The following is a 114,422-nucleotide window of genomic DNA, read 5'->3' as shown; positions in this document are numbered from 1 at the left end:
CTTCGCGTACGGAACGGGATGTTCGGGGAACTTTCGCGTGCTCTGCGGAGTCTTGAGAGGTAAGGGGAACAAACAGAGACACAACAAACACAGACACCGAGTCAAGGACACACGGGGGTGTTCGAACTTGACCGAGATCACCGAGACGCCGGAGAGGCTCGCCGGGGGGAACGAACGGCGGGAAGCTCCGGCACCGGGTGAACTGACGCCGTACGCCACGCCGTTGACCGTGCCGCCGGTCCTGCGTCCCGCGGCCGACGACGTCCTGCACGAGACCGAGATCGCCGTGCGCCCGACCTGGGTGCGCCTGCACCCGCAGCTGCCGCCGACCCTCATGTGGGGGTACGACGGACATGTGCCGGGCCCGACCGTCGAGGTGCGGCGCGGACAGCGCGTCCGCATCGCCTGGACCAACCGCGTACCGAAGGACGCGGAGTTCCCGGTCACCTCCGTCGAGGTGCCCGCGAGCGCGCCCGGCACCCCGCCGCCCAGCACCGAGCCGGGCCGCGGGGGAGTCGAGCCGGACAAGGACGTCGCCGCCCTGCCCGCCTGGACGGTGACACATCTGCACGGCGCCCAGACCGGCGGCGGCAACGACGGCTGGGCGGACAACGCCGTCGGATTCGGCGACGCCCAGCTGTCGGAGTACCCGAACGACCACCAGGCCGTGCAGTGGTGGTACCACGACCACGCCATGAACATCACGCGGTTCAACGTGATGACGGGCCTGTACGGCACCTACCTCCTGCGGGACGACGAGGAGGACGCGCTGCGGCTGCCGTCCGGGGAGCGGGAGATCCCGCTGCTCCTCGCCGACCGCAACCTCGACACCGACGAGGACGGCCGCCTCAACGGCCGGCTGCTGCACAAGACGGTGATCGTCCAGCAGAGCAACCCGGAGACCGGAAAGCCGGTCTCCATACCCTTCACCGGCCCGTACACCACGGTCAACGGCCGCATCTGGCCGTACGCCGAGGTGGACCCGGCCTGGTACCGCTTCCGGCTCCTCAACGCCTCCAACGCGCGCATCTTCGACCTCGTCCTGATCGACGAGCACGGCACGCCGGTGCCGGGCGTCGTGCACCAGATCGGCAGCGACGGCGGGCTGCTGCCGCGGCCCGTGCCGGTCGACTTCGAGGGCGACCTGCCCACGCTGACCGCCGCGCCGGCCGAGCGCTTCGACCTGCTGGTCGACTTCCGCGCGCTGGCGGGCCGGACCCTGCGGCTGGTCAACAAGGGCCCGAACCAGCCGCCGGGCGTGCCCGACCCGGCCGGTGACGTGCGCTACCCGGCGGTGCTGGAGTTCCGGATCGGCGCGTCGTGCGAGGAGGAGGACACCTTCGAACTGCCCGAGGTGCTCTCCGGCTCCTTCCGCCGCCTCACCCACGACCTCCCGCACCACCACCGCATGGTCCTGCTCACCCCGCCCGCCACCAAGGGCGGGGGCGGCCACCCGGAGATCTGGGAGCTGACCGAGGTCGAGGACCCGGGCGGGCTCCCACTGCCGGCCGACGGCATCGTGCAGGTCACCGGGTCCGACGGCACCACCAGGACGTACCGGCGCACCTCGCGGACGTTCAACGACGCGCTCGGCTTCACCCTTGCCGAGGGCGGCTACGAGCAGTGGAGCTTCCTCAACCTCGCGCCGATCGTCCACCCCATGCACATCCATCTGGCCGACTTCCAGCTGCTCGGCCGGGACGCCTACGACGTCTCGGGCTTCGACCCGGCCGTCGGCGGCACCCGCACACCGATCCGGTACGACGCCGGCCGGACGATCCCGCTCGCACCCAACGAACGGGGCAACAAGGACGTCTTCCGGGTGCCCGGGAACCAGATGCTCCGCGTCATGGGCCGTTTCGACGGGGCGTACGGCCGCTTCATGTACCACTGCCACCTGCTGGAGCACGAGGACATGGGCATGATGCGGCCCTTCGTCGTCATGCCGGCCGAGGCCATGAAGTTCGACCACGGCGCCGGGCACGGCGGCGGTCATGAGGGGCACATGGGCTGAGCGGAGCTCCGAGCCGGCCGCTGGCGGCCGGCTCGTGCGCGGCGGGCCTCAGGCCGGCCGGGCGAGCCCGGACGTCGCGTGCGCGACCGCGGCTCGCGCCAGCGCCCGGACCATCGGGTGCGGGTGCGAGCCGTCGCCCGCCAGCTCCGGCTGGAACAGGGACGCCAGGAAGAAGGGGTGGCCCGGCAGTTCGGCGACCCGCGGATTGCCGTCCTCGTCGTGCCCGGAGAACCGCAGCCCGTGGGCGCTCAGCGTGTCGAGGTGGCGGGTGGGGCCGTAAGCGCAGAAGTACCGCTCGACCGTGCGCCGCGCGCCGATCACGGACTCCGCCAGCGAGCCCGGCCCGATCGTCACCGCCGCCTCGTGCCCCACCAGCGAGCAGGCCAGCGGCTCGATGAGCGGGTCCGCGGCGTCCGGGTCGTTCTCGGCGTGCGCGACCCCGGTCAGCCCGCACACGTTCCGGGCGAACTCCAGCAGCGCGTGCTGGAAGCCGCCGCACGTGCCCAGGAACGGAATGCCCTCCTCACGCGCGGTGCGCACGGCCGCGAGCACGCCCGCCTCGCTGCGGTACGGACTGCCCGGCAGCACCCACACGGCGTCGAACCCGCGCACCGCGCCCTCGGCCTCGGCGTCCTGCGAGGGGATCCAGTAGGCGTCCAGGACCAGCCGGTCGCGCTCGGCGAGCGCCTTCAGCAGGCCGGGGATGCGGGTGTGCGAGACGACGTGCGGGGAGCGGTCGCCGACGAGGGCGACGGTGGCGGTGTTGTCCATGGCCCCATCCTTCGCGCACCCCATCGTTCACGTCCAACGATGATTCCTGCACGTTCGATAAGCAACGCTGATGGTGATGGGATGCTGAGCCCATGGACCCGCATCTGCTGCGCACGTTCGTCACCGTGGCGCGCCTCGCCTCCTTCTCGGAGGCCGCCCGCGAGCTGGGCTACACCCAGTCCGCGGTCTCCCAGCACATCGCCGCGCTCGAACTCGACCTGGGCGCACCCCTGTTGACCAGGCGGCCCGTCGCGCCCACCGCGGCCGGCGAACGGCTGCTGGAACACGCGGGACCGCTGCTGCTGCGCCTGGAGGCGGCCCGCGCCGACGTCGTCCGCATGGCCGCCGCGCCCGCACCCGGCCTCACCCTCGCCGCCACCCCGACCGCCCTCGGCCCCGCCGTCCTCGCCGCGCTTCCGGCGGCCGGCGTCACCGTGCGCGTCCTCGCACGCGAGGAGATCCCGGCCGCCGTCGCCACCGGCGACGCGGACCTCGGCCTCGTCGCCGGGCTCGCCGCGCCGAGCGATCCGCTGCGGCTGCCCGACGTGGCCCCGCTGACCACGCACGGCGTCGCCGAGGAGCCCGTCAGCGTCCTGCTGCCCGCCGGGCACCCCCTCGCCGGGCGGCCCGGACTGCGCCTCGGCGACCTCGCCGACGCCTGCTGGCTCGACGCGCCCGACGCCGCCCTCCCGCTCGACCAGTTGCGCGCCGCGAACGGCGGCGGCGCGTTCCGCCCGGCGCTGCGCTACGAGGGCACCGATCTGCACACCCTCACCGCCCTCGCCGCCGCCGGCCACGGCCTCACCCTGCTGCCCCGGTCGGCCGCCGGCGCCGTACCCGGCACGGTCGCCGTCCCGCTCACCGCACCCCGGGTCGTGCACCGTACGGAACTCCTCCACGGCGCCGGCCCGGGGGCGGCGGCGGGGGACGTCGTGCGGAAGCTGGCGGGCGGGATGTGACGGCGCGCCGCCGAGGGGCCATGACTACCCTGCGCCACCCTCCGGCCAGTCTCACTCGTTCGTGTCTCGTCGCGGCCCCGTGCGCCGGGTAGAGCATCACCCGGAGGCGAGCGAACCATGGAACAGACTGCGTTGCGTCCCAAGCCCATGCCCGGACAGGACCCGCGCGACGGCGCCGGTGCCGACCGGGCCGAGTGCGCCGACCACGGCGACGTGGGCCCGGTCCGGCGCCCGCATGCCGCGCACCGGCGTGGACAGCGGCTGCGGGGCCTGCTGTTCGGCCTGTGCGCGGGCACCCTGCTGGTGCTCTCCGGCGTCGGCATCGGCACGGTCGGCGCCACCGTGATCGGCATGAGCAGGCTCGCCGAACTGCGCCACCAGACCCCGCCGTCCGCCCCCGCGGCCAGGGCCCCCGCGACCGCGCCGAGCCCCGCTCCGGTGCTGCCCGCGGCGACGCTCGGCGTGGAGGCCGTCGACGCCCAGAAGGCGGGCGCGCTGGTCGTGGGCGTGCACGTGCCCGGCCCCGGATACGCCGCGGGCCTGGTCCGCGGGGACGTCCTGCTCCAGTTCGGCCCCGCGCGCGTGGACAGCGCCGCCGACCTGGCCCGCGCCGTCGCCCACGCCCGCCCCGGCCAGGGAGTGCTCCTCACCGTGCGTCACCGCAGCGGGGGCTACCAGCAGTTGACCGCCGTACCGGGCGTGGTGACCTGACCGGGACGCACCCCGAGCCCGCACCCGGTCAGCTGGAGGCCCCTTCGGCCACCCCGGCAGGCCCACTGGTCGCCGTCCGCCCCGCGCGCCATGATGGCCCCATGCCGAGCCCCTTCTCCCGCGACCGCGCCCCGTGGAGCGCGCCGGCGACGGCTCGCGCCACTCCGGCCGGCCGGGCAGGATGCTGCACGAGACGCCATCGCCCCGTACCCTCACCCGTGCTCGGAGGACCGGATGACCGGTAACCCGCCCCCGCCCTTCACCGCCGCCGACCACCGGGCCCGGATGGAGCGCGCCGCGCGCTGCGCCGCCGACGCCGGACTGGCGGGGCTGCTCGTGGCGCCGGGACCGGACATGGTGTGGCTCACCGGCTACACGCCCACCGCCGTCACCGAACGGCTCACCGTGCTGGTCCTCACCCCCGGCCACGACCCCGTGCTCGTCGTGCCCACCCTGGAGGCGCCGGACGCCGAGCACGCGGTCGGCGCCTCCGCGCTCACCCTGCGGGACTGGACCGACGGCAAGGACCCCTACGCCGTCACCGCCGCCCTGCTCGACGGCAAGGGCCGCTTCGGCATCAGCGACAACACCTGGGCGATGCACCTGCTGGGTCTCCAGCGGACCCTGCCGGACACCTCGTACGCCTCCCTCACCGATGCCCTCCCCATGCTGCGCGCCGTCAAGGACGCGGCCGAACTCGAACTCCTCGCGGCGGCCGGAGCCGCTGCCGATGCAACGTTCGAGGAGATCCGGAAGGTTCCCTTCGCCGGCCGCCGCGAGTCCGACGTCGGCCACGACCTCGCCGCCCTGCTGCGCCGCTTCGGCCACTCCCAGGTCGACTTCACCATCGTCGGCTCCGGACCCAACGGCGCCAACCCGCACCACGAGGTCGGCGACCGCGTCATCCAGGACGGCGACATGGTCGTCCTCGACTTCGGCGGCCTGAAGGACGGCTACGGCTCCGACACCACCCGTACCGTCCACGTCGGCGAGCCCACCGAGGAGGAACGCCGCGTCCACGGCATCGTCCGCGCGGCCCAGGAGGCCGGCTTCGCGGCCGTACGGCCGGGCGTCGCCTGCCAGGAGGTCGACCGCGCCGCCCGCGCGGTGATCACCGACGCCGGGTACGGCGCGTACTTCATCCACCGCACCGGGCACGGCATCGGCGTCACCACGCACGAGCCGCCGTACATGATCGAGGGCGAGGAACAGCCCCTCGTACCGGGCATGTGCTTCTCCGTCGAGCCCGGCATCTATCTGCCCGGGCGGTTCGGAGTGCGCATCGAGGACATCGTGACGGTGACCGAGGAGGGCGGCCGTCGTTTCAACAACACCACCCGCGAGCTGGTCGTCGTGGGCTGACCGGCCCAGGGAGACCCGCCCCGGTCCCTCTTCCCGACTTTTCCCGAACGGCGACGGCGCGATCCATGACCCAGGCACCGACACCCACCGCGGACACCGTCCGCCGGCTCGTCCGCTCGCTGACCGACGAGCACGCGGCCGGCGGCGGGGGACCCGAGGTCCGGCCCGTCACGGCGGGCGGTGAGCACTCCACCTGGTGGGTCGGCACCCGCCATGTGCTGCGGCTCGCCCTCGACCGCGAGGCCGCCCTGCGCCTGCGCCGCGAACTGCGCCTGCGCGACCTGGTACGGCCGTACCTGCCCGTCGCCGTCCCGGCCGGCGTCGCACACGGCGAGTGGGCGCCGGGCCTCACCTACACGCTCGACACCCGGATCCCCGGCGGCAGCGCCGAGGAGCACGACGTCTCGGCCGTCGGCGAGGCCGACCTGGCCGGACTGCTCACCGGGCTGCGCGCGGTGCCGGTGCGGCAGGCCGAGACGATCGGGGTGCCGCGTGTCGCGCCGCGCTCCCTGGAGGCGCTGCGCCGCATGGCCGTGGCGGCGGCCGAACGCCTCGCCGCCGCCGACGAGTTCGACCCCGCACGCCTGCACCAGCTCACCCCGCCCGGCGCGGCCCAGCTCGCCGCCCAGGCCGGCGGTGCCGTGCTCGTCCACCACGACCTCAAGGGCGAGCACCTGGTGGTCAGCGCCGACGGCAGGGTGCGCGGCGTCCTCGACTGGACCGACGCGGCCGTGGCCGACCCGGCCGAGGACATCGCCGGGCTCGTCCTCGCGGTCGGCTCCGGCGCCGCGGTCCGCGCGGCCACCCTCGCCGGCTACGGCGCCCGCCCCTGCCTGCGCGGCCTGTGGCTGGCCCGCTGCGACACGGTCCTGCGCCTCACCGACCGCCTGGAGGGCCGCGACGACAGCCCGCTGCCCCTCCTGCGCACCCAACTGGGCCGCGCCTGGGAACCGATCATGCTGGAACGGGTGACGGACCTGAAGGAGGACGACCAGGACGCGTAGCGTGCGTGCGCGCGAGCCTGCCGGGCTCAGGGCTGGGACAGCACCACGCAGGACTCCCCGGGCAGCTCCAGCAGACCGTTCGGGCCCGGGGCCGCGACCGGGTCCCAGGCCGCGAGGACCACGGCGGGACGGGCACCCAGGGGGATCGCCGCCGGTTCCTTGCCCAGGTTCACGGCCACCCGTACGTCGCCGCGCCGGAAGGCGAGCCAGCGGGCCTCCTCGTCGTACGCCACCTTCGTGTCGGCGAGATCGGGGTCGGTGAGGTCCGGCTGCTCACCGCGCAGTGCGATCAGCCGCCGGTACCAGGCGAGCACGCGCGCGTGAGGCTCGCGCGCGGGCTCCGACCAGTCCAGCACGGAGCGGTCCCGCGTCGCCGGGTCCTGCGGGTCCGGTACGTCCTCCTCGGCCCAGCCGTGCGCCGCGAACTCCCGCCGCCTGCCCCGCCGCACCGCCTCGGCCAGCTCCGGATCGGTGTGGTCGGTGAAGAACTGCCACGGGGTGCCCGCCGCCCACTCCTCGCCCATGAACAGCATCGGCGTGAACGGCGAGGTCAGCGTGAGCGCCGCCGCGCAGGCCAGCAGGCCGGGGGAGAGCCGGGCCGCGAGCCGGTCGCCCTGGGCGCGGTTGCCGACCTGGTCGTGGGTCTGGCTGTAGCCGAGGAGGCGGTGCCCGGCCACGCGCGCGCGGTCCAGCGGGCGGCCGTGGCACCGGCCCCGGAAGCTGGAGTACGTGCCGTCGTGGAAGTACCCCCCGGTCAGCGTCTTGGCGAGCGCGGCGAACGGGGCGCGCGCGAAGTCCGCGTAGTAGCCCTGCGCCTCACCGGTCAGCGCCGTGTGCAGGGCGTGGTGGAAGTCGTCGTTCCACTGCGCGTGCAGCCCGAGGCCGTGCTCCGCGCGCGGGGTGATGTACCGCGGGTCGTTCCGGTCGGACTCCGCGATCAGCGACAGCGGCCGGCCCACCTCCTCGGCGAGCGCGTCCACGGCGGCCGACAGCTCCTCCAGGAACGGGTACGCGCGCGTGTCGTGCAGCGCGTGCACCGCGTCCAGGCGCAGTCCGTCGATCCGGTAGTCCCGCAGCCAGGCCAGCGCGCTGCCGAGCAGGAACGCGCGCACTTCGTCCGAGCCGTGCGCGTCCAGGTTCACCGCCGAACCCCAGGGCGTGTGGTGCGTGTCGGTGAAGTACGGCCCGAACGCGGGCAGATGGTTGCCCGACGGACCCAGGTGGTTGTGCACCACGTCCAGGACGACCCCGAGGCCGAGTTCGTGGGCGCGGTCGACGAAACGCTTCAGCGCCTGCGGACCGCCGTACGGCTCGTGCACCGCCCACAGCGACACTCCCTCGTACCCCCACCCGTGCCGCCCCGGGAAGGGACACAGCGGCATCAACTCCACGTGCGTGACGCCCAGTTCCACGAGGTGCTCCAGTCGCGCTGCGGCCGCGTCCAGGGTGCCCTCGGGGGTGTACGTGCCCACGTGCAGCTCGTAGAGCACCGCGCCCGGCAGCCCCCGCCCCGCCCACCGCGTACGCCACGCGTACCGGCCGTGGTCCACCACCGCGCTCAGCCCGTCCGGGCCGTCCGGCTGGCGGCGCGAGCGCGGGTCGGGCAGGACGGGACCGTCGTCCACCGCGAACCCGTACCGGGCGCCGTCGTCCGCCTCCGCCTCCCCCGTCCACCAGCCCACGCGCTCGGGATCGCGCCCCAACGCGCGCGTGGCGCCCTCACAATGGAGCGTCACTCGGTCTGCCTGCGGTGCCCACACCTCGAACTGCACGGACGGTTCCCCTTCGTCTGCTCACCGTGATGATGTCCCGCGGCCCCCATCGTGCCGTCCGGACGATCAATGTGCTCTCGAATTCGGTCTTTCCCGGCGGGTGTCGCGGAACGCACGCACGCGTGGCACCGATTCCGCGTTTTCTGGACACTAGGGGTTCACTGACCGACAATCACCTGCGTGACGTCGTCATTCGAGTTCTCCACGTACCCCGCGCGGCTGTCCGACGCGGAGCGCGACAAGGCGCTACTGGTGCTGCGCGACGGCGTCGCCAAGGGGCGGCTGTCGCACGACACGTTCGTGCGCCGCATGGAGCTGGCGCTCGCCGCCCGCCACGCCGACGAACTGGCGGCCCTCGTCGCCGACCTGCCCCGCGAGAAGCGCCTGTCCCGCGCGGTCTTCGGCAGCGTGGAGGCCGTCTCCGCGTTCACCGTACGGCTGCGCCGCGCCTGGCAGGCCGAGCGGCTGCCGAAGCTGCTGCTGCCGCATCCGGGGCAGACCCACCCGCTGCGCATAGGCCGCGACCCCGCCAACGGGCTGCGTCTGAACCACGAGACCGTCTCCCGCGTGCACGCCGAGCTGGTCCGCCAGGGGGAGACGTGGGTCCTCAGGGACCTCGGCTCCACCAACGGGACCACCGTCAACGGCCGCCGGGTCACCGGCGCGATCGTGGTCCGCGAGGGCGATCTGGTCGCCTTCGGCCGCATGGGGTTCCGGCTGTCCGTGAGCTGAGCCCGTCGGCGGAGACGGCCGGTCGCGTTCGAACAGACGCTCTTCACGCGTGCGCGTGCCGTCCCGTTCGAGTGAGCCGGAGGAGCCGGACTGCGGAACGCGCGCCGGCGTGCCGATGCTGGGGAGCATGACGTACCTCACGAGAGCGACCGCGGCGGTCGGCGCCGTGCTGGCGGCCGCCGGGCTCCTCGCCGCCGGACCGGCCCACGCGGCGCCCCGCGACCGGCTCACCGGCAACTGGCTCCATCTGACCGTCGTCAAGGGCGAGAGCGGCAACGGTCCCACGCGCAGCACCCTGCTGCTGTGCGACCCGCCGCGGGGCGGCCACGCGCGGGCGGCCGAGGCGTGCGCCGAACTTGCGGCCGCCGGTGGCGACATCGGCCGTATCCCGCCCGAGCACGTCTTCTGCCCGGCCCTCTACTCCCCGGTGGCCGTCCACGCGCACGGGCGGTGGAACGGCCGGCCGGTCGACTTCCGGCAGACCTACACCAACACCTGTGTCATGAACGCGCACACAGGAGCGGTGTTCGCCCTGGACGCGTGAGCGCCGGGTGCGGCGGCGCGGCTCACCCGGCCCGCTCGCGGGCCTGCTGCGCCGCTACCAGCACCGTCCGGGACTGATGCTCCACCTGGTGCTCCAACGGCACCCAGCGGGCCCGGAAACGCTCCGCGAACGCGTCGCACCAGTCGGCCACGAGGTGCTCCAGCCGCGGCGCCGCGCGGTCGTCGGTCTCCCGCAGCACCCGCAGCAGCATCGCCGCCGCACGCAGCGGAAGCCGTCGCCCGAAGGCGTCCACACTGCCGACGTACGCCATCGTCGTACCGGCCGGCGGGGTGTGGATCCAGTCCTCGGCCAGGCCCGGGATCAGCCCCAGCACCCAGCGCGAGGCCCGCAGCAGCGGACCGTCCAGGCCGTCCAGCCGGGGCTGCGCCTCGGCCAGTATCCGCTCCACCTCGCGCGCGTCCCCGGTCAGCCGCCGGGCCAGCCGCCGTATCGCCGCCGCCGGCGCCGGGTGCGGCGCCCGGTCGTCCACCAGGTCGCTCGCCCACATCGGGACCTCCACCACGGCCGTCAGACCGCCGTAGCGGTGCGCGTGGTACCAGGTGCTGTGCCGCGCGTCGTCCGGCATGCTCGGGTAGGCGACGCCCGACTCCGGGCCCGGCATGACGTGCACCCCGGGTCCGGCGGCGGGCCAGCCGGCGGCGTCCGAGGCACCCGTCTCCACCGGGATGTGCAGCTGCGCCGCGGACTTCGCGAAGGGCTCGGCGAGCCCCGGCACGGGCCTGGTCAACTGCACCCAGCTGCCGCCCAGATCGGTGCCGTGCAGCGTCACCTGGAGGTACGGGCGCAGCTCGTCGATCACCCCGGTCAGCGTCCGCGTCTCGGGCGGCAGCCGGTCCGGCGGCAGCACCGACGGCGACCACTCCGGCTGCTCCGCGCCCGTCGGCCGGTAGAAGCCGAGGTGGTAGTCGAGCAGACTGCGCGGCGCCGGGGTCACGTGCAGACTCGCGCCGTCCGGGTCGGCGCACAGCAGGAAGTGCCACGAGGTCCCCGAACGCAACTCGCGCTCGGCCAGGACGCGTTCCGCCAGCACCCGCAGGGTGGAGCCCCCCGCCGGCTCGTTGGCGTGCGCGCCGGCCACCACCAGCACCGCCCGCCGGGCGTGTCCCACCGACAGCAAGTGCAGGGGTCTTCCCGCGCGTGAGACGCCCACCTGCCTGAGCGCGCACAGCCCGGGTTCCTGAGCGGCCAACGCCTGTGCGGAGGCGATCAGTTCGGGAACGCTGGGATAGCGCAGCTCCGGCAGGAAACTCACCCCCGACTCGTCCGCCCGGCTTCGCCCTCCCAGTCCCGCACGGGATGGGTGAACTGTCAAGCATACGGCGGGGGAGGCGCCGGGGGCGCCCGGACGCAGTCGCCGGGACGCGGTGCGGGCACTGTGTGCCGTGGGTGCACTGCTGGTGCAGGCCGCGTCCCGCGAGCGCCGCCAACCCGCTGGAACCCCTCTCAGTCCTGGGCGACGCACTCCAGCAGCGACACCGGGCGCCGGGCGAAGAGATCGGCCACGCGCGCGTGGCCGGTGAACTCCCTGCCCGCGGCGAGCACGTCCGCCCACCGCCCCGGCGGCAGCGCCAGCCGTGTCTCCCGCCAGCCGCCCGCCTCCGCGAGGCGCAGGGACAGCCGGGTGACCGCCGTGACCACCGCTCCGCTGCGGGCGAAGGCCACGCAATGGGCGGCCGCCGGGCCCTCGGCCGTCAGCGGGGTGTACGTCGCCGTCGTGCCGAAGGCGTCGGGGCGCCGGGCACGCAGCCGGAGCGCCGCCGCCGTCAGGGCGTCTTTCTCGCCGGGTGCCTCGGGCGGGAACGACACCGGACGCCGGTTGTCCGGGTCCACCAGCGCCCGGTACTCGCCCTCCGTGCCCTGGTACACGTCCGGCACCCCCGGCATCGTCAGATGGACCAGCGCGGTGCCGAGCACGTTGGCCCGGACGTGCGGCTCCAGCGCCGTGCGGAAGGCGGTCACGCGCTCGCCGGGCGACCCGCACGGCCCGGCCGCGACGAAGGCGGCCACCGCCTCCTCGTACGGCGGCTCCTGCTCCGTCCAGCTGGTGTACAGGCCCGCCTCGCGCACGTGCTTCAGCAGCGCCCCCTGGACCCGCTCCGCCGCGGCGGGCCCCAGCCCGAACACCGTCTGCCAGGCCGCCCAGGCCAGCTGCCCGTCCGGCACCCCCTCCTCCGGCAGCGTCACCTCGGCGATCAACTCGGCCCACCGCGCGGGGCATTCGGTCAGCACGGCCAGCGCCGCGCGGACGTCGGCGCTGCGCTTGGTGTCGTGCGTGGTGACCACCGTGCCGGTGGCCGGCCAGTCGCGCTGCACGCGCGCGCAGTACGCGTGGAACTCCTCCGGACAGATCCCCGGCCGGCCGGGATCGCCGCCCACCTCGGTCGCCGACAGCAGCGGCACGTAGCGGTAGAACGCCGTGTCCTCGACCGACTTGGCTCGCAACGCCGACGCGGTCTGCGCGAACCGGGTGCGCAGCTCCGCCCGGCCCGCACGGTCCCCGGCTGCGGCCTCGACGGGTTCGGTCAGCAGCCGCCGTACGACGTCCACCGCCCCGGCCTCCTCGGGGACGACGAAGGCACGCCGGGCCTCCTCGGCGGCCTCCTCGGTCACGACGGCGGCCGCGTCGCCGGAGGCGTAGGGCCGGTACACCCGCATCCGGACCAGCAGTTCCACCAGGGCCGTGCGCAGCGCCCAGGGCGCCCGGTCGCGCAGCGCGAGATCCGGCGAGGCCGCGCACAGCCGGGCGGCCACCCGGGTGAGCCGGTCCGTCTCGGCGGCCAGCTCGTGCGTGAGCACCTGGTAGGCGGCCCGGCGCGCGGTGGCCGCCCAGTCCCCGCCCCGGTCGGTCTGCGGCACCGCGAACCGCCGGTACGCCGTGCGGAGTTCATCCGCCCCGGCCCGGTCCGTGAACAGGCCGTCGACGCGGCGCAGGGCGTCGTACCCGGTGGTGCCCGCGACGGGCCAGGACGGCGGCAGGGCCTCGCCGTCGGCGAGGATCTTCTCCACCACCGTCCAGCGCCCGCCGCTCGCCGCGTGCAGCCGCGCGAGATAGCCGTCGGGGTCGGCGAGCCCGTCGGGGTGGTCGACGCGCAGCCCGTCGAGCACGCCCTCGCGCAGCAGTCGGAGGATCTTGGCGTGGGTGGCGTCGAACACCTCCGGGTCCTCCACCCGCACCCCGATCAGCTCCGAGATGCTGAAGAAGCGCCGGTAGTTCAGCTCGGTGCGGGCCAGCCGCCACCACACCGGCCGGTACCACTGGGCGTCCAGCAGCTCCGCCGGCGGCAGGCCCTCGGTGCCCGGGCGGAGCGGGAAGGCGTGGTCGTGGTGGCGCAGCACGTCGCCGTCGACCACGAGACGCCCCTGTTCCGTGCCGACGGGGCCGCCGAGCACAGGCAGCAGCAGCTGGCCGTGCCCGGCCTCCCAGTCGATGTCGAACCACCGCGCGTACGGCGAGGCCGGCCCCTCGCGCAGCACCTCCCACAGGGCGCGGTTGTGCCGGGGCGCCATCGCCATGTGGTTCGGCACGATGTCCACGACCAGGCCCATGCCGTGCTCCCGCGCGGTCCGCGCCAGCGCCCGCAGGCCCTCCTCGCCGCCCAGTTCCTCGCGCACGCGCGTGTGGTCCACCACGTCGTAGCCGTGCGTGGAGCCGGGCACGGCCTCCAGGACGGGGGACAGATGCAGATGCGAGACGCCGAGCGACGCCAGGTACGGTACGGCCGTCGCCGCGGCGGCGAACGGGAACGCGGGCTGGAGCTGGAGCCGGTAGGTGGCCGTGGGCACGCGCGGTCCGGGTCGCACAGGAGTCATGGAAACCTACGTACCCAGACCGCCCGGTTTCGTGTCATCGGTCCCTGCACGCACGCATGCGCGCGTGCCTAGCTTCGAGTGATGGGGACAACGCCTCGAACGACGGGGACGGCGGGGACGACGGGGACGACGGGTCCGACGGGGAAGCCGGACCGGCGCCGCACGCGCGACACCTACCGTCAGGTGATCGCCCTGACCGGACCACTGCTGCCGTGCGTGTCGTTCCTGGGCCGGCTGCCGACGGCCACCATCCAGTTCGGCAGCGTGCTGCTCGTCGCCCGGACGAGCGGCTCCCTGTCCGCCGCGGGGCTGGCCGGGGGCGCGCTCGCGCTCGGCCAGGTGGTCTGCGGCCCGGTGGTGGGGCGGCTCGCGGACCGGCACGGGCAGCGCAGGGTCGTGCTCGCGTTCTCGCTCGCCAACGCGCTCGCGGTGGCCTCCCTGGTCGCCGGCGCCGTCGCGGGCCTGCACACGGCCGTCCTGGCGCTGGTGGGAGCCGCCGCGGGTGGCACCGTGCCGCTGGTGGGCCCGCTGGCCCGCGCCCGGCTGGTCGGGCTCGCCCGCCGGGCCGGAGCCCCCGAGGCCACCGTCGGCGCCGCGCTGTCCTTCGAGAGCACGCTGGACGAGATGTCCTTCGTCCTCGGCCCGGCCCTGGTCGGGCTCACCTCCGTGCTCGCCCATCCGGCGTACGCGATGGGCGGCGCGGCGGCCCTGGTGGCCATCTGCGGCACCGCCTTCGCCCTGCACCCGACCGCCTCGGCCGCCGCACCCGCCACCCCGGAGGACCCCGACCCGGCACGCGCGCGTGACACGGATCCGGCCGAGTCCCCCGCCCGCACCCACGCGCGTGCCGTGAAGTCCGACGAGGACCGTTCCTCCGCCCGCCCACGTGTTGCCGCCGCTCATGAAGACCGGGGCCGGACCCGCGTGCGCGACGGGGACCGGGCTGAGGACCGCGCCTCCGCCGCCTCCGCGCGTGCCGCCGAGCCGGACGTGGGTGGTGCCTGCGCCCGCGCGTGTGCCGCTGTCGTGGCTGAAGACCGGGGCCGGGCGCGTGTCCGTGTCCGTGACGGGGATTCGGCGGAGGGGCGTGGGTGCGTCCCCGCGCGTGCCGCGAGTGCGGCCGTGCGCGCCCGCATGCCCGGCTGTGTGCACGCGCTGCGCGCGGCTCTCGCCCTCCAGGGCGCCATGTTCGGTGCCTGCGAGTCCGGCATCACCGCGCTGACCGCCCGGCTCGGGCAGGAGGACCAGGCGGGGCTCGTGTACGCCGCCATGGGCGTGATGAGCGCCGGGGCCGGGCTCGCCATGGCCGCCGTACCCGCCCGCTTCGGGCTGCGCCTGCGCTGGCGGCTGGCCACGGCGGCCGCGCTCGCCCTGTCGCTGCCGCTGCTGCGCACGGACAGCCTGCCCGGTCTGTACGCCGTGGTCACCGTGCTCGGGGTCGCCTACGCGCCCCATCTGATCACGGTGTTCGGGCTCACCGAGCGCGCGGTGCCGCCGGCCCGGCTCGCCGAGGCGATGGCGGTCGCCACCAGTGCGCTCGTCGGCGGACAGGCCCTCTCGGTCGCCGTGACCGGCCGCCTCACCGACGCCTACGGCCCCGTCGCGGCCTTCGCCGTGGCGAGCACGTCGGCCGCGCTCACCCTCGTGATCGCCCTGACGGCCCGCCCGACGACCCACGCCGGACGTGCCGGACACGCCGCGCACGCGCGCGTGGACGACGTAGCGGCCCGCACGTCCTCCTGAGCTCCACCACCCCCGACGTCAGGCCGGCCGCTGCAGCACCGTCAGGCTGCGGTCGGGCAGGGTGAGCCGGTCGCCCGCCCCGACCTTCGCCCCGCCGCCCGGCGGCACCCCCTCCGGGCGGGCCGTGTCGACCACCACCTGCCACTGCCGGCCGTGGTCGACCGGCACCAGGAACTCCAGCGACCCGGGGGAGGCGTTGAACATCAGCAGGAAGGAGTCGTCGGTGACGCGCTCCCCGCGCGCGCCGGGCTCGGAGATGGCGTTGCCGTTGAGGAACACCGTCAGCGCGGACGCCCGCGCCGAGTCCCAGTCCCGCTGCGTCATCTCGGCGCCCTCCGGGGTGAACCAGGCGATGTCGGAGAGCGCGTCGTGCGTGCCCTCCACCGGCCGTCCGTGGAAGAAGCGCCGCCGCCGCAGCACCGGGTGGTCCCGACGGAGCCACACCATCGCGCGCGTGAACTCCAGCAGCCACCCGGTCTCGTCCCCGTCACCGGCCTCGTGACCGGTCTCTTCCCCGATCCCGTCGCCGGTGCCGGGCCAGTGCACCCACGACAGCTCGTTGTCCTGGCAGTAGGCGTTGTTGTTGCCCTGCTGGGTGCGCGCGAACTCGTCGCCGTGGCTGATCATCGGCACGCCCTGGGACAGCATCAGCGTGGCGACGAAGTTCCGCAGCTGCCGAGCGCGCAGCGCGCGCACGTCCGGGTCGTCGGTCTCGCCCTCGACCCCGCAGTTCCACGACCGGTTGTGGCTCTCGCCGTCCCGGTTGTCCTCGCCGTTGGCGTGGTTGTGCTTGTCGTTGTACGAGACGAGGTCGCGCAGCGTGAAACCGTCGTGGCAGGTGACGAAGTTGATCGAGGCCAGCGGACGGCGGCCGTCGTCCTGGTACAGGTCGGAGGACCCGGTCAGCCGGGAGGCGAACTCCGCGAGCGCCCGCGGCTCGCCCCGCCACAGGTCCCGTACCGTGTCACGGTACTTGCCGTTCCACTCGGTCCACAGCGGCGGGAAGTTGCCCACCTGGTAGCCGCCCTCGCCGACGTCCCACGGCTCGGCGATCAGCTTCACCTGGGAGACCACCGGGTCCTGCTGCACCAGGTCGAAGAACGACGACAGCCGGTCCACCTCGTGGAACTGCCGGGCCAGTGTCGCCGCGAGGTCGAAGCGGAAGCCGTCGACGTGCATCTCGAGGACCCAGTAGCGCAGCGAGTCCATGATCAGCTGGAGCACGTGCGGGGACCGCATGAGCAGCGAGTTCCCGGTGCCGGTGGTGTCCGTGTAGTAGCGCGGATCCTCGGCGAGCCGGTAGTACGACGGGTTGTCGATGCCCTTGAACGACAGCGTCGGGCCCAGGTGGTTGCCCTCGGCCGTGTGGTTGTAGACCACGTCCAGGATGACCTCGATCCCGGCCTCGTGCAGCGCCCGGACCGCCGACTTGAACTCCAGCACCTGCTGTCCGCGGTCGCCCCAGGAGGCGTACGCGTTGTGCGGGGCGAAGAAGCCGATCGTGTTGTAGCCCCAGTAGTTGCTCAGGCCCAGGTCGGCCAGCCGGTGGTCGTTGACGAACTGGTGTACGGGCATCAGCTCCAGAGCCGTCACCCCGAGCCCGGTCAGATGGTCGATGACCGCGGGGTGGGCCAGCGCCGCGTACGTGCCGCGCAGCTCCTCCGGCAGCCCCGGGTGACGCATGGTCAGGCCCTTGACGTGGGCCTCGTAGATGACCGTGTGGTGGTACTCGGTGCGCGGCGGCCGGTCGTCGGCCCAGTCGAAGTACGGATTGATCACGACCGAGGTCATGGTGTGCGGCGCCGAGTCCAGGTCGTTGCGCCGCTCCGGCGCGCCGAAGTGGTAGCCGTACACCTCCTCGCCCCACCGGACCGAGCCGCTCACCGCCTTCGCGTACGGGTCGAGCAGCAGCTTCGCGGAGTTGCAGCGCAGCCCGCGCGCGGGGTCGTACGGGCCGTGCACGCGGAACCCGTAGCGCTGTCCCGGCATCACGCCCGGCACGTACGCGTGCCGCACGAACGCGTCGCTCTCGCGCAGTTCCACCGCCGTCTCCGAGCCGTCGTCGTGCAGCAGACACAGCTCTACTCGGTCCGCGGCCTCCGTGAAGACCGCGAAGTTGGTTCCGGCGCCGTCGTAGGTGGCGCCGAGCGGATACGCCTGTCCAGGCCAGACCTGCATGCACACGACTCTGACAGGTGATCCGCCCGCCCGGGGCCGTGACGGCTCCCGAGTCTCCCGAAAGTAACGAAACCTCACCTGCCCCCGGAGCGGGCGCGAGGCGCCCCGGCATCCACCGCGGTGCCGCTCACCAGCGCTGACGGAGCTCGGGTGGGCCCCGCCCGGCACCCCGCGGACCGTCCCCGCTATGAATCCGCTCACTCCCCGTGACACAGGGCCGTCGAATGACCGTCGGCACAGGTCGAGTTGAGGAAAACAGTTGGACAACCGACCTGTCCATCCGGCTGCAACCCCGACCGCTCCCGGAGTACCCTTCCTTGATCGTTGAGACGGGGAAGGCCCCGGAGCGCGGAAGGCGGTGCACGGGTGGGCTCGGGAGGGCTGGAGCTGCCCCCTGGTGACGAGGGTCACGAGGGAAACTCCACAGACGTCCCGCCCGGCGCGGTGTCCCTGGCCCGGCCGATGGACGCGGGCTCCATCGGGCCGGAGCTGGACTGGGGCGCCGACGCCTGGCGCGAGGTGCGCACCCGCGCCCAGCGGGCCGGCCGGGCCTACATCTGGCTGAACCTCGTCGAACAGCGGCTGCGCGCCGTCGTGGCCGCCGTGCTGCGCCCCATCTACGAACCCGTCCACGCGGACGACTGGGTGGTCGCCGCGGCCGGACCCGCCGGGCAGGAGTGGGTGCAGCGCGCGGTCGCCGTCCGCGAGGTCAGCCGCCGAAAGGGCTATCTGCTCGATCCGGCCGACGACAACGTGCTCAGCTTCCTGACCCTGCCGCAGCTGCGCGAGCTGATGGTGCAGCACTGGCCGTGCTTCGAGCCGTACTTCGACGAGCGCCGCGACCTCGAACTCGCCCTGGACGAGCTGGAGGTGACCCGCAACGTCGTCTCCCGCAACCGGGCCCTGTCCGAGACGGTGCTGAGCCAGGCCGAGCGGGCCTCGGCCCGCCTCCTGGAGATGCTCGGCGCGGGCGGGGACGTCCCCTCCGCGCGCCGGCTGCCCGTCGACGCGGTCGAGGACCTGGTCGGCGACCGGTACGCCGACGTGGTCGCCGTCCACGCCGACCGGGTGCGGCTCATGCGCCAGTTCCCCGCCGAGGACCTCTTCGCCGGCGCCCGCCGCCTCGACGCCACCGGCATCGGCCTCAACCTGCTGGTGCAGAACTTCTCCGGGCGCCGCCTGATCCGCCTCGCCGAGTCCGGCTGCCGGGTACGGCTGCTGTTCCTCAACCCGGCCTCCAGCGCGGTCAAGCGCCGCGAGCGCGAACTGGGCATGAAGCGGGGCGAGCTGAGCCGCTCGGTCGAGATGAACATCCTGCACATGCGCCGGGTGCGCTCCCGGCTGCGCGACCCCGGCGCCTTCGAGATCCAGGTGTACGACGAGACGCCCCGCTTCACCGCCTACCTGGTGGACGGCGACGGCGCCGACGGCATCGCCGTGGTGCAGTCCTATCTGCGCGGCGCCCGGGGGATGGAGTCGCCGGTGCTCGTGCTGCGCAACGGCAGCAAGCTGGTGAAGTCGGACGACGTCAGTGAAGCCGGGCTCTTCCCGACATACCGGGAGGAATTCGAGCTGTCCTGGGCGGATTCGCGCCCTGTGTCCTGAACTGTCCGTCGGGGTAAGCGGAATCCCGTCCTCGGGTTGTCAGTGCCGCGTGCGAGGGTGGAGGCCACTGGGGGAAAGCACCACCGAGAAGGGGGGCCGCCATGGGCTGGCACCGTGAGCTGCTGATCGGCTTCGATCTGGAGACGACCGGCACGGATCCGCACGAGGCACGCATCGTCACCGGTGCGGTGATCGAGGTCAGGGCCGGGGAGCCCGTGGGGCGCCGGGAATGGCTGGCCGATCCCGGGGTGGAGATCCCGGCCGACGCGGTGGCGGTGCACGGCATCAGCACGGCGCGCGCCGTGGCCGAGGGCCGGCCCGCCGACCAGGTGGCCGACGCCCTCGCCGAGGCCCTGAGCGGGTACTGGAAGGCGGGCGTCCCGGTCGTCGCCTACAACGCGGCCTTCGACCTCACCCTGCTCTCGGCCGAACTGCGCCGCCACGGCCTGCCGTCCCTCGCCGACCGCCTCGGCGGCACCCCGCCCGCCCCGGTCGTCGACCCCTACACGATCGACCGCTGGGTCGACCGCTACCGCCGCGGCAAGCGGAATCTGGAAGCGGTCTGCGCCGAGTACGGCATAGTCCTCGACCGGGCCCACGACGCCGCGGCCGACGCCCTCGCCGCGGCCCGCCTGGCCGGCGCGATAGCCGACCGCCACCCGAAGATCGCGTCCCTGAGCCCGGCGGACCTGCACGGCCGCCAGATCGAGTGGTACGCGCAGTGGGCGGCGGACTTCCAGGCGTTCCTGCGCCGCAAGGGGGATGCGGAGGCCGTGGTGGACGGGGCCTGGCCGCTGCGGGAGTTGGCCGAGAGCCGCCCCGCGTAGCGATCGCCCCGCGGCAACCCCGCGACACGCTGCGCTCGTTGCTGCGGCACGCTCAGAACGGATACCAGCGCACCGACTCGTCCCCGTCCCGCAGCGACGCCACCCGCCTGCGGAACTCGGCCAGCGCCTTCGGGTTGCTCGCGGCGTGCTGGGCCACCCAGGCGCAGCTCGCCGTCTCCCGGGCGCCGCGCAGGACCGAGCAGCCCGCCCACTCCCGTACGTCCCAGCCGTACGCCTCGGTGAAGGAGTCGTACGCCTCGGCGGGCAGCCCGTACCGGTCACGGGAGAGGGCCATGACCACCAGATCGTGCTCGCGCAGGTCGGCGGAGAAGGTCTCCAGGTCGACCAGGACCGGTCCGTCGGGCCCGATGTGCACATTGCGGGGCAGGGCGTCGCCGTGGACGGGGCCCGGCGGCAGATGGGCCGTCAGCGCGGCCGCGGCCGCCGCGAAACCGTCCCGGCGTGCGCGGAGGTAGGCCGCGTCCTCGGGGTCGATCGCGTCCCCCGCGAGCCGCAGCCAGCGCTCGACACCGCCCAGCAGCTCGCGCGGCGGCAGGGCGAAAGGAGGAGAGGGAAGTGCGTGCACGATCCGCAGCAGCTCCGCCAGATCGCGCGGCTCGGCGGGCCGTACCGGCTCCGGCAGCCGGTGCCACACGGTCACCGGGTGCCCCTCGGTCAGCCGCGGCTTCGGCTCGGCCGCCCGCACCGCCGGCACGCCCGCCTCGGCCAGCCAGCCGGCGATGTCCAGCTCGCGCCGGGCCCGCTCCAGCAACTCGGCGTCCCGGCCCACCTTCACGACCAGGTCGCCGGCGGCGAAGACCGCGTTCTCCCCGAGGGCGAGCAGCCGCGCGTCCCCGGCCCGTCCCGGCAGCACCCCCGCCGCGGCCAGTACGTCCCGTGCCCGTCCCTCGTCCATCGTGCCTCCGTGCGGTCGTCTCCCCGGTCAGTCTCGCATTCGCACAGGTCGGGTGGCGTGCCGGGCCGGGTGCGCGGTCCCTCGACGCGACCCCGGGCGTTCACCGACGCCCAGTCGGGCCGCACCCGGGCCACCCACTGGACCGGCGCCCTGAACTTCCAGGACCTGCTGGGGCGGCTCGTATACAACCCGGACGCCGACATCCTCGACGAGAACCTGCGTCACCTCGCCTCCGGGCCGGGAAAACCATTTGGGCGAGACGCAACGTCTCGTCTAGCCTCTGGGGCATGACCAGCTCCGCACACATCGCCATGTTCTCGATCGCCCAGCACGGCCACGTGAACCCCAGCCTGGAGGTGATCCGGGAACTCGTCGCACGGGGCCACCGGGTCACGTACGCCATCCCCCCGGTGTTCGCCGAGAAGGTGGCCGAGACCGGGGCCCGGCCCGTCCCGTACACCTCCACGCTGCCCGCACCCGGCGCCGACCCGTCGGCCTGGGGGACGACGCTCCTGGACAACGTGGAGCCGTTCCTCGCGGACGCCGTCCAGGCGCTTCCCCAGCTCATCGAGGCCTACGCCGGCGACGAGCCCGACCTCGTGCTGCACGACATCGCCTCCTATCCGGCCCGCGTCCTCGCCCACCGCTGGGGCGTCCCGGCGATCTCCCTCTCGCCGAACCTCGTCGCCTGGGAGGGGTACGAGAAGGAGGTCGCCGAGCCGATGTGGGCGGAGCCCAGGAAGACGGCGCGCGGGCAGGCGTACTACGCCCGGTTCGAGGCCTGGCTGAAGGAGAACGGGATCGACCAGCACCCGGACCCGTTCGCCGGACGCCCGGCCCGCTCGATCGTGCTGATCCCGAAGGCCCTCCAGCCGAACGCCGACCGGGTCGACGAGCGGGTCCACACCTTCGTCGGCGCCTGCCAGGGCGACCGCGCCGGCCAGGGCGACTGGCAGCGGCCGGCCGGCGTGGACAAGGTCGCGCTGGTGTCCCTGGGCTCGGCCTTCACCAAGCAGCCCGGGTTCTACCGCGCGTGCGTCCGCGCCTTCGGGGACCTGCCCGGCTGGCACCTGGTGCTCCAGGTCGGCCGCCATGTCTCCGCCGCCGACCTGGGCGACGTACCGGCCAATGTCGAAGTGCGCGACTGGGTACCGCAGTTGGCGATCCTGAAGCAGGCGGACCTGTTCGTCACACACGCGGGCGCCGGCGGTAGCCAGGAGGGCCTCGCCACGGCCACCCCGATGATCGCCGTACCGCAGGCCGTCGACCAGTTCGGCAACGCCGACATGCTGGTGGCCCTCGGCGTCGCCCGGCGGCTGGACACCGAGGAGGCCACCGCCGACCGCCTGCGCGAGACCGCCCTCGCCCTGGTGGGCGACCCGGAGGTGGCCCGCCGCCTGAGGGCGGTCCAGGCCGAGACGGCCCAGGAGGGCGGCACCCGCCGGGCGGCCGACCTCATCGAGGCGGAGCTGGCCCGACGCGCCGGCGCACAGGGACAGGCGGCGTAGAACGAGGGATGTCCGATCCGCCGTCAGCGCACAGATTTGTGATTACAGAAGCTTGTTGAACAAGTCACAGCTGCGTGGAGAGGTTGCTCCGGCACCCGCCCATCGGCCAGAGTTTCGCGCAGTCCGCCTCGTGCGGGCCGGCCGTCGTGCCCACCCCCACGGGGCACGACGGCCGTTCTACGCTGGCCCGATGACGACCTACGCGGCGCTGTTGCGCGGCATCAACGTCGGCGGCGCCAAGAAGCTGCCCATGGCCGACCTGCGCGCCCTGCTGACCGGCCTCGGCCACACGGGCGTACAGACCTATCTGCAAAGCGGCCAGGCCGTGTTCGGCGCGGAACAGGGCGACGAGGAGTCGCTGGCGGCGCAGCTGAGCCGGGCGATCGAGGAGCGCTTCGGCTTCCCCGTCGACGTGCTCGTGCGCGAGCACGCCTATCTGAAGGCCGTCGCCGAGGCCTGCCCGTTCCCGGCCGCCGACCTCGCGCCGAAGCAACTGCACGTCACGTACTTCTCCGCGCCCGTCACCGCGGAGCGCTACGCCGGGATCGACCGAAGCGCCCACCTCCCCGAGGAGTTCCGGCTCGGCGACCGCTGTCTGTACCTGTACGCCCCGGACGGTCTCGGCCGCTCCAAGCTCGCCGAGGCGCTCGCCCGCACCCGCCCGACCAAGGGGCTGATCGCCACCAGCCGGAACTGGAACACCGTGGTGAAACTGGTGGAGTTGACGGCACCACCGGCATGACGCGGCCGGGCACGCGTGTGCGAGGCTCGCCCCATGCGCTACATCATCATCGGGGCGGGAGCGGTCGGCGGAAGCGTCGGCGGGCGGCTCGCCCAGGCCGGGCGCGAGGTCGTCCTCGTGGCCCGCGGCAGACACCTCGCGGAGCTCGCCGCACACGGGCTCCGACTGCTCGTCCCGGAAGGAGAGTCGAGGCACCGGCTGCCCGTCGTCGACGGTCCCGGCCCGCTCGGCGAGCTGCGCGCCGACGACGTCCTCCTCCTCGCCGTGAAGACGCAGGACACCGTCGCCGCGCTGGAGACCTGGGCCGACGTGCCCGTCGCGGGCGGCGGTACGGCGGCGCGGAGGCTGCCGCTCGTGTCCCTCCAGAACGGCGTGGAGGGCGGACGGCTCGCACTGCGCCGCTTCCGGCACGTGTACGGCGTCTGCGTCTGGCTGCCCTCGGCCTTCGTGGAGCCCGGTGTCGTCTCAGCCGCCGGCCGCCCGCTCACCGGTGTCCTGCACCTCGGCCGCCTGCCGCACGGCACCGACGACACCGCCCGCCGTATCGCCGCCGACCTCGCGGACGCCCGCTTCGAGGCACCCGTGGTGCCGGACGTGGCCCGCTGGCAGTACGCGAAGCTGCTCTGGAACCTCGGCACCGCCTTCGAGGCGTTGTGCGGCCCCGCCGCCGACGAGGCCGCACACGCCCTGCTCGCGCGCGTGCGCGCCGAGGGCGAGGCCGTACTCGACGCCGCCGGTATCGCGCACGCGAGCGCGGAGGAACAGCGCGCGGCGCGCGGCGACAAGGTGACCCTGGTGCCGCTGGACGGCGCCCCGCGCGGCGGCGGCTCCTCCTGGCAGTCCCTCGCCCGCGGCACCGGCACCATCGAGGCGGACTACCTCAACGGCGAGATCGTCCTGCTCGGCCGGCTGCACGGCGTGCCGACCCCGCTGAACGAACTGCTCCAGCGCCTCGCGGGCCGCTTCGCCCGCGAGCACCGGGCCGCCGGCTCGATGCCGGTCGCCGAGCTGGTGCGCAGGGCGGACGAGGCCGAGGACGGGAAGGACACGCCGACTGGACCATGAAAGGGAGAGGTGAATGGGCCGGGACCGGGCACCCATGACCCACTGGCGTCACTGTCTGGACCACCTCCCGCTGGCCGCTTGAGGTCGAGCGGCTGCGCCCGCTCGACCTCCGGTTCCGGGCGATGAGCCTGTACCTGCACAACACCGGCAACGAACTCCCCGACCGGTACCGGGACCTGGTGGACCGTTCGATCGGCCCGGTGCGGGTCGCGGTGGCCGCGGCCGAGCGGCACGGCGAGAAGGTGCTGCGCGGTCTCTGCACCGCGTTCGGCACCCGGATCCACGAGCGCGACATCGAGGACTTCGACGCGGTCGTCGCCGAGTCGCCGGCCGAACTCGGGCTCCCCGCAGGCCTCGCGGCCGCCGCGCACGACCCGGCCGTACGACGAAGCCGTGCGCCGCAGCCACGAGTCCGGGACCGAGCGGGAGACGGGCGGCTACGTCGGCACGCCCACCCCGCACGTCGACGGCACGGTGTGGTTCGGACCGGTGCTGCGCGCCGTTCCGCGCGGCGCCGAGGCGGCCGAACTCTTCGACAGTTTCCGGGTGCTGGCCCGCCACCCCGACCAGTTCGAACTCAAGCGCACCCGCACCGGCTCCCTCCGCTTCGACTGACCCCGACGCCGGTTGGCCGATAAACGCCGTTGAGGCGCCCGGAGTTCGCCCTCACCTGTGACACGCGGGCCGCACCCGGCGCAGAACGAAGAGCCACCGGGTCCGACGTCACAGGGGAGCGCCGGACCCGGAGGCCTTGTACCACGTCTTCACCCCGCGGTGGGCCGGCTCCGCGAACCTCGCGACAAAATCATCGGCTTGTCCCTAGGGTCGACAGCGTGAACGGCCGGAGGGAAGCAACGGCCGGAGCGGAACGGAGCGAGGGGACGGATGAGCGGGGCGCACAGCACCGGCACCGCGCACAGCGCGGCACCCACCCCGCGCCACGCGCCCGGCCCCCCGCGCGTCACCGGCCCGCGGGGCCCGGTCAACGGATACCGATCACCCGGATGGGTGGCGATTTTCGGCCCACTCCGCACTACCGTGACCGCCCGGCCTCCCGCCCGTCCGACGGGCCCCCGCGACGTCGGTAACGTCAGCGGTCCCTCCCCCTCACTCAAGCTCCCCTCACGGCCCCTGCGGGCCAGAAGCGAGGCCAGGACATGACCACCTACGGCTACGGCGGCCGCGGCCGCATCAGCCTCGGCGACGGCACACCGCCGGATCTGGAGACCCTCATGGCCGTCGCGGAGCGGCTCACCGCCGCGCTGCAGGCCGAATACCCGGGCATCGCCGAGTACGGCGTGATCATCCAGCGTCAGTTCGAGCAGTCCATGGAGGACGGCCTGCCGCCCAACCTGGGCCGGATCCGCTCCTCGCTGAACGAGATCGCCATCCGGGCGGGCGCCGGCACCGGCAGCCTCACCTTCACCCAGCGACTCCTGGACGACCTCGGCCTGTGACCCGCCGGAGCCCCGCCGCCACGGGGCCGGGTGCCCTCCGCGCCGGCCGGTGCGCTCAGGCGCCCAGCGCCGCCAGCGCCGGCCGGCGGGCCGCGTCGTAGCGCTCCAGCAGCACCCGCGCCACCTCCGGCGCGGCACCCAGCACCCGCGCCCGTACGTCCGCCCCGGCCGCGCCCCGCGCGATGCGGTCCGGCAGGAAGCCGGGGGCCAGGACGTACGGCGCGACGGCGACCCGCGCGCAGCCGAGGGCCCGCAGCTCGGCGACGGCGTCCTCGGTGCGCGGCAGGGACGCGGAGGCGAACGCAGGCCGCACGGCGCACCAACCGGTGTGCCGCCACTCCCGCGCGATGTCTGCGATCACTGCGATCGCCTCCGGGTCGGAGGACCCCGCCGAGGCCAGCACGACCCCGGTCGAGGACTTGTCGGCGGGGCTCAACCCCGCCTCGTACAGCCGCCGTTCCAGCGCGGACAGCAGCAGCGGCGACGGGCCGAGCACGTCCGCCTGCCGGATCCGCAGCCGCGCCGGGGCGTCCCGCAGCACGGTCGGGATGTCGGCCTTCGCGTGGAAGGCGCGCGTGAGCAGCAGCGGCAGGGCGACGACGTCCCGTACCCCCTCCGCCGCCAGGGACTCCAGCACCCCGTGCACCGACGGCACGTTGAAGTCCAGGAACCCGGTCTCCACGCGCAGCCCCGGCCGCAGCGACCGCACCCGCTCCACCAGGGCGTGCACGGTCGCCGCGTGCCGCGGATCGCGGCTGCCGTGGGCGATGACGAGAAGAACCGGGGCGCGCATCTCAGCCCTTCACCAGCAGACCGCGGCTGCGCAGCACCCACCGCTCCAGCGGGCTGAAGATCAGCAGGTCGATCGCGACGCCGACGAACAGGATGAGCAGGATGGCCTCGAACACCATGGCCATGTCGCTGGCGTTGCGGCCGTTCTCCAGCAACTGGCCGAGGCCCACGCCCAGATCGGGGAAGGACGCGATGATCTCGGCGGCCATCAGCGAACGCCACGAGAACGCCCAGCCCTGCTTGAGCCCCGCCACGTAGCCGGGCATCGCGGCGGGCAGCGTCACGTGCCAGACGCCCTTCAGACCCGTCGCGCCCAGCGTGCGGCCGGCCCGCAGGAACAGCGGCGGCACCTGGTCGACGCCGGACACCAGACCGTTGGCGATCGACGGGACCGCGCCGAGCAGGATCACCGCGTACATCATCGAGTTGTTCAGGCCCAGCCAGATCACGGCCGGCGGCACCCACGCCACCGACGGCAGCGACTGCAGACCGGACAGGATCGGGCCGATGGCCGCGCGCACGAACTTCGCCCGGGCCACCAGCAGCCCCAGCGGGGTGCCGATGACCAGGGCCAGCGCGAAGCCGAGCAGACCGCGCGAGACGCTGGTCCAGATGTAGCCGAGCAGCGTGCCCTGGAGCCAGGCCTCCTTGAAGGCGTCGCCGACGGCCGCCGGCGAGGGCAGCTTGGTCGGGTTGTTCACGACCGGATACAGCAGGGCCCACACCGCCAGGACCACCGCGATGGCGACGATCGGCGGCAGGATCTTGTTCACGAACGTCTGCCGGAACGGCGGACGGCCCGTGGTGGTGGTCTCCAGCGCGTCGAGGCCCGCCTCGACGCTCCCGGCGTCCTGGCCCGGCGCGTCCTGGGCCGGCGTCGTCTCAGTGCTGGCCATGACGGCGGATCTCCCCCCGCAGTACATCGGTGATCTCAAGGGACAGTTCGGCGACGGGGGCGTCCTCGATGCGCCGCGGCTGCGGGATGTCCACGCTCCACTCGCGCGCGATCCGGCCCGGCCGCGAGGACAGCAGCACGACCCGCTGGGCGAGCCGCACCGCCTCGCGCACGTTGTGCGTGACGAACAGCACGGACAGGCCCGTCTCCGCCCAGATCCGGGTCAGCTCGTCGTGCAGCACGTCCCGGGTGATGGCGTCCAGCGCCGAGAACGGCTCGTCCATCAGCAGCAGGTTGCTCTCCTGGGCGAGCGCGCGGGCCAGCGCGGCACGCTGCCGCATGCCGCCCGACAGCTCGTGGACGCGCTTGCCGTGCGCGCCCTTCAGCCGGACCAGGGCGAGCAGCTCCTCGGCCCGCTCGCGCCGCTCCGGCTTCGCAACTCCCCGGAGCTTCAGGGCGAGTTCGATGTTCTTGCCCGCGGTCAGCCACGGGAACAGTGCGTGCTCCTGGAACATCAGGGCCGGGCGCCCGTCCGTCGTGATGGCGCCGGCGGAGGGCCGATCGAGCCCCGCCACCAGGTTCAGCAGCGTGGACTTGCCGCAGCCCGAGGCCCCCAGGAGGGTGACGAACTCGCCAGGAGCGACATCGAGGCTGATGTCGTCCAGCACGAGCTGCTGCCCGCCCGGAGTCGGAAAAGACTTCGAGACATGCTCAAGACGCGCCGCGTACTGCGTCGTTTCGGCGGCCTTGGCGAAGGTCGTGGCCATGGTCGTCACCTCCTGGGGACTGGTCGAGACCTGCGTCAGCTCGTGCCGAGACCGGCCGCGTCGACCGTGCTCGCGCCCTCGGCCTTGAGGACCTTGTTGAGGATCGTGAGGTCGTAGATGCCCTTCAGGTCGGGCTGCTTGAGCAGACCGGCCTTCACGGCGTGCTGCGCCTCGGTGTCGAGCGTGGCGGCCAGCGGGTCGTCGGTGAACCGGATCGACTTCCACGCCGGGTCCAGGACCTTCGTCGGCAGCGCCTTGCCGGAGTCATCCGCCAGCTGCTTGTTCGCCGCCGCCTGCGCCTGGTCCGGGTTGGCGTTGATCCACTTGTTGGCCTCGACCGAGGCCTTCAGCACCGCCTCGACCGCCTTCGGGTGCTCCTTCAGGAACGACTGCCGCACGATGATGTTCGTGATCACGAACTTCTTGTCCGGCCACAGCGACGACTCGTCCAGCAGCACCTTGCCGCCCTCGGCGACCAGCTTCGACGCGGTCGGCTCCGGCACCCAGGCGCCGTCGATCGAGCCGTTCGCGAAGGCGTCCGGGGTCACCTTGTTGTCGGTGCGCACGACCGACACATCGCCCTTGCCGCTCTGCGCGTCGACCGTCCAGCCCTGCTCCGCGATCCAGTTGAGGAACGCCACGTCCTGCGTGTTGCCCAGCTGCGGGGTGGCGATCTTCTTGCCCTTGACGTCCTTGAGGGACGTGATCTTCTTCGGGTTGACGACCAGCTTCACCCCGCCGGACGCCGAACCGCCGATGATCTTCAGGCTCTTGCCGTTCGACTTGGTGTAGCCGTTGATCGCGGGGGAGGGGCCGATCCAGCCGATGTCGATGGACCCGGAGTTCAGCGCCTCGATCTCGGACGGACCGGCGTTGAAGAGCGCGTAGTCCGCCTTGGTGGCACCCAGTTCCTTCTGGAAGATGCCCTGCTGACGGGCGACCAGTGCGGTGCCGTGCGTCAGGTTGCCGAAGTAGCCGATCCTGACGGAGCCGAGTCCGTCGATCTTCTTCGCGCCGGCGGCGACCTTCGCGGTGTCGTCCTTGTGCGCCGCGGATCCGTAACCGCAGGCGGCGAGGGTGAGGAGGGGGAGCGTGGCTATCACCGCAAGGCTGCGGCGGAAGGCGGTTGTTGCAGGCACGGGAGGTGTTCCTCTCGGAGGCCCGGCGGTCACGGTCTCTCAGGTCGTGGCCGGGAGGTCGGCAGGTCTTCGTCTACGGCGGTGGGGGGTGAGGGCGCGCAAGCGGTGCGCGTACGTCAGCGCACACATCGGGCCACTCCGCCCTGCCCGCTGCCGAGGGCGCCGCTGCCGACGCGGCCGCCCTCCTTGGCGAACGTCGAGTACACGTCGGTCGTCGTCATGTCAGAAGTCCCAGCCGTCCTCGTCGGCCCGGTCCTTGACCGGCTCCGGGGCCGCGAACGACTCGCCGACCATGCCCGCGGTGAGCGTGGTGCCGTCGGCCGGGTCGATCAGGATGAAGGAGCCGGTGCGGCGCGAGTCGGCGTAGGAGTCGACCGGCAGCGGCTCGGCGGTACGGATCTTCACCCGGCCGATGTCGTTGGCGACGAGCTGTCCCGGGTGCGGGTGCAGGGACAGGTCGTCGAGCGTGAGCCGGGACGGGATGTCCTTCACGATCGCCTTGACCGTGCGGGTGCCGTGCTTGAGCAGCACCCGGTGCCCGACGGTCAGCGGCGCGTCCGCCACGTGGCAGACGGTCGCCTCCACGTCCTGGGTGGTGGCCGGCGCGTCCTTGGTCGGCACGATCAGGTCGCCGCGCGAGACGTCGACGTCGTCCTGGAGCAGCAGGGTCACCGACTGCGTCGTCCACGCCACGTCGACCGGCTCGCCCAGCAGGTCGATGCCGGAGATCCTCGTGGTCCGGCCGGACGGCAGGATCGTGACCTGTTCGCCGACCCGGAAGGTGCCGGCCGCGATCTGGCCCGCGTAGCCCCGGTAGTCCGGGTGTGCGGCGGTCTGCGGCCGGATCACGTACTGCACGGGCAGCCGGGCGTGGCAGTGCGCCAGGTCATGGCTGACCGGCACGGTCTCCAGGTGCTCCAGGACGGTCGGGCCGCCGTACCAGTCCATGTTCGCGGACGGCTCCACCACGTTGTCACCGGCGAGCGCCGAGATCGGGATGGCGGTGACCTCGGGGACGCCCAGCTCGGTCGCGTACGCCGTGAACTCCTCGGCGATCGACGCGAACACCGTCTCCTCGTAGGCGACGAGGTCCATCTTGTTGACCGCGAGGACCACGTGCGGCACGCGCAGCAGCGCGGCGATCGCCGCGTGCCGACGGGTCTGCTCGACCACGCCGTTGCGGGCGTCGACCAGGATCACCGTCAGCTCGGCCGTGGAGGCGCCGGTGACCATGTTCCGCGTGTACTGCACATGGCCGGGCGTGTCGGCCAGGATGAACCGGCGCCGGGGCGTGGCGAAGTAGCGGTACGCCACGTCGATCGTGATGCCCTGCTCCCGCTCGGCGCGCAGGCCGTCGGTGAGGAGGGCGAGGTCCGGCGCGTCCTGGCCGCGGCTCGCGGAGGCACGCTCCACGGCCTCCAGCTGGTCTGCGAGGACCGACTTGGAGTCGTGCAGCAGCCGTCCCACCAGGGTGGACTTGCCGTCGTCGACGGAGCCGGCGGTGGCGAACCGCAGCAGGGTGGTGGCCGAGAGCGCCTCGGTCGTGGTCGTGCTCATGGCTAGAAGTACCCCTCGCGCTTGCGGTCTTCCATCGCGGCCTCGGACAGCTTGTCGTCGGCGCGGGTCGCGCCCCGCTCGGTGAGCCGGGAGGCGGCGATCTCGGCGATCACGGCGTCCAGCGTGGTGGCGTCGGAGTCGACGGCACCGGTGCAGGACATGTCACCGACGGTCCGGTAGCGCACGAGCCGCTTCTCGACCCTCTCGCCGTCCTTCGGACCGCCCCACTCACCGGCGGTCAGCCACATGCCCGACCGCGCGAACACCTCGCGCTCGTGCGCGAAGTAGATCTGCGGCAGCTCGATCTTCTCCCGCTCGATGTACTGCCACACGTCCAGCTCGGTCCAGTTGGACAGCGGGAAGACCCGGACGTGCTCGCCCGGGGCGTGCCGCCCGTTGTACAGGTTCCACAGCTCGGGGCGCTGGCGGCGCGGGTCCCACTGGGAGAACTCGTCGCGCAGCGAGAACACCCGCTCCTTGGCGCGGGCCTTCTCCTCGTCACGGCGCCCGCCGCCGAAGACCGCGTCGAACTTCTCGCTCTGGATCTTCTCCGTCAGCGGCAGCGTCTGCAGCGGGTTACGGGTGCCGTCGGGACGTTCCTTCAGCACACCCCGGTCGATGTAGTCCTGGACGGAGGCCACATGGAGGCGCAGCCCATGGGCGGCCACCACACGGTCCCGGTACTCAAGGACCTCCGGGAAGTTGTGTCCCGTGTCCACATGCAGCAGCGAGAACGGCACCGTGGCCGGCGCGAACGCCTTCAGCGCCAGGTGCAGCATGACGATGGAGTCCTTGCCCCCGGAGAACAGGATCACCGGGTTCTCGAACTCGCCCGCCACCTCACGGAAGATGTGCACCGCCTCGGACTCCAGCGCGTCCAGATGCGACAGGGCGTACGGGCTGCCCGTACCGTCCTTCACCGTGGCGACGGTCGTCATGCCAGTCCCCTCTCGCTCAGCAGGGCGTACACCGACGCGGCGGACTCCTGCACGGTCTGGTTCTGCGACTCGATCCGCAGATCCGGGGTCTCGGGCTCCTCGTAGGGGTCGTCGACCCCGGTGAGCCCGGTCAGCTCGCCCGCGGCCTGCTTGGCGTACAGCCCCTTCACGTCGCGGACGCTGCACACGTCGACCGGGGTCGCCACGTGGATCTCCAGGTACGGCGTGGTGTTCTCGGCGTGCCGCTTGCGCACCGCCTCCCGGCTGTCCGCGTACGGCGCGATCACCGGCACCAGCGCCGTGACGCCGTTGCGGGCGAGCAGTTCGGCGACGAAGCCGATGCGCTGCACGTTGGTGTGCCGGTCCGCGCGGCTGAAGCCGAGGCCGGCCGAGATGAACTCGCGGATCTCGTCGCCGTCGAGCACCTCGACGCGGTGGCCCTCGCCGCGCAGCCGGCCGGCCAGCTCGTACGCGATGGTGGTCTTGCCGGCGCTCGGCAGACCCGTGAGCCAGACGGTGGCCCCGGTCGTCACGTGGTTCTCCTGGGTCGAGTCGTTCGAGTCGTTCGTCATCCGTGCAGTCCGCACTCGGTCTTGGCGCGGCCCGCCCAGCGGCCGGCCCGCGCGTCCTCGCCCGCGAGGACCCGGCGGGTGCAGGGGGCGCAGCCGATGGAGGCGTATCCGTCCGTCAGCAACGGGTTGGTGAGGACGCCGTGTTCGGCGACGTAGGCGTCCACGTCGTCCTGCGTCCAGCGGGCGATCGGGGAGATCTTGACCTTCTGCCGCTTCTCGTCCCAGCCGACCACCGGGGTGTTCGCCCGGGTCGGGGACTCGTCGCGGCGCAGGCCGGTCGCCCAGGCCCGGTAGCCCTTCAGGCCCTCCTCAAGCGGCCGCACCTTGCGCAGCGCGCAGCACAGGTCGGGGTCGCGGTCGTGCAGCTTCGGTCCGTACTCGGCGTCCTGCTCGGCGACCGTCTGCCTCGGGGTGAGCGTGATGACGTTGACGTCCATCACGGCCTCGACGGCGTCCCGGGTGCCGATGGTCTCCTCGAAGTGGTAGCCGGTGTCGAGGAAGACGACATCCACGCCCTTGCGCACCCGGGAGGCGAGATGGGCGACCACCGCGTCCTCCATGGACGAGGTGACGCAGAAGCCGGGGCCGAAGGTGTCCACCGCCCACTGGAGGATCTCCAGCGCGGAGGCGCCCTCCAGGTCCCGGCCCGCCTGCTCGGCGAGCGCCTTCAACTCCTCGGCCTTACGCTCTTCCTGAGCCGTCGTCATGTCCGGTCATCCCCTCCGTGGTCGGCCCGCTGGAGCCCCCGGGCCAGCAGCCCGAGGAACTTCAGCTGGAATGCGCGGTTGCACGCCCCGCATTCCCAGGCGCCGTGACCCTCCTCGTGCGGACGCAGGTCCTCGTCACCGCAGTAGGGGCAGTAGAAAGGCGCGGCGCGCTCGCTCATGACAGGGCCTCCTCGGAGGCGCGGGCGGCCCAGGCGGCGAACCGCTCGCCGTTCTCGCGCTCGGCCTGGAAGCGCTTCAGCACCCGCTCGATGTAGTCGGGCAGTTCCTCCGCGGTGACCTTCAGGCCGCGCACCTTGCGGCCGAAGCCGGCCTCCAGACCGAGGGCGCCGCCGAGGTGCACCTGGTAGCCCTCGACCTGCTCGCCCCGGTCGTTCAGGACCAGCTGGCCCTTGAGGCCGATGTCCGCGACCTGGATCCGGGCGCAGGCGTTCGGGCAGCCGTTGAGGTTGATGGTGAGCGGCTCGTCGAAGTCCGGCAGACGGCGCTCCAGTTCGTCGATCAGCGTCGAGCCGCGCTGCTTGGTCTCGACGATCGCGAGCTTGCAGAACTCGATGCCGGTGCAGGCCATGGTGCCGCGCCGGAAGGAGGACGGCCGGGCGGTGAGGTCCAGCGCGTCGAGCCCTTCGACCAGCGACTCGACCTTGTCCTCGTCGACGTCGAGGACGATCATCTTCTGCTCGACCGTGGTGCGGACCCGGCCGGAGCCGTGCGCCTCGGCGAGGTCGGCGATCTTCGTCAGCGTGGCGCCGTCGACCCGGCCGACCCGCGGGGCGAAACCGACGTAGAACCGGCCGTCCTTCTGCCGGTGCACGCCGATGTGGTCGCGCCACTGCTGGGCCGGCTGCTCGGGGGCGGGCCCGTCGATCAGCTTGCGTCCGCCCAGGTACTCGTCCTCCAGCACCTGACGGAACTTCTCCGCGCCCCAGTCCGCGACGAGGAACTTCAGCCGGGCCCGGTTGCGCAGCCGGCGGTAGCCGTAGTCACGGAAGATCGAGACGACGCCCTCGTGGACGTCCGCGACCTCCTCCAGCGGCACCCAGGCGCCGAGCCGCACGCCCAGCTTGGGGTTGGTGGACAGACCGCCGCCGACCCAGACGTCGAAGCCCGGGCCGTGCTCGGGGTGCCGTACGCCGACGAAGGCCACGTCGTTGATCTCGTGCACGACGTCCATCAGCGGCGAGCCGGAGATGGCCGTCTTGAACTTGCGGGGGAGGTTCGAGTAGGCCGGGTTGTTCAGCACCCGGCGCTTCATCTCCTCCAGGGCCGGGGTGGCGTCGATGATCTCGTCCTCGGCGATGCCCGCCACCGGGGAGCCGATCATCACACGCGGGGTGTCGCCGCAGGCGGTCACGGTGGACAGGCCCACGCCCTCCAGCCGCTCCCAGATCTCGGGCACGTTCTCGATCTGGATCCAGTGGTACTGGACGTTCTGCCGGTCGGTGATGTCGGCGGTGCCGCGCGCGAACTCCTGCGAGATCTCGCCGATCACGCGCAGCTGCCGCGTGGTGAGGGCGCCGCCGTCGATGCGCACCCGCATCATGAAGTAGCGGTCGTCCAGCTCCTCCGGCTCCAGCACCGCGGTCTTGCCGCCGTCGATCCCGGGCTTGCGCTGGGTGTACAGACCCCACCAGCGCATCCGGCCGCGCAGATCGCTCGGGTCGATCGAGTCGAAACCGCGCTTGGAATAGATCGTCTCAATGCGTGTCCGCACATTGAGACCGTCGTCGTCCTTCTTGACCTGCTCGTTCCCGTTGAGCGGGGTGAAGTGCCCCGCGGCCCACTGACCCTCGCCGCGGTGACGGCTCACCTTGCGGCGCGGCGCGGAGGCGGCGGGGTTCTGTGGGGTGGCGGCCATGGTTCTACGTCCTTCGGGACAGGCGGGAAGGGGGCTCTGACCTGCGCATGAGCGCGCATGCGGGCATGCTCGCGCGGCATTGCGCGGCAGAAATCAGGTGCGGGGAAGTGCGGCGGTGCTGGTGAGCTCAGCTCGCCGGACAGATGGCGCTGGACATGCGGCCGAGGTCGACGTGCCGCCGACTCACCAAGGCAATTCCAGTTCCAGACATGGCGGAAGCGTGTCACGGCGATCTGGACACAGTCCAGCTTTATCCATCATGCGGACATCCTTGTCCCGAAATATGGAACAAGGGTGTCGTCGCTCACATGCGCCGCCGAAGCCTTGTCCCGGCAGGTCGGGCCGGGTATGCGGAGGTACGGGCGCCGGACGGGCGCCGGACGGGCTCAGGCGGGGTACGCCCCCGGCCACGGACCGGGCGTCGCCGTCTCCGGCTCCAGCTCGACCTTCGTGTCGAACAGCGTGAAGCCCCGCCGCCGGTAGTTGTCCAGGGCGAACTCGCCGTCCTTGCTGCACGTGTGCAGCCACACCCGCTTCGTCGGCGCCCGCCCCGGCCACCGCTCCGCCAGGTCCCAGGCGCGGGCCGTGCCGTACGACAGCAGATGACCGCCGATGCGCCGGCCGCGGAAGGCGGGGATCAGCCCGAAGTAGACGATCTCCACCACGCCCTCGTCCTGTGCCGCCAGCTCCACGTAACCGGCGGGCGTACCGCGGTCGTAGGCCACCCAGGTCTCCACCCCGGGTCGCGCCAGGTACTCCTGCCACACGGTGTACGGCCAGCTCAGCCGGTCGGTCCAGCGGATGTCGCCGCCGACCGAGGCGTACAGGAAGCGGCTGAACTCGGGGGAGGGGGCCGTGGCGCGGACGATCCGGACGTCGTCGCCCTCCGGTGCGGCGGCGGGCAGGAGATCGGCCGGGGACGTCTGCTCCAGGGACCAGGTGGTGACGGGGACGCTGCTCATGCGGGCCAGGGAATCATCCCGCCGCGGATCTGTCGATCGACCTGGTCGCCCCGCGTGCGGCCAGGGAGGAAGGGAGCTCGCTCCGGCAGCGGCCCGCCGCCGCGGACCCGGGGTGCGCGATCAGTCCGACGAGCGGTCCAGGTCGGCCAGCGGCAGGGCGAAGAGCATCCGGTCCGACAGCGACCAGACCTCGCCGGTCTCCTGCCAGTACGACAGCGAGCCCGCCTCCTCGGCCCAGCAGCGGTGCGAGGCGTCCGCCCCGCACTGGGCCGCCCTCGCGCCCGTGAGGTCCTGCCGCCACAGCCCGCCGTGTCCGTCCCGCGAGCCGGGCAGGCGTCCCACATACCAGGACGGACGGGTCGCGCCGGGCTCCCGGTACGACAGCACGCCCCGGATCCCGGCCGCCCGGGTCCGGTACTCCTCCACCGCGTTAACCCGGCCCGCGGCGTCCGTGGCGAGCAGCCCGCCGCGCGCGGGATCCGTGCTGAAGGCGTACCGCCACAGCCGGGCCGGATGATCGCCGCCGGGCGCCGTCCACTCCGCGGCGACCAGGCTGTCGGGCGCCGTGCTCCGGTCCAGGGCGAGCGCGCCGGGGCACGGCGGCCCGTCGGCGGCGCAGCGCCCGGCGGTGAAGCGGTAGGAGGCGACCGCGGGCATCACGTACCGGTAGCCGTCCGCGGACCAGCCGCCGGGCACCCTGCCGATCGCGGGCCCGTCGACGTCGGTGCGCTGGATGCGGTCGAGGTCGTAGACATAGAGCGCGTCGGCGCCGCCGCTCCTCGCGGTGACCAGCAGCTTGTCCTGGTACCAGACCATGCCGGAGACCCCGGAGACCAGGCCCCGGTAGTTCCGGCCGCCGTCGACCGGCAGCACCAGCAGCACCCAGCGGTAGGAGAGACGGGCGGGGTCGTCGGCGTTCACGAAGGCGACCCGGGCGAGGCCGCGCTCCGCGGTGCGGCCGGCGGTGGTGCTGTGGGTCCAGCCCGCGAGGAGCACCCGGTGCGTGCCCCAGACGCCGTCGTCGTCGGCGTCCCCGGAGGTCGTCACCGACGCCGGCCGCCAGGCGGTCGCGGCATCCGCCGGGTCCCAGCAGTAGGCGCGGGCGACGGCCGGGGCGACGGGCAGGGAGGAGCGGTCGGCGGAGGAGCAGCGGGCGGACTCGTTCATCTCGCGGTCGGCGCTCGCGAGGACGTCGGCCACGCCGACCGGGGTGCCCATCGACGCGGACAGCCGGTCCAGCGTACGGGCGGGGACGAGATGTTCCTGCAGGCGCAGCCGGCCGGTGTCGGCGGGGGAGGAGAGCGGCTTGAGCGCGCCCGGGCTGTCGGTGACATCCGCCTGGGAGGCGCTGATCAGGGTCGCGGCCGCGGTGAGCGCCAGCGCGGTCCCGGCCAGGACCGCGCGCAGCGCGGCGCCGCGTCTGCGCCGGCGGTGTCTGCCGCGATGCTTCATCTCGTCCCCTCTTTCAGGGCTCCTTCGCCTCCGAGGTGCCTCGGTGGCCCCGTACGGGCCGAGGCGGGCCAACTGTGCCTGGTGGTCCGTACGTTGACGCCTGGCGCAGCCGGGGAGGCCCTGACAGGATGCTACGGCAGTAACGGCCCGCGCAGGGCGAAGACCCCGCAATTACGCGCAGGACATCGTCAGGGGGCGGCGGGCCGCGTGCCTCCAAGAGTCGTCCGGCGACGCGAGATCGCCGGCGCCGTCGAAGAAATCAGCAGGTCACGAGGGTCGTCGGGGAGCAACACCGCCGTTTCCACGTCCTCGCGGAAACGATACGGTCGATGCTGGAGAAGTTCCCCGAGGTACCGCCGGATCCGCGACATCTCGGCTCGCACCGTCACCGTGCGTGAGGGATCCCCGAACAGGTCCCCGGCGAGCGCCGCCGCACCCCGGCCGGAACGGTGCTCGGCGAGCAGATAGATCAATTCCGCGTGCCGAGGACTGAGTTCACGCGACCAGGACCCCGCCGAACCACTCACCGTCAGCGTGCTGCGCCAGGGCCTGGCGAGGTCCAGCACGAGCCGGGTCGCCGTGGTCGCGGGCTCGTCCGCCGCCCGCAGCAGCCAGCCCCCGGCCAGCGGCTCCACCGCGCACGAACCCAGCGAGGGCAGCCACCGCAGGCCCGGCGCGAGCGACTTGGGCAGCGCGACCCGCCGTACGTACGGCATCCCGGACACCGCCGCCGACCAGCCGTCGCGGTCCACCACCAGCGCCCGGCCGTCCAACCGGGCCAGCAGCGGAGCCGCCACCGCCCGCAGCCGTTCCAGCGAGTCCAGATGCAGTTCCCGCAGGCGCGCCTCGGCCAGTTTGGCCACCGAGTCCACCCAGGCCAGCGTCGCCGGATGCATCGTCTCCAGCGGGCCGCTGACGTCCACGACACCGATCAGCCGGCCGTCCCGGGGGTCGGTGATCGGCGCGCCCGTACACGTCCAGGAGGCGTGGGAGCGTACGAAGTGCTCGGCGGCGAAGACCTGTACGGGCCGGCGCACCACCGCCGGGGTGCCCACGCCGTTCGTGCCGACGACGTCTTCACGCCAGTCCGCGCCGAGTTCAAAACCGAGGCCGTCCGCCTTGCGCAGCACCGGCGGGGCGCCCTCCCGCCACAGCACCCGTCCCTCCGCGTCCGCGACGACCATGATGTGCTGGGCGACGTCCGCGACCGAAAGCAGACCCTCGCGCAACACCGGCAGTACGTGCCGCAGCGGCGACTCCTCGCGCCGGCGCCGCACTTCGTCCGACGGCAGCAGCCCCGACCGGAAGTCGTGGTCGGGGTCCACGCCGCTGCGCAGCATGCGCCCCCAGGACTGCTCGATCACCGGCCGCGGCGCGATCCGCGCACGGTGACCGGCGAGCGTGGCCTCGCGCACCTCGTTCAGCACGCGCGCCGCCTGCGCCGCGTCCACGGCGGCCAGGCGCGCCACGTTCATCGGCGGGTTCACCACTGGGGTCCTCCCGGGAAAAGGGCCCGAAGGGGCCCGGAAAAGGTCTTCGAACACGCATGTCAAGCCGTACCGGCGGCGGTTTCCGGCCCGGTTGCGCCCCTCATACTGCCCCGAGGCGTATGGCGGAGGCACATACTCCGCACACGTGAGCCAACAAGTTGCAACCCCTTGCAACCCTGGTGAACTTGTCGAAGGTGGCCGAGACTTGACCCCCGGGGTGGTGCCGTGTCGGCGCAGCACCACCCCGTCCCTCGGGAGGGTCGGCCGGCGTCGCGCCACACGTCGGCGCCCTTTTCACGGCACGGGACGTGCTCGTTCCACGATCGCCGTCAGGTCCAGGCCCGTCGGCAGGGTGCCGAAGCTCGCTCCGTGATCGCCGCCCAGACGGGAGGCGCAGAAGGCGTCGGAGACCTCCGGCGGGGCGTGACGGACCAGGAGGGAACCCTGGAGGACCAGCGCGAGACGCTCCACCAGGCGGCGGGCGCGGGCCTCGACGCCGTCCAGGTCGGCGAGTTCGGTGAACAGGTCCTTCACCGCCCGGTCCAGCCGGTGGTCGGCGCCATGGGCGCAGCCGATCTCGGTCAGGCAGGCGTCCAGCGCGCCCGGCTCGCGCTGCAGCGCCCGGAGCACGTCCAGCGCCTGGACGTTTCCCGCGCCCTCCCAGACGGAGTTCAGCGGCGACTCCCGCACCAGCCGCGGCAGCCCGGACTCCTCGACGTAACCGTTGCCGCCCAGGCACTCCGCGGCCTCCACCGCGACGGGCGTACAGCGCTTGGTGATCCAGTACTTGGCGGCCGGCACCGCGAGCCGCAGGAAGGCGCGCTCCTGCTCGCTCCCGTCGTCGTGGGCGGCCGCCAGCCGCAGCGCGAGCGTGGTCGCGGCCTCGGACTCCAGGGCGAGGTCGGCCAGGACGTTGCGCATCAGCGGCTTGTCGATCAGCGCGGTGCCGAACGCCTCCCGGTACGCGCAGTGGTGCACGGCCTGTGCCACCGCCTGCCGCATCAGTCCCGCCGAGCCGAGCGCGCAGTCCAGCCGGGTCGCGGCGACCATGTCGATGATGGTCCGCACCCCGCGCCCCTCCTCGCCGACCCGGCGCGCCCAGGTCCCGTCGAACTCGACCTCGGCGGAGGCGTTGGACCGGTTGCCCAGCTTGTCCTTCAGCCGCTGGAGCAGAAACACGTTCCGGGCGCCGTCCGCGAGGACCCGGGGCACGAGGAAGCAGGTCAGCCCGCCGGGGGCCTGCGCGAGCACCAGGAAACCGTCGGACATCGGCGCCGAGCAGAACCACTTGTGCCCGGTCAGCGTGTACGTCCCGGCCTCGGCGAGGGGCCGGGCCTCGGTGGTGTTCGCCCGTACGTCGCTGCCGCCCTGCTTCTCCGTCATGGCCATGCCGAAGAGGGCGCCGGGTTTCCGCGAGGCGGGCCGCAGCTCACGGTCGTAGACCGTCGACGTCAGCCGCGGCACCCACTCCGCCGCCAGCTCCGGATCGGCACGCAGCGCGGGCACGGCCGCGTGCGTCATCGACAACGGGCAGCAGTTGCCCGCCTCGACCTGGGTCCAGACCAGGAAGGCGGCCGCCCGGCGCACGTGCCCCGCGTCCCGCGTCCAGGCCGCCGTCAGCCCCGCCCCCACCCCCTTGCCGAGCAGCCGGTGCCAAGCCGGGTCGAAGTCGACCTCGTCGATCCGGTGGCCGTACCGGTCATGAGTGCGCAGCCGGGGCGGATTCTCGTTCGCCCGCGCCCCCCACTCCTGCACCTGCGCCGAGCCGGCGGCACGGCCCAGCACGGACAGCTCCTCGCGCACCTCGTCCAGCACGTCCGGACCGGTGTGGCGCTCGACGGCCGCCACGAGCGCCCGGTCGGCGGTGAACACGTCGTATCCGGCGAGCGGGGGCGGCTGGTTCGTCACGGTGTGGGTGGAGGTGCCTGCCATGATCGCGAACCTATCCGGGACGGTGCTGGTGATGGCCTCCAGCGTGGCACAGCGGCCCGTACCGGGGGGACAGAAGCCGATCAACCGGGCCGGGGAGCGTGGTCGACCGGGCCGGAAGGTGAGGCCGGTCCGGTGCTGCGGATACCTTTGGGTCGTGCAGCCAGCAAGTGAACCCCCCACGCGGCCCGCCGGTCGCCTCCACCGGGCCAGAGCCCTCTACCGGAACGTCTCCAAGCGCAGGACCGCCTGGCTGCTGCTCAAGGACACCGTCAACTCCTGTGTGGAGTACCGCATCCTGGGCCTCGCGGCCGAGGCCGCGTTCTTCACGCTGCTGTCCGTGCCGCCCCTGCTGCTGTGCCTCATCGGACTGCTCGCCTACGTCGACACCTGGACCGGCGCCCACAGCATCCAGAGCCTGGAGACCAACATCCTCGACGCCTCGCGGACGGTCCTGTCCGACAAGGGCGTCAAGGACATCACCCAGCCGATACTGCACGACGTGATGAAGGGCGGCCGCCCCGACATCATCTCCATCGGCTTCGTGTTCGCCCTGTGGTCCGGCTCCCGCGCGGTGAACGTCTTCATCGACACCATCACCGTCATGTACGGCCTCGACGGAGTCCGGGGCATCGTCAAGACACGCATGATGTCGTTCCTGCTGTTCATCGTGGCGCTGCTGATCGGCTCGGTGGCACTGCCGTTGATGGTGGCGGGCCCGGACGCCGTGGTGCGGGTGGTGCCCTGGTCGGAGACGCTGGTGCAGGTCCTGTACTGGCCTGTCGTCATCCTCCTGTCCATCGCCTTCCTGACGACGCTGTACCACGTGTCCGTGCCGGTCCGCTCGCCGTGGATCGAGGACGTCCCCGGCGCGCTCGTCGCCCTGGCCATGTGGGTCCTCGGCAGTTTCCTGCTGCGCATCTACCTCGTGCACACCATCGAGGGCGCCACCATCTACGGCTCCCTCGCCGCGGCCGTCGCCGTCCTGTTGTGGATCGGCGTGTCGGCCTTCGCCGTCCTCGTCGGCGCGGCCGTGAACGCGGCGATCGACCGGGTCTGGCCCGCCGCCGCCACGGCCGCCGCCCGCGAGGCGAACGAACGGGTCCGCGAGGCCCAGGTCGCCGAGTACGTCGCCTGGGCGTCGGCGGCCCGCGAGACCGACCCCGACGACCCCGAGATGCCCTCCGAGTTCCCCGAACGCTGGTCGCGCTTCCTCCCCCCGGAGGACGTCACGGCCCGGCTGCGCACCCACGCCAAGAACCCGCACCACCACCATGCCCACAACGGGAGCGGGGAACCGCACAAGGGCCAGGGTCCGGGGAAGGATCAGGGTCCTCAGAGGCAGGGGCCGGGGCCGGGGAGCGCGCCGCCGCAGGGGCAGTGAGGAGCGCGCCGGAGAGCAGGCGGGCAGGGGCAGGCGGGCAGGCGGCGGGGCCGGGCGCGCGCGGCGGCCCTCCCGGTCCGCTCAGGGCTTCCACACGCCGTCCGCCGCGGCCTCCCGTACGACGTCACCGAAGTCCCGCGGCTCGCGCCCCAGCACCCGCCGTACGCCGTCGGACAGGTGGGCGTTGTGGCCGTCGAGCAGGGAGGCGAACAGCTCGACCAGGAACTCCACCTCCTCGGGCGGCAGCCCGAACGCGGCCATCCGCTCGCCGTAGTCGCGGGCCGACACCGCCTGGTACGCCAGTTCCCGGCCCGTCGCCGCCGCGATCTCCGCGACCGCCTCGCCGAAGCTCAGCAGCCGCGGCCCCGACACCTCCACCGTCCGTCCCACGTACCGCTCGCCGCCGGTGAGCGCCGCCACCGCGACGTCCGCGACGTCCCGCACGTCGACGAACGGCTCCCGCACCGCTCCGCCCGGAAACACCAGTTCCCCGGCCGCCCGTATCTCCTCGACGAGCGGCCCCTCGCTGAAGTTCTGCGCGAACCACGCGGCCCGTACGACCGTCCACTCGGCCCCGGACTCCGCGAGCGCCCGCTCCGTCGGCCGGGCCTGCTCCTCACCCCGCGCGGACAGCAGCACCAGCCGCCGTACGCCCAGCCGCACCGCCTCCCGCGCGAGCCCGCCGACCGCCTCGGGGGCGTCCGGCGCGCCGACGTCCAGCGGGTACACCAGATAAGCCGCGTCGGCGCCACGCAGCGCGGCCTCCCAGGTCGACCGGTTCTGCCAGTCGAAGCCACACGCGCGCGTGGCGGCACGGACCGTCAGGCCGGCCGCCCGTGCCGCCGCCGCGACCCGGCTCCCCGTACGGCCGGACGCCCCCGTCACGACGACCGTCGGCACCTTCGTGCGATCCGTGTGTTCCGCGTGTTCCGTGTTCTGGGTCATGCCCGCCAGTCAACTGCCGTGCCCCGCCAGGGAACATCGCCGATCCGCTCACTCCCATAAGCGGGCGTCTACGCTGCCTTCATGGACGCACTCGCAGGCCTGCTGGACGGCCCACGCGCGCGTGGCGCCTTCATGATCCGGGCGTGCTTCGACCCGCCGTGGGCCGTCCGCGTGGCGGACGAGGCACCGCTGACCGTGATGCTCATGGCACGCGGCACCTGCTGGATCACCCCGGACGCGGACGGCGTGCCGGTGCGGCTCGGCCCGGGAGACCTCGCGATCACGCGCGGCCCCGACCCGTACACCGCCGGCGACACGCCCGGCACCGCACCGCAGGCGCTCATCCTGCCCGGCGGCGAGTGCCGCTACCCCGATGGCACCTCCCTGAACGGCTCCATGGACCTCGGCGTCCGCACCTGGGGCGACCGCCCCGACGCAGCCACGGTCATGCTCATCGGCACCTACCTGATGCGCGGCGAGATCCACGGCCGTCTCCTCGACGCCCTGCCGCCCCTGCTGGCCCTGCCCGCCGACGTGTGGGACTGCCCGCTCACGCCCCTGCTCGCGGAGGAGATCGTCCGCGACGCGCCGGGCCAGGAGGTCGTCCTGGACCGGCTGCTGGACCTGCTGCTCATCAGCGCCCTGCGGGTCTGGTTCTCCCGCCCGGAGGCGGCTGCCCCCGCCTGGTACCGGGCGCTGGCCGATCCGGTCGTCGGCCGCGCGCTGCGCCTGCTCCAGGACGACCCCGCCCACCCGTGGACGGTGGCCGCGCTCGCCGCCGAGGCCGGGGTGTCCCGCGCGGCCCTCGCCCGCCGCTTCACCGACCTCGTGGGCGAACCCCCGATGGCCTACCTGACCGGCTGGCGGCTCGCCCTCGCCGCCGACCGCCTGCGCGACACCGACCTCACCCTGGACACGATCGCCCGCCAGATCGGCTACGGCAGCGCGTTCGCCCTCTCCGCCGCCTTCAAGCGCGTCTACGGCGTGAGCCCCCAGGAGCACCGGGCGGGGCGGGCGGCCGCGGCAGTGGGCGTCTGAGCGGCGCCGAGGGTCCTGTGAACCGAGGGCCCCTTAAGGGGCGCGGTCCTGGTGATCTCCACCCGCCTCTCCACCCCTGCTCCGATCCGCCCGGCACCGCCTCGGGCCTAGCGTTCTCCGCGGGTCGGCAACGGCATCCGGCCGGCGAGAAGGCGTAGGGGATGACGAGGCGCGGGACATGGCGGAGGTGCGGGACATGGCGGAGGCGACGCGGCACGCACGACGGCTGGAAACCGGCACAGCGGCGAACACAGCGCCGGGCACGGCGACCGAGGTGGTGACCGGGCCGAAGACCGTGACGCGGGCAGGGCCGCGGGCCGGTGGCACGGGCTACGGGCCGCTCCTCGGAACAGCCGTCGACATCGTGCTGCCGCTCGTGGTCTTCTACGCGGCCCGCGCTCTCGGTGCCGGCCAGGCACCGGCGCTGCTGCTCAGCGGAGCGCCTCCCGCGCTGCGTCTGCTGTACGGCGCGGTCCGGCATCGCCGGATCGACGGGGTGGACCTGTTCTTCACGGTGCTCTTGAGCGCCGCCGCGCTGGTGACCCTGCTCGGCGGCGGTCCCCGGGTCCTGCTGTTCAAGGACGCGGCGCTGTCCCTCGTGGTCGGCATCTGGGTGCTCGGCACCGGCTTCACCCGCAGGCCCCTCGCCTTCCAGCTGGGGCAGCGGCTGCACCGGGGGCCGACGGCCCGGGCGCGGGCCGGGTTCTGGCAGGGCTCCGCCGAGTTCCGCCGGGCCCTGCGCGTCCTCACCCTGGCCTGGGGCGCCGAGCAACTGCTCGACGGCTCCCTCGGCACCCTCGCCGCCGCCACGCTGCCCACGGACACGGTGCCCCTGCTCACCCGCGTCGCGTCCCTGTCCCTGCTGGCCCTGACGGCCGTGGCCACCGCCGCCTACGCGCGCCGATTCCGCACCCGTCACGGCCTCCCGTTGCTCGGCGCCCCCGGATCCGAAACCACCGGCATACGCACCCCGGCGGCGGCGCTCCCCGGGACCGGACGCCCGAGCTGACCTCCACCGCTCACCGCCGCCGCCGGAGCTTGCGCTCACCGTCGGATCCTGCGCCCACCGGCGGAGTATCGCCCCGGCCGCCCAGCACCGTGCCGGGCGCCGTGGACGACGTAGGCTGGCACGCGTGTACGCGGAGCGGGCCTCCCGGCTGACCGGCGCCGTCGTCTGGACGCACACCCCGAGCAGATCCAGGAACGGGGCGGTGCTCCCCGACGGCTGCATGGACCTGCTGTGGAGCGAGGGGCGGCTGCTGGTCGCGGGACCCGACACCCGCCCCTACGCCCCCGAGGGCCCGGGCCGTGCCTGGGCGGGCATCCGCTTCTTCCCCGGCACCGCGCCCACCCTCCTCGGCGTACCCGCGTACGAACTGCGCGACCTGCGCGTGGAGTTGGCGGATCTCTGGCCCGCCGCCCGGGTCCGCCGGCTGTGCGAGCGCATCGAGGCCGCGCCCGACCCGGCGACGGCGCTGGAGGAGATCGCCCTGGCCGCGGCCGCGCGGGCGCAGGCCCCCGACCCGTTGCTGCACCGGCTGGTGGAGCGCCTCGACGAGGGCCGACCGGTGTCCGCGACGGCCGCCGAACTCGGTCTCGCCGCCCGCACGCTGCACCGCCGCAGCCTGACCGCGTTCGGCTACGGGCCCAAGACCCTGGCCCGCATCCTGCGCCTGCAACGCGCGCTGGCGCTGGCCCGCTCCGGGCTGCCGTACGTCGAGACAGCGATCCGCGCGGGGTACGCGGACCAGCCTCATCTCGCCCGCGAGGTGCGGGAGTTGGCAGGCCGGCCGCTCGGGGAGCTACTCGGCGGCGGGTAGCGGGGCGAACAGGTCGACGCTGTTGCCGTCGGGGTCGTGCACGGTGGCGTACCGCTGCCCCCAGAAGGCGTCCCACGGCTTCAGTTCCCCGTGGTGTCCGGCGCCGACGAGGTCCTCGTACACGGCGTCGACCTCGGCGGGGGAGTCACAGCGGAAGGCGAGCCCCACGCGCCCGCCGCCCTGGGGCGGCCGCCAGCGGGAGTGGAAGGAGCGGACGGTCTCCTCGGTGTCCAGTGTGAGCGTCAGCCCGCCGGGCAACTCGGCCTCGACATGCGGCTGTTCCTCGGACCCGGGCGGGAAGACGAGCCCGAGGCGGCGGTAGAAGGCGAGCGAGGCGGCCAGGTCGGAGGCCACCAGCCCGATCACGGCGAATCGTGCAGTCATGAGCCCACCGTAGGAAGACACTGCCCGCCCGGTCTTGAAGAAATCGGCCACCCACACAGAAGACGAGCCATGCACCCACCAGCCTCCCGCCCCCGAGGCCACGGTCACCGGGTGCGTGCTTCAAGGAAGTTGGGCGGCTCCGCACCCCCGAGCAACGTTTCTGCGGTGAATCGACTCCACCATTGGGGTGAGTAAAGCTCGCGTACATGGAAGGTCATGTGAATATCTAGAGAAGCTTTGGTTTTAGTAAAGGGCGTCGAACGCGTAGCCCGATCGCTCCGCGTCACCCACCCACAGAAGGAGCCGGACCTTGACCTACGGAAACCAGCTGCGCGAGCGCATCGCCGGGCCCGGGACCACACCCCTGATCGGCGTGTACGACATGTACTCCGCGTCGATCGCGGCCAAGCACTACGACGGCATGTTCGTCTCGGGCTTCGGATTCGCGGCGTCGTACTACGGACTGCCGGACATCGGTTTCATCGCCTGGCCCGACATGGTGGCCTTCGTGCAGCGGCTGAGGGGCGCGTTCCCGCACCACCACCTGCTGGTGGACATCGACGACGGCTACGTCGACCCCGAGGTCGCCTGTCACGTGGTCGAGGGGCTGGAGCGCATCGGGGCCTCCGGGGTGATCCTGGAGGACCAGAAGCGGCCCCGCCGCTGCGGGCACGCCGACGGCAAGCAGGTGCTGCCGCTGGGGGAGTACCTGGAGAAGCTGAACAAGGTCCTGGAGGCCCGCAAGGACCTGGTCGTCGTCGCCCGGACGGACGCCACCGACGAGCACGACATCCTGCACCGTGCCGAGCGGCTGGCCGCCACCGACGCCGATGTCGTCCTCGTCGACGGGGTGCGCAGCGTCGAATGGATCCAGCGCATCCGCACGGTCGTGGGGGACAAGCCCCTGCTGTTCAACCAGATCGCCGGCGGCAAGTCGCCCCGCCTCTCCCTCGGCGAACTGACCGATCTCGGCGTGGACGTGGCGATCTACAGCACTCCGTGCCTGTTCGCGGCGCACGAGGCGGTGGACTGTGCACTCGGCGACCTGAAGGCGGCCGACGGCCGGCTGCCCGAGGTGGACCCCGCGAGCGGCATCGGCGTGAAGGCCTCCACCAGCCTGCTGGAGCGCAACATCGCTCCCGAGCGGCTCACCTCCGAGGGCGTGGGCGTGTGAGCGGTGCCGTGGCCCGGCTGGGGCGGGCGGTGGTCCTCGCCGCCGCGACGGCCGCCGTCGGCGCGGCGCCCGCGGCCGCGTCCGACAGCCTGATCACCGTGATCGACAACTCCCGTGCCGACTCCTGGCTGGAGGTCGACCGTACGGCGAACGTCCAGACCGGCAGGGGCACGGCCGGCAGCGACCACGACGGCAGCGCCGTGGACGCGATCGAGGCCCTGGTCGGCGGCAGAAGCGACCACCGGGAGGTCTGGCAGAACTGAGCCACCGGGAGCCGCCCGGCCGCCACCGTGGCGCGGCCCCGCTGCTCGCCGGGGCCGGGCCGGCCCGGTGCTTGGCGGGCACCGGCCGGTTCAGTCCTCACCGAGGCCGGGGCGGCCGTTCTCGGCGCGTTCGATGTCCTCCTTCGGATCGTGCTCGTCGCCGGGCGTGGCGACGGCGGCGCGGTGCTGTCCGGGGGCGAGCGTCCGGCAGGCGGCGTGGGCCGTGCCGTAGACGGCGGCGAGGGCCACGGCGGGCAGCGCGAGGAAGGCCACGGTGCGCAGGGTGAGGTTCATGCCGGAGAAACGATCTCGACTGCGGCGCGGTCACCGGCCTGTGCCCGAACAGGCGTGCTGTGTCACGGAGTTGACCGCGTGTCGGGCGGCGCGGCCGTGCTGCCGCGCCGGACCAGCCGGGTGGACAACTCGGTGCGGGTGCCCTCCGGGCGCTCGCCGTGCATCATCCGCACCAGCAGCCGCAGCGCCATCGCCGCCATCTCGCCGACCGGCTGGCGCACGGTGGTCAGGCCCGGGGCGACCCAGCGGGCCTCGGGCAGGTCGTCGAAGCCCACGACGCTCATGTCGTCCGGCACCCGCACCCCCCGTTCCGCGAGCGCGGCGAACACCCCGAGGGCCATCCGGTCCGAGCACACGAACACCGCGGTCGGCGGTTCGGGCAGGTCCAGCAGCTCGTGCGTGCGCAGCCGGGCGGTGGCCTCGTCGTATCCGGCGTGCCGCACGTACTCGGCGCGGTGCCGCACCCCGGCCGAAGCGAGCGCGGAACGGTATCCGGCCACCCGTGTGCCGGTGCCCGTCGTGCGCCGCTGGCCGGCGATCACGGCGATCCGCCGGTGGCCCAGCGCGAGCAGATGCTCGGTCGCGCTCACCCCGCCCTGCCAGTTGGCCGCCCCGACCGACACCACCCCGGCCGGCGGCTCGTGCGCGGGGTCGATCAGCACATAGGGGATGCGATGGTGGTCCAGCCAGGCGTACTGCGACGGGGACAGCTCGGCCAGGTTGAACAGCACGCCCGAGGAGCCGCGAGCGGTCAGCTTGTCCAGCCAGCCGTGCTCGCGCCGGTTGCCCCGGGTGCGGTTCGCGCCGGCCGAGACCACCACCTCCAGGCCCGCCTCGTGCGCCGCCGCCTCCACGCCGTGCAGTACGGCGCCCGACCAGGAACTGTCCAGCGAGTGCACCACCAGGTCGACCAAACCCGGTGCCTTCGTCGCGTCGAAGCGGGGGCGGCGCACATAGCCGAGCCGGTCCAGCGCCTCGGTGACCCGGCGGCGGGTCTCCGGCGCCACGTCCTCACGACCGTTGACCACCTTCGACGCGGTGGGCACCGAGACCCCCGCCTCGCGCGCGACCACCGCCAGCGTCGGCCCGGCCGCCACGCTCGCACTCCCCGCACGGACCACAGGAAACCGCCTCTCCGGCCCGCCTTCGGGCCCCGAAAGTTGCGACCAACGCTGCTTGCGCGGCCTGCCCACCGACCGTGCAGAAAGCGCTTCCTACGATAGATGTGCGTCAACACGGCGTGAAGACGCGGGAATTCACGGGATGGCAGCAGTCAACACTTTCGAAACTCCGAACATCGTCGTGGCGCGATGCCGGAACGGCCGAGGAAAGCTCACTCGCTGCGGAGTGCTGGTCGAGCCGGAAGCCGGTGAAGTCCGCCGCGAGGGAGGCGTCCACGAGGTTCACCGTGTGGATCGCGGCCATGGCACCGGTGAAGTGCAGCCGGGAGCCGTGGTCGTGAGAGCCGGGTGAGGTCCGGCGGTGGGCCGACCGGGCGGCCGGTGCCGAGCGCGGCGTACCGGAACCGGGCCTCGCCGCGCTCGGCGCCCACCCCCAGGGTGAGCGGCGCACCGGCCTCGACGTCGACCACCGCCGCCCGGTGCGCCTCGTCCTCGTCGTGGAAGAGGGCCGGGCGAAACCGTGGGACGGGACCCGGCGCGGGGCAGTCCACGCTCCGGCGACGTCCCCGGGCCGTGCTGACGTACGTGCCCAGGTCGAAGTACGGCGTGCCGACCGGACGCACCACCGCGTACGTCACCCAGAACCGTGCGCTGTCCCGGCTCGGCGAGGTGCCCGGATCCCGCCCGAGTCCGGCCCCCCGGCCGGCGAGACGCCCGGGGCCGCACCCTCGACGTGGCCCGCCTACGCTCAGTGGGCCACGTCGAGGGAGCGGTGGAGCGGGATCGTAGGGAACCGCTCGAAGGAGCCGGTCGCCGGGTAGTACCCGTCGCCGACGCGGGCCGGGGAGGGGTCCGGGGCGAAGCCGCAGATCACCAGAGTTGTCAACTCGCCGACATATTGCATCACTTGATGGCACCCAGGGTCACCCCGGTGCGCCCGTAGCGGCGCATCGCGACCATCCTGGACCCCGCCTCGCCGCAGGCGGCATCCTCGGCTTCGGTGACGCCCCCTACCACGTGGGCCTCGTGGTCTGCTCCCGCTATCCCCTGGCCCCCAGCACCAGCACATTCGACGAGGTGACCATCACTCCCCAGGAATAGGCCAGCACCCGATTGGAGCCGCCAGCGATGAGCCGCACTTCCCCCCACCACCAACAACCCCCACAACAAGGCGAGTTGAGCCGCCGCAGCCTGCTGAGGACCGCCGGCGGACTCACCGCCGGCCTCGCCCTCGGCACCGCCGTCACCGCCACCACCGCCGACGCGGCCCCGGCGACCTTCACCCACCCCGGCATGCTCCACAACGCCGGCGACATCAACCGCGCCAAGGTCAGGGTCGCCGCGGGCACCGACCCCTGGCTGTCCGGCTGGAAAAAACTGACCGCCAACCCCCACTCCGCCTCCACCTGGACCCCCAACCCCCGGGCCACGATCATCCGCGGCGGCACCGGCGAGAACTACGGCATCCTCTACAACGACATCGCCGCCGCCTACCAGAACGCCCTGCGCTGGAAGGTCGGCGGCACCGAGGCCAACGCCGCATGCGCCGCCAGGATCCTCAACGCCTGGTCGTCCACCCTGACCACCCTCACCGGCAACGCCGACCGCTTCCTCGCCGCCGGCATCTACGGCTGGGAGTTCGCCAACGCCGCCGAACTCATGCGGGACTACACCCCGTTCGACCTCGCCGCCTTCCAGGAGATGATGGCGAACGTCTTCCACCCGCTCAACAACCAGTTCCTCACCGGACACAACGACGCCTGCATCACCAACTACTGGGCCAACTGGGACCTGTGCACCATGGCCTCCATCCTGGCCATCGGCATCCTCAACGACGACACCACCACCTACGACCAGGCCGTCACCTACTTCAAATCCGGCGCGGGCAACGGCTCCATCGAGCACGCGGTGCCGTACCTCTACACCGACAGCGACGGCTACGCCCTCGGCCAGTGGCAGGAGTCCGGCCGCGACCAGGGCCACACCGTCATGGGCATGGGCCAGATGGGCGCCGTCTGCGAAATGGCCTGGAACCAGGGCGACGACCTCTACTCCTACGACGACCGCCGCTTCATGAAAGCCGCCCAGTACGTCGCCAAGTACAACACCGGCCAGGACGTCCCCTACACCACCTACACCTGGGGCAGCGGCCAGAACTGCGCCCAGCAGTCGCAGACCGTCATCGGCTCCGGCTCCCGCGGCCAGCTCCGCCCCGTCTGGGCGATGCTCCACTTCCACTACAACCGCCGCCTGCACCTCGACGACAAGTACATCTCGGCCATGTACGACGACCTCGTCGCCCCCGAGGGCGGCGGCGGGGACTACGGCTCCACCAGCGGCGGCTACGACCAGCTCGGTTTCGGCACCCTGATGTACGCCAAGTAACATACGCATCACTCACCGTACCCGGATCGCCCGAACGGCCCTCCCACGCGCCCGTGCACCGGAATACCGGACGCGCCTGTGGTGCTCTGTTGTTGCACGGTGCACGAGTGCACGGCGAAGGGCTGGTGGGCGATGACGGCAGACCGGACGAACCCCGAGGTCAGGACGGCGTACGGAACCGTACGCGGCCGGTACGAACACGGCGTCGCCGTGTTCCGCGGCATCCCGTACGCCGCCCCGCCCTTCGGCCCCCGACGGTTCCGCCCAGCCGAGCCGCCCGAACCCTGGGACGGCATACGCGACGCCGGCGCCTTCGGACCCACCGCGCCGAAACCGCCGTACTCCGAGGCCTTCGCCCAGTACCTGTCCGACCCCGAGATCCCCGGCGACGACTGCCTCAACCTCAACGTCTGGACCCCCGACCCGGACCCCGGCGCCCGCCTCCCCGTCCTCGTCTGGCTCCACGGCGGCGCCCTGACCAGAGGATCCTCCGCCGTACCCGTCTACGGCGGCACCGCATTCGCCCGCGACGGCGTCGTCTGCGTCTCCGTCAACTACCGCCTGGGCGTGGAAGGTTACGGCCTCTTCCCCGACACACCCCCCAACCCCGGCCTGCGCGACCAACTCGCCGCACTGCGCTGGGTCCACGACACCATCGGCGCCTTCGGCGGCGACCCGGACCGCATCACCCTGTGCGGCCAGTCGGCGGGCGCCATCAGCGCCGGCGCCCTGCTCGCCGCCCCCCAGAGCCAGGGCCTCGTCCGGCGGGCGGTCCTGCAGAGCGGCCCGCCCGAAGTCCTCGACCGCGACAAGGTACGGCGCATGGTGCGCCGCATGGCCAACCGGCTGAATATCCCCGCCACCGCCGAAGCCTTCGCCGCCGTCGACCGCGATCTACTGCTGCGCACCCAGGCCGAGGTCGGCAGGCTCAGCAGCCCGGTCCTCGGCGGACCCGCCTTCGGGATCGTGGTGGACGGCGACCTCGTACCCCGCGACCCGCTGGAAGCGCTCGTCGACGGCGACGCGGCCAGCGGCGTCGACCTCCTCATGGGGTGGACACGCGACGAGTACCGGCTCTGGCTCGTCCCCGGCGGCCTGCTGGAACGGGTCGACCGCCTCGGCCCCGTCGCCCTCGCCGGCGCCATGGCCCGCTGCCACGCCGGCCACGAGGTGCCCCGCGGCTACCGCGCCCTGAACCCCGACGCCGGCACCGCCGAGATCGTCGGCCAGATGGTCACCGACCACCTGCTGCGCGTCCCACTGCACCGCCTCGCCGACGCCCGCCCCGGCACCTGTCACCTCTACGAGTTCGCCTGGCCCTCCGGCCTCCCCGGCCTCGGCGCCTGCCACGCCCTGGAACTGGGCTTCGTCTTCGACACCGGCGCCGCCCCCGAATCCAGAAAACTGGCCGGAGAAGGCGCCCCGCCGGACCTGTGCACGGAGATGCACACGGCCTGGGTACGCTTCGCGACGACGGGCGACCCGGGCTGGCAGGCCTGGGACACGTCCCACCCGGTGCGGATCTTCGGCGACGGTGGACCGTATACCGCATACGGTCCACGGGATACGGAAGTCGCCCTCTGGTCGACCGCCCCCGCCCTGGCACCCGCTGCCCCGGAACCCGGCCCCACCTCGGAGATCCGGGCCCCCGGCGCCGAATGGGCGGCGGCGGTACGACGATTGAGACGCTCGGTGGGGGCGCGGCGGCGGTGATTGCCGGCGGTCGACGGTCGACAATCTGCGGTCGCCGGTGGATTGTCCACAGTCGTCGGTGGCCGAGTCGATCGTCTGCTGTCGACTGTCGACTGTCGACCGACGACCGACGACAGTCCACGGTCGTCAGGTGATTGTTGCAACGCCGCCAGGTCGTCGGGCCGCTAGGCCGAGGCCAACGCCTGTCGGATCGACGCGATCGCCTCCGGCCCCACCCGGCAGCACCCCCCGATGAGCCGTGCACCCGCGTCCCGCCACGCCTTCACCTGCTCGGCGGCGAACCTCGACCGTCCCGTCCAGGCCCGCGCCTCCGCGTCCCAGGCCTCCCCGCTGTTGGGGTAGACCACGACCGGCTTGCCGGTGACCCGGGCCGCGATCTCCGTCGCGGGCTCGACGTCCTGCGGGGCGCAGCAGTTCACGCCCACCGCGATCACCTCGTCCACCTCCGCGGCCAGGGCGAACGCCTCCTCCAGGGGCTGCCCGGCACGCGTGTGCGTACCGTCGACCGTATACGAGAGCCAGGCCGGCACCCCCAGCCCGCGCACCGCCCGGAGCAGCGCGGCGCCCTCGTCGGCGTCGGGAACGGTCTCCAGCGCGAAGACGTCCGGCCCGGCGCCGGCCAGTACCTCCATGCGCGGCCGGTGAAAGCGCTCCAGCTCGTCCACGCTCAGCCCGTACCGGCCCCGGTACTCGGCGCCGTCCGCGAGCATCGCCCCGTACGGCCCGACCGAGGCCGCCACCCACAGCGGCCGCGCCACGCCCGCATCCCCGGCCCGCCGGGCGGCGGTACGGGCCAGGTCCACGCTCCGCGCGAGGAGTCGCGCCGCCTCGTCGTGGCCGATGCCGCGCCGGGCGAAACCCTCGAAGGTGGCCTGGTAGCTGGCGGTGATCGCGACGTCCGCGCCCGCCAGGAAGTAGGCGAGATGCGCCTCGGCCACCGCGTCCGGGCGTTCCGCCAGCAGCCGCGCCGACCACAGCTCGTCGCTCAGGTCGTGCCCGGCCGACTCCAACTGGTTGGACATGCCGCCGTCGAGCACGACCGTCCCGGCGGCGAGGGCGTCGGCGAGGCTGGGGGAGGTGTTGCTGCTGGTCATGACATGACGCTAGTCGAAGCGGAGCCGTGCCGGGCAGCCATGTCCAGTAGGTGAGCGCCTCTCGTCCCGGTCACGCTCCGTCTCCTCGGCACGCCCTGCCCGGAACCGCCATGACCGTCCCCGACCACTCCTCGCGGCCGAGCCGTGCACCGACTGTTCGGCGGGAGCAGGCGACCGCGAAGCACATGGCCGGTGCCGCGTGCGTGCCCGACGGCCGACGGCTCCTGCCGGATCCGGCCTCGGAAGATGACGGTCTACGGGACGATCACCTCACCGGACGCTCTGCCGCCGTGCTGGAACATCCGCCTCGGACCGCCCGCGGCGGAGCGGGGCCGGGGGTACGGCACGCGTGTGCCGTACCCCGGCCCCGGTCGAACGGATTCAGGCGCAGTTGTGTGCGCCGCTGGTGCTGGATGCGACGACGACGTCGGCCAGGCCGCCGAGGGCGACGAGGTGTACGGCGTTGACGGTCAGGCCGTGGTCCGCGCCGGGTGCCGGCACCTGCTCGTTGATGATCAGTTCGGCTCCGCCGGCCAGCTTGATCACGCTGTTCGGTGCGGTCGGCACGGTGACCGGCACGCCGGCGACGGTCAGCTTCATCGTGGCGCCGCCGTGCGATCCCGTGCACGTGCTGACCGACGTCGAGGTGACGCCGCTCAGTCCGATCAGCGGCAGGCCCGGCAGCCCGATCGTGGTCTGCTGCAGCGACGCGGTCGTCGTGACCGTGCCCGGTTTCCAGGTGGTGCTCCCGTCGGCGCACAGCGCGGCCGCGTTGATCAGCAGGGTGTGGACCGTCGCGGTGCACGGGGTGGTGGTCCTGCTCGGCTGCGCGGTGCGGATCGCACCGGTGTCCGGCGTCGGTGGGACGTTCAACGACAGGAGCAGCGCGTTGACCTGCGCGGACAGGCCGAACGCCCGCCCGGTGAAGTACTCCAGCCGGGCCGTGGCGGGGCCGGTGGACGTGCGGTAGAACGGGTCGCCGGCGAACGTCGCGGTGACCGGCAGGGTCGCGGTGTCGTTGAGTGGCTGGTTGAGTGTCGGGACGGTGCAGGACACGGTGCCGGATCCGTCGGTGGTGCCGGCACAGCTCTGCTGCGCGGCGCCGCTGCCGACGACGATGGTCACCGGGCGGCCGGCGACAGGCTCCGCGCCGTCCTCCCGCAGGACGCCGGACAGCGTTGCCGGCCCGCCGTCGGCGAGATGGTTCGGCCCGGTGTAGGTGAGGGCGGTCTCCTCGCGCGTGATGGTGAACGCCGTGGTCGCGTGGCTCGGCAGCGTCCGGTCGTCGCCTGCGTAGCGGGCGGTCAGTGTGGTCGGGCCCGCCGCCTGGCCGGGGGTGAGCCGGCAGTTCGCCGAGCCGTTGGCGTCGGTGGTCGCCGAGCAGGTCCGGCCGGGGCCGCCGTCGCCGAGCGCGAACGAGACGGTCGCGCCGGTGATGGGCTTCCCGCCGCCGGTCAGGCCGGCGGACGCGGTGAAGGCGTCGTGATAGTCCGCGGTCCTCGCGCCCGTGTACGTCAGCACGGACGGCTCCGGGCCGCTCGGCACGGTGAAGCCGATCTTCGCCGAAGTGCCGGTCTCCCCGGCGCCGTTGGTCCCGTCGGCCCAGATCTGGTGCGTCACACCTGGGGTCAGAAGGTTCGCCGGCACCGTCCAGGAGGCCACCTCGGCGCTGCTGCCCGTGTGCTTCACCGGGTCGAGGGTCCAGGCGTACCCGGGTGACGTCGACCCCGAAGGCGGTCCGCCGAGGCTGCCCTCGCCGGCACCGTCGGTTCCGGCGATCACGGTGCCGTCGATGTAGTAGTGCTCGTGAGACAGGTTCTCCTTCCCGTCGGCGGTGTTGTTGTCGACGCTGGCGGTCAGCGTGACCGGGCCGGTCAGGGCCTGGCCGTTGCTGATGCCGTGCACGGTCAGCGACGGCGCCGTTGATGGCGGGGGTGTGCCACCCGCCGGGTCGTGGAGCCAGCTGACGCCGACCATGTGGGGGAACGGGTGGACGACGCCGTTGGAGACGACGATGGTGTTGCTGCCTCCGGGGTTGAAGTTCTCGTCCATCACCTTGAGTGTCGCGGAGTGGCTGCTGTCGTAGGCGGCCGAGACGACGATGCCGACGTGGCCGTCGCCGTTGTACGCGGAGACGTCGCCGGAGCTGATGACGTCGCCCACCTGGGGCAGTTCGGCGGCGGTGTAGGGCTTTCCGTGCCCGTACATGACGAGCTTCTTGCCGCTGGCCCGGTCGGTGAGGCCGTCGTAGGCGTTGGCGAAGTTGTAGCCGTGCCCGACGAGCTGGGGTGGGACACCCCAAGCCTGATAGGCGTAGCGGGTGGCGAGTTCCACGCACTGGAACTCCTCGACCGGTGCGCTGCTGCCTCCGAAGTACGTCGTGTACTCGGTCCCGTGCGACCTGCCGCCGCTGAAGTTGCCGCAGGACTCCAGCCCCTCCCAGGAGTTCTGCATCTTCTCGCCGGGGGCGTGGTTGGCGTCGCAGTCGCCGCTCCACCAGGACGGCGTGGAACCGATGCCGGGAACCCCGGCGTTCGCCGTCTCGGGCGCGGCCGTGTGCGTGGTCGTGTGGGCGCTCGTCCGGGCGGTGGTGTGCGCGCTCGCGTGCGCCGCGGGGTGTGCCGCCGTGGAGAAGGTGGTGGACAACGTGGAGGACATCGTGGTGGGGGCGTCGGGGTCGGGCGAGGAGATGACCAGGTCGTGCGCGAAGGTCGAAGCGTTCGCGTAACGGTGGTCCTTCTCGGCCCGGATCACCCACAGCCGGTTGCCTGCCGCGAGCACCCAGGTGTACCGGTCGATCGCGGAGGGGCCGGACCGGTCCAGTGACACGCGCGGCCGCGTGTATGTGCCGGTCGCCTTCTGTCCGAAGGCGGAGACGCTTGCGGTCCTGTGCGGGACTCCGCCCTGCGCCACGGCCAACTGCTGCTGCCAGTGGGCCGCTTCGGCGGCCGAGGCCGCACCGAGGCCGGGGTTGCCCGGCAGGGTCCTGCCGAACGGGACGGTGGTGATGGCGACGTTCGTGAAGGGGGTCATGGTGGTGGCCGAGGCACTCTGGGACGGGTCCCCCGGGGCGCTCACGGCGAACGGTACCGCCGGAAGGTCCCTGGAGGAGACCCGCAGTCGGACCCCGTCGAGGCGAAAACCCTTCGCGGTGGCGGCGGTACCCGCGGCGGGAGCAGCGGCATGACCGGGGGGTGCCGTTGCCATGGTCGTTGCTGTCGTCGTTGCCGACGCGGCCTGGTTCGGCGAACCGGCCAGGGCGATCACGGTCGCGGCGAGCGCGACCCCAAGTCTCGTGACGCGGGGCGTCCTCACTGATGTCCTCACGGCTTCTCTTCTCTTGTCAGCGACAGGGTGTCCGCGTCGGACTGCAGGGTGCTGCCGCCGTCCCCCTGGAGACAGGTGTGGACGTTCAGACTGTCCGCCTGTACATCCGGCGCAAGGCGGACCAGAACCTATGACGGCTGCGGGCCACGCGAAGGACCTGTTTGCACGGTGAAGCGGTCCTTCCGGTGCCGAACTGCACAGCGGCCCAACTCCGGTACCGGGTAAGGGGATCGGTGTTCGCCTTCCTCACGCCGGACCCATTGACCCCACAGGGGCTCGCCCTTACCTTTTCGGCGTTCGGTATCACAGATGTTGTACGAAATACCAGACAGTGCTTACGGAGGCAGTCCGCATGAGCCGTGACCACGCCCGGCCCGAAGTCCCCAGCCGCAGACTGATGCTGAAGGGTGCCGCGCTGGCCACGGGCGCCCTCGCCACCATGACCGGCACGGCCCACGCGGCCCCCGCCCATGCCGCCGGGAGGACGGCCCCCTACCTGAACCCCCTGGTCCGCCGACGCGCCGACCCGCACATCACCCGGCACACCGACGGCCACTACTACTTCACGGCCACCGTCCCCGAGTACGACCGCATCGTCCTGCGCCGCTCCCGCACCCTGAACGGCCTCGCCACCGCCGCCGAGTCCGTGATCTGGCGGGCCCACGCCACCGGCCCCATGGGTGCGCACATCTGGGCCCCCGAGCTGCACCGCATCGGCGGCAAGTGGTACATCTACTTCGCCTCGGCCCCCGCCGAGGACGTGTGGGCGATCCGCATCTGGGTGCTGGAGAACGCCAACCACGATCCGTTCACGGGGACATGGACCGAGCGAGGCCAGATCCGCACCGCCTGGGAGACGTTCTCCCTCGACGCCACCACCTTCAAGCACCGCGGCACCCGCTACCTGGTCTGGGCGCAGCACGAGCCCGGCATGGACAACAACACCGCCCTGTGGATCTCGCAGATGGACACCCCATGGACCCTCACCGGGCGTCAAGTGCGCCTGTCCACACCGGAGTTCGACTGGGAGTGCGTCGGCTACAAGGTCAACGAGGGCCCGTACGTCCTCCAGCGCAACGGCCGCATCTTCCTCACCTACTCGGCCAGTGCCACCGACCACCACTACTGCATGGGCATGCTCACGGCCGACGCCGGCAGCGACCCGATGGACGCCCGCAGCTGGACCAAGTCGCCCGTACCGGTCTTCTCCAGCGACGACACCACCCACCAGTACGGCCCCGGCCACAACTGCTTCACCGTCGCCGAGGACGGCCGCAGCGACGTGCTGATCTACCACGCCCGCCCGTACAAGGAGATCACCGGCGACCCCCTGAACGACCCCAACCGGCACACCCGGATCCAGAAGCTCGGCTGGAAAGCCGACGGCACCCCGGACTTCGGCGTACCCGTCGCCGACACCGTGAAGGAGGGTGTGTGAGATGAGACGCGTGTACGTCCTCCTGCTCGCCCTGTGCTGCGCCCTCGCCGCGGCACTGACGGCGGCCGGACCCGCGCAGGCGGCACCGCAGACGATCGCCAACGGCACGCAGTTCACGGACACTTCGGGCAACGCCCTGCACGCCCACGGCGGCGGCGTCATCAAGGCCGGCTCGTACTACTACTGGTTCGGCGAGGACAGGAACAGCGACAACACCTTCCGCTCCGTCGACGCCTACCGCTCCACCGACCTGAAGAACTGGGAGTTCCGCGCCCGTGTCCTCACCCAGTCCTCCGCCCCGGAACTGTCCACCGCCTACATCGAGCGGCCGAAGGTCGTCTACAACGCCGCCACCGGCATGTTCGTGATGTGGATGCACAAGGAGAACGGGGTCGACTACACCCAGGCCAGGGTCGCCGTCGCCGTCTCCTCCACCGTCGACGGCGGCTACACCTACCGGGGCAGCTTCCAGCCGCTCGGCCGGTACCAGTCCCGGGACATGACCACGTTCGTCGACACCGACGGCACCGCCTACCTGGTCTCGTCCGCGAACGACAACTACGACCTGAACATCTACCGGCTCACCGCCGACTACACCGGCATCGACAGCCTGGTCGCCAACCCCTGGCCCGGCGGTCACCGCGAGGCCCCGGCCCTGTTCAGGCGCAACGGCGTCTACTTCATGCTGACGTCGGGCGCCACGGGCTGGAGCCCCAACCAGCAGCAGTACGCCACCGCCACCTCCCTCGCCGGCCCCTGGACCTCCTGGAGCAACGTCGGCGACTCCACGGCATACGGCTCGCAGACCGCCTACGTCCTTCCCGTCCAGGGAAGTTCGGGTACCTCGTACCTGTACATGGGCGACCGCTGGGGCAACTCCTTCGGCGGCACGGTCGACGACTCCCGGTACGTCTGGCTGCCGCTGACCTTCCCGGCCGCCACGTCCATGTCGATGTCCTGGTCCCCGGAGATCACCGTCGACAGCGCCGCCGGCACGATCACCGGCACCAGCGCCACGTACCACACGCTCATCGCCCGGCACAGCTCCAAGTGCGCCGACGTGCCGAACCAGTCCCTGTGGCAGGGCGTCGCCGTGAGCCAGTACACCTGCAACGGCGGCACCAACCAGAAATGGTGGTTCAAGGACCTCGGAAACGGTTACTACTCCCTGCTCGGCCGGGGCAGTTCGCTGTGCCTCCAGGAGAGCGCGAGCAACGTCACGCAGGAGAACTGCACCGGAGCCACCGCCCAGCAGTGGTCGGTCGTCACCACGGGTTCGTACGTGAACATCAAGGCCCGGACGACCGGCGAGTGCCTGGACGTGTCCGGTGCGTCCACCGCCGACTCCGCCGCCCTGATCACCTACACCTGCAACGGCGGCACGAACCAGCAGTGGACACCCGGAACCTGACGGAAAGTCAGCAGAATGGGCGCAGCTGCGCGTTCAGGCCGGCACAGTCAGGCCAGCAGATCGATCGCGTCGATCGCCGTGCCCGCGCTCAGATATCCCGTCGTCCCCGAACCGCTCACCACGTTGATCTTCAGCACGTTGTACTGGCTGGTGTCCGTGAGCCACGCACTGGCCGGGACGCTGTAGGTGAAGGTGTAGTTGTTGCCCCGGTAGGAGCCCACCGTCAGGGACCGGGTGCTCGGCTGCGTGGGCGGCAAGGGGACCGACGACGTCCAGTCGTTGACCGTGACCTGCGGCCGGCCGTTGGCGTAGGCCGTCGTCACACCGATTCTCAGGGTGTGCGCGGCTGCGGCCTGCGCTGCGGTCAGCCTGAAGTACACGATCAGGCCGCTGTTGACGTCCTTCCACAGGTAGCAGGGGAAGGCGGACGTCTCGGTGCCGCTGCCGATCACCACGTTGCCCGTCCAGGCGGACGCCCGTACGTCCGAGGGGTGCGCGTACGTCATCAGATCCGCGTTCTTGAACCCGCTCGGCGTACCGTCCCAGGAACCGATCCGCCAGACGGCGCTCGCGTTCGACGGGTCGTTGGACGACGGGATCGCGACCGTGTTGAGGGTGGTCGTCGCGCCCGCGGATACGGTCGTCTGTGTACTGTATACAGCCAACTCGCCTTTGTAGACAGTCAGCGTGTATACACCCGGCAGGATCCTGGATACCGAGAAGTACCCGTCCGACGCCCGTGCCGTCCCCCAGTACTGTGCCGAGGAGTTGGCGAGCCCGACCGTGTACGTGTACGCCGTGTCCCGCCCGCTGATGCCGACACCGGCCACCCGGCCCCGGCCGCCGTCGGCGACGTACCCGGAGATGCCGAGCGAGTCGGCCCACGACGTGGTGAGGGTGTCGTGGTACAGCGCGGACGAGGGCGCGCCACCGTCGGTGAAGGCGATGACGTACGGGCCCTGGAGGCCGAAGCGCTCGGACTCGGTCTGGTTCTCGCCGTAGTGGAGGATCTCGTACAGTCCGCCGCCGTCGGCGCTCTGGTGCCGCAGCAGCGAGCGGTAGAACGGGCCGCCGGAGGCCTTCTCGTGGTTGCTGCGTACGATCCACAGGCCGACGCTGCCGGTGGTCCAGCCGATGTAGTCGTAGTCGATGACGCGGTGCTTCGAGTAGTGCTTGGAACGGGTCTGGCCGTCGGACTTGGCGAAGACGTCCGAGGCCTCGACGGTGCTGGTGGTGTAGGTGTAGGAGTCCGGTTCGTCGTTGAGGAACAGGCCCGCCCGTACGCGCACGATGTACCGGGTGGCCGTGACCGAGGAGTCGGCCTTGTTCGTCCACAGGTAGACGTTGTTCTCGCCGCTGCGGGCCGCATAGTAGTGCCGCAGGGTGCCGTAGGCGACGGAGATGAGGATGGTCGAGCCGGACTGCCGCAGCGTCACGGCGGAGGTGCCGAGACCGGACTCGACGTGGGAGTTCTTGCCGCCGTAGCCCTGGTACTCGGTGCCCTTGTACACCAGCGAGGTCAGGTCGCCGTTGGTCTTGCTGACCTTGAAGACGAGGCTCGCGCCGGTGTCGACGACGTAGTTCGAGCCGTCGTCGCTCCAGCCGAAGCCCGCCGCCGACGCGCTGGTGGCCAGCGGCCCGGCCAGGGCCGCCGTACCGGCGGCGGCCGCGGCGGTGACGACGAACGCACGGCGGCTGACCGCTCCGCTCACGCCGTCCGTGGCGCTCACGCCGTCCGTGCCGTTCGGGATTCCGGACATGGGGGTGCCTCCTTCGGGAGGTCCGGGGAGTGCGGGTGTGAGGCAGGGTGACAGTTGAATCGATTTCGCGAAAGGGCTTTCGCTGCTGAGTAGTTGGCTATCATGTGAATTCAGCAAGAGATCCAGAAAGCGCTTGCCCGAGAGGGTACGGTCCACCGGCCAGACCTTGCCGATCGCCGAGGAGGCCACGAGTGAGACGTTTCAACGCCGTGCGCCGCGCCGTACTTGCCGCGGTCGCGGTCACCTTGTGCGCGACCCTGGCGGCAGCCCCCGCCCAGGCCCGTCCCGGGCCCCGGCCGCTCGGCCCGGAGAACTGCACGGACACCGGCTGCCACTTCGACGTCCCGCCGGGCACCTACGACGTGACCGTCCGGCTCGGCGCCGCGACGGCCTCCAGCACGGCCATCACCGGCGAGACCCGGCGCTCCCTGCTCCCGGAGACCGCCGTCGCGGCCGGAGCGCGGGTCACCCGCAGCTTCACCGTGAACGTCCGCACCCCCGAGGGCGAGCCGACCGGCCCTACCGGAACCCCCGGCCTCGACCTGGCGCTCGGCGGCTCCGCCCCCGCCCTCGCCGGCATCAGGGTCACCCCGGCCCGGCACGCCCGGCAGATCATCCTGATCGGCGACTCCACCGTCTGCGACCAGCCCGCCGCCCCGTACTCCGGCTGGGGCCAGCAGCTCCCGCAGTACCTGCGCAGGGGTCTCTCGGTCGCCAACTACGCAGCCTCCGGCGAGAGTACGGTCAGCTACCTGGCCGATCCGCGGCTGTGGGGCACGGTCCGGCCGCTGATCCGCCCCGGCGACCTCGTCCTGGTCCAGCTCGCCCACAACGACAAGACCACCGACGAGGCCACCTACCGGGCCGACCTGGAGACCATGGTCGCGGGCATCCGGGCCCAGGGCGGCGATCCGGTGCTCGTCACCCCGATCGTGCGGCGCTGGTTCAACGCCGACGGCACCCTGGACAACGGCACCGCCCTGCTGGTCAACGGCCTCGGCGTCGACCTCCCGGCGGTCATGCGCTCCGTCGCCGCCGCCGAGCACGTGCCCCTCATCGACCTCACGGCGCGGACCAAGGCGCTGGTGGAGTCCCTGGGCGTGGAGGGCTCAAAGGCGATCTACCTCTACGACGAGAAGCGCGACAACACCCACACCTCCGTGCACGGCGCGACCGTCTTCGCGGGCCTCGTCCGCGGCGCGCTGTTGGCCCGGCACCTGGTGCCCGAGGGCCTGGTGCGGGTGGGATGAACGCCTGGGGCGTCCCGACCGGAACCGGGGCGCCCCAGGTCCCGCGAGGCACCGGGCACCGCTCCTCGTGCGGCGGAGGGCGTCCATGGCCCGGCGGAGGTCGCCCATAGTCCGGCGCACGCCGAAGTGTCCGGCGCCTAGCGTGGTCCCATGACCGCAGAGCCCACCGTGACCGGGACCGTACCCACGTTCGCCGCGCTGCACCACCGCCCGGGTGAGCCGTTGCTGCTGCCCAACGCCTGGGACCACGCCTCGGCCGCCGCGCTCGCCGCCCGGGGGTTCCCGGCGATCGGCACGACCAGCCTGGCCGTCGCGGCGGCGGCCGGACTGCCCGACGGCCGGGGCGCGACCCGCGAGCAGACCCTGGGGCTCGCCCTCACACTCGGCTCGGAGCCGTATCTCCTCTCCGTCGACGCGGAGGACGGCTTCTCCGACGACCCCGCCGAAGTCGCCGAACTGGCCCGCCAGTTGTGGTCCGTCGGGGTCGTCGGCATCAACCTTGAGGACGGGCTCGGGCCGGCCGGCCGGCACGCCGCGAAGATCGCGGCGGTGAAGGCCGCCGTGCCCGGCCTGTTCATCAACGCCCGCACGGACACGTACTGGCTGGGCGACAGCTACGGCGACGGCGGTGACAGCGACGGTGACGGTGACACCGTCGGGACGGACACGCTGAACCGCCTCGACGCCTACCAACAGGCGGGCGCCGACGGGGTGTTCGTACCCGGGCTGACCGATCCGGACCGCATCCGCCGCCTCGTCCGGCACCTCGACACCCCGCTCAACATTCTCTACTCGCCCACCGGCCCCACGGTCTCCCATCTCGCCGACCTCGGCGTCGCCCGGGTCAGCCTCGGATCGTTCCTCTACCGGCGGGCGCTGGGGGCGGCGCTGGACGCGGTGGCCGACATCGCGGCCGGCCGGGTGCCGGGCGGTACGACGCCGTCCTACGCCGAGGTGTGCGCGCCGGACAGGAATGTCGCGGTGAGCAGGCCGGCGAACTCCTCGGGGTGATCGAGGGCGCCGAGATGCCCGCCCGGGAACTCGACGAAGGAGCCGCCGAGCCGGTCGGCGAGCAACTCACCGGTCCGGTAGAGAAGTTGGCCGCGTGAGCCGGCCCCGGCGGCGAGGGTGAGACGCGCCCCGGCGGCAGGGACGGCCGGGACGTGGGCGGTGAAGGGACGCAGGACGTGCGCGAGGAAGACGCCCATCGGGGTCGCCGACTCACCCTCGGCGGGCGGCCGCCCGGCCCCGTCGAACTGCGCGAGCAACTCGGCCCGCCGCTCCGCCCCGTCCGGCAGCACCGTCACACACGGCGGCTCGTGCGCCACCACTCCCGCCAGCCGCTCCGGGTGCCGGGCGGCCAGGTCGAGTACGGCGATCCCGCCGGAGCTGGTCCCGAACACATACGCCCGCTCCCCCGGCGGCAGCACGGCCTGCAGCAGCCGGTGCGCCCCCTCGCTCCAGTCCGCCGGACGCTGGTCCGGCACCGGCAGGCCGAGCCGTCCGTGGGCGAGCCCCAGCGGGTCGTACGTCACGACGGTGAAGCGCCGCGCCAGCCGCTCGGTCAGCGGCCCGAACCCCATGGGGTGCCCGGCCCCGCCCGGCACGATCAGCAGGACGGGACCACTGCCCGTGACGTCGTGGTGCGGGGATTCAGCCATCGTTCCTCGTCTCCCGGGGCCAGTGCGTGAGGGCGAGGTGCAGGGCTTCCACGGCCTTGTCCCAGGAGGCCCGCACCTCGCGGGCCGCGCCGAAGCCGCCCGCGGACTCCAGGGCGCAGTAGCCGTGGAACGTGCTGCGCAACAGACGTACGGCGTCGGTCAGATCGGGTTCGTCCAGGCCGTAGGCGCGCAGCATCCCGTAGGTGATCTCGGCCGTGCGGCGCATCGCGGGGGAGTCGGCGATCAGGGACTGGTCGATGCGGATCTGGGTGGCCGCGTACCGGCCGGGGTGCTCCAGGGCATAGCCGCGGTAGGCACCCGCGAACGCGGCCAGCGCCTCCTTGCCCGCCCGGCCCGCCACGGCCGCGGCGATCCGCTCGATCAGTTCGCCGCCCGCGTGCAGCGCGAGCCGGGTCCGCAGGTCCGCAAGGCCCTTGACGTGCGAGTACAGACTCGCGTCCTTCACCCCGAAACGGCGGGCCAGCGCGGACAGGGTGACCTTCTCGAAGCCCACCTCGTCGGCGAGTTCGGCCGCCGCCGTGATCAACCGCTCGGTACTGAGCCCTGCGCGCGCCATCGTCCGACCCCTCCTCCTTGGATACCCAGGTTATATCCTAGGAGGCCTAGGTTCGGAGGGAGGAGGGTGCCGGACGGCGGGGGGACGTGGCGCCGCGCGTCAACTGGTCCGTGAGAACACGAAGGAGAACTCCGCCGGTTCGGCGCGCAGGTGATACTGCGGCAGTGGGCCCGGTCCGCAGGACTGCGAGCCGATGCCGTGCTGACCGTGGTCGAGGTTCACCCAGACAGTGCCGCCCGGCGTGAGGTCCGTGCGATGGGCGGCGGCGTCCAGTTGCTCGGTGGTCCAGCGGCGGACGGTGAGGAGGAACTCCGGGTCGCCCTCGATGCGCAGCCCGCCCAGCTCCGCCCAGCGGACGTCGATCCGGGCGCCGTTCTCCTGCGGACGGACGTACGGCGTCTGCATACCGTCGACAGTCGACTGCCAACGGCCGACCGTCGACGCCATCCTGGTGTCTGCATACGCCTCACCGGGCCCGCCGCCGAACCACCGCACGTCGTCGGCCGCCGACAGGCCGAGGCGGACGCCGAGCCGGGGCAGCGGGACGGTCCAGTCGCCCTCGGGGGTCGTGTATACAGTCAACCGTAGACTGTCTCCATCAGACGTCCAGCGGTATACCGTCGACAGTCCGACCTCCGCCGCCGCCGGTGCCACCCGCGTCCGCACGGTCAGCGCGGCCTCGCCGGCCTCCACCGCGTCCAGCCGGTGCCGCATCCGGTGCAGACCCAGCTGACGCCACCGCAGACCGTAGCGCGTGTCGCTCTGCCAGGCGGCGCCGTCGTCGTTGTCGGTGGTGGCCCGCCACACGTCGAGCCGCAGACCGGTGACCGGCACGTCGCCGATCGCGGTCAGTGCGCCGGTGCGGGCGTCGAAGGTGCCGGGGCCGAGGGTGATCACCCCGGCGCCCGGCACCGGGCGGGCGGTCGGCGCGAGCGACGGCACCCGGCGCGGCGAGGCCGGGACCTGGCCCCAGGCGACGACGTGGCCCTTCGGCGCCCACGGGGTCTCGGCGGCGAGGACCGCGCGGACCGTCCAGTGGGCCTCGCCCGTCGGCGCCGTGGCCGGCGGTGCGGGCAGCTTCACGTCGGCGGACTCGCCGGACGCCAGCGCGGGCACCGTCAGCGTGCCGGACTCCACCGGCTCCCCCTCGACCTCGTACGACCACGAGAACGCGAGCGCCGACAGGCTGGCGAAGTCCTGCTTGTTGGTGATCCGGACCGTGCCGTCGCCGGCGGTGCCGCTGATGCCGACCGGTTCGATCACCTTCTTGAACTCGGCCAGCCCGGGGGAGGGCTGCCGGTCCGGGAAGAGCAGGCCGTCGCAGACGAAGTTGCCGTCGTGCAGTTCCTCGCCGAAGTCGCCGCCGTAGGCGTAGCCCAGCTCCGGGTGGGTGATGCCGTGGTCGATCCACTCCCAGACGAACGCGCCCTGGAGCCGCTCGTGCGTCTCGAACAGCCGCTGGTAGTCGGCGAGTCCGCCGGGGCCGTTGCCCATGGCGTGGGCGTACTCGCACAGGATGAAGGGGAGTTCGCGGCGTTTGCGGGTGCCGCCGTCCAGGTGCCGGCCGATCCGTTCGACCTCGGCGTGGGAGGCGTACATGCGGGAGTACATGTCCGTGTCACGGCAGTCGATGTCGCCCTCGTAGTGCACGAGGCGTGAGGCGTCGCGGCCGTGGATCCACTCGGCCATCGCGGTCAGGCCGCGGCCGGTGCCGGCCTCGTTGCCGAGGGACCAGACGACGACCGAGGGGTGGTTCTTGTCGCGCTCGACCATGCGGGAGGCGCGGTCCAGCAGGGCCGGGGTCCAGCGGTCGTCGTCGACGGGGTTGTCCCGCCAGCCCTGCTCGGTGAAGCCGTGGGTCTCCAGGTCGCACTCGTCGATCACCCACAGGCCGTACTCGTCGCACAGGTCGAGGAAGGCCGGGTGGGGCGGGTAGTGGGAGGTGCGCACGGCGTTGACGTTGTGCCGCTTCATCAGCAGCACGTCCTCGCGCATGGTCGCCAGGTCGAGGGCGCGGCCGTGGTCCGGGTGCCACTCGTGCCGGTTGACGCCCTTGAACAGGACCCGCCTGCCGTTGACCTTGATCAGGCCGTCCGACAGCTCGACGGTACGGAACCCGATGCGCAGCGGCACCCGCTCGCCCTCGGTGGCCAGTTCGCCCGTGTACAGCCGCGGCACTTCCGCCGACCACGGCTCGACCGGCACGGTCACGCTCTCGCCGGTCGCGAGGTCGATGCCGAGGTCCGCCACGGTGACCCGGCCGGGCACGTCGGAGTCGACCCGCAGGGTGCCGGTGCCGGAGAGATGGTCGTAGGAGGCGTGGACGAAGAAGTCGGCGGCGGCGCCCGCCGGGCGGTGCAGCAGGGTGACGTCACGGAAGATGCCCGGCAGCCACCACTGGTCCTGGTCCTCCAGATAGGAGCCGGCCGACCACTGGTGGACGCGGACCGCCAGTACATTGTCCACAGTCTTCAGAAGACTGCCGACCGCGAACTCGTGCGGCAGCCGCGAGCCCTTGAACTCGCCGATCTCCGTGCCGTTCAGCCACACCCGGGCGCAGGACTCCACCCCGTCGAAGCGCAGCACCGCGCCGCCCTCGGCGAGGTCCGGCCAGTCCGCCGGCAGGTCGAAGACGCGCAGATGGTCGCCGGTCGGGTTCTCGGTCGGCACGCGCGGCGGGTCGACCGGGAACGGATAGAGGTGGTTGGTGTAGATCGGGGATCCGAAGGCACCACCGCCCTGGAGGACCCAGTGGCCGGGGACCGAGACCTCGGCCCAGTCACCGGCGTCGTACCCCTCGGCGGCGAAGGAGTCGTCCTCGGCGTCGGCCGTCTGCGCCAGCCGGAAGCGCCAACTGCCGTTCAGCGAAAGGGACATGGAGTCGGAGGAGGCGTACCAGGCGCGTGGCGGCAGTGCGCCGGAGCCCGGGGAGACGTCCTCGACGTAAGCGGTTTCAGCGGTGGTGCGGAAAGACATCGTTCTCCTCGCTCAGCCCTTGATACCGGTCTGCGCGATCCCCTGCACCAGCCAGCGCTGAAGGAAGAGGAACACGAGCAGCAGGGGCAGGATGGACACGGCGGTGGCCATGAAGATCAGGTGGTAGTTGACGGTCTGGTTGGTCATGTACGACGACAGGGCGACCTGGACCGTCCAGGCGTTCGGGTCCTGGCCGATGACCAGCGGCCACAGGAAGGAGTTCCAGCCGTTGATGAAGGTGATGGTCGCCATCGCCGCGAAGAAGTTCAGCGAGTTGGGGACGACGACCCGCCAGTACGCGCCCCAGTAGCCGAGCCCGTCCACCCGCGCCGCCTCCTCCAGCTCCTTCGGGAACCCGAGGAAGTACTGCCGGAACAGGAAGCAGGTGAAACCACTGAACAGGCCCGGAATGATGAGCCCCCGGTAGCTGTCGACCCAGCCGAGGGACGAGACCAGGACGAAACTGGGCACGAAGGTGACGGCCGTCGGCACCATCAACGTGGCGAGGACGGCGTAGAAGACCTTGTTGGCGTGCCGGTAGGGGATGCGGGCGAGGCCGTAGCCGGCGAGCGAGCAGATCAGCAGGATGCCGGCGGTCATGAGGACGGCGACGACCATCGAGTTCCACAGGGACCGGGCGAAGTCGACCGTCGTGTCGTCGAACAGCTCGGAGATGTTGCCCCACCGCAGATGGGTGGGGAAGAACTGCCAGTTCTCGCCGGTGATCTCCGCGTCCGTCGACAGGGCGTTGCGGACGATCAGATAGAAGGGGACGAGGAAGAGCACCGCGGCGACGCTCACGGCAAGGTAGAGGCCGGTGTTGCCGAGGACGCCGGCGCGCCGCACACGGCGGCTCTTCGCGCCGGCCTCGGGTACGGACGTGGTCACGTGGACTCCTCCCCTCGGCCGAAGCCCATGATCCTGCCCTGGAACAGGGTGACGACACAGATCAGCAGGGTCAGGATGACCGCGCCGGCACTGCCGGAGCCGTAGTCCTGACTGGAGCCGAGGGCGGTCTTGTACAGGACCATCAGGGGCGTCTGACCCCAGGTCGCGCGGGTGGTGATGAGGTTGTAGAACTCGTCGAAGGCCTGGTATGCGGCGATGAGCAGCAGCAGGATCACCGCGGTGGAGGTGGCGCGCAGCTGGGGCAGCGTGATGTACCGGAAGGTCTGCCAGCCGCGCCTGGCGCCGTCGATGGCCGCGGCCTCGTACAGCTCGCCGGGGATGTTCTGCAGGGCCGCGAGGAAGAGAATCATGTAGAAACCGGCTTGCAGCCACAGCCGTACGGTCACGATGACCAGCCAGTACCAGGGCGGGCTCGGGTTGGACACCCAGGCGATGTTGTCGACGCCGAACCAGCCGACGACCGTGTTCGCCAGGCCGAAGCGGACGCCGTTGAACAGGGACATCTTCCAGATCAGCGCGGCGGCGACATAGCTGCACGCGGTCGGCAGGAAGAACACCGAGCGGAAGAAGGCGCGCAGGAGGCGCAGCCGGTGCACCAGCAGGGCGAGGCCGAGGGAGAGCGCCCAGGTGGTCGGCACGATGAACGCGGCGAACACCGTGAACGTCACCAGGGATCCGGTGAAGTCGCTGTTCGACAGCATGTGCCGGTAGTTGTCGAGGCCGACGAAGTGGCTCGGGGTGACGGTGAAGCGGGCGTCGTAGAAGCTGAGCCAGACGCTCCAGACGATGGGGACGAAGACGAAGATCACCAGGCCGATGAGGAACGGGCCGGTGAAGAGCCAGAAGTTGAGGGTCCGGTTCGCGCCGAGACCCTGCCGCGGCCGGGCACCGGAGGTCCCGGCCGGGGTGGGGCGGGCGATCCCGCGGGTGGTGGTGGTCGACATGTCGCAGTCCGTCCGCCGGTCTATCCGAAGAGCTTCTTCAGCTCGCGCTCGACCGTCCTGCCGGCCTTGTCGAGGGCGGCCTTCGGGTCACCGCCCTTGCGCACGCAGTCGGCGATGACCGAGTCCCAGGCGCTCCACATGGCCTGGGTCCAGCCGATGTTGTCGAAGTGACCGTAGGTGTTGAACAGCTTCACGCCTTCGGCGGCCAGGCCCGACTTGAGCTTGTCGGCCCGGGCGGCGATCGACGTGCGCGGCGGGATGTGGAAGCCGTAGGAGGTGGCGAAGTCCTCCTGGTACTGCTTCTGGTCGATCCACAGCCACTTCACGTACTCCTTGGCCGCGTCCACGTCGCCGCCCTTGGCGTTGACGAACATCGACCAGCCACCGTTGTAGACCGACGGCCTGCCCTTGCTGCCGACCTTCGGGAAGGGCAGGACGCCGAGGTCGTCGCCGAGCGCCTTCTGCATCACGGGCATCGCCCACATGCCGCAGAACTGGATCGCGCACAGCCCCTGGCTGATCGCGGACGGGTCCCAGAAGTCGGCCGGGGCGTCCAGCAGCAGGCTGCCGCTGGTGAACAGCTTGCGCAGCTGGCGCAGGCCCTCGACGACCCCGTCGGTGTGGAAGCCGATCTCGTTCTTCGCGGTGAGGGTCTCGGCGCCGGCGGACCAGATCAGGGGTGCCTCGATGGCGTGCAGGTCGTTGCCGAGGAAGAGGCCCTTGACCTTGGAGGTGGTGAGCTTGGCGGCGGCCTCGATCAGCTCCTCCAGGGTCGTCGGCACCGCGACGTTCGCCTTCTGCAGCATCGACTTGCGGTAGAAGAGGAACTGCGGGTCGTCGATCATGCGGACGCCGTAGATCTTGCCGTCGTAGCTGTGCGAGGCGATGTCGGCCGGGTTGAAGTCGTCCTTGACCGGCTCGATGATGTCCGTCAGGTCCGCCACCTGGCCGCTCTTGACCAGCTGGATCTGCGGGTGGAACTCGAAGACGTCGGGCGCCTGCTGGGTGAGCAGGGCGGCGAAGAGCTTGGTCTCGTAGTCGGCGCCGGTGATCCACTGGGTGGACACGTTCGCCTTCGAGTACGCCTTCGCGTACCGCTTGACGGCCTGCTCCACACCGGCCTCGCCGTACGCGTGGAAGTACTGCTGCAGCTGCTTGCCCGAACCGCCGCCCCCACGCCCGTTGTTGCTGCCGCACGCGGCGAGCGGGGCGGCGACGGCCAGGCCGGCGGCGGCCCGGAGGAGCGAACGGCGGTCCCAGTGGCTGTTGCTCTGTGCCGACATGCTGACGTCCTTGTCTTTCGAGTACGGCGGGCGGCTCGGTGCGGCTGCTTGCGGCTTCCGGCTTGTGGCATGCAGCGCGCGGCGTGCGTGTGCGGCTCTGCGCCCGAGGGCCGGACGGCCTGATGGCCGAGTGGCGTGAAAAGGAGGGTGCGGTGCGGGACGTTAACCTTCGGCTAAGGCTTCGGCAAGGGGTTGGACGAAGTCTGTTCGAAGAGTTGCATCCGGTTCGGAATCACGAACGGGATGTCGGGGCAGGGGAGATGAGGGCCGCCGGGTCAGGGGTGTGGCCGGCGGCCCTCGGTCAGGGGGAGGGCTGGACCGAAGGAGGGGACTACTGCCTCGACCAGGCCTCGTTGGCGCCGCCGTTGCAGCTGTAGACGATGACCTTGCCGCCGTCCGCGGTGGCCTGCCCGCTGACGTCGAGGCACCTGCCCGACGCCTCGTTCACGATCTGCCCGTTGCCGTTCAGCAGCCAGCGCTGGGTGCCGTCACCCGTGGCCGCGGCACTCGCTACCAGTCCCGAACCGCCCGCCGTCAGATAGCCGTCGGCACCCTTCAGCGTGCCGGCGGCGTCGTACGACCACGCCTGGTCAGCCGCGCCCGTGCACGTGGCGATCGCCGCCCCCGAGGCGTCGGCGGTCAGGCACTTGCCGGACTGCCTGCCGGCCAGGGCCCCGGTGACCGCCGAACCGCCGTGCCCGCCCTGTGTCCTCCGGCCGAAGACGTACGTCGTGATCGAACGGGCCGCGAGCGTCGCGGACACGGTCCCGCCGCGCACCGAGGGCTTCGCGACCCTCGCCCAGTCCTCGCTCGCGGAGGTCCGTACCGCCTGCGTCGCCCGCACCGGGGCCGCGCTGTTGAAGTGCAGGTTCAGGGCGGTGTCGGTCGTGTTGTGGTTGTTCACCACGACCACCCACTGCCCGTCCCGGTCGTACGACGACACCTCCACGCCGTCCGGCGCCCCGGTCACGTCGTGCGCGACCGCGCCCGGCCGGACGAACTTGCTGTACTGGCCGAGCGCGTAGTACCGCTTGGTGAAGTACAGCCGCTGGTCGCCGTTCGCCGCGTAGTCGGGGTCGTAGTAGACCAGGCCGTCGTTCCAGCCCTGGTCGTTCTTCGCCGTCGGGCTGGTGCCGTACCCGCTCGCGAGCGCCACCCACCACTGGAACGCCGAGTCGTGGGAGGTCGCGAAGTCCTTGTAGATGATCCGCGACATCAGCAGGGCGTTGTCGATCGTCGGGTCGTACTCCTGGTTCCAGCCCGTCGTGCCCTTGCCGAAGCAGCAGATCTCGGTGGCCCAGGAGGTCTTGCCGACCGACCTCGACGTCTCGTAGACATTGCCGAGCCGGCCGTCGTCCGGGTCGTCGTACGTGTGATGGGCCAGCCTGGCGACGTACTGCGCGGTGCCCGGCTGGGCCATCCACTGCGGCACTTCGCTCGTGAACTGCGTGGTCCTGCTGGACTCGTCCGCGATGACCGACGTCTTCTGGTGCCGGGCCCGCTGCTCGGAGCCGAGCGCGCGCACGATGTCGTCGCGTTGGTCCACCGGGACCGGCATGCCCTCCTGACCGCAGTCGGCGAAACTGTTGTCCGGCTCGTTGAACGGGCTGATGTAGTCCAGCCGTACGCCCTGGCGCGCGAAGTGATCGGTCACGTCGGCGACGTACTTCGCGAAGTCGCTCTCGTTCTCGGCCTTCAACTGCCCGCCGCAGCTCCGGCCGTTGGTCGTCCACCGGGCGGGTGCGCTGTTGACGAAGCCGATCAGGTCCTTGACCCCGTACTTCGCGGCGTACGCCAGGAACGTCCGGCCGCCCTTGTCCCGGCTCCAGTCGTAGGAGCCGTCGGTCTTGAGGAAGTCCTCGGCGGCGCGGGCCGCGGTGGTGACGGCGGTGCCGCCGCCCCCGATGTTGTAGCGGTACGAACTGAGGTCCAACCCCTCTGGGGAGAACAGGAGTTGGGCGACCCTGGCCTGCACCTTCGGGTCGAAGTGCGTCAGGTCGTTGACCCACCAGGCGCCCGAGGCGCCGATGTCGTCGATGGTCTGGGCGGCGTGCGGGGAGACCTCGGCGGCGGCCGGGGCGGTGGTCGCCGGGGCGGTGGTGGCGCTCGCGGGCGGGGAGGTGAGGAGGGCGGCGCCGAAGGCCAGCGCGGCCGGGACCGCGAGCAGCGGGGATCTCCTGCGGGGGTGAGACACGTGCATCCCTTCCGTCGTCATGAAGGCGGTGCGGTACGGCTCCTTGCGAGGGTGGTGCGCGAGGCGGTGCTTCTCGTGGTGCCTTTGGCGGTGTTCTTGGCGGTGCCCTGCCTCGGCCCGACCGACTGCAGCGCCCCCTCCAGCGCGAACGTGGCCGCGCCGAGGGAGACCGGGTCGGTGGGGATCGGGGACAGGACGATCTCGGTGGCGGCCAGCGGCCGGCGCAGCGCGTGCCGGGCCACGGCCCGGCGCACCTCGTCGAGCAGCGGCGCGCCCAGCCGGGAGGCGACCCAGCTGCTGAGCACGACCACCTCGGGGTTGAGCAGGTTGATCAGATCGGAGATGCCGGCACCGAGGTAACGGGCCGTGTCCCGGACCACCTTGAGCGCCACCGGATCGCCCGCGGCGACCGCGCGGGCCAGCGCGTCGATGGTGGCCGTCTGGTCCTCGGGGTGCAACAGCGGGGAACCCGGGTTCAGTTCGCGCAGATTCTGCATGATGCCGGGCGCGCCGACGTAGGTCTCGACACAGCCGTGGTTGCCGCAGTGGCACAGCCGGCCGTCCAGCACCAGCGTCGTGTGACCCCACTCGCCGGCGCTGTTGCTCACCCCCCGGTGCAGCCCGCCGCCGAGCGCCAGACCGGCGCCGACGCCCGTGCCCAGATTGACCACCACCGTGTCTCCGCGGCCGCGCGCGGCCCCGAACCACAGCTCCGCCACCGCGCAGGCGCGCAGCGGGTTGTCCAGGTACAGCGGATACGCGATGTGTTCGGCGAGCAGATCGAGGAAAGGCACGTCGTGCCAGTCCCAGTTGGGCGCGTACTCGGCGACGCCGCTGTCCCGGTCCACCTGGCCCGGCACGCTCACCCCGACGCCGAGCACCCGGGCCGCCTCGACCCCGGCCTGCGCCATCACCGCGCCGACGGCGGCGGCGACCTGGCCGACCACCTGTTCCGGGCGGCTCTCGCCGGGCCGCATGTCCTCGTCGGCACGGGCCAGCACGTCGAGGGCCAGGTCGAACAGCTCGACGTGGACGTACGTCTCCGCGATGTCCACCCCGATCAGCGCCCCGCCCGAGGCGTTGACGGCCACCAGCCCCCGGGGCCGCCCGCCCGCCGAGTCCTCGAACCCGACCTCGGTGATCATGCGCAGGTCCAGCAGCTCGCCGACCAGCGTGGCGACGGTGGCCAGACTCAGTCCGGTGGCGGCCGCCAACTCCTGCCGGGAGGTAGGAGACTCGGCGATGATCTGGCGCAGCACCTCGTAGCGGTTCGCGGTGCGGATGTCACGCGATGTGCGCTTCACGCGGCGGCCCCTCCCATCCCGTCCAGACCCGGCCGGGGCGGCATCGGCACCGGCGCGGGCGTCAGGCTATGGGCTGCCGGCCGCTTTCGACAAGGGGTTAGGAAAGGGGGTGGAGGAAGTCGCGGTCCACGAAGTTCGGGGTGGACGAAGCAGGGGTGGAGGAGTCGCCCGTCGCATCACTCGTCGAGCAGCTCCCGGACGAACGCGTTGGTGAACTTCCCGGCCGGATCCAGGGAGCGGGCCAGGGCGCGGAAGTCGGGGAGGCGTGCATACAGTCCACGGACGACCGTCGACGGCATCTCGTACACCTTCCCCCAGTGCGGCCGCGGGCCGAACGGCTCCAGCGCCTCCTCCAGCCGGCGCACCACGGGCAGGACGGCCGCCTCGTCCGGCACCCACGTGAAGTGCAGCGCCACCGAGTCCCGCCCGTGGGCCGGACTCAGCCACTGTGTGTCGGCGGCGATCGTCCGCACCTCGCAGGTCTGCAGTACACCGGATACTGTCGACCGGATACCGTCTATCGCATACAACGCCTCCATCGCCTTCGACCGCGGCAGCAGGTACTCCGACTGGATCTCCTCCCCGTTGCTCGGCGTGAACTCCGCCCGGAAGTGCGGCAGTCGCTCGTGCCACGGCCCCGGTACGCCCAGTTGTCCCGTGCAGTGGGTCGCGGGCATGCCCGGCACCGGGTGCAGCGCGGTGGTCGCGGGTGAGGCCCAGGGGAAGGGCACGGCCGCTTCGTCGGTGCGCCGCTTGACCCACACCTGCCGGAAGCCGGGCTCACGCCAGTCGGTGAACAGGCTCACGCTGTATCCGGCGGCCGCCACCGCCGCGAAGTCCAGCCCCGCCAGCGGGAGTTCGGTGAAGACCCGCTGCTCCACCCCGTACGCCGGCTCCAGGTCGAGGGTGAGGGCGGTGACGACGCCGAGCGCGCCCAGGGAGGTCACGGCGCCGTCGAAGCGCGGGTCGTCCCGGCCGATCGTCACCGCCGCGCCGTCGGCGCGGACCAGCTCCACCTCGCGTACCGCCGAGGCGAGCGGGCGGTTGGTGACGCCGGAGCCGTGGGTGCCGGTCGCCACCGAGCCGGCCACCGAGATGTGCGGCAGGGAGGCCATGTTGGGCAGGGCGAGGCCGTGCGCGTGGACGGCGCGGGCGAGTTCGGCGTAGCGGACGCCGCCGGACACGCGGACCGTGCGCGCCGCCGTGTCGACGTCGGTCACCGAAGGCAGGCCGGCCGTGGAGAGCAGTACGCCGTCCGGGCCCGGGTCGGCGATGCGGTTGAAGGAGTGCCCGCTGCCCAGTACCCGTACCCGCGGGCTGTTCGCCACCAGCGCCGCGAGCGCGTCGGGCGTGCGGGGCCGGTGGAACTCCCGGGCGGTGTACGTGATGGTGCGCGCCCAGTTGGTGACCGTGCCCGCGGTCCCGGCCGTCCCTGTCACCGTTGCGTCCCTCCCGGAGAGTGCGTGTCCGCCGAGCCTCTCATCCGCCATGATCCGGCAGGGTCCACCATCGGGGATGTCTGCGGATTTCGTTGCCGTATCCGGTTACGATCGATGTATGTGAAATATTGCTGGCTGTTTCTGTGCGGTATCGGTAACTTTCCGGTTCATGAATGAGGAACCGCTGCCCGACCGACTGCCCGTCACCGACCGTACCCGGCACCGGCGGCTGCGCGAGCAGGGAAGGCTGGAGCGGTCGGAGCTGGAGGCGGTTCTCGACGCCGGGTTCGTCTGTCACCTCGGCGTGGTGGTGGACGGACGGCCGGTCGTCGTGCCGACCGTGTACGGGCGGGACGAGCGGTGGCTGTATCTCCACGGGTCGGTGGCCGGCCGCAGCCTCGCCGGCGACACCCCGGTCTGCGTCACGGTCACGCACGTCGACGGACTGGTGCTCGCGCGGTCCGTCTTCGAGCACGGTGTCAACTACCGCAGCGCCATGATCCACGGCATCGCCCGCAAGGTCACCGAACCCGACCGGAAGCTGGAGGGCCTGCGCCTGCTCACCGAGCACTGCGCACCGGGGCAGTGGGCGTACGCCCGGCTGCCCAGCCGCAAGGAACTCGCGGCGACCACCCTCCTCGCCCTCTCCCTGGAAGAGGCCTCTGTCAAGATCCGCACCGGCGCCCCGGAGGACGGCGACGGACCCGACGCGGCCCTCGGACTGTGGGCCGGGGTCCTGCCGCTGACCCCGCGCTGGGGCACCCCGCAGCCCGACCCGGCACTGCCGCCCGGCATCGCCGTACCGGAACACATCGCACGGCGTGCGGGGACCCGGCACGGCTGAGTCCCGGGCGGGGGCATACGGTGTGACACGTACGCCTGAACCGGGAGGAGACAGACGGATGGGCAGTCGTACCGCGCTGGTCGAGGATCTGATGGAGCGGTTCCCGCAGGTGCCGCGGGAAGCCGTTTTCAAGGAGGACCTGCTCCGCGGCGGCGTCGCCTTCGACCCGTCCGCCCTCAGCGACAACGAGAGCGGCGAGGTCAAGCCGAAGTCGTACTTCATCTTCTCCTTCGACCACGGCACCCTGCCCGAGCTGGGCGAGGCCGCGCTGCGCCGGCCCCCGGAGGAGATCATCCTCACCGGCGGCCCGTACGACCTGCGCCGCACCGTGGTCTCCGTACGGGTGAACCCCGCCTCGCCCTACCGGGTCGCCGCCGACGAGGACGGACTGCTCGGGCTCTACCTCGACGGCGGGCGGATCGCGGACGTCGGCGTGCCGCCCATGCCGGAGTACTACCGGCACACCCTGTCCAACGGGAAGTCCGTGATGGAGGTCGCCCCGACCATCCAGTGGGGCTACCTGATCTACCTCACCGTCTTCCGGGTCTGCCAGTACTTCGGCGCCAAGGAGGAGTGCCAGTACTGCGACATCAACCACAACTGGCGCCAGCAAAAGGCGGCCGGGCGGCCGTACACGGGCGTCAAGGACGTGGAGGAGGTCCTGGAGGCGCTGGAGATCATCGACCGGTACGACACCCAGAAGGCGTCCACCGCGTACACGCTCACCGGCGGAGCCATTACGAAAACGGTTTCCGGGCGCGACGAGGCCGACTTCTACGGCCACTACGCCAAGGCCATCGAGGAGCGCTTCCCGGGCCGCTGGATCGGCAAGGTCGTCGCCCAGGCGCTGCCGCGCGACGACGTGCAGCGGTTCAAGGACTACGGCGTGCAGATCTACCACCCCAACTTCGAGGTGTGGGACCGGAGGCTGTTCGAGCTGTACTGCCCCGGCAAGGAGCGCTACGTCGGCCGCGACGAGTGGCACCGGCGGATCCTGGACTCCGCCGAGGTGTTCGGCGCGCGCAATGTGATCCCCAACTTCGTGGCGGGCGTGGAGATGGCCGAGCCGTTCGGCTTCACGACCGTGGACGAGGCCATCGCGTCGACCACCGAGGGGCTGCGCTTCTTCATGTCGCACGGCATCACGCCCCGCTTCACCACCTGGTGCCCGGAGCCCACCACCCCGCTCGGCAAGGCCAACCCGCAGGGCGCGCCGCTGGAGTACCACATCCGGCTGCTCCAGGCCTACCGGCAGACGATGGACGACTTCGGCCTGTCCTCGCCGCCCGGCTACGGCCCGCCCGGACCCGGCCGCGCGGTCTTCTCGGTCAGCTCCTTCATGGACAGCCTGCCCGCCGCCGACGAGCCCGCGAGCGAACCGGCGGGGCGGTGAGGAGACCCGCAGGGCGGTGAGTGATGCGGCCTCCGCGTCCGTACCAGAGGCGGGAGTCGGGGTTCGTCGCGACGCGCATCCGTCCCGCCACCATGCGTCACCGGATGTGAACAGGCCGCTTGTCAGTTGTGTCGGGGTCGTGAAAGGCTCGGTGCTCTGCCGCGAGGTTCCCTGCAACTCCCTTTCCCCTATGGAGAGTTGACCTCGCTCGTGGATGCAGGAGTCCCATGCCCGACCTGCCGACCCCCCAGGACCCCACCGAGGCCGCGCTGTTCTCGGAGGGCTGGGACGCGGTGCTCAGTTACGCGGACCTGTGCACCTCCGGGTCCGTGACGGCTCATCAACTGGCCACCGAGGCCTTCGCGCTCGGCGTGCGCGAGATCCGCGCGGCCGGGCGCACCCATGTGCGCGGCGCCGGCCGCCGCGGCGCCCGGCTGCCGACGATCCCGGCCCTGCTCACCGCCGTACGCGACACCGCCGCCGCCTGGGAGGCCGGCGGCGACGGGCACAAGCTCGACCCCGAGCTGCGGCTGTGGCTCAACTCCGGTCAGGCAGCCCGCTGTTCGGGGCCGCCGCTGGAGAGGCCGATCGCGCTGCGGGGCCTGCGGGACATGCAGGAGGCCGATGCCTCGCTGCTCTGGCTGGCCGAGGTGGAGGCGCTGCCCCTGCCCGTCGTCGCCCGCCGGCTGGGCCTCGACCCGGCCACCGTCGGCGACGAACTCGACCAGGTCCGCACCCTGTTCCGCGACCGCTGCCACCGGGCCCACCTGGACACCCCGCTGGACGCGCAGTGCCGCTCGTACGCCCGGCTGCTCGACGCGGTCACCCGCTCGCCGGTCGCCGACACCCCCGGCGACCTCTCCCGGCACCTCGCCACCTGCGTGCGCTGCGCCGAGGCCGCGGCCTGCCTGCGGCTGCACGGCGGCGGACTGCCCGCCGCGCTGGCCGGCGGGGTGGTCGGCTGGGGCGGCCTCGCCTACCTGGAGCGCCGCCGGCGCGCCGCCGAGGTCCGCCTCGGCGCCGGCCGCCCCGGTGCCGAGGCGGACCCCGGTGACACCGAGGAGGGCGGCGGCCGCAGCCGGGCGCTGCGCGGGGGGCTGCTCGTCGCCGCCGTCCTGCTGTCGGCGCTCGCGCTCGGCGTGTCGATGATGCCGTTCGGCGGCTCGGGCTCCGGCGACGACACGGCCGCCGGCGGCCGCGACGACCGTCAGCCGGTCGCCGACCCCAGCGTCTCCCGCTCCGCGAGCCGCTCCGCCGCGCCGTCGTCCACCGCAGGCAGCCCGTCCGCGACACCGTCCGCGACCGGTACGGCGGCGAACCCCGGCCGTACGCAGCCGGATCCCGAACCGCAGGGCAGCACCTCCACGGCCGAGCAGCAGTCCGGCGCCGCCGGGGCAGCGGACGTGTCCTGCCGGGTCGCCTACGACGTCGTCAACCAGTGGCCCGCAGGCTTCCAGGCCGCCGTCACCGTCACCACCGACCGGCCCCTCACCGACTGGCGGGTCTCCTGGAGCTTCCACGACGGCCAGCGGGTCGGACAGATGTGGGACGCCACCGTCCACCAGGACGGCTCGCGCGTCACCGCCACCGCCGCCGACTACAACAGGACCGTCGCCGCGCACGGCACCCTGTCCTTCGGCTTCCTCGCCACCTGGCAGGACGCGAACCGGGCACCGTACGGCTTCACACTCAACGGGGCGTCCTGCGCGGCCGGCTGAACAAATGCTTTGACGCCGGGTTCGGCCCGGAGGCTACATCGATCACGCACGCCGAGGTGGTGTGCGCACGAGCGGTGCGAGACAGACGAGGAGGTGTCGACCGATGGCTGTCACGGCGCCGGGCTCTGCCCCCGTCCAGGAACTCCTCAAGTCCACCTCCGTGGCCACCGGCTGATCCGACCGCGTCCGCGCGCCTGCCCGGGGCCACCCTTGTGAAGGGTCTCCCTTGACTTCCACCTCCGCTGTGTTCTCCGCGCCGGCACCCCTCGGCTGGGACGAGGCCTGGGCCGGCGCGTTCGACTCCTACGCCGCCTCAGGGCTGCTGCCCGGCCGGGTCGTACGCGTCGACCGCGGCCAGTGCGATGTCGTCACCGCCGACGGAACCGTCCGCGCCGACACCGAGTTCGTCGTTCCCCGCAGACCCCTCAAAGCGCTGATCCCGCATCCCCCGCTCGCCACTTGGGCCAACAGCGTCAGGTGCGCCCCAGAGGGCGACCGCGTTCCGCTTCCTGTCCGACGTCGGCAGGGTTCAATGCGTGAGTCCGAGGGCTGGCCTGTCGGTGGCTGGACCTCGTTGCGGTCGTGAACCGCGGCTGTCTGGCATGCAGATGTGGGCGTGCACGCCCACCAACACAGTGATACGGGTACTGCAGAGGCCGTCGCTCCGTTCCTCCGGTTGAATGCCTGTGTGGCACGGGACTTGGACTTCGACGAAGACGACCTGCGGGCGCTGGCCGGGCCACGCTCCTTCGAGCGGGGCCAGAAATACCTGGCCGCGGTGACCGCGGTGGAGGTCGGTGACGGCTGGATCACGGGCATCGTTCACGGGACGGACGCCTACCAGGCGGAGCTGACCCTCGACGGCCCGGACGGCCTTGCCGGGGAGTGCGACTGCCCGTACGGCGTGGAGGGCACCTTCTGCAAGCACCTGATCGACTACCTCTGCGACCGCTACGCCCGCGGCGACCGGCTCATCGATGCCGTGGCTCTGCGCCGCACCCAGTTCGCCGCCCGCCGTTCCCTGGTCGCGTACCAGCAGTTGCGTACGGTGGCACGGGCGGCCGGCTGCTGGCAGGTCGAGCGGGAGCCGGCGCTTGTGCTGCTGCGCACCGACGCCGGGCAGCGACAGCGGTCCTGGCACGGCGGCCCGGTCCTGGTCGATGCCCTGCTGGACGACGGGGACGTCGACGCTGCCTGGGGGGGGGCAGCGGCCGAAACGCGTGCGCACGACCGGCAGTGGCTCGCCCTCGCCGACCGGGCCCGCATCGCCCGTCCGGCCGACGCGCTCGGTGTCTACCTGCGGCTGGCAGAACCGCTCATGAAACAGACAGGCAACACCGTCTACGACCAGCTGGCAGGTCTGCTGCTGAGCATGCGCGACTGCCACCACCGCCTGGGCACCGAAGACGAGTTCACCGCGTACCTCGCCGCGCTGCGTGCCGGGCAGAAACGCAAGCGGAACCTGATGCGGCTCCTCGACCAGCACGGCCTGTGACCCTGTCAGAAAGTCGCTGGCGCCCGAATGCGCGCATCCGGGCTGGGATCGCTTCGTGCATGGCTGTTGGCCGCCGCTTTCGGCCGAGTGAGGAACGGGAGGTGTGATCGATGGCTGTCTGTGTGATGGGCGCTGCCCGCGTCCGGAAGTTCATCCACTCCACCTCCGTGGTCTCCGGCCGACCTTCTTGCCTCCTGTGCGCTGTGAGCCCGGCAATGGCTGCTGCGCCTTCGTGACCATCAGGTGGCTGTCACGACCAGCGTGGCCCGGTCATCGAGGGTGGCATCGCCTGCAAACGTGGTGACTGCGGCGGTGATGGACTCGATGAGGACGGCGGCGGTGGGCGTCGTGGTCCGGTCGGCGACGAGCGCGTCGGCCAAGCGGTCCTCGCCGAAGAATTCGCCGTCGGCGGAGCGGGCCTCGGTGATGCCGTCGGTGACCAGGACCAGGCTGTCGCCGGGGCGCAGGTCGATCTCGCACGGGCAGAAGCCGGGGTCGGGACGGATGCCCAGCAGCAGGCCTGGTTGCGTGAGTTCCTCGACCGTGCCGTCGGCTCGGCGCACGAGCGGCGGTACGTGGCCTGCTCGAATCAGGTTGAGCGCGAGGTGAGACGCGGAACGCCGCAGCTCGCCGTAAACGAGTGAAACGAACTGGTCCTCGTCGGCGGAGCCTGCCGTCAACGCGTCGTTGATGGCGGCGACCACCGCCGCCGGGTCGTTCAGGAGGCGGGCGGCGGCGCGTGCGGTGTGGCGGACCAATCCGGTGGTGGTGGCCGCCAGCGCGCCGCGCCCCGACACATCGCCGATCATGAACGCCCAGCGGTCGCCGGACAGCGGGAAGACGTCGTAGAAGTCGCCGCCGACGACGAGTCCTTCACCGGCCGGATGGTAGGAGGCGGCCAGGGTTACGCCGGGAATCCTGGGCAACTCGGGAGGCAGCAGGCCTGCCTGCAGATCGTGGGCCAGCCGGACGCGGTCGGTGAACTGGTGGGCGTTGTCGGCACTCGAAGCGGCCCGGCGGGCGAGCTCCTGGGCCAGGGCGATCGTGTGGCCGTCCAGGGGCAGGGCGGTGGCGAGGAGAGTCAGCGTGCCGAAGGTACGGCCCCGGGTGGCCAGTGGCACGCACACGTATCCCGTGACGCCGGGCTGCGCGACGGGGCTGCCCATGCGGGCCGTCTCGATGGCGCCGGAGGACAGCACGCGGGCGACGGCGGCGTCCACGTCGTCGCACAGCGCGGGGGAGCTGAGGAGCTCTTCCCCCTCCCGGGTCGAGGCGGCGACGGCGATGCGGTGGGTCCGGCCGCGTTCGACCACATGCACGGCACACAACGGTGCCAGGGCCGGAACGGTCAGCCTGGCCATGCGCTGCAGGCTGTCCGAATAGTGCGTCTCGCCCGTGATGGCGGTGCTCGCTTCCAGCAGGAAGGCCAGATCCTCACGGACTGCCTTCTCACGCTCCTGGGCGGCATGCCTCGCCTCCACCGCACGGTGGCGTTCGATGGCCAGCGCGGCTATGCGCGCGAACGCGACGCTGAGCGTCACATCCCTGTCTGCGGGAGCCTTGGGGGTGCGGTGGTACATCGCGAAGGTGCCCAGCAGCCGGCCGTCCGCGTCCTGGATCGGTGTGGACCAGCACGCGGCGACCCCCGCTCGCAGCGCCAGGTCGCGGAAGTCCTTCCACAGGGGGTCGGCGGCGATGTCCGTGACGATCACCGGTTCGTGCCGGAAGGCGGCGGTGCCGCACGAGCCGACACCCTCGCCGATGACTGTCCCGTCGATTGCCTCGTTGTAGAAGTCGGGCAGGCGCGGTGCGGTGCCGTGCCGCAGGCGCTGCCCGTCGGGATCGACGAGCAGTACCGAGACGATCATGTCCGGGGAGCGCTCCTCGATCGCCGTGGCCATGCCGTCGAGGATCTCGGCGAGAGGGGCGTCGCGTGCGATCTGCTCCAGCAGCACGCGCTGCTGCGAGGCCAGGAGATGCGCGTCGTGGTACGCGGTGGTCTCGACCGCTATCACCACGACCCCGTCGATCCGGCCGGCCTCGTCCCAACGGGGCTCGTAGGTGAAGTCGAAGAACCCCTCCCGCTGCCTGCCCGGCTCTCCCAGCATCAGCCGCCCGTCCCGGGCCCGGTATGCGACGCCGGTGCGGTAGACCTCGTCGAGCCGGTCGAGGACGCCCTGCGTAACCAATTCCGGAATCACCTCTCCGACCGGCTCACCGACGCGCACGCGATCGCACCCCACGGCCTCGAAGAATGCCGAGTTCGCCACTTCCAGCAGGTGTCTCGGGCCACTGAGCGCAGCGAAGACCACAGGGGCCTGCTCAAAGAGGTCCGCGTACTCCTCGCTCCGCCGGTCGACGGGGACGGAGCGGACCATGGCCGAATGGTGGGGATCGGAATATATGGACATGACAGGCCGCCCTCTCCTGTCGCCTCCGCCCGCTGACGACGCCGTCTCGCCTCTCCACTCTGACACATGTCTCCGTCGTGTACCGGAGGCGGCCTGGCCGTCTTCCGCGAGGAACGACGTGGGAAATTCTGTGGTGCCGCAGAGCCAGCCCCTCTAGGGTGGGGCTCGCTCCTCGCGGTGGCCGTCGGCTGCCGCGGTCAGTCGTGTGGAGGACGGGAGGTGTAACCGATGGCTCTCTCTGTGACGGGCGCTGCCCGCATCCGGAAGTTCATCCATTCCACCTCTGTGGTCTCCGGCTGACCTCACTCTTCTCCCGCGCCAGTGAGCGCGGTGCCGGGGCCACCCTTGTGAAGGGTCTCCCTTGACTTCCACCTCCCCTGTGTTCTCCGCGCTGGCACCCCTCGGCTGGGACGAGGCCTGGGCCGGCGCGTTCGACTCCTACGCCGCCGCAGGGCTGCTGCCCGGCCGGGTCGTACGGGTCGACCGCGGCCAGTGCGATGTCGTCACCGCCGACGGAACCGTCCGCGCCGACACCGAGTTCGTCGTTCCCCGTGACCCGATGAAGGTCGTGTGCACGGGGGACTGGGTCGCCGTCGACCCCGACGGTGATCCGCGGTACGTCCGGGCGTATCTGCCCCGCCGCACCGCCTTCGTCCGCTCCACCTCCTCCAAGCGGTCCGAGGGGCAGGTCCTCGCCGCCAACGTCGACCACGCCGTCCTCGTCGTGTCCCTCGCCGCCGAACTCGACCTGGGCCGCGTCGAGCGCTTCCTCGCCCTCGCCTGGGAGTCCGGCGCCCAGCCCGTCGTCGTCCTCGGCAAGGCCGACCTCGTGCCGGACCCGGTCACCCTCGCCCACCTCGTGCACGACGTCGAAACCAGCGCGCCCGGCGTACCCGTGCTCGGCGTCAGCGCCCTGCACGGCGACGGACTCGACGCGCTCCTCGCGCGCGTCGGCTCCGGTACGTCCGTGCTGCTCGGCCAGTCCGGCGCGGGCAAGTCCACGCTGGCCAACGCCCTCCTCGGCGAGGACGTCATGGACGTACGGGCCGCGCGGGACGTCGACGGCAAGGGGCGGCACACCACCACCACCCGCAATCTGCTCGTCCTGCCCTCGGGCGGGGTCCTGATCGACACCCCCGGGCTGCGCGGGGTCGGCCTGTTCGACGCCGCGAGCGGGGTCGGGCAGGTGTTCTCCGAGATCGAGGACCTGGCCGGGCGGTGCCGCTTCCACGACTGCGCGCACGAGGCCGAGCCGGGCTGCGCGGTCCGCTCCGCCGTGGACGGCGGGGAGCTGCCCGCTCGGCGGCTGGAGAGCTACCGCAAGCTGATGCGCGAGAACCAGTGGATCGTCGCCAAGACCGACGCACGCGTGCGTGCGGAGCGCGGGCGGCACTGGCGCAGGAAGGAGACCGAGGGCAGGGCGGCGAGGGAGCTCAAGCGGGCGCGCTATCAGTAGGCACGCCCGCAGCGTCGCGTCCGATTTCCGCTAGCCGCGTTCCTCCCCCCGCCCCACACTGGAAGGCGTGATGGACGAGGACAGCAGGTACGAGGCGGTGCGCAGCCGGGACGGGCGGTTCGACGGGGCGTTCTTCTTCGCCGTCGAGACCACCGGGATCTACTGCCGGCCCAGCTGCCCGGCGGTGACGCCCAAGCGGCACAACGTGCGCTTCTTCGCCACGGCCGCCGCCGCGCAGGGATCCGGGTTCCGGGCCTGCCGGCGGTGCCGGCCGGACGCGGTGCCGGGGTCGGCGGAGTGGAACGTACGGGCGGACGTGGTCGGCCGGGCCATGCGGCTGATCTCCGACGGCGTCGTGGACCGCGAGGGCGTCTCCGGGCTCGCCACCCGGCTCGGCTACAGCGCCCGGCAGGTGCAGCGCCAGCTCACCGCCGAGCTCGGCGCCGGACCGGTGGCGCTCGCCCGGGCCCAGCGGGCGCACACCGCGCGGGTGCTGCTCCAGACCACCGGACTGCCCGTCACCGAGATCGCCTTCGCCGCCGGGTTCGCCAGCGTGCGGCAGTTCAACGACACCGTCCGGGAGGTGTACGCCTCGACACCGACCGAGGTGCGCGCCGCCGCCCCCCGCGCCCGGGACGGCCGCTGCGCCGCGCCCGGCGCCGGCATACCGCTGCGGCTCGCCCACCGGGGCCTGTACCAGGCCGCCGCGGTCTTCGACCAGCTGGCGGCCGAGGCGGTCGCCGGGGTCGAGGAGGTCTGCGGCCCGCCGGGCGGCCGTACCTACCGGCGCACCCTGCGGCTGCCGTACGGCACCGGGATCGCAGCCGTCGAGGAGCGCGCCCGGGCGGCGCGCACCGGCACCGGCACCCGGCCGGGCGGCTGGCTCGACGCGCGGCTGCACCTGACCGACCCCCGGGACCTGACGACCGCGGTGCAGCGGCTGCGGCGGCTGTTCGACCTCGACGCCGACCCGTACGCCGTCGACGAACGGCTCGGCGCCGACCCGCGGCTCGCCCCGCTCGTCGCCGCCCGGCCCGGACTGCGCTCGCCCGGCGCCGTCGACCCGCTGGAGCCCGCCGTGCGCGCACTGGTGGGCAGGGCGGGCGCCGAGCCGCTGGTGCGGCGCTACGGCAAGGCGCTCGACGCGCCCTGCGGCAGTCTGACCCATCTCTTCCCGGAGCCCGCCGTGCTCGCCGAGGCCGTGCCCGACGGCCCGCTGCGCGCGCTCGCCGCGGCCCTCGCCGACGGCACCCTGCGGCTGGACGCGGGCGCCGACCGGGACGACGCCGCGGCCGCCCTGCTCGCCCTGCCCGGCATGGACCCGGCCGCCGTCGCCGCCGTCCGCGTCCGCGCCCTCGGCGATCCGGACGTCGCCCCGCCCGGCACCGAGGTCCCCGACGCCTGGCGGCCCTGGCGGTCGTACGCCGTCCAACACCTGTGTGTGGCAGGGGAGTCGGACTGATGGCCGACACGTACTGGACGCGCCTCGACTCCCCGGTCGGCACGCTGCTGCTCACCGCCGCCGCGGACGGGGCGCTGACCTCGCTGTCCGTGCCCGGGCAGAAGGGCGGGCGGAGCGTCGAGGAGGGGTGGCGGTGCGACCCGGGGCCGTTCCGCGCCGCCGCGGACCAGCTCGGCGCCTACTTCGCCGGTGAACTCACCGTGTTCCGGCTCCCGTTGGCCGCGCACGGCACCGTGTTCCGGCAGCGGGTGTGGGCCGCGCTGGACGAGGTGCCGTACGGCAGCACGGTCACCTACGGCGAGATCGCCACGCGCATCGGCGCCTCCCGCGCGGCCGTGCGCGCCGTCGGCGGGGCGATCGGCGCCAACCCCCTGCTGATCGTGCGCCCCTGCCACCGGGTGATCGGCGCGGACGGCTCGCTGACCGGATACGCGGGCGGCCTCGACCGCAAGGTCCTGCTGCTGACCCTGGAGGGCGCGCTGCACGGCTAGCGCCGCCGACGCCCTCGTGTTCCGATGCCACGCCCCGTTACGCCGAGCGGGTGGATCACCGTGCACGCTGCGGGGGGTACGGGCCGGGCGTGTGGGACGGTCGCCTCCGACGGGCCACGGGGAAGGCGGGCGCAGACATGGCCAAGGTCGGACGGATCCTCGCGGTGCTGCTGCTGGCCGTGCTGCCCGGCCTGGCGGCGCCGGCCCTCGCCCACCCGCAGCCGGCGGCGCTGCCCCTGTGGACCGGCAGCTGGGAGACCGCCCCGTCCGGGACCGCCGCGGCCCGGCCCGGCGCCGCCATCCGCAACGTCGTCCACCTCAGCTGCGGCGGCGACGCGGTGCGCGTACGGCTCAGCAACCGGTTCGGCACCGCGCCCCTGAGCCTCGGCGCGGTCACCGTCGCGCTGCGCGCGGCGGCCGGCGCGGACGCCCTGCCCGGCACGCTGCGCACCGCCACCTTCCAGGGCGCCCCGGCCGTCACCGTGGCGCCGGGCCAGGACACGGTCACCGACCCGGTGCCGCTGCGCGTCCCGGCCGCCGCCGACCTCCTCGTCACCGTGTACACCCCCGGCGACAGCGGCCCCGCGACCACGCACCAGACCGCCCTCCAGACCAGCTACCTGGCCGCCGACGGCGTGGGCCGCGCCGCCGACGAGGACGGCACCGGCTACACGGACACCGTCACCCGCTGGTACTACGTCACCGGCGTCGACGTCCTCGGCGACTGCGTCGGCAGCGTCGCCGCGTTCGGCGACTCCCTCACCGACGGGACCGGTTCCACCCCCGACACCAACCACCGCTGGCCCGACCGGCTCGCCGCCACGCTGCGGGCCGGCCGGTACGGCGTCCTCAACGCCGGCATCTCCGGGAACCGGCTGCTGCACGACGGCGTCGGGCCGCGCGCCCTCACCCGGCTCGACCCCGACGCCCTGGACCGCGCGGGCGTACGGGTCCTGGTGGTCCTGGAGGGCATCAACGACATCAAGGGCACCCCCGCGGCCGACGACGTCACCGCCTACGCCGACGCCTACCGCACGCTCGTCGCCCGCGCCCACGCCCGGGGCATCCGGGTCATCGGTGTCACCCTCACCCCGTTCCGCGGCTTCGCCGCCTACACCGACGCCCGCGAGGCGGTACGGCAGCAGGTGAACGGCTTCATCCGCACCGGCGGCGCCTTCGACGCGGTCGCCGACGCCGACGCCGCCGTCCGCGACCCCGACGATCAGGGCTGCATCCTGCCCGCCTACGACCCCGGCGACCACCTGCACTTCAACGACACCGGCATGGCCGCCGTCGCCGACACCGTCCTCAAGGCCCTGACCGCCTGAGGCACGCCGTCGAACGCGGTCAGCCCCACAGCACCGCCCCCAGCCACGCGCCCGCGATCAGCAGGCAGGCGAACAGTTCGGCCAGCACGCTGGAGCCGCCCGAGCGCATCGCCGTACGCAGCGCGGCCATCGCCTCGCCGTGCCGGCCCAGGCGCAGCCGCTCGTGCAGGTAGATCCCGGCCATGAAGCCCGGCAGCGCGCCCACCACCGGAAGCAGGACGAAGCCGAGGAACGCCCCGCCGCCCGCATACACCGCCATCCGCGGCGTGGCACCGCTCTGCCGCAGCCGGCGCGGCGGCAGCGCCCAGCGCACGGCCAGCGACAGCAGCAGCACGGCGGTCGCACCCACCAGGACGGACCAGGCCAGCGGCTGCGGATCCGTCAGCGCCCACCACAGCACCGCGGCCCACACCAGCCACGACCCCGGCACCCCGGGCACCAGCACTCCGCACAGGCCGAGCACGATCACCACGCCGACCAGCAGGAGTTCCGACACTCCCATCTGCCCAGAGTGCCGGAGAAGCCACGGAACGGCAGGACCGCGCCCCGGGACAGCGGCGCGGGGCGCTGCTCAGGAGCGGGTGACCCAGCCCCGTTCGAAGGCGTGCCAGCCCAGTTGCAGTCGCGTCGTCACACCGGCCAGCTCCATCAGCCGCCGCACCCGGCGCTGCACCGTGCGCAGGCCCAGATCGAGCTGTTTCGCCACGCTCGCGTCGGTCAGCCCGGCCAGCAGCAGCGACAGCACCTCCAGATCGGTGCCGTCCGGGCCGTCCGGCCGCTCCTCGGCCGCCCCCGACGCGCCGATGCGCAGCGGCAGCGCCTCCCGCCACACCGACTCGAACAGCCCGGCGAGCAGCTCCAGCAGCCCGCTGGCGTGCACCACCAGCGCGGCCGGCTCCGCCGTCGTCGAGGTGAGCGGCACCATCGCCAGCGAGCGGTCGGCCACGACCAGCTTCGTCGGCACCCGGTCCGTCACCCGCACCCGCTCGTCGCGGCCGAGGGCGGCCGTCAGCTCGGTCACCGCGTGCGGCAGGTCCAGTGCCGCGCGCTCCACGACCACCCGGTAGCGCACCCCGCGTGCCGCCGCCCGCTCCTCCGCCTCGTTCTCCATGCCGGACACGACCTGGGGACGGGCGGTGACCAGCGCGCACACCTCCTGCGCCGCGCCCAGCTGGAGCTGGAGGAAGCGCTGGGCGACCGCCGAGGCGCCGGTGACCACCTCCACCAGGTCGTGCACCGCCGGTTCGGCCGCCGCCGCCCGGTACTCCTGCGCGAGCACGGCCGCCGCCAGCTCCGCCTTCTCCAGTTCGTGCCGCTGCTGGGTGAGCAGCGCGCCGAGCGCGACCCCCGGCGGAGCGGCCACCCAGCGGCCGGGCCGGGCCGGGGACTGCGCGGCGAGCCCCTGCCGCTCCAGCCGGCGCAGCGCCCGCTCCGTGTCCGGCTCGGCCAGCGTCAGACGGCGCGCCAGATCGCCCACCTCGGCCGCGCCGACGGACACCAGCGCCCGGTACGCCGCCTCGTGCGTGTCGTCCAGCCCTATCGCTGCCAGCATCGGCCTTCGCCCCTCCCACGAGCCACCACACGCCACGGTCACGTCCTTTCGGCGGGCCCGGCCTGGCGGAAACCGGCCACGGCGCAAACCCGCCGCGGAACATCATCGCCGCTGTGCGGGTGACTCTGCCAAGGTGGCAGCACCTGGGGCAGGTGGTCGCGATCGCGATTCACAGCCTCGTCTCAGGAAACCAAGCCACAATCCGGCCATCCGACCGGAGCCGTTCACCCGGCCCGGTCGCGCGGAACGTGGCCCGGGCCCGTACGTGTGCGAGACACGCGAAGGGGATTCGGGGCCGGGCCACCGCGGACGTCGCCGGGCGGTCCTCCCGTGGGGGGTGGGGCCGCCCGGCGGCCATCAGCCTTCTTTCGTACGGCAGTTCACCCCCTCACCCGACCTGCTGCCGGGTGTGGCCGTGGGCGGCGGAATTTCCCGATGCGCCGTTTCCCCGCGGCCCCCGCGGTGGACAATTACCGGCATGAGCCAGCAGGGGGGAAGGCCCGCCCGTTCCGAGGACGACTGGTGGGGGCAGCTGTACGACGACTCCACCGCGGACACGGGCCCCACGACGGCACCCGATTCCCTGGACGACCGCTTCGCCTCCGCGAAGAACACGGTGACGGGACCGCGTACAGGGGGCACGGGGAGCACCGGGGGCACCGGGAGCGCGCAGGACCGGGCGCCCGGGGAGCCCGCGCTGCCATCGCAGCGCACGACCGGGCCCCCGGCCACCCCCGAACAGCCCGCCACCGCCGCCGCGCCCCCGGAACCGGCACCGGCCCCGGAACCGGCACCGGTGCCGAACTCCTCCTCACCAGCGGTCCCGCCCCCGCCGCCCTCCGCGCTCGACTACGTGGGGTCCGGGCCGCCCACCTACGACCCCGAGCCGACCGCGCTGCCCGTCGCCGAGCCCGACGCGCTGGGGGAGCTGGTCGCGGACACCGTGCTGGACGGGGCCCGGTACGGGGCGTGCACGCTGCGGGCCGTGTCGTTGCGGGGGGACTCGGCGCGGTTCAGGGGCGAGCCGCGGCGGGACGCGGTGCTCACCGCGCGGTTCGGGACGGGGGAGCGGGCGCTGGTGCTCGTCGCGGTGGCGACCGGGGCGCGGGCCACGCCGGGGGCGCATCTGGCCGCGGCCGAGGCGTGCCGGTGGATCGGGCGGGCCGTGGGGCGCAGCCACCCCGGGCTGGTGGAGGACATCCGGGCGGCCCGGCGCGGCGAGCTGAAGTCGGGGCTGGGCCGGCTGGCCGACCGCAGCCTCGGCAGGCTCCGGGCGAGCGCGGCCGAGCAGGGCCTCGACCCCGGGGAGTACACGGCGAGCCTGCGCTGTCTGCTGCTGCCGGGTGATCCGGACTGCCGTACGCGCGTGTTCTTCGGCGTCGGCGACGGAGGGCTGTTCCGGCTGCGGGACGGCGTCTGGCAGGACATCGAGCCGCAGCCCGCGCCGGACGACGACACCGCCGCGCCCCTGACGTCCGAGGGCGACCGGTTCACCATGGACCTCGGCATCCCCACCCCGCCGAGCCCGTACGAGCCGGCCCCGCAGCCGCCGCGCGAGCCGTTCCGCTTCCGCGCCTGCCTCGCCCGGCCGGGTGACGCCCTGGTGATGTGCAGCGCCGGCCTGGCCGAGCCGCTGCGCGGCGAGCCCGCGCTCGGCGCCTACCTGGCCCGCCGCTGGTCCGGTCGCACCCCGCCCGGCCTCGCCGCGTTCCTCGCGGACACCCAGGTGCGGGTGAAGGGTTACGCCGACGACCGTACGGCGGCGGCCGTGTGGGAGGCGTGAGCGCCGGCCCTGTGACTGTATGGAGGCATGGCCAAACAGAACGTCGCCGAGCAGTTCGTCGACATCCTCGTCCGCGCCGGCGTACGCCGTCTGTACGGGGTGGTCGGCGACAGCCTCAACCCCGTCGTGGACGCCGTGCGCCGCAACTCCGCCATCGACTGGATCCATGTCCGCCACGAGGAGAGCGCCGCGTTCGCGGCCGGGGCCGAGGCGCAGATCACCGGCAGGCTGGCCGCCTGCGCCGGCTCCTGCGGCCCGGGCAACCTGCACCTGATCAACGGCCTCTACGACGCCCACCGCTCGATGGCCCCGGTGCTCGCCCTCGCCTCGCAGATCCCCTCCAGCGAGATCGGCCTCGGCTACTTCCAGGAGACCCACCCCGACCGGCTCTTCCAGGAGTGCAGCCACTACAGCGAGCTGATCTCCAACGCCCGGCAGATGCCCCGGCTGCTCCAGAGCGCCATCCAGCACGCGGTCGGCCGAAGCGGCGTGAGCGTCGTCTCGCTGCCCGGTGACATCGCCGCCGAGCCGGCCCCGGAGAAGGCCGCGCAGAGCGCCCTCGTCACCTCCCGGCCCACCGTCCGCCCCGGCGACGCCGAGATCGACGCGCTCGCCGGGATGATCGACGAGGCCGGCCGGGTCACCCTGTTCTGCGGCAGCGGCACCGCCGGCGCGCACGCCGAGGTGATGGAGTTCGCCGGGCGGATCAAGTCGCCGGTGGGGCACGCCCTGCGCGGCAAGGAGTGGATCCAGTACGACAACCCGTACGACGTCGGCATGAGCGGCCTGCTCGGCTACGGCGCCGCCTACGAGGCCACCCACGGGTGCGACCTGCTGATCCTGCTCGGCACCGACTTCCCGTACAACGCCTTCCTGCCCGACGACGTAAGGATCGCGCAGGTCGACGTACGGCCCGAGGTGCTCGGCCGCCGCTCGCGGCTCGACCTCGCGGTGTGGGGCGACGTACGCGAGACGCTGCGCTGTCTGATCCCGCGGGTGAAGGAGAAGACCGACCGGCGTTTCCTCGACCGGATGCTGAAGAAACACGCCGACGCGCTGGAGGGCGTGGTCAAGGCCTACACCCGCAAGGTCGACAAGCACATCCCGATCCACCCCGAGTACGTGGCCGCCGTCCTCGACGAAGTCGCCGACGACGACGCCGTGTTCACCGTCGACACCGGCATGTGCAACGTGTGGGCGGCCCGCTACGTCTCGCCCAACGGGCGCCGCCGGATCATCGGTTCGTTCTCGCACGGGTCGATGGCGAACGCGCTGCCCATGGCGATCGGCGCCCAGTTCACCGACCGGGGCCGGCAGGTGGTGTCGATGTCGGGCGACGGCGGGTTCGCCATGCTGATGGGCGACTTCCTCACGCTCGTGCAGTACGACCTCCCCGTCAAGGTCGTCCTGTTCGACAACTCCTCCCTCGGCATGGTCGAGCTGGAGATGCTGGTCGCCGGACTGCCCTCGTACGGCACCGCCAACGTCAACCCCGACTTCGCCGCCGTCGCGCGGGCCTGCGGGGCGTACGGGGTGCGGGTGGAGAAGCCCAAGCAGCTCGCCGGGGCGCTCAGGGACGCCTTCAAGCACCGGGGACCGGCGCTGGTGGACGTCGTCACCGACCCCAACGCGCTGTCCATCCCGCCGAAGATCAGCGCCGAGATGGTCACCGGGTTCGCGCTGTCCGCGTCCAGGATCGTGCTGGACGGCGGCGTCGGCCGGATGCTCCAGATGGCCCGCTCCAATCTGCGCAACGTGCCGCGGCCCTAGGCCGCCTCCTCATGGCGACCGGAGGGGCGGGTTTCGGCCAGTTTCACGGGGTGTGACGGGGTGCCGACGGCCGGTGCCGGGCGCATCTGCCCGGCCGTTCCGGGGCGTCCGTGGCGGCCGGCGCCCTCCCGGGAGGCCGGGACGCGGGTGCGGCACGGCCCGCCGGGCGGCCCGCACGCCCCGCGCCCGTGGCCGAACAGCGGTCCTCGGGCGGGGGCCAGGACTGCCGGGGTTTCTGCTGGGCAAGCATCCCCCGTGAACGTGTTCGACCAGGAGGGGCAGGGGGACATCGTGCGGGCGGGGGTCATGAAGAGGCAGGCACGAGGGGGCGGGCCCATGGTCGTCGGGGCCGCCACGGACACGACGGGGGAAGAGGCCGGCACCACCACGGACCACGCGCACCGGTTCCGGCGCAGGCTGGGGCGGGCGGATCTGCGGGCGGTGCCCGAGGCTCGGCGGGAGCTGCGCGAACTGCTGCGGCACTGGGGCAAGCCCGGCCGCTCGGAGATCGCCGAACTGCTCACCAGCGAACTGGTCACCAACGCGCTCGTCCACACCGACGACGACGCGGTCCTCACGGCCGTCGTGGCGCCGGGCGGACTGCGCGTGGAGGTACGGGACTTCGTGGCCGGCAGACCGGAGCCGCGAGGGCCGGAGACGGACGAGGACACCCACGGCCGGGGCCTGGTGCTGGTGCAGTCCCTCGCGGACGCCTGGGGCGTACGGCCGCACGGCGTGGGCAAGTCGGTGTGGTTCGAACTGGGCGCCGAGGCGGCGTGAGCGCGCGGGCGGCGCACAACGGGCCGGGGGCGTGACCCGTACGGTCACGCCCCCGGCCCGGAACAGGCGTACGGCGTCCTAGCCGAACTGCTGCTCCAGGTCCTTCAGCTTGCGCTCCAGGGAGTCCAGGCGCGGCAGTGCCATGGTGTCGTCCTCCGCGGTGAGATCGACGGTCACCGGCTCAGATCCGCTGCGGACCGGCTGCAGGGAGGGACGGGCGCGCACGGGCAGTTGCTCCGCGCCGGATATGGCAGGCTCCGCGGCGACTTCGGCGGGGGCGCGCTCGACGGCGCCCACCTCGACCTCGACCTGGCGGCCGGCGCGTCCGACGAAGCCGCGGTGGCCCCGGCTGATGGCCTTCAGCTGGGCGCGCTCGATGCGCTGCTGGTCACGCCTGCGCTGCCGCGTCTCGTCCTTCTGCCGCTTGTCGTCGCGGACCTCCTCGACCGCCTCGTCGAGGCTGCGCACGCCCTCCAGGAGCATCAGCGACCAGGCCTTGTAGGTCTCGCGGGGGGCGCGCAGCCAGCGCACGATGCGGATCTGCGGCAGCGGACGCGGCACCAGGCCCTGCTCGCGCAGCGCGGCCCGGCGGGTCTGCTTCAGGGCGCGGTCGAACAGGACGGCCGCCGACAGCGACATGCCGGAGAAGAACTGGGGGGCACCGGCGTGGCCGGCGCCCCGGGGCGCGTGCACCCAGTTGAACCAGGCCGCCGCGGCGGCGAACATCCACACGAGGATCCGGGAGCCGAGCGCCGCGTCACCGTGGCTGGCCTCGCGCACGGCGAGCACCGAGCAGAACATCGCCGCGCCGTCCAGGCCGAACGGCACCAGGTACTGCCAGCCGTCCGTCAGCCCCAGGTTCTGCTCGCCGAAGCCGACGAGACCGTGGAAGGAGAGGGCTGCGGCGACCGCCGCACAGCAGAACAGGAGCACATAGGAGGCCGTGCCGTAGATGGCCTCTTTGCGTCTGCGGCGCTCCTCGCTGCGCTCCCAGGAGTCGTCCGCGCTCGCGTTCTCCCCGGAGGAGCGCTTGCCGCGCGCGAGCACCGCCACCGCCGCCAGCATGCCCAGGAGCAGTACGGCGCCCGGAAGCAGCCAGTTCAGCGATATGTCGGTCAGCTTCATCAGGGGTCCCTTGCATTGGGATAGGGCGTAACGCCCGCCATAGTGGCCCACGCCCGACGGCCCTCAGGGGGTTTCGGGGCAAGAGGCCGCCAAGGAGGTGCAAGGGGATGCCCACGGACGGCGTTCTGCTCGAACTGCCGCATGAGGGGCGGGAGTTGAGTTCGAATAAGAGTACCCGCACGGATGGTGCCGCGGAAAGTTCCCGTGACGTGTGAGGGGGTTGTGAAAGGGGGGCGGGTCGCCGCAGATGATCTTAGCGGACGGGCCGTGCCGTCTTGATCACACCGAGGCGAGCCTGGCTGTATCGATTCAGCGACGGCGGGCCGGTGAGTTTGACCCTCCGGGTTCTGCGCCTAAGGTGCTTGACGGACAGGTGACAACCCGCCGTTAATGGCCCAAGTACCGACAAGCCGCCAGGAGGATCCCGTGGACCCCGTGAAGCAGGGCACCCAGGGCTGCGCCCGGGTGCCCGCGCAGGCACGCGTGGCGCAGGTCTCCGGCCCCTCCGGCGGCACCTGGGAGCGGGAGGACGCGCCGCCCGGCGCGCGCGGCGAGCACCCGCACGCCGAGCCGCCGATACCCGGGCCCCGGGCCGCGGTGCAGCGCTCCTCGGTGCGCGGCCAGATCCTGGACGCGCTGCGCACCGCGCTCGTGACCGGCGAGCTGGAGCCGGGCGAGGTGTACTCGGCGCCGGTGCTCGGCGAGCGCTTCGGGGTCTCGGCGACACCCGTGCGGGAGGCCATGCAGCAGCTCGCCCAGGAGGGCGCCGTCGAGGTCGTGCCCAACCGGGGCTTCCGGGTCGTCCGGCGCGGTGCGCGGGAGCTGTCCGAGCTGGCGGAGGTGCGCGGGCTCATCGAGGTGCCGGTGATGCTGCGGCTCGCCCGTACGGTGCCGGCCGAGCGGTGGGCCGAGCTGCGGCCGCTGGCGGAGGAGACGGTCCGCGCGGCGGCCGCCGGCTGTCCGGCCACGTACGCCGAGTCCGACCGGGCCTTCCACGCCGCGCTCCTCGCCCTGTCCGGCAACGAACAGCTGGTCCGCATCGCCTCCGACCTGCACCGCCGCTCCCAGTGGCCGCCGGTGCGGCAGGGGCGCGGGTATCTGGTCGCCGACGCGGCGGAGCACATGGCGCTGCTGGAGGCGCTGGTCGCGGGGGACGTGGACGTGGTGCGGGGGCTGGTGTCGGAGCACTTCGCGGGCGCGTGCTGAGCGGGGCGGGTGAGCGCCGCGGGGGTTGTGCCGTCTGCCGGGTGCGGCCCGGTGGGGCTGTCCGCGCCCGGGCGGCGAAGCCGCGTATCGGGACCGCCCCGCGCCCCCAGGGGGTTGCCCGCACCCGGCGACGCGGCTGTACTCCCTACGCCGTCGCCACCCCCGGCGCCGGCGGGGCCAACTGCCGTGCCAGCCACGTCGGTACGCCGCCCAGCAGGCGGAACAGGCGCCGCGCCTCCTCCCGCAGCCGGGACGCCTCCGGCTCGGACTCCGCGTCGGCCAGGGAGGCCAGTGCCGGGGCCGTGCCGACCAGGTAGCCCAACTCCTCCCTGATCCGCAGGGATTCGGCGAAGCCGTGCCGCGCCTCGGCCAACTCGCCGTCGCGCAGGGCGAGTCCGGCCAGGTGGCGCCAGGTGAAGGACAGCAGGAGCGGGTCGGCGTGGGCCGTGGCGCCCGCGTGGGCCCGGCGGTAGGCCGCGCGGGCCGCCTGCGGGGAGCGCGTCAGGTTCTCGGCCAGCAGGCCCCGCCGGAAGTCCAGCAGGGCCCGGCCCGCCCCGCCCGGCGGGATCAGCGCCGCCGCCCGGCCCAGTGCCGCCCGCGCCTCGTCCGCGCGGTCGCGCACCGTGTGCAGCGTTGCGGCGTAGGCCAGTTGGCCGCGCTCGCAGGCCGCCGCGCCGCGCTCCTCGTCGGTGTGCGCGAGCGCCTCCGCCGTACGCAGCGCGTCCTCCGCCTCCGCCCAGCCCCGCTCGGTGTACAGACACCGTTCGACCAGCAGCGCGGCCCGCTGGAGGGCCGACGCGGGCGTGTCGTGCGGCAGCAGGGCCGCCGCGTCCGCCCAGCAGGCCCGCGAGCGCAGCCGCCACACCGCGGTCTGGAGCGGATCGTCACCGGCGGTCGTTCCGTTGCCAGACATGGCGGAGTGCGCCACGTTGCCCTCCCCGAGCACGCCATCGAGCTGTTGAGTGGTGGCGGCATTCCAGCACCGATCGACGGGCCGGGCCAAGGGGGTGGGTGAAAGTTTTCACAAAGTAGTGGGGTGTTGGCGTGACCGCTTTTGCGCGTCCTGCCCCCACGCGCCCCCGCTGACCTCAGCTCATCCGCAGGGCCAGGAAGAAGTCCAGCTTGTCCTCCAGGCGCGAGAGGTCCCGTCCCGTCAACTGCTCGATCCGGCCGACCCGGTAGCGCAGCGTGTTGACATGCAGGTGGAGCCGGGTGGCGCAGCGGGTCCAGGAGCCGTCGCAGTCGAGGAACGCCTCCAGGGTCGGGATCAGCTCGGCCCGGTGGCGGCGGTCGTAGTCGGTCAGCGGGTCCAGCAGCCGGGCCGTGAAGGCGCGGCGGACGTCGTCCGGGACGAACGGCAGCAGCAGGACGTGCGAGGCCAGCTCCTGGTGGCCGGCCGCGCAGACCCGGCCCGGGCGGGCGGCGGCCACCCGGCGGGCGTGCCGGGCCTCCTCCAGGGCGCCGCGCAGGCCCTCCGCCGAGTGCACGGCCGCGCTGACGCCGAGGGTGAGCCGCCCGTCGTCGTCCAGGCCCGCCGACAGCGGCTCGCGCACGGCCTTCAGCAGGGCGTCGGCGAGCAGCCCGGTCTCGGAGCCGTCGTGCTCGGTGGAGACCGCCGGGAGGGGGACCAGGGCGATCGCCTCGTCGCCGGTGTGCGCGACCGCGATCCGGTCCGACGGCTCCGGGCCCGTGGCCTGCGGGTCGACCAGCACCTCCTCCAGCAGCGACTGGGCGACCGGGCCGCCCTCGACCTGCTCGCCGTCCCACTCCACGCGGGCCACCACGACCTGCCAGTGCGGGGCCGTGCCGAGCCCGGGCAGCAGCACCGGGGCGGCCACGCGCAGCCGGGCCGCGATCTCGGCGGGCGCGGCGCCCGTCTGGACCAGTTCCAGGACCTCCTGGGCGAGCCGGCGCCGCACCGTGCGCGCCGCGTCCCGGCGGTCCCGCTCGACCGCGATCAGCTGGGTCACGCCCTGGAGCAGGTCCATGCGCTCCTCGGGCCAGTCGCCCGCGTCCGCCTCGACGGCCAGCAGCCAGTCCGACAGGACCGTCTCGCGCACGTCGCGGGCGGCCTGCGGGGCGCGGCCGGTGGAGCGGATCGGGAAGAGGGAGTACGTGGCGCCGCCCAGCAGGACCCGGTGCGGGCCGCGCCGCCCGGTGCGGGTGGCGGCCAGGTGCTCGGCGGCGAGCTTCGCGCAGGTCTCGGCGGGCAGGCCGGGGCCCGCCTCCTTGGAGCCGGCGATCAGCCGGCCGGTGGGGGAGAGCACCCAGGCGCGCAGGTCCAGGTCGGTGCCGAGCAGGTCCAGGACGACGTCTGGGCCGCCGCCCGCCGGGCCCGAGGTCATCATCCGCCGGTGCCGGTCCACCACGGCCGCCAGGTCCCCGGCGCGCTCGCTGGAGACCTGCCGTACGACGTGCTCGGTGATCGTCGCGAAGGCCACCGACTCGTGCACCGCGAACAGCGGCAGCCGGTGCCGGGCGCAGGCCAGCACCAGGTCCTCCGGCACGTCGCCCAGCTCCGCCTCGCCGGCCGCGAGGGCCGCCACCCCGGCCTGCACCAGGATGCGGACGAACGGTTCGGAGTCGTCGGCGTCCCGACGCCAGGCGAGGCCCGTCAGCACCAGCTCGCCGCCGGAGAGGTACCGGCTCGGGTCGCGCAGGTCGGTCGTCATGACCCCGCGCACCGAGCGGTCCAGCTCCTCCTCGCCGCCGAGCAGCCGCAGCCCCAGCACATCGGTGTCCAGAAGTGCGCGCAGCCGCATCTCGTCGCCGCCGTTCTTGTGTCTCGAAACCTACGATGGATCTTGGAGGGTGACGCGGGAAGGGCCCGGCACGGAGCCGTACAGGGCGCAGTCCGGAGTCTCCGCAGTGTTTCCTGCGTTTCCCCAGGAAATCGGAGAGGTTACCGATGACCTCCGTTCATACGAATCTACAAGATGCCCGTGGTGGCCAGCCAACTCCTTCATGGTTTCGGTGACTGACCCCGCCGGAGTACGGGGCGGTGTACTGAGTCCACTCCGCGTTAACAGGACATGAACGAGCCGCGCCCGCCGCACACGGATTGGCTCAATCTGCACGACTCACGAGACGAAGAAGAGAGCCGGTCATGGACTTCCTTCGCCCCGCCAGCTGGGAGGAGGCGCTCGCCGCGAAGGCCGAGCACCCCACCGCTGTGCCGATTGCGGGTGGCACCGATGTGATGGTCGAGATCAACTTCGACCACCGCCGGCCCGAGTACCTGCTGGACCTCAACCGCATCGGTGAGCTCACCGAGTGGGAGATCGGCGAGGAGAGCGTACGGCTGGGTGCCTCCGTCCCGTACACGAAGATCATGGAGAATCTCCGTGCCGAGCTGCCGGGCCTGGCGCTCGCCTCGCACACGGTCGCCTCCCCGCAGATCCGCAACCGCGGCGGCGTCGGCGGCAACCTCGGCACGGCCTCGCCCGCCGGTGATGCCCACCCCGCCCTCCTCGCCGCCGGCGCCGAGGTCGAGGCGGAGTCCGCGGCCCGCGGCACCCGGCTCATCCCGATCGACGAGTTCTACACGGGCGTCAAGCGCAACGCGCTCCAGCCCGACGAGCTGATCCGCGCCGTGCACGTCAAGAAGGCCGACGGACCCCAGCAGTACTCCAAGGTCGGCACCCGCAACGCCATGGTCATCGCCGTGTGCGCCTTCGGTCTCGCGCTGCACCCCGAGACGCGCACCGTGCGCACCGGCATCGGCTCGGCCGCGCCCACCCCTGTGCGGGCCAAGGCCGCCGAGGAGTTCCTGAACGCCGCGCTGGAGGAAGGCGGCTTCTGGGACAACGGCAAGATCATCACCCCGTCGGTCGCCAAGCAGTTCGCGGACCTGTGCTCCGGCGCCTGCAACCCGATCGACGACGTCCGGGGCACCGCGAGCTACCGCCGCCACGCGGTCGGTGTCATGGCCCGCCGGACGCTGACCTGGACCTGGGAGTCGTACCGCGGCGCCCGCCGCGCATCTGAGGGAGCTGCGTAATGCGCGTCAACTTCACCGTCAACGGACGTCCGCAGGAGGCCGACGACGTCTGGGAGGGCGAGTCCCTGCTGTACGTCCTGCGCGAGCGCCTCGGCCTGCCCGGCTCGAAGAACGCCTGCGAGCAGGGCGAGTGCGGCTCCTGCACCGTGCGCCTGGACGGCGTGCCGGTCTGTTCCTGCCTGGTCGCGGCCGGCCAGGTCGAGGGCCGTGACGTCGTGACCGTCGAGGGCCTCGCGGACTTCGCCAAGGAGCGGTCCTGCGGCACGGGTGCCTGCGGTACGACGCTGCAGGACGCCCAGCAGTGGACGGCCAAGCCCGCCTCCGACTCGCAGACCGGCGAGGGCACCGAACTCAGCCCCGTCCAGCAGGCGTTCATCGACGCCGGCGCCGTCCAGTGCGGCTTCTGCACCCCGGGTCTGCTCGTCGCCTCCGACGAACTCCTGGAGCGCAACCCGAACCCGAGCGACGCGGACATCCGCGAGGCGCTGTCGGGCAACCTGTGCCGCTGCACGGGCTACGAGAAGATCATGGACGCGGTCCGCCTCGCGGCCGCCCGCCAGTCCGAGGGGGTCTGACAGACATGCCGACCAACGGCGCTCCTACGAAGATCACGCAGGGCTCGCAGACCAAGGGCGGCATCGGCGAGTCCACGCTCCGCCCGGACGGCACCCTCAAGGTCACCGGCGAGTTCGCGTACTCGTCCGACATGTGGCACGAGGACATGCTGTGGGGCCAGATCCTGCGCTCCACCGTCGCGCACGCCGAGATCGTCTCGATCGACACCTCCGAGGCCCTCGCCATGCCGGGTGTGTACGCGATCATGACGTACGACGACCTGCCCACCGAGGTGAAGAACTACGGCCTGGAGATCCAGGACACCCCGGTCCTCGCGCACGGCAAGGTGCGCCACCACGGCGAGCCGGTCGCGATCGTCGCCGCCGACCACCCGGAGACGGCCCGCCGCGCCGCCGCCAAGATCAAGGTCGACTACCGGGAACTCCCGGTCATCACCGACGAGGCCTCCGCGACCGCGCCGGACGCGATCCTCGTCCACGAGGGCCGCGACGACCACCACTCGGGCCACGTCCCGCACCCCAACATCGTGCACCGCCAGCCGATCGTCCGCGGCGACGCGGACGAGGCCGCGAAGCGCGCCGATGTGATCGTGAAGGGCGAGTACACCTTCGGCATGCAGGACCAGGCCTTCCTCGGCCCCGAGTCCGGCCTCGCCGTGCCCGAGGAGGACGGCGGCGTCCACCTCTACATCGCCACCCAGTGGCTCCACTCCGACCTGCGCCAGATCGCGCCCGTCCTCGGCCTGCCCGAGGACAAGGTGCGGATGACGCTGGCCGGCGTCGGCGGCGCGTTCGGCGGCCGCGAGGACCTGTCGATGCAGATCCACGCCTGCCTGCTCGCCCTGCGCACCGGCAAGCCCGTCAAGATCGTCTACAACCGGTTCGAGTCCTTCTTCGGACACGTCCACCGCCACCCGGCCAAGCTGTACTACGAGCACGGGGCCACGCGCGACGGCAAGCTGACGCACATGAAGTGCCGGATCGTCCTGGACGGCGGCGCCTACGCCTCCGCCTCCCCGGCGGTCGTCGGCAACGCCTCCTCGCTCTCCGTCGGCCCGTACGTCATCGACGACGTCGACATCGAGGCCATCGCCCTCTACACCAACAACCCGCCCTGCGGCGCCATGCGCGGCTTCGGCGCGGTCCAGGCGTGCTTCGCCTACGAGGCGCAGATGGACAAGCTGGCGAAGCGGCTCGGCATGGACCCGGTGGAGTTCCGGCAGCTCAACGCCATGGAGCAGGGGACCATCATGCCGACCGGACAGCCGGTCGACTCCCCGGCCCCCGTCGCCGAACTGCTGCGCCGCATCAAGGCGATGCCGCTGCCGCCCGAGCGCCAGTGGGAGTCCAGCGAGGGCGCCGACGTACGGCAGCTGCCCGGCGGTCTGTCCAACACCACGCACGGCGAGGGCGTCGTACGCGGTGTCGGCTACGCGGTCGGCATCAAGAACGTCGGCTTCTCCGAGGGCTTCGACGACTACTCCACCGCCAAGGTCCGCATGGAGGTCATCGGCGGCGAGCCGGTCGCCACCGTGCACACCGCGATGGCGGAGGTCGGCCAGGGCGGTGTCACCGTCCACGCGCAGATCGCCCGCACCGAGCTCGGCGTCACCCAGGTGACCATCCACCCGGCCGACACCCAGGTCGGCTCGGCGGGTTCGACCTCGGCCTCCCGGCAGACGTACGTCACCGGCGGCGCCGTGAAGCACACCTGCGAACTCGTCCGCGAGAAGGTCCTGGAGCTCGGCCGCCGCAAGTTCGGCAGCTACCACCCGGCCTGGGCGACCGCCGAACTCCTGCTGGAGGGCGGCAAGGTCGTCACCGACGGCGGCGAGGTCCTCGGCGACCTGGCCGCCGTCCTGGAGGGCGAGAGCGTCGAGATCGAGGCGGAGTGGCGGCACCGGCCGACCGAGGCCTTCGACCTGGTCACCGGCCAGGGCGACGGGCACGTCCAGTACTCCTTCGCCGCGCACCGCGCCGTCGTCGAGGTCGACACCGAACTCGGCCTGGTCAAGGTCATCGAACTGGCCTGCGCCCAGGACGTCGGCAAGGCGCTCAACCCGCTCTCCGTCGTCGGCCAGATCCAGGGCGGCACGACCCAGGGCCTGGGCGTCGCGGTGATGGAGGAGATCATCGTCGACCCGAAGACGGCGAAGGTCAGGAACCCCTCCTTCACCGACTACCTGATCCCGACCATCCTCGACACGCCGACCATCCCGGTCGACGTCCTCGAACTCGCCGACGACCACGCCCCGTACGGGCTGCGCGGCATCGGCGAGGCCCCCACCCTGTCGTCCACCCCGGCCGTCCTCGCGGCGATCCGGAACGCGACCGGGCTGGAGCTCAACCGCACTCCGGTACGGCCCGAGCACCTCACGGGGACCTGACCCTTCGGGGTTCCAACCGGTTTTCCCCCGGGGGGACTTCGTCCCCCCGGCCCCCCACTGTTCGTCTCGGGCCGTCCCCCGGGTCGTCCAATCCCAAATCTCGTGCCGACAAGGAATGGCACGGGTGCCCCTGTGAACCTTGGGAGTTGGCCCATGACCCAGCAGTCAGTGGAGCCCAGGACCGCAGCCGACGACGCCGGTGACGGCAGCCGCGTCCCGGCCGGACGGTCCTGGCTCGACCGGTACTTCCACATCTCCATAAGAGGATCCTCGGTCGCGCGTGAGGTGCGCGGCGGCATCACCACCTTCATGGCGATGGCCTACATCCTCCTGCTCAACCCGCTCATCCTGTCCGGCAAGGACGTCCACGGCGACACGCTCGGCCAGAAGGCGCTGATCACCGCGACCGCGCTGGCCGCCGCGTTCACCACGCTATTGATGGGCTTCGTCGGCAAGGTGCCGCTCGCGCTCGCCGCCGGCCTGTCCGTCTCGGGCGTGCTGTCCTCGCAGGTCGCCCCCAACATGACCTGGCCGCAGGCCATGGGCATGTGCGTGATGTACGGCGTGGTCATCATGCTGCTGGTCGTCACCGGCCTGCGCGAGATGATCATGAACGCGATCCCGCTCGCGCTCAAGCACGGCATCACCATGGGCATCGGCCTGTTCATCGCGCTCATCGGACTCTACAAGTCCGGCTTCGTGCACAAGGGCGCGGAGACCCCGCTCAGCCTCGGCCCGGCGGGCCAGCTCACCGGCTGGCCGGTGCTGCTCTTCGCCGGCACCCTGCTGCTGATCTTCATGCTCCAGGCCCGCAACGTCCCCGGCGCCATCCTCATCGGCATCGTCTCCGGCACGATCGTCGCCTCGGTCCTCAACGGCCTCGGCGTCATCGACCCCAAGCAGTGGGCCAACGGCGCCCCCGAACTGCACGGCAGCGCCGTGTCGATGCCCGACTTCTCGCTCCTCGGGCACGTCGAGTTCGGCGGCTGGGGCAAGGTCGGCGCGATGACGATCGCCATGATCGTCTTCACCCTCGTGCTCGCCGGCTTCTTCGACGCGATGGCCACCATCATCGGCGTCGGCACCGAGGCCGAGCTGGCCGACGACAAGGGCCGGATGCCCGGCCTGTCCAAGGCGCTGTTCATCGACGGCATGGGCGGTGCGATCGGCGGCGTGGCGGGCGGCTCGGGCCAGACGGTCTTCATCGAGTCCGCGACCGGCGTCGGCGAGGGTGCCCGCACGGGCCTCGCCTCCGTCGTCACCGGTCTGTTCTTCGCGGCCTGCCTCTTCTTCACCCCGGTCACCGCGATCGTCCCGCAGGAGGTCGCCTCCGCGGCCCTGGTCGTCATCGGCGCCATGATGCTGATGAACGCCCGGCACGTGGACTGGGCCGACCGCGCCACCGCGATCCCGGTCTTCCTGACCGTCGTCCTGATGCCGTTCACGTACACCATCACCACCGGTGTCGCCGCGGGCGTCATCTCCTACACCGCCATCAAGGCCGCCCAGGGCAAGGCCCGCGAGATCGGCGCCTTCATGTGGGGTCTGACGGTCGTCTTCCTGATCTACTTCGCCCTTCATCCCGTCGAGGCCTGGCTCGGCGTCCACTAGCCGGGCCGACGCCCGGGGAAACCAACCCCGTGAGGAGATCGAGAGATGCTGGACATCGCCGAGGAGCTGAACCGGTGGGTCGAGCAGGGCCGTGACTTCGCCGTCGCCACCGTCGTGGCCGTCGGCGGCAGCGCCCCGCGCCAGCCCGGTGCCGCCCTCGCGGTGGACGCCGACGGCACCGCGATCGGCTCGGTCTCCGGCGGGTGTGTGGAGGGCGCCGTGTACGAGCTGTGCCGGCAGGCGCTCCAGGACGGCGAGACCGTGCTCGAACGCTTCGGCTACAGCGACGAGGACGCCTTCGCCGTCGGCCTGACCTGCGGCGGAATCATCGACATCCTCGTCACACCGGTCCGGGCGGACGGTCCCGCCCGGCCGGTGCTCGCAGCCGCGCTGGCCGCCGCCGCCCGTGGGGAGGCGGCGGCGGTCGCGCGGATCGTGGACGGCCCGGCCGAGCTGCGGGGCCGGGCCCTCCTCGTCCGCCCCGACGGCTCGTACGACGGCGGCTTCGGTGCCCACCCCGAACTGGACCGCACCGTCGCCGCCGAGGCCGTCGCCTTCCTGGACGCGGGCCGCACCGGCACCCTGGAGATCGGTGAACAGGGCTCGCGCTGCGGCGCCCCGCTCGCGGTCCTGGTGGAGTCGTCCGTCCCCGCCCCCCGCATGATCGTCTTCGGTGCCATCGACTTCGCCTCCGCGCTGGTGCGCGTCGGCAAGTTCCTCGGCTACCACGTCACCGTGTGCGACGCCCGCCCGGTGTTCGCGACCCGCACCCGCTTCCCGGAGGCCGACGAGATCGTCGTCGAGTGGCCGCACCGGTACCTGGAGCGCACCGACACCGACGCCCGCACGGTGCTGTGCGTCCTCACCCACGACGCCAAGTTCGACGTGCCGCTGCTGCGGCTCGCCCTGCGGCTCCCGGTCGCCTACGTCGGCGCGATGGGCTCGCGCCGCACCCACCTCGACCGCAACCAGCGGCTGCGCGACGTCGGCGTCACCGAACTCGAACTCGCCCGGCTGCGCTCGCCCATCGGCCTCGACCTCGGTGCCCGTACGCCCGAGGAGACGGCCCTGTCCATCGGCGCGGAGATCGTCGCCTGCCGGCGCGGCGGCAGCGGGGTCGCGCTGACCGGCGCACACACCCCGATCCACCACGACCCGGTGTCCCGGCCGGCGGTGCGGATCGGCTCGGTGGCCTGAGCGGCCGGCGCCAAAAGGGTTTGCGGGGCGGTGCCGGGCCCGGCTTGCATGGGGCCATGGTGCCCACCGACCGGCTGGCCGCCTTCGCGGCGCTGTCCCTCCTGCTCATCGTGGTGCCCGGCCCCAGCGTGCTGTTCGTGGTCGGCCGCGCCCTCGCGCACGGCCGCCGGGCCGCGCTGACCACCGTCGCCGGCAACACCCTCGGCGCGTACGCGCTCGTCGCGGCCGTCGCACTCGGCGTCGGCTCGGTCGTGGAGCGCTCGGTGCTCGTCTTCACCGGCCTGAAGCTCGCGGGCGCCGCGTATCTCGTGTACCTCGGCGTCACGGCGTGGCGCCGACGGGGTTCGCTGCGGGCCGCGTTCGCGCAGCCGGGCGGCGGCACCGGGCACGGGTCCCTGCGGACCCTGGGGGAGGGCTTCGCCGTCGGCGTGGCCAACCCGAAGACGATGGTGTTCTTCGCCGCGGTGCTGCCGCAGTTCGTGGATCCCCGTCAGGGGCACGTCACCGGGCAGATGCTGCTGCTCGGACTGGTCTTCAACGTCATCGCGCTGGCCTCGGACAGCGTGTGGGGGCTGGTCGCCTCCGGCGCGCGGGAGTGGTTCGCGCGCTCGCCGCGACGGCTGTCCGCCGTCGGCGGGATCGGCGGACTGACCATGATCGGGCTCGGGGTGACGGTGGCGGTGACGGGGCGGAAGGACTGAGTTCCCCGGACGCGCGAGGGCACACCGCGCGCCGCTCACGGCCGCCGGAGCAACCCGTTGACCGCTCGCCCGAACACCACGGTCGCCGCGCGTTCCAGTACGCCGTCGAGGAGCCGCGGGGCGAACCGCACCCGCAGCTCCTCCCGCCACACCACCCTGCTGCGACCCCCCGGCCCCCGCGCGACCTCGATCTCCGCCCAGCCCAGCACCACCCGCCCCCGCTTCTCCAGGCGGCACAGACCGGGGCGGTCGCCGGCGGGCGGGCGCCAGACGGTGACCTCCATGACGTCGTCGACGGCCAGCGGACCGAGGCCGGAGCGGGCGACGAAACGCGTGCCCGTCCCGGTCGGCGGGGGTGTGAGCACCCTGATCCGGGTCAGCGGGACCGCGTCGGCGTGGCGGGGCCACTCGGTGAGCCGGCGCCACGCCTCGTCGAGGGGGAGCGGGGCCGTGCGGGTGAAGGAAAAGATCGGCACGGCAGGATCGTAGAGGGCCCGTGACGGACGTCAGGGGCGGTAGACCTCGCCCGGCTCCGCCCTGCCGGGCGCCAGCAGCTGAGGCACCGTCACGAAGACGTAGCCGCGCTCCTTCAGGGCGTCGACGACGCCGGGCACGGCGGGCACGGTGCCGGGGTAGATGTCGTGCAGCAGGATGATCCCGTCCCGCGACGACTGTTCGAGGACGCGCTTCGTGATGAGCGCCGAGTCGTTGGTCATGTAGTCCTTGGCGGTCACGCTCCACAGCACCTCCGCCATGCCCATCTCCTTCGTGATCTTGTGCACGTCGGAGTCGGTACGGCCCTGCGGCGGGCGCATCAGCGTGGGCCGGCGCCCGATGAGCCGCTCGATCGCGTCGTTCGGGCGCTTCAGTTCGTCCCGTATCTGCGCGTCGGAGATCTCGGTGAGGATCCTGTGGTCCCAGGTGTGGCTCGCCACCTCGTGACCCTCGGCCGCCATCCGCCTGACCAGCTGCGGGTACTTCTCGATGTGGTTCTTGCCGAGCAGGAAGAACGTGGCCGGGACCTTCTTCTCCTTGAGGATGTCGAGCAGCCGCGCCGAGTTCTCGCTGGGGCCCGCGTCGAAGGTGAGCGCGATGCACTTGGCCTCGCGGCAGTCGACGGTCCCGAGCCTCGCCGGTGCCCCCTTCGCCGCGGCGGCCCGCGCGGTGCTCGGCGAGATCGCGTCGACCTGGGCGCAGCCGGACAGCGTGAGGGCCAGGGCGGCGGCCGCCGAGGCGAGCGCGGCGGGGCGCAACCTTCGGGTGCTCGCGCGCATCTTCCGGGAGGCACGCTTCGTCGTCGGGATCGTGTCGGTCCAAAGAGGCATGCCAGGACTATACATGTGGTGTATAACCAAATCTTTACCGAGGCGCCTCGGTCCGCACGGTCGTAGCACCATGGAGGGGTAGGGGGCTGCGCGGAGGAGGACCAGCCATGCGCTTCCGGGACCGTGCCGAGGCCGGGCGGGAACTGGCCGGACTGCTGGTGGACCTGTGCGCGCGGGAGTCCCTCGCCGACCCCCTCGTGCTCGCGCTGCCCCGGGGCGGCATCGCCGTCGCCGAGCCGGTCGCCCGCGCCCTCGGCGCCCCGCTGGACGTGCTCGTCGTCCGCAAGATCGGCGCGCCGCACCACCAGGAGTTCGCCGTCGGCGCGCTCGCCGCGGACGACCCGCCGCTCTTCGACGCCGCCACCCTCGACATGCTCGGTCTGACCGAGGAGTACATGGCCCCGGCGGTCGAACGCGAGCGGCGGGAACTGCGCCGCCGCGAGGAGCGCTACCGCGCGGGCCGCCCGCCCCCCGACCCGGCCGGACGCACGGTGATCGTGGTCGACGACGGGCTGGCCACCGGCGCCACCGCCCGCGCGGCCCTGCGCCACGTCCGCCGCCGCGGGCCCGCCCACCTCGTCCTCGCCGTACCCGTCGGCGCCCCCGACTCGGTCCAGTCGCTCACCGGCGAGGCCGACACGGTCGTCTGCCCGCACCGGCCGGCCGGCTTCGCCGCGGTGGGGCAGTGGTACGAGGACTTCGAGCAGCTCACCGACGCGCAGGTGCTGGCCGCGCTGCACGCGCACTGAACAGCCCCTCGCTCGTCCCGGTCCCCGCCTCTCGGCAACGTCCCCGTGCACACCAGTAGGAGTGGATCGGTACGCGGAGTAACTTGGAGGCCATGACGCGCACGGGGGAGCGAGCCGTCACGACGCGGTTACGGATGCCGTCCTGGATCGCCCGCATCGAGGCGCCGGACGGACAGGTGCTCGGTGCGGGGGTGCTGCTCGCCCCGGACCGCGTGCTCACCGCCGCGCACGTCGTCGCGCCCGGCCGCCGCTACGCCGTCCGCCTGGTCGCGGTGCCCGGCCTGGACGCCGTACCCGCCACCGTCCGCGAGGACGAGCACGTGCCGCAGCGCGAGGACGGCCTCGGCGATCGCAGCGGCGACCTCGCCCTGCTCCGCCTGGACCGACGCCTGCCCGACGGCCACACCACCCGGCTCCACCGGCTCGCCGTGCCGTACGGGGAGGTGAGCATGTACGGCTTCCCGGACGGCGACGACGGCGGCCGCTGGCACGGCGCCACGCTGGAAGCCGCCCGGGGCCGCGACAGCCAGGTGCAACTGCGCCCGCGGACCCCCGGCGAGCTGGCCGCACCCGGCTTCAGCGGCGGCCCGGTGGTCGACCACGCGACCGGCCGGGTCATCGGCATCGTCCTCAGCGTGGACGAGGGAACCCCCTCCGCCTTCAGCTACATGAGCCCCACCGAGACCATCCTCAGCCATCTGCCGCAGGTCGCCGCCTGGACCGACGGCGCCGAGGCCGTCGACCCCCGGCTGCGCACCGGCGCCCAGGACACGCCCGGCGCGCTCGACGTGCCGTTCGCCACCGAACTCGCCTCCTGGTTCCGCGGCGAGGGCTGGCCGGTGCTGGTCACCGTCGTCCCCGAGCGCGGCGACCGCGACTGGACCCTGGGCCGGGCCGTCACGCTCGCCGACCGGGAGCTGCGCACCGACCGGAACACCAGCGTCTTCAGCCAGGACCCGCCCGAGACCGTGCCCCCGGCCGGCGCCCACGATCTCGCCCTGGACGCGGGCGGGCTCACGGCCGCCGAGGTCATGGACCGCGTCGCCGCCCGGCTCGGCATCCGCGACGACCCCCGGCCCGAACGGCTCGGCGGGCTGCACGTCCCGCTCGCCGCGGTCCTGGTCGGCGTCGACCGGGCCGCCGAACCCGCCGCCCTGCTCGGCCTGTTGGACCGGCTCGCCCGCCAGGGGGCCCGGCTGCTGCTGGTCTTCCGCCGCGAGGGGAAGCACGCCGAACACGCCACCGAGCTGCTCGTGAACCGCCCGCTGCGCGACCGCTGGGTCCGGCTGCACGGCGAACTCGACAGGATCGTCGAGGAGTTGGGCCCGGCCCTGGACGGGCTCCGGGACCGGGTGCTGCCCGGCCCCGGCGCCCGGCGGCTGGTCGAGCAGGCCGAGGGCGGCCTGCGGCGCACCCGGATGCTGCGCGCGTGGGTCGCCCACACCCCGCAGAGCGAGCGCGAACCCGGCCGCGCCGGGCAGCTGTTCGCGTTCGAGGACGCCGCCGAGCGCCGCCGCCGACGTCTGGAACAGGCCATCGGCCACCTCGACACCCGCCTCCACCGCCGCGAGGAACTCCTCGGCCGGGTCAGCGCCGAGTGGCCCCTGTGCCGCCGGCGCGCCGCGACGGCGGCGGAGACGGCCGGTACCTCGGGGGCGGTCGGTGCGCGGGCCGAGTCCGGCGACCCGGTCATGGAGGCGTACCTGCGCTACGAGGACGCGCTCTCCGTGCTGCGGCACACACCGTGCGACATCGAGTGCGCCGAGGCGGCCGTCGAACGGTTCATCACGTTCTGCTCACCGCCCGCGTCGGGGAGCCCGGCGAGGCCGGGGGACACCCCGCCCCCGCCACCGGACGGCTCCCACCCCCAGGACCGGGGCGCGAGACCGGGCCGCCCGGGACCGGACGACCAGGATGCCGCGCACGGCAGTTCGGGCGGTGCCCGTGCCGGTGCCGGACGCACGGTGACGGCACACGGGAACCCGGCCGGCCCGCCCGGCGACCCGGGGCCGGTGCCCGGCCGCCCGACCACCGGGGTTCCCGGGGGTGGGCCCCCGGCCGCGGCGCGGGGCGACGGCGACCCCGGGATTCCGGGGCCGGCGCTCCGTGTCCCCCGCTCCGGAGAGGAGAGCACGTCGTGATCTCATGCGTCCGGCCCGGCTGTGCGGGGCACATCATGGGGACCGGCTACTGCGACACCTGCGGGCACCGGCACGTCGAGGCGCCCGGCGAGCCGCCCGCGCGGGCCGTGCGACCGGTGCCGTCCGCCGCCGAGGAGAGCGCCGGTCCGCCCGCCGTGCACGCGGTCGCCGGGGTCGGGGAACTCGACCCGCACGGCCTGGTCGTCCTGCCGGAGGTCCCCGTACCGGACGACGTGCTCGTGGCCGACCCCCGCCCGCCCACCGGCGGCCGCCGCTGCGGAGCGAACGGCTGCACCATGACCGTCGGCCTCGGCTACGGCGGCCAGCCCGCCCGCGCCACCGGCCGCTGCCCCCGCTGCGGCACGCCGTACTCCTTCCTGCCCCAGCTGGACAAGGGCGACGTGGTCGCCGGTCACTACCGGGTCCTCGGCTGTCTCGCCCGCGGCGGCCTCGGCTGGATCCATCTCGCCGAGGACACCCGCGCCGACGGCCACCGGGTCGTCCTCAAGGGCCGGATCGACGTCCACGACACCCTCGCCCGCCTGGGCGCCGTCGAGGAGCGCCGCTCCCTGACCGCCCTGCACCACCCCGACATCGTCCGCATCATCACCTACGCCGACCACCGCGCCCCCGGCCGCCCGCCCACCGGCTACCTGGTCATGGACTACATCGGCGGCCGCTCCCTCCAGCAGCTCTTCGACGCCGACGACGCCGAGCGGATCTTCCACGGCCGCCCCCGCCTCGACCACGTCCTCACCTACGGCTGCAAGATCCTCGGCGCCCTCCAGTACATGCACGAACGCGGGCTGCTGTACTGCGACATGAAGCCGGCCAACGTCATCCACTTCGGCCGGGCGGTCAAGGTCATCGACCTCGGCGCGGTCCGCGCGATCGGCGACCGCACCTCCGCCTACGTCCACACGGCCGGCTTCGCCCCGCCCAAGGAGGAGATCGACCGGCGCGGCTGGCACGTCGACAGCGACCTCTACACCGTCGGCATGACCCTCCAGGCCCTGCACCGCGCCGCCGAACCGGCCCGCGGGCTCGCCTCCGCCTCCTTCCGCCGGATCGTCGACCGCGCCACCCACCCCGAACCCGCCGCCCGCTTCCGCTCGGCCGCCGAGATGTCCCGCCAACTGTGGGAGGTGCTGCGGGAGTTCCGCTCGCTCCAGTTCGGCGAGCAGCTGCCGGAGAGCTCCACCCGGTTCCGCGCCGCCGGCGCCAGCCTCGACGCGGGGCTCGGCGCGATCCCGGCCCTGGACCACTGGACCGCACGCCCCGGCGCACGGCCCGGACCACTGGGCGTCGCCCCGCCCTGCGCCGCCGAGGTCGCCGGCGCCCTCCCGGAGCCGGTGCCCGACCCCGACGACGGCGCCGCCCTGCTGCTGGACACGTTCTCGCCCGACGCCCCCGACGAGGTCGCCCTGGCCTGGTCCCGCGAAGCCCGGCTCGGCACCCCCGAGACCGCGCTGTGGCTGTGCCGCGCCTACCTCAGACGCGGCGAGCAGCGGCAGGCCGAGAGCTGGCTCGCCGAGGCCGAGACCCAGCTCGGCGAGCGCGCCGCCGCCCACGACTGGCGCATCGCCTGGCACCGCGGCGTCCTGCGTCTCAGCCGGGGCGAAGTCGCCGAGGCCGGGAACCACTTCGACACCGTGTACGGCGCACTGCCCGGCGAGTACGTCCCCAAACTGGCCCTCGGCTACTGCTCGGAGCACGTGGCAGCCGTACCCGAAGCGGAAGCCGGAGCACTCGAAGAGGCGGAGCCAGGGGCCGATGACGAGGCCGTGCGGGTCCGCCGGCAGTGCCTCGCCCGCGCCATGCTGTTCTACGAGGCCGTGTGGAAACGGGACTTCGCGCACACCGCCGCCGCGTTCGGACTGGCCCGCTGCCATCTGGCCCGCGGCGACCGGGACGCGGCCGTCCACGTCCTCGACGACGTCCCGGCCACCTCCCGCCACCACGACACCGCCCGGATCGCGGCGGTACGCGTCCGCGCCGGGCTCCTGCGCGTCGGCCC

General features: G+C 72.8%; 93 protein-coding genes and 2 pseudogenes (1 of these 95 only partly in view). 48 read left to right on the top strand and 47 right to left on the bottom strand.

Going from position 1 to position 114,422, the window contains the following annotated elements:
* Positions 1-136 precede the first annotated feature (136 nt).
* A complete protein-coding gene (gene phsA, locus ACFC8N_RS05330; protein ID WP_356021970.1) occupies positions 137-2,014 on the top strand; it encodes an O-aminophenol oxidase PhsA in 1,878 nt (625 codons plus the stop codon).
* Between the two features lie 48 nt (positions 2,015-2,062).
* Here phsA and ACFC8N_RS05325 read toward each other — a convergent pair whose 3' ends face one another.
* Positions 2,063-2,785, bottom strand: a complete 723-nt coding sequence (locus tag ACFC8N_RS05325; protein ID WP_362821146.1) for a hypothetical protein — start codon at positions 2,783-2,785, stop codon at positions 2,063-2,065.
* 92 nt (positions 2,786-2,877) lie between these two features.
* On the opposite strand from ACFC8N_RS05325, the gene ACFC8N_RS05320 reads away from it, so the two are divergent.
* From ACFC8N_RS05320 to ACFC8N_RS05305, 4 genes are all read left to right on the top strand, one after another.
* Complete coding sequence (locus ACFC8N_RS05320; RefSeq protein WP_356021822.1) at positions 2,878-3,744, top strand: LysR family transcriptional regulator; 867 nt, start codon at positions 2,878-2,880, stop codon at positions 3,742-3,744.
* A gap of 117 nt (positions 3,745-3,861) precedes the next feature.
* Positions 3,862-4,455, top strand: coding sequence for a PDZ domain-containing protein (locus ACFC8N_RS05315; RefSeq protein WP_376286615.1), 594 nt, complete (start codon positions 3,862-3,864; stop codon positions 4,453-4,455).
* 234 nt (positions 4,456-4,689) lie between these two features.
* Positions 4,690-5,817, top strand: a complete 1,128-nt coding sequence (locus ACFC8N_RS05310; protein WP_376286612.1) for an aminopeptidase P family protein — start codon at positions 4,690-4,692, stop codon at positions 5,815-5,817.
* A 65-nt stretch (positions 5,818-5,882) separates the two neighbouring features.
* The gene (locus tag ACFC8N_RS05305; RefSeq protein WP_376286609.1) at positions 5,883-6,821 is read left to right on the top strand and encodes an aminoglycoside phosphotransferase family protein; all 939 of its coding nucleotides are present in this window, start codon (positions 5,883-5,885) and stop codon (positions 6,819-6,821) included.
* A gap of 26 nt (positions 6,822-6,847) precedes the next feature.
* On the opposite strand, the gene treZ is transcribed toward ACFC8N_RS05305, so the two are convergent.
* A complete protein-coding gene (treZ, locus tag ACFC8N_RS05300; RefSeq protein WP_376286606.1) occupies positions 6,848-8,593 on the bottom strand; it encodes a malto-oligosyltrehalose trehalohydrolase in 1,746 nt (581 codons plus the stop codon).
* A 180-nt stretch (positions 8,594-8,773) separates the two neighbouring features.
* On the opposite strand from treZ, the gene ACFC8N_RS05295 reads away from it, so the two are divergent.
* Both ACFC8N_RS05295 and ACFC8N_RS05290 read left to right on the top strand, forming a co-directional pair.
* A complete protein-coding gene (locus ACFC8N_RS05295) occupies positions 8,774-9,325 on the top strand; it encodes a DUF1707 and FHA domain-containing protein (protein WP_356021832.1) in 552 nt (183 codons plus the stop codon).
* A gap of 127 nt (positions 9,326-9,452) precedes the next feature.
* Positions 9,453-9,869 carry an SSI family serine proteinase inhibitor gene (locus ACFC8N_RS05290; protein WP_356021835.1) on the top strand — a complete coding sequence of 139 codons (417 nt, stop codon included), beginning with the start codon at positions 9,453-9,455 and terminating at the stop codon, positions 9,867-9,869.
* Between the two features lie 22 nt (positions 9,870-9,891).
* Here ACFC8N_RS05290 and ACFC8N_RS05285 read toward each other — a convergent pair whose 3' ends face one another.
* Both ACFC8N_RS05285 and treY read right to left on the bottom strand, forming a co-directional pair.
* On the bottom strand, positions 9,892-11,142 hold the full coding sequence (locus ACFC8N_RS05285; protein WP_362821152.1) for a M14 family zinc carboxypeptidase: 1,251 nt from the start codon (positions 11,140-11,142) through the stop codon (positions 9,892-9,894).
* A 191-nt stretch (positions 11,143-11,333) separates the two neighbouring features.
* The gene (treY, locus tag ACFC8N_RS05280) at positions 11,334-13,700 is read right to left on the bottom strand and encodes a malto-oligosyltrehalose synthase (protein WP_376286602.1); all 2,367 of its coding nucleotides are present in this window, start codon (positions 13,698-13,700) and stop codon (positions 11,334-11,336) included.
* 81 nt (positions 13,701-13,781) lie between these two features.
* Here treY and ACFC8N_RS05275 point away from each other — a divergent pair, with 81 nt between their 5' ends.
* On the top strand, positions 13,782-15,443 hold the full coding sequence (locus ACFC8N_RS05275; RefSeq protein ID WP_376286599.1) for an MFS transporter: 1,662 nt from the start codon (positions 13,782-13,784) through the stop codon (positions 15,441-15,443).
* An 18-nt stretch (positions 15,444-15,461) separates the two neighbouring features.
* On the opposite strand, the gene glgX is transcribed toward ACFC8N_RS05275, so the two are convergent.
* Positions 15,462-17,621 carry a glycogen debranching protein GlgX gene (gene glgX / locus ACFC8N_RS05270; protein WP_362821155.1) on the bottom strand — a complete coding sequence of 720 codons (2,160 nt, stop codon included), beginning with the start codon at positions 17,619-17,621 and terminating at the stop codon, positions 15,462-15,464.
* Between the two features lie 366 nt (positions 17,622-17,987).
* On the opposite strand from glgX, the gene ACFC8N_RS05265 reads away from it, so the two are divergent.
* The gene (locus ACFC8N_RS05265; protein ID WP_356021846.1) at positions 17,988-19,226 is read left to right on the top strand and encodes an SAV2148 family HEPN domain-containing protein; all 1,239 of its coding nucleotides are present in this window, start codon (positions 17,988-17,990) and stop codon (positions 19,224-19,226) included.
* Between the two features lie 101 nt (positions 19,227-19,327).
* On the top strand, positions 19,328-20,053 hold the full coding sequence (locus tag ACFC8N_RS05260) for a 3'-5' exonuclease (protein ID WP_376286596.1): 726 nt from the start codon (positions 19,328-19,330) through the stop codon (positions 20,051-20,053).
* A gap of 52 nt (positions 20,054-20,105) precedes the next feature.
* Here ACFC8N_RS05260 and ACFC8N_RS05255 read toward each other — a convergent pair whose 3' ends face one another.
* A complete protein-coding gene (locus tag ACFC8N_RS05255; RefSeq protein WP_376286593.1) occupies positions 20,106-20,969 on the bottom strand; it encodes a phosphotransferase enzyme family protein in 864 nt (287 codons plus the stop codon).
* A 287-nt stretch (positions 20,970-21,256) separates the two neighbouring features.
* On the opposite strand from ACFC8N_RS05255, the gene mgt reads away from it, so the two are divergent.
* From mgt to ACFC8N_RS05230, 5 genes and pseudogenes are all read left to right on the top strand, one after another.
* Positions 21,257-22,477, top strand: coding sequence for a macrolide-inactivating glycosyltransferase (gene mgt, locus ACFC8N_RS05250; protein WP_376286590.1), 1,221 nt, complete (start codon positions 21,257-21,259; stop codon positions 22,475-22,477).
* 190 nt (positions 22,478-22,667) lie between these two features.
* Complete coding sequence (locus ACFC8N_RS05245) at positions 22,668-23,219, top strand: DUF1697 domain-containing protein (protein ID WP_362821157.1); 552 nt, start codon at positions 22,668-22,670, stop codon at positions 23,217-23,219.
* 33 nt (positions 23,220-23,252) lie between these two features.
* Positions 23,253-24,284 (top strand): 2-dehydropantoate 2-reductase N-terminal domain-containing protein, encoded by a 1,032-nt coding sequence (locus tag ACFC8N_RS05240; RefSeq protein WP_356021856.1) that lies wholly within the window; start codon positions 23,253-23,255, stop codon positions 24,282-24,284.
* A gap of 56 nt (positions 24,285-24,340) precedes the next feature.
* Positions 24,341-24,899: pseudogene (locus tag ACFC8N_RS05235) on the top strand (disulfide bond formation protein DsbA); the annotation flags it as partial.
* A gap of 542 nt (positions 24,900-25,441) precedes the next feature.
* Positions 25,442-25,741: a hypothetical protein gene (locus ACFC8N_RS05230; RefSeq protein ID WP_376286587.1), complete on the top strand. Its 300-nt coding sequence runs from the start codon at positions 25,442-25,444 to the stop codon at positions 25,739-25,741.
* Positions 25,742-25,796: 55 nt separating this feature from the next.
* On the opposite strand, the gene ACFC8N_RS05225 is transcribed toward ACFC8N_RS05230, so the two are convergent.
* The 15 genes from ACFC8N_RS05225 to ACFC8N_RS05155 form a co-directional block, all read right to left on the bottom strand.
* Positions 25,797-26,534: a sirohydrochlorin chelatase gene (locus ACFC8N_RS05225; RefSeq protein WP_376286584.1), complete on the bottom strand. Its 738-nt coding sequence runs from the start codon at positions 26,532-26,534 to the stop codon at positions 25,797-25,799.
* A gap of 1 nt (position 26,535) precedes the next feature.
* Positions 26,536-27,429 carry an ABC transporter permease gene (locus ACFC8N_RS05220; RefSeq protein ID WP_356021861.1) on the bottom strand — a complete coding sequence of 298 codons (894 nt, stop codon included), beginning with the start codon at positions 27,427-27,429 and terminating at the stop codon, positions 26,536-26,538.
* Positions 27,416-28,195: an ABC transporter ATP-binding protein gene (locus ACFC8N_RS05215; protein ID WP_356021863.1), complete on the bottom strand. Its 780-nt coding sequence runs from the start codon at positions 28,193-28,195 to the stop codon at positions 27,416-27,418. Before ACFC8N_RS05215 ends, ACFC8N_RS05220 begins: the two co-directional genes overlap by 14 nt.
* A 35-nt stretch (positions 28,196-28,230) precedes the next feature.
* Positions 28,231-29,334, bottom strand: a complete 1,104-nt coding sequence (locus tag ACFC8N_RS05210) for an aliphatic sulfonate ABC transporter substrate-binding protein (RefSeq protein WP_362821161.1) — start codon at positions 29,332-29,334, stop codon at positions 28,231-28,233.
* Positions 29,335-29,556: 222 nt separating this feature from the next.
* A complete protein-coding gene (locus ACFC8N_RS05205) occupies positions 29,557-30,891 on the bottom strand; it encodes a sulfate adenylyltransferase subunit 1 (protein ID WP_376286580.1) in 1,335 nt (444 codons plus the stop codon).
* 2 nt (positions 30,892-30,893) lie between these two features.
* Positions 30,894-31,829, bottom strand: a complete 936-nt coding sequence (gene cysD / locus ACFC8N_RS05200) for a sulfate adenylyltransferase subunit CysD (protein ID WP_376286577.1) — start codon at positions 31,827-31,829, stop codon at positions 30,894-30,896.
* Entirely contained in the window at positions 31,826-32,362 is a 537-nt protein-coding gene (cysC, locus tag ACFC8N_RS05195) for an adenylyl-sulfate kinase (RefSeq protein WP_376287109.1), read from the bottom strand. Before cysC ends, cysD begins: the two co-directional genes overlap by 4 nt.
* A gap of 35 nt (positions 32,363-32,397) precedes the next feature.
* Positions 32,398-33,108, bottom strand: a complete 711-nt coding sequence (locus tag ACFC8N_RS05190; protein WP_376286574.1) for a phosphoadenylyl-sulfate reductase — start codon at positions 33,106-33,108, stop codon at positions 32,398-32,400.
* A complete protein-coding gene (locus tag ACFC8N_RS05185) occupies positions 33,105-33,287 on the bottom strand; it encodes a hypothetical protein (RefSeq protein ID WP_356021875.1) in 183 nt (60 codons plus the stop codon). Before ACFC8N_RS05185 ends, ACFC8N_RS05190 begins: the two co-directional genes overlap by 4 nt.
* Entirely contained in the window at positions 33,284-34,984 is a 1,701-nt protein-coding gene (locus ACFC8N_RS05180; protein WP_356021877.1) for a nitrite/sulfite reductase, read from the bottom strand. Before ACFC8N_RS05180 ends, ACFC8N_RS05185 begins: the two co-directional genes overlap by 4 nt.
* 127 nt (positions 34,985-35,111) lie before the next feature.
* Entirely contained in the window at positions 35,112-35,195 is an 84-nt protein-coding gene (locus ACFC8N_RS05175; RefSeq protein WP_309486338.1) for a putative leader peptide, read from the bottom strand.
* A 175-nt stretch (positions 35,196-35,370) separates the two neighbouring features.
* Positions 35,371-35,946, bottom strand: a complete 576-nt coding sequence (locus ACFC8N_RS05170) for a GNAT family N-acetyltransferase (RefSeq protein WP_356021878.1) — start codon at positions 35,944-35,946, stop codon at positions 35,371-35,373.
* Positions 35,947-36,066: 120 nt separating this feature from the next.
* Positions 36,067-37,398 (bottom strand): hypothetical protein, encoded by a 1,332-nt coding sequence (locus tag ACFC8N_RS05165; protein ID WP_376286569.1) that lies wholly within the window; start codon positions 37,396-37,398, stop codon positions 36,067-36,069.
* Positions 37,399-37,586: 188 nt separating this feature from the next.
* Complete coding sequence (locus ACFC8N_RS05160; protein WP_362821168.1) at positions 37,587-38,873, bottom strand: GAF domain-containing protein; 1,287 nt, start codon at positions 38,871-38,873, stop codon at positions 37,587-37,589.
* A 309-nt stretch (positions 38,874-39,182) separates the two neighbouring features.
* Positions 39,183-40,820 (bottom strand): acyl-CoA dehydrogenase family protein, encoded by a 1,638-nt coding sequence (locus ACFC8N_RS05155; RefSeq protein ID WP_376286566.1) that lies wholly within the window; start codon positions 40,818-40,820, stop codon positions 39,183-39,185.
* Between the two features lie 154 nt (positions 40,821-40,974).
* Between ACFC8N_RS05155 and ACFC8N_RS05150 the strand changes: the two genes are divergently transcribed.
* Positions 40,975-42,201 (top strand): YhjD/YihY/BrkB family envelope integrity protein, encoded by a 1,227-nt coding sequence (locus ACFC8N_RS05150; RefSeq protein ID WP_376286563.1) that lies wholly within the window; start codon positions 40,975-40,977, stop codon positions 42,199-42,201.
* Between the two features lie 81 nt (positions 42,202-42,282).
* Here ACFC8N_RS05150 and ACFC8N_RS05145 read toward each other — a convergent pair whose 3' ends face one another.
* Entirely contained in the window at positions 42,283-43,146 is an 864-nt protein-coding gene (locus tag ACFC8N_RS05145) for an NmrA family transcriptional regulator (RefSeq protein ID WP_376286561.1), read from the bottom strand.
* Between the two features lie 81 nt (positions 43,147-43,227).
* Here ACFC8N_RS05145 and ACFC8N_RS05140 point away from each other — a divergent pair, with 81 nt between their 5' ends.
* From ACFC8N_RS05140 to ACFC8N_RS05130, 3 genes are all read left to right on the top strand, one after another.
* A complete protein-coding gene (locus tag ACFC8N_RS05140) occupies positions 43,228-44,184 on the top strand; it encodes an AraC family transcriptional regulator (RefSeq protein ID WP_376286558.1) in 957 nt (318 codons plus the stop codon).
* A gap of 196 nt (positions 44,185-44,380) precedes the next feature.
* Positions 44,381-45,193 carry a VC0807 family protein gene (locus tag ACFC8N_RS05135; protein ID WP_376286555.1) on the top strand — a complete coding sequence of 271 codons (813 nt, stop codon included), beginning with the start codon at positions 44,381-44,383 and terminating at the stop codon, positions 45,191-45,193.
* Between the two features lie 124 nt (positions 45,194-45,317).
* Positions 45,318-46,004 (top strand): helix-turn-helix domain-containing protein, encoded by a 687-nt coding sequence (locus ACFC8N_RS05130; RefSeq protein WP_376286552.1) that lies wholly within the window; start codon positions 45,318-45,320, stop codon positions 46,002-46,004.
* Here the strand turns inward: ACFC8N_RS05130 and ACFC8N_RS05125 are convergent.
* Positions 45,987-46,388, bottom strand: a complete 402-nt coding sequence (locus tag ACFC8N_RS05125; protein ID WP_376286549.1) for a VOC family protein — start codon at positions 46,386-46,388, stop codon at positions 45,987-45,989. The genes ACFC8N_RS05130 and ACFC8N_RS05125 overlap by 18 nt on opposite strands.
* A gap of 310 nt (positions 46,389-46,698) precedes the next feature.
* On the opposite strand from ACFC8N_RS05125, the gene ACFC8N_RS05120 reads away from it, so the two are divergent.
* Positions 46,699-47,562 (top strand): isocitrate lyase/PEP mutase family protein, encoded by an 864-nt coding sequence (locus ACFC8N_RS05120; protein WP_356021895.1) that lies wholly within the window; start codon positions 46,699-46,701, stop codon positions 47,560-47,562.
* Positions 47,559-47,825, top strand: a complete 267-nt coding sequence (locus tag ACFC8N_RS05115; protein ID WP_362821175.1) for a hypothetical protein — start codon at positions 47,559-47,561, stop codon at positions 47,823-47,825. The genes ACFC8N_RS05120 and ACFC8N_RS05115 overlap by 4 nt, the downstream gene beginning before the upstream one ends.
* A gap of 90 nt (positions 47,826-47,915) precedes the next feature.
* Here the strand turns inward: ACFC8N_RS05115 and ACFC8N_RS05110 are convergent, their stop codons facing one another.
* From ACFC8N_RS05110 to ACFC8N_RS05100, 3 genes are all read right to left on the bottom strand, one after another.
* Positions 47,916-48,119 carry a hypothetical protein gene (locus ACFC8N_RS05110; RefSeq protein ID WP_376286545.1) on the bottom strand — a complete coding sequence of 68 codons (204 nt, stop codon included), beginning with the start codon at positions 48,117-48,119 and terminating at the stop codon, positions 47,916-47,918.
* Between the two features lie 62 nt (positions 48,120-48,181).
* A complete protein-coding gene (locus ACFC8N_RS05105; RefSeq protein ID WP_376286542.1) occupies positions 48,182-49,240 on the bottom strand; it encodes a LacI family DNA-binding transcriptional regulator in 1,059 nt (352 codons plus the stop codon).
* A gap of 748 nt (positions 49,241-49,988) precedes the next feature.
* Entirely contained in the window at positions 49,989-50,144 is a 156-nt protein-coding gene (locus ACFC8N_RS05100) for a family 43 glycosylhydrolase (protein WP_376286539.1), read from the bottom strand.
* Between the two features lie 224 nt (positions 50,145-50,368).
* Here ACFC8N_RS05100 and ACFC8N_RS05095 point away from each other — a divergent pair, with 224 nt between their 5' ends.
* Positions 50,369-51,625 carry an alginate lyase family protein gene (locus tag ACFC8N_RS05095; protein ID WP_376286537.1) on the top strand — a complete coding sequence of 419 codons (1,257 nt, stop codon included), beginning with the start codon at positions 50,369-50,371 and terminating at the stop codon, positions 51,623-51,625.
* A gap of 132 nt (positions 51,626-51,757) precedes the next feature.
* Entirely contained in the window at positions 51,758-53,338 is a 1,581-nt protein-coding gene (locus ACFC8N_RS05090) for a carboxylesterase/lipase family protein (RefSeq protein ID WP_376286534.1), read from the top strand.
* A 164-nt stretch (positions 53,339-53,502) separates the two neighbouring features.
* On the opposite strand, the gene mmuM is transcribed toward ACFC8N_RS05090, so the two are convergent.
* Positions 53,503-54,432, bottom strand: coding sequence for a homocysteine S-methyltransferase (gene mmuM, locus ACFC8N_RS05085; protein ID WP_376286531.1), 930 nt, complete (start codon positions 54,430-54,432; stop codon positions 53,503-53,505).
* A gap of 381 nt (positions 54,433-54,813) precedes the next feature.
* Positions 54,814-57,465, bottom strand: coding sequence for a choice-of-anchor P family protein (locus ACFC8N_RS05080; RefSeq protein WP_376286528.1), 2,652 nt, complete (start codon positions 57,463-57,465; stop codon positions 54,814-54,816).
* A gap of 646 nt (positions 57,466-58,111) precedes the next feature.
* Here ACFC8N_RS05080 and ACFC8N_RS05075 point away from each other — a divergent pair.
* On the top strand, positions 58,112-59,197 hold the full coding sequence (locus ACFC8N_RS05075; protein ID WP_376286525.1) for a family 43 glycosylhydrolase: 1,086 nt from the start codon (positions 58,112-58,114) through the stop codon (positions 59,195-59,197).
* Position 59,198: 1 nt separating this feature from the next.
* A complete protein-coding gene (locus ACFC8N_RS05070; protein ID WP_376286522.1) occupies positions 59,199-60,608 on the top strand; it encodes an RICIN domain-containing protein in 1,410 nt (469 codons plus the stop codon).
* A gap of 47 nt (positions 60,609-60,655) precedes the next feature.
* Here ACFC8N_RS05070 and ACFC8N_RS05065 read toward each other — a convergent pair whose 3' ends face one another.
* Positions 60,656-62,368: a rhamnogalacturonan lyase B N-terminal domain-containing protein gene (locus tag ACFC8N_RS05065; protein WP_376286519.1), complete on the bottom strand. Its 1,713-nt coding sequence runs from the start codon at positions 62,366-62,368 to the stop codon at positions 60,656-60,658.
* A gap of 191 nt (positions 62,369-62,559) precedes the next feature.
* On the opposite strand from ACFC8N_RS05065, the gene ACFC8N_RS05060 reads away from it, so the two are divergent.
* Both ACFC8N_RS05060 and ACFC8N_RS05055 read left to right on the top strand, forming a co-directional pair.
* Entirely contained in the window at positions 62,560-63,618 is a 1,059-nt protein-coding gene (locus ACFC8N_RS05060; protein WP_376286517.1) for a rhamnogalacturonan acetylesterase, read from the top strand.
* A gap of 150 nt (positions 63,619-63,768) precedes the next feature.
* Positions 63,769-64,629, top strand: coding sequence for an isocitrate lyase/phosphoenolpyruvate mutase family protein (locus ACFC8N_RS05055; RefSeq protein WP_376286514.1), 861 nt, complete (start codon positions 63,769-63,771; stop codon positions 64,627-64,629).
* Here ACFC8N_RS05055 and ACFC8N_RS05050 read toward each other — a convergent pair.
* From ACFC8N_RS05050 to ACFC8N_RS05010, 9 genes are all read right to left on the bottom strand, one after another.
* Positions 64,563-65,279, bottom strand: coding sequence for an alpha/beta fold hydrolase (locus ACFC8N_RS05050; RefSeq protein ID WP_356021922.1), 717 nt, complete (start codon positions 65,277-65,279; stop codon positions 64,563-64,565). The two genes, ACFC8N_RS05055 and ACFC8N_RS05050, sit on opposite strands and share 67 nt — an antisense overlap.
* Positions 65,272-65,856 (bottom strand): WHG domain-containing protein, encoded by a 585-nt coding sequence (locus tag ACFC8N_RS05045; protein WP_362821190.1) that lies wholly within the window; start codon positions 65,854-65,856, stop codon positions 65,272-65,274. The genes ACFC8N_RS05050 and ACFC8N_RS05045 overlap by 8 nt, the downstream gene beginning before the upstream one ends.
* 99 nt (positions 65,857-65,955) lie before the next feature.
* The gene (locus ACFC8N_RS05040) at positions 65,956-68,832 is read right to left on the bottom strand and encodes a glycoside hydrolase family 2 TIM barrel-domain containing protein (protein WP_376286510.1); all 2,877 of its coding nucleotides are present in this window, start codon (positions 68,830-68,832) and stop codon (positions 65,956-65,958) included.
* Between the two features lie 12 nt (positions 68,833-68,844).
* Entirely contained in the window at positions 68,845-69,720 is an 876-nt protein-coding gene (locus ACFC8N_RS05035) for a carbohydrate ABC transporter permease (RefSeq protein WP_376286507.1), read from the bottom strand.
* The gene (locus ACFC8N_RS05030; RefSeq protein WP_376286504.1) at positions 69,717-70,685 is read right to left on the bottom strand and encodes a carbohydrate ABC transporter permease; all 969 of its coding nucleotides are present in this window, start codon (positions 70,683-70,685) and stop codon (positions 69,717-69,719) included. The genes ACFC8N_RS05035 and ACFC8N_RS05030 overlap by 4 nt, the downstream gene beginning before the upstream one ends.
* A 20-nt stretch (positions 70,686-70,705) precedes the next feature.
* A complete protein-coding gene (locus tag ACFC8N_RS05025; protein WP_376286502.1) occupies positions 70,706-71,968 on the bottom strand; it encodes an ABC transporter substrate-binding protein in 1,263 nt (420 codons plus the stop codon).
* A gap of 331 nt (positions 71,969-72,299) precedes the next feature.
* The gene (locus ACFC8N_RS05020) at positions 72,300-74,168 is read right to left on the bottom strand and encodes a glycoside hydrolase (protein ID WP_376286499.1); all 1,869 of its coding nucleotides are present in this window, start codon (positions 74,166-74,168) and stop codon (positions 72,300-72,302) included.
* 11 nt (positions 74,169-74,179) lie between these two features.
* Positions 74,180-75,466 carry an ROK family protein gene (locus tag ACFC8N_RS05015; RefSeq protein WP_376286496.1) on the bottom strand — a complete coding sequence of 429 codons (1,287 nt, stop codon included), beginning with the start codon at positions 75,464-75,466 and terminating at the stop codon, positions 74,180-74,182.
* Between the two features lie 176 nt (positions 75,467-75,642).
* On the bottom strand, positions 75,643-76,905 hold the full coding sequence (locus ACFC8N_RS05010; protein ID WP_376286493.1) for an FAD-binding protein: 1,263 nt from the start codon (positions 76,903-76,905) through the stop codon (positions 75,643-75,645).
* 169 nt (positions 76,906-77,074) lie between these two features.
* On the opposite strand from ACFC8N_RS05010, the gene ACFC8N_RS05005 reads away from it, so the two are divergent.
* From ACFC8N_RS05005 to ACFC8N_RS04995, 3 genes are all read left to right on the top strand, one after another.
* Positions 77,075-77,749, top strand: a complete 675-nt coding sequence (locus ACFC8N_RS05005; RefSeq protein WP_376286490.1) for a pyridoxamine 5'-phosphate oxidase family protein — start codon at positions 77,075-77,077, stop codon at positions 77,747-77,749.
* 58 nt (positions 77,750-77,807) lie between these two features.
* The gene (locus ACFC8N_RS05000) at positions 77,808-79,142 is read left to right on the top strand and encodes a radical SAM protein (protein WP_376286487.1); all 1,335 of its coding nucleotides are present in this window, start codon (positions 77,808-77,810) and stop codon (positions 79,140-79,142) included.
* Between the two features lie 227 nt (positions 79,143-79,369).
* Positions 79,370-80,860, top strand: coding sequence for a cellulose binding domain-containing protein (locus ACFC8N_RS04995; RefSeq protein ID WP_376286484.1), 1,491 nt, complete (start codon positions 79,370-79,372; stop codon positions 80,858-80,860).
* Positions 80,861-81,173: 313 nt separating this feature from the next.
* Here the strand turns inward: ACFC8N_RS04995 and ACFC8N_RS04990 are convergent, their stop codons facing one another.
* Entirely contained in the window at positions 81,174-81,305 is a 132-nt protein-coding gene (locus ACFC8N_RS04990; protein WP_376286481.1) for a hypothetical protein, read from the bottom strand.
* A 483-nt stretch (positions 81,306-81,788) separates the two neighbouring features.
* Here ACFC8N_RS04990 and ACFC8N_RS04985 point away from each other — a divergent pair.
* Positions 81,789-82,355, top strand: a pseudogene (locus tag ACFC8N_RS04985) (hypothetical protein); the annotation flags it as partial.
* Between the two features lie 239 nt (positions 82,356-82,594).
* Here ACFC8N_RS04985 and ACFC8N_RS04980 read toward each other — a convergent pair.
* Positions 82,595-84,733, bottom strand: coding sequence for a SpoIIE family protein phosphatase (locus ACFC8N_RS04980; RefSeq protein ID WP_376286478.1), 2,139 nt, complete (start codon positions 84,731-84,733; stop codon positions 82,595-82,597).
* Between the two features lie 394 nt (positions 84,734-85,127).
* On the opposite strand from ACFC8N_RS04980, the gene rsgA reads away from it, so the two are divergent.
* The 4 genes from rsgA (at position 85,128) to ACFC8N_RS04960 (ending at position 89,503) form a co-directional block, all read left to right on the top strand.
* The gene (gene rsgA, locus ACFC8N_RS04975; protein ID WP_376286475.1) at positions 85,128-86,222 is read left to right on the top strand and encodes a ribosome small subunit-dependent GTPase A; all 1,095 of its coding nucleotides are present in this window, start codon (positions 85,128-85,130) and stop codon (positions 86,220-86,222) included.
* Positions 86,223-86,292: 70 nt separating this feature from the next.
* On the top strand, positions 86,293-87,684 hold the full coding sequence (locus ACFC8N_RS04970) for an AlkA N-terminal domain-containing protein (RefSeq protein WP_376287107.1): 1,392 nt from the start codon (positions 86,293-86,295) through the stop codon (positions 87,682-87,684).
* Positions 87,684-88,175 (top strand): methylated-DNA--[protein]-cysteine S-methyltransferase, encoded by a 492-nt coding sequence (locus ACFC8N_RS04965; RefSeq protein WP_376286472.1) that lies wholly within the window; start codon positions 87,684-87,686, stop codon positions 88,173-88,175. The genes ACFC8N_RS04970 and ACFC8N_RS04965 overlap by 1 nt, the downstream gene beginning before the upstream one ends.
* A gap of 137 nt (positions 88,176-88,312) precedes the next feature.
* A complete protein-coding gene (locus ACFC8N_RS04960) occupies positions 88,313-89,503 on the top strand; it encodes a GDSL-type esterase/lipase family protein (RefSeq protein ID WP_376286469.1) in 1,191 nt (396 codons plus the stop codon).
* Between the two features lie 19 nt (positions 89,504-89,522).
* On the opposite strand, the gene ACFC8N_RS04955 is transcribed toward ACFC8N_RS04960, so the two are convergent.
* Entirely contained in the window at positions 89,523-90,005 is a 483-nt protein-coding gene (locus ACFC8N_RS04955; RefSeq protein ID WP_356035322.1) for a DUF456 domain-containing protein, read from the bottom strand.
* Between the two features lie 69 nt (positions 90,006-90,074).
* On the bottom strand, positions 90,075-91,055 hold the full coding sequence (locus ACFC8N_RS04950) for a helix-turn-helix domain-containing protein (protein ID WP_362821202.1): 981 nt from the start codon (positions 91,053-91,055) through the stop codon (positions 90,075-90,077).
* A 478-nt stretch (positions 91,056-91,533) separates the two neighbouring features.
* Between ACFC8N_RS04950 and ACFC8N_RS04945 the strand changes: the two genes are divergently transcribed.
* From ACFC8N_RS04945 to ACFC8N_RS04935, 3 genes are all read left to right on the top strand, one after another.
* Positions 91,534-92,838 carry a protein phosphatase 2C domain-containing protein gene (locus tag ACFC8N_RS04945; RefSeq protein WP_356035318.1) on the top strand — a complete coding sequence of 435 codons (1,305 nt, stop codon included), beginning with the start codon at positions 91,534-91,536 and terminating at the stop codon, positions 92,836-92,838.
* A gap of 27 nt (positions 92,839-92,865) precedes the next feature.
* Entirely contained in the window at positions 92,866-94,608 is a 1,743-nt protein-coding gene (locus ACFC8N_RS04940; protein WP_362821204.1) for a pyruvate dehydrogenase, read from the top strand.
* 336 nt (positions 94,609-94,944) lie between these two features.
* Positions 94,945-95,388: an ATP-binding protein gene (locus ACFC8N_RS04935; protein WP_356035346.1), complete on the top strand. Its 444-nt coding sequence runs from the start codon at positions 94,945-94,947 to the stop codon at positions 95,386-95,388.
* 78 nt (positions 95,389-95,466) lie between these two features.
* On the opposite strand, the gene ACFC8N_RS04930 is transcribed toward ACFC8N_RS04935, so the two are convergent.
* Positions 95,467-96,513 carry a DUF2637 domain-containing protein gene (locus ACFC8N_RS04930; protein WP_356035313.1) on the bottom strand — a complete coding sequence of 349 codons (1,047 nt, stop codon included), beginning with the start codon at positions 96,511-96,513 and terminating at the stop codon, positions 95,467-95,469.
* A 435-nt stretch (positions 96,514-96,948) separates the two neighbouring features.
* On the opposite strand from ACFC8N_RS04930, the gene ACFC8N_RS04925 reads away from it, so the two are divergent.
* Positions 96,949-97,719 carry a GntR family transcriptional regulator gene (locus ACFC8N_RS04925; protein ID WP_376287104.1) on the top strand — a complete coding sequence of 257 codons (771 nt, stop codon included), beginning with the start codon at positions 96,949-96,951 and terminating at the stop codon, positions 97,717-97,719.
* A 145-nt stretch (positions 97,720-97,864) separates the two neighbouring features.
* Here the strand turns inward: ACFC8N_RS04925 and ACFC8N_RS04920 are convergent, their stop codons facing one another.
* Positions 97,865-98,632, bottom strand: a complete 768-nt coding sequence (locus ACFC8N_RS04920; protein ID WP_356035310.1) for a hypothetical protein — start codon at positions 98,630-98,632, stop codon at positions 97,865-97,867.
* A gap of 175 nt (positions 98,633-98,807) precedes the next feature.
* Positions 98,808-100,481: a PucR family transcriptional regulator ligand-binding domain-containing protein gene (locus ACFC8N_RS04915; RefSeq protein ID WP_356035307.1), complete on the bottom strand. Its 1,674-nt coding sequence runs from the start codon at positions 100,479-100,481 to the stop codon at positions 98,808-98,810.
* 344 nt (positions 100,482-100,825) lie between these two features.
* Here ACFC8N_RS04915 and ACFC8N_RS04910 point away from each other — a divergent pair, with 344 nt between their 5' ends.
* From ACFC8N_RS04910 to ACFC8N_RS04885, 6 genes are all read left to right on the top strand, one after another.
* A complete protein-coding gene (locus tag ACFC8N_RS04910; RefSeq protein WP_356035305.1) occupies positions 100,826-101,719 on the top strand; it encodes a xanthine dehydrogenase family protein subunit M in 894 nt (297 codons plus the stop codon).
* Entirely contained in the window at positions 101,719-102,294 is a 576-nt protein-coding gene (locus ACFC8N_RS04905; protein ID WP_356035302.1) for a (2Fe-2S)-binding protein, read from the top strand. The genes ACFC8N_RS04910 and ACFC8N_RS04905 overlap by 1 nt, the downstream gene beginning before the upstream one ends.
* A gap of 5 nt (positions 102,295-102,299) precedes the next feature.
* On the top strand, positions 102,300-104,681 hold the full coding sequence (locus ACFC8N_RS04900; RefSeq protein ID WP_356035299.1) for a molybdopterin cofactor-binding domain-containing protein: 2,382 nt from the start codon (positions 102,300-102,302) through the stop codon (positions 104,679-104,681).
* 153 nt (positions 104,682-104,834) lie between these two features.
* A complete protein-coding gene (locus ACFC8N_RS04895; RefSeq protein WP_356035296.1) occupies positions 104,835-106,292 on the top strand; it encodes an NCS2 family permease in 1,458 nt (485 codons plus the stop codon).
* Positions 106,293-106,337: 45 nt separating this feature from the next.
* The gene (locus tag ACFC8N_RS04890) at positions 106,338-107,489 is read left to right on the top strand and encodes an XdhC family protein (protein ID WP_376286460.1); all 1,152 of its coding nucleotides are present in this window, start codon (positions 106,338-106,340) and stop codon (positions 107,487-107,489) included.
* Positions 107,490-107,545: 56 nt separating this feature from the next.
* Positions 107,546-108,190 (top strand): LysE family translocator, encoded by a 645-nt coding sequence (locus ACFC8N_RS04885; protein ID WP_376286458.1) that lies wholly within the window; start codon positions 107,546-107,548, stop codon positions 108,188-108,190.
* A 35-nt stretch (positions 108,191-108,225) separates the two neighbouring features.
* On the opposite strand, the gene ACFC8N_RS04880 is transcribed toward ACFC8N_RS04885, so the two are convergent.
* Together ACFC8N_RS04880 and ACFC8N_RS04875 are read right to left on the bottom strand one after the other, a co-directional pair.
* Entirely contained in the window at positions 108,226-108,666 is a 441-nt protein-coding gene (locus ACFC8N_RS04880; protein ID WP_376286455.1) for an SRPBCC family protein, read from the bottom strand.
* Positions 108,667-108,696: 30 nt separating this feature from the next.
* Positions 108,697-109,464, bottom strand: a complete 768-nt coding sequence (locus ACFC8N_RS04875) for a polysaccharide deacetylase family protein (RefSeq protein ID WP_376287101.1) — start codon at positions 109,462-109,464, stop codon at positions 108,697-108,699.
* Positions 109,465-109,622: 158 nt separating this feature from the next.
* Here ACFC8N_RS04875 and ACFC8N_RS04870 point away from each other — a divergent pair, with 158 nt between their 5' ends.
* The 3 genes from ACFC8N_RS04870 to ACFC8N_RS04860 form a co-directional block, all read left to right on the top strand.
* Positions 109,623-110,264, top strand: coding sequence for a phosphoribosyltransferase family protein (locus ACFC8N_RS04870; protein WP_356035285.1), 642 nt, complete (start codon positions 109,623-109,625; stop codon positions 110,262-110,264).
* A gap of 92 nt (positions 110,265-110,356) precedes the next feature.
* Entirely contained in the window at positions 110,357-112,405 is a 2,049-nt protein-coding gene (locus tag ACFC8N_RS04865; protein WP_376286452.1) for a trypsin-like peptidase domain-containing protein, read from the top strand.
* Positions 112,402-114,422 carry the 5' portion of a tetratricopeptide repeat protein gene (locus ACFC8N_RS04860; RefSeq protein ID WP_376286449.1) on the top strand. It continues 310 nt past the right edge of the window, so 2,021 of the gene's 2,331 nt are visible here — the first part of the coding sequence; it begins with the start codon at positions 112,402-112,404; the stop codon falls past the right edge of the window. The genes ACFC8N_RS04865 and ACFC8N_RS04860 overlap by 4 nt, the downstream gene beginning before the upstream one ends.

This window comes from Streptomyces sp. NPDC055966 (genome assembly GCF_042269865.1).
Taxonomy (GTDB): Bacteria; Actinomycetota; Actinomycetes; order Streptomycetales; family Streptomycetaceae; genus Streptomyces.
The sequence above is the reverse complement of the archived record's forward strand: the minus strand, read 5'-3'. Positions and strand labels throughout refer to the sequence as shown.

Bases quoted from the DNA above. Each gene is read 5' to 3' on its own strand.
- ACFC8N_RS05325 (WP_362821146.1), bottom strand. From the start codon at position 2,785: ATGGACAACACCGCCACCGTCGCCCTCGTCGGCGACCGCTCCCCGCAC.
- ACFC8N_RS05320 (WP_356021822.1), top strand. From the start codon at position 2,878: ATGGACCCGCATCTGCTGCGCACGTTCGTCACCGTGGCGCGCCTCGCC.
- ACFC8N_RS05315 (WP_376286615.1), top strand. From the start codon at position 3,862: ATGGAACAGACTGCGTTGCGTCCCAAGCCCATGCCCGGACAGGACCCG.
- ACFC8N_RS05310 (WP_376286612.1), top strand. From the start codon at position 4,690: ATGACCGGTAACCCGCCCCCGCCCTTCACCGCCGCCGACCACCGGGCC.
- ACFC8N_RS05305 (WP_376286609.1), top strand. From the start codon at position 5,883: ATGACCCAGGCACCGACACCCACCGCGGACACCGTCCGCCGGCTCGTC.
- ACFC8N_RS05290 (WP_356021835.1), top strand. From the start codon at position 9,453: ATGACGTACCTCACGAGAGCGACCGCGGCGGTCGGCGCCGTGCTGGCG.
- treY (WP_376286602.1), bottom strand. From the start codon at position 13,700: ATGACTCCTGTGCGACCCGGACCGCGCGTGCCCACGGCCACCTACCGG.
- ACFC8N_RS05275 (WP_376286599.1), top strand. From the start codon at position 13,782: ATGGGGACAACGCCTCGAACGACGGGGACGGCGGGGACGACGGGGACG.
- glgX (WP_362821155.1), bottom strand. From the start codon at position 17,621: ATGCAGGTCTGGCCTGGACAGGCGTATCCGCTCGGCGCCACCTACGAC.
- ACFC8N_RS05260 (WP_376286596.1), top strand. From the start codon at position 19,328: ATGGGCTGGCACCGTGAGCTGCTGATCGGCTTCGATCTGGAGACGACC.
- ACFC8N_RS05255 (WP_376286593.1), bottom strand. From the start codon at position 20,969: ATGGACGAGGGACGGGCACGGGACGTACTGGCCGCGGCGGGGGTGCTG.
- mgt (WP_376286590.1), top strand. From the start codon at position 21,257: ATGACCAGCTCCGCACACATCGCCATGTTCTCGATCGCCCAGCACGGC.
- ACFC8N_RS05245 (WP_362821157.1), top strand. From the start codon at position 22,668: ATGACGACCTACGCGGCGCTGTTGCGCGGCATCAACGTCGGCGGCGCC.
- ACFC8N_RS05240 (WP_356021856.1), top strand. From the start codon at position 23,253: ATGCGCTACATCATCATCGGGGCGGGAGCGGTCGGCGGAAGCGTCGGC.
- ACFC8N_RS05230 (WP_376286587.1), top strand. From the start codon at position 25,442: ATGACCACCTACGGCTACGGCGGCCGCGGCCGCATCAGCCTCGGCGAC.
- ACFC8N_RS05225 (WP_376286584.1), bottom strand. From the start codon at position 26,534: ATGCGCGCCCCGGTTCTTCTCGTCATCGCCCACGGCAGCCGCGATCCG.
- ACFC8N_RS05220 (WP_356021861.1), bottom strand. From the start codon at position 27,429: ATGGCCAGCACTGAGACGACGCCGGCCCAGGACGCGCCGGGCCAGGAC.
- ACFC8N_RS05215 (WP_356021863.1), bottom strand. From the start codon at position 28,195: ATGGCCACGACCTTCGCCAAGGCCGCCGAAACGACGCAGTACGCGGCG.
- ACFC8N_RS05205 (WP_376286580.1), bottom strand. From the start codon at position 30,891: ATGAGCACGACCACGACCGAGGCGCTCTCGGCCACCACCCTGCTGCGG.
- cysD (WP_376286577.1), bottom strand. From the start codon at position 31,829: ATGACGACCGTCGCCACGGTGAAGGACGGTACGGGCAGCCCGTACGCC.
- ACFC8N_RS05190 (WP_376286574.1), bottom strand. From the start codon at position 33,108: ATGACGACGGCTCAGGAAGAGCGTAAGGCCGAGGAGTTGAAGGCGCTC.
- ACFC8N_RS05185 (WP_356021875.1), bottom strand. From the start codon at position 33,287: ATGAGCGAGCGCGCCGCGCCTTTCTACTGCCCCTACTGCGGTGACGAG.
- ACFC8N_RS05180 (WP_356021877.1), bottom strand. From the start codon at position 34,984: ATGGCCGCCACCCCACAGAACCCCGCCGCCTCCGCGCCGCGCCGCAAG.
- ACFC8N_RS05175 (WP_309486338.1), bottom strand. From the start codon at position 35,195: ATGTCTGGAACTGGAATTGCCTTGGTGAGTCGGCGGCACGTCGACCTC.
- ACFC8N_RS05170 (WP_356021878.1), bottom strand. From the start codon at position 35,946: ATGAGCAGCGTCCCCGTCACCACCTGGTCCCTGGAGCAGACGTCCCCG.
- ACFC8N_RS05165 (WP_376286569.1), bottom strand. From the start codon at position 37,398: ATGAAGCATCGCGGCAGACACCGCCGGCGCAGACGCGGCGCCGCGCTG.
- ACFC8N_RS05160 (WP_362821168.1), bottom strand. From the start codon at position 38,873: ATGAACGTGGCGCGCCTGGCCGCCGTGGACGCGGCGCAGGCGGCGCGC.
- ACFC8N_RS05155 (WP_376286566.1), bottom strand. From the start codon at position 40,820: ATGGCAGGCACCTCCACCCACACCGTGACGAACCAGCCGCCCCCGCTC.
- ACFC8N_RS05145 (WP_376286561.1), bottom strand. From the start codon at position 43,146: ATGACCCAGAACACGGAACACGCGGAACACACGGATCGCACGAAGGTG.
- ACFC8N_RS05140 (WP_376286558.1), top strand. From the start codon at position 43,228: ATGGACGCACTCGCAGGCCTGCTGGACGGCCCACGCGCGCGTGGCGCC.
- ACFC8N_RS05135 (WP_376286555.1), top strand. From the start codon at position 44,381: ATGGCGGAGGCGACGCGGCACGCACGACGGCTGGAAACCGGCACAGCG.
- ACFC8N_RS05125 (WP_376286549.1), bottom strand. From the start codon at position 46,388: ATGACTGCACGATTCGCCGTGATCGGGCTGGTGGCCTCCGACCTGGCC.
- ACFC8N_RS05110 (WP_376286545.1), bottom strand. From the start codon at position 48,119: ATGAACCTCACCCTGCGCACCGTGGCCTTCCTCGCGCTGCCCGCCGTG.
- ACFC8N_RS05100 (WP_376286539.1), bottom strand. From the start codon at position 50,144: ATGCAATATGTCGGCGAGTTGACAACTCTGGTGATCTGCGGCTTCGCC.
- ACFC8N_RS05095 (WP_376286537.1), top strand. From the start codon at position 50,369: ATGAGCCGCACTTCCCCCCACCACCAACAACCCCCACAACAAGGCGAG.
- ACFC8N_RS05090 (WP_376286534.1), top strand. From the start codon at position 51,758: ATGACGGCAGACCGGACGAACCCCGAGGTCAGGACGGCGTACGGAACC.
- mmuM (WP_376286531.1), bottom strand. From the start codon at position 54,432: ATGACCAGCAGCAACACCTCCCCCAGCCTCGCCGACGCCCTCGCCGCC.
- ACFC8N_RS05080 (WP_376286528.1), bottom strand. From the start codon at position 57,465: ATGACCCCCTTCACGAACGTCGCCATCACCACCGTCCCGTTCGGCAGG.
- ACFC8N_RS05075 (WP_376286525.1), top strand. From the start codon at position 58,112: ATGAGCCGTGACCACGCCCGGCCCGAAGTCCCCAGCCGCAGACTGATG.
- ACFC8N_RS05070 (WP_376286522.1), top strand. From the start codon at position 59,199: ATGAGACGCGTGTACGTCCTCCTGCTCGCCCTGTGCTGCGCCCTCGCC.
- ACFC8N_RS05065 (WP_376286519.1), bottom strand. From the start codon at position 62,368: ATGTCCGGAATCCCGAACGGCACGGACGGCGTGAGCGCCACGGACGGC.
- ACFC8N_RS05055 (WP_376286514.1), top strand. From the start codon at position 63,769: ATGACCGCAGAGCCCACCGTGACCGGGACCGTACCCACGTTCGCCGCG.
- ACFC8N_RS05050 (WP_356021922.1), bottom strand. From the start codon at position 65,279: ATGGCTGAATCCCCGCACCACGACGTCACGGGCAGTGGTCCCGTCCTG.
- ACFC8N_RS05045 (WP_362821190.1), bottom strand. From the start codon at position 65,856: ATGGCGCGCGCAGGGCTCAGTACCGAGCGGTTGATCACGGCGGCGGCC.
- ACFC8N_RS05040 (WP_376286510.1), bottom strand. From the start codon at position 68,832: ATGTCTTTCCGCACCACCGCTGAAACCGCTTACGTCGAGGACGTCTCC.
- ACFC8N_RS05030 (WP_376286504.1), bottom strand. From the start codon at position 70,685: ATGTCGACCACCACCACCCGCGGGATCGCCCGCCCCACCCCGGCCGGG.
- ACFC8N_RS05025 (WP_376286502.1), bottom strand. From the start codon at position 71,968: ATGTCGGCACAGAGCAACAGCCACTGGGACCGCCGTTCGCTCCTCCGG.
- ACFC8N_RS05020 (WP_376286499.1), bottom strand. From the start codon at position 74,168: ATGCACGTGTCTCACCCCCGCAGGAGATCCCCGCTGCTCGCGGTCCCG.
- ACFC8N_RS05005 (WP_376286490.1), top strand. From the start codon at position 77,075: ATGAATGAGGAACCGCTGCCCGACCGACTGCCCGTCACCGACCGTACC.
- ACFC8N_RS05000 (WP_376286487.1), top strand. From the start codon at position 77,808: ATGGGCAGTCGTACCGCGCTGGTCGAGGATCTGATGGAGCGGTTCCCG.
- ACFC8N_RS04995 (WP_376286484.1), top strand. From the start codon at position 79,370: ATGCCCGACCTGCCGACCCCCCAGGACCCCACCGAGGCCGCGCTGTTC.
- ACFC8N_RS04990 (WP_376286481.1), bottom strand. From the start codon at position 81,305: ATGCGGGATCAGCGCTTTGAGGGGTCTGCGGGGAACGACGAACTCGGT.
- ACFC8N_RS04980 (WP_376286478.1), bottom strand. From the start codon at position 84,733: ATGGTCCGCTCCGTCCCCGTCGACCGGCGGAGCGAGGAGTACGCGGAC.
- ACFC8N_RS04970 (WP_376287107.1), top strand. From the start codon at position 86,293: ATGGACGAGGACAGCAGGTACGAGGCGGTGCGCAGCCGGGACGGGCGG.
- ACFC8N_RS04965 (WP_376286472.1), top strand. From the start codon at position 87,684: ATGGCCGACACGTACTGGACGCGCCTCGACTCCCCGGTCGGCACGCTG.
- ACFC8N_RS04960 (WP_376286469.1), top strand. From the start codon at position 88,313: ATGGCCAAGGTCGGACGGATCCTCGCGGTGCTGCTGCTGGCCGTGCTG.
- ACFC8N_RS04955 (WP_356035322.1), bottom strand. From the start codon at position 90,005: ATGGGAGTGTCGGAACTCCTGCTGGTCGGCGTGGTGATCGTGCTCGGC.
- ACFC8N_RS04950 (WP_362821202.1), bottom strand. From the start codon at position 91,055: ATGCTGGCAGCGATAGGGCTGGACGACACGCACGAGGCGGCGTACCGG.
- ACFC8N_RS04945 (WP_356035318.1), top strand. From the start codon at position 91,534: ATGAGCCAGCAGGGGGGAAGGCCCGCCCGTTCCGAGGACGACTGGTGG.
- ACFC8N_RS04940 (WP_362821204.1), top strand. From the start codon at position 92,866: ATGGCCAAACAGAACGTCGCCGAGCAGTTCGTCGACATCCTCGTCCGC.
- ACFC8N_RS04935 (WP_356035346.1), top strand. From the start codon at position 94,945: ATGGTCGTCGGGGCCGCCACGGACACGACGGGGGAAGAGGCCGGCACC.
- ACFC8N_RS04930 (WP_356035313.1), bottom strand. From the start codon at position 96,513: ATGAAGCTGACCGACATATCGCTGAACTGGCTGCTTCCGGGCGCCGTA.
- ACFC8N_RS04920 (WP_356035310.1), bottom strand. From the start codon at position 98,632: ATGTCTGGCAACGGAACGACCGCCGGTGACGATCCGCTCCAGACCGCG.
- ACFC8N_RS04915 (WP_356035307.1), bottom strand. From the start codon at position 100,481: ATGCGGCTGCGCGCACTTCTGGACACCGATGTGCTGGGGCTGCGGCTG.
- ACFC8N_RS04910 (WP_356035305.1), top strand. From the start codon at position 100,826: ATGGACTTCCTTCGCCCCGCCAGCTGGGAGGAGGCGCTCGCCGCGAAG.
- ACFC8N_RS04905 (WP_356035302.1), top strand. From the start codon at position 101,719: ATGCGCGTCAACTTCACCGTCAACGGACGTCCGCAGGAGGCCGACGAC.
- ACFC8N_RS04900 (WP_356035299.1), top strand. From the start codon at position 102,300: ATGCCGACCAACGGCGCTCCTACGAAGATCACGCAGGGCTCGCAGACC.
- ACFC8N_RS04895 (WP_356035296.1), top strand. From the start codon at position 104,835: ATGACCCAGCAGTCAGTGGAGCCCAGGACCGCAGCCGACGACGCCGGT.
- ACFC8N_RS04890 (WP_376286460.1), top strand. From the start codon at position 106,338: ATGCTGGACATCGCCGAGGAGCTGAACCGGTGGGTCGAGCAGGGCCGT.
- ACFC8N_RS04885 (WP_376286458.1), top strand. From the start codon at position 107,546: ATGGTGCCCACCGACCGGCTGGCCGCCTTCGCGGCGCTGTCCCTCCTG.
- ACFC8N_RS04875 (WP_376287101.1), bottom strand. From the start codon at position 109,464: ATGCGCGCGAGCACCCGAAGGTTGCGCCCCGCCGCGCTCGCCTCGGCG.
- ACFC8N_RS04870 (WP_356035285.1), top strand. From the start codon at position 109,623: ATGCGCTTCCGGGACCGTGCCGAGGCCGGGCGGGAACTGGCCGGACTG.
- ACFC8N_RS04865 (WP_376286452.1), top strand. From the start codon at position 110,357: ATGACGCGCACGGGGGAGCGAGCCGTCACGACGCGGTTACGGATGCCG.